The 114,139-nt window shown below is 66.6% G+C and carries 102 protein-coding genes, 1 tRNA gene, 1 pseudogene and 1 riboswitch (1 of these 105 cut by a window edge); of the genes and pseudogenes, 41 read left to right on the top strand and 63 right to left on the bottom strand.

Going from position 1 to position 114,139, the window contains the following annotated elements:
* Positions 1-789: the 5' portion of a non-homologous end joining protein Ku gene (gene ku, locus RCH15_RS07635; RefSeq protein ID WP_326959642.1), read on the bottom strand. The gene continues 219 nt to the left of window position 1, outside the view; the window shows 789 of its 1,008 coding nt (coding positions 1-789); the start codon lies at positions 787-789; its stop codon lies off the left edge, out of view.
* Positions 790-871: 82 nt separating this feature from the next.
* On the opposite strand from ku, the gene RCH15_RS07630 reads away from it, so the two are divergent.
* Positions 872-3,445 (top strand): ATP-dependent DNA ligase, encoded by a 2,574-nt coding sequence (locus RCH15_RS07630; RefSeq protein ID WP_409017120.1) that lies wholly within the window; start codon positions 872-874, stop codon positions 3,443-3,445.
* 362 nt (positions 3,446-3,807) lie between these two features.
* On the opposite strand, the gene RCH15_RS07625 is transcribed toward RCH15_RS07630, so the two are convergent.
* On the bottom strand, positions 3,808-4,041 hold the full coding sequence (locus RCH15_RS07625) for a hypothetical protein (RefSeq protein WP_326959638.1): 234 nt from the start codon (positions 4,039-4,041) through the stop codon (positions 3,808-3,810).
* A 408-nt stretch (positions 4,042-4,449) separates the two neighbouring features.
* Between RCH15_RS07625 and RCH15_RS07620 the strand changes: the two genes are divergently transcribed.
* Both RCH15_RS07620 and RCH15_RS07615 read left to right on the top strand, forming a co-directional pair.
* Positions 4,450-6,060 carry an MFS transporter gene (locus RCH15_RS07620; RefSeq protein ID WP_326959636.1) on the top strand — a complete coding sequence of 537 codons (1,611 nt, stop codon included), beginning with the start codon at positions 4,450-4,452 and terminating at the stop codon, positions 6,058-6,060.
* 206 nt (positions 6,061-6,266) lie between these two features.
* Positions 6,267-7,328 (top strand): FUSC family protein, encoded by a 1,062-nt coding sequence (locus tag RCH15_RS07615; RefSeq protein ID WP_326959634.1) that lies wholly within the window; start codon positions 6,267-6,269, stop codon positions 7,326-7,328.
* Positions 7,329-7,332: 4 nt separating this feature from the next.
* Here RCH15_RS07615 and RCH15_RS07610 read toward each other — a convergent pair whose 3' ends face one another.
* The 7 genes from RCH15_RS07610 to RCH15_RS07580 form a co-directional block, all read right to left on the bottom strand.
* Complete coding sequence (locus tag RCH15_RS07610) at positions 7,333-8,115, bottom strand: SDR family NAD(P)-dependent oxidoreductase (RefSeq protein WP_326959632.1); 783 nt, start codon at positions 8,113-8,115, stop codon at positions 7,333-7,335.
* Between the two features lie 31 nt (positions 8,116-8,146).
* Positions 8,147-8,887, bottom strand: a complete 741-nt coding sequence (locus RCH15_RS07605; protein WP_326959630.1) for a hypothetical protein — start codon at positions 8,885-8,887, stop codon at positions 8,147-8,149.
* Between the two features lie 118 nt (positions 8,888-9,005).
* Entirely contained in the window at positions 9,006-9,350 is a 345-nt protein-coding gene (locus RCH15_RS07600; protein ID WP_326959628.1) for a GNAT family N-acetyltransferase, read from the bottom strand.
* Complete coding sequence (locus tag RCH15_RS07595) at positions 9,347-10,684, bottom strand: acyltransferase family protein (RefSeq protein ID WP_326959626.1); 1,338 nt, start codon at positions 10,682-10,684, stop codon at positions 9,347-9,349. Before RCH15_RS07595 ends, RCH15_RS07600 begins: the two co-directional genes overlap by 4 nt.
* Positions 10,685-10,867: 183 nt before the next feature.
* The gene (locus RCH15_RS07590) at positions 10,868-11,125 is read right to left on the bottom strand and encodes a metal-sensitive transcriptional regulator (protein WP_069950339.1); all 258 of its coding nucleotides are present in this window, start codon (positions 11,123-11,125) and stop codon (positions 10,868-10,870) included.
* A gap of 55 nt (positions 11,126-11,180) precedes the next feature.
* On the bottom strand, positions 11,181-11,468 hold the full coding sequence (locus RCH15_RS07585) for a diguanylate cyclase domain-containing protein (protein WP_326959622.1): 288 nt from the start codon (positions 11,466-11,468) through the stop codon (positions 11,181-11,183).
* Positions 11,469-11,731: 263 nt separating this feature from the next.
* A complete protein-coding gene (locus tag RCH15_RS07580) occupies positions 11,732-14,617 on the bottom strand; it encodes an EAL domain-containing protein (protein WP_326959620.1) in 2,886 nt (961 codons plus the stop codon).
* 266 nt (positions 14,618-14,883) lie between these two features.
* Positions 14,884-14,958: riboswitch (cyclic di-GMP riboswitch) on the bottom strand.
* Positions 14,959-15,299: 341 nt separating this feature from the next.
* Between RCH15_RS07580 and RCH15_RS07575 the strand changes: the two are divergent.
* The 5 genes and pseudogenes from RCH15_RS07575 to RCH15_RS07555 all read left to right on the top strand — a co-directional run.
* Positions 15,300-15,638, top strand: a pseudogene (locus RCH15_RS07575) (TerC family protein); the annotation flags it as partial.
* A 294-nt stretch (positions 15,639-15,932) separates the two neighbouring features.
* The gene (locus RCH15_RS07570; protein WP_326959616.1) at positions 15,933-16,676 is read left to right on the top strand and encodes an SGNH/GDSL hydrolase family protein; all 744 of its coding nucleotides are present in this window, start codon (positions 15,933-15,935) and stop codon (positions 16,674-16,676) included.
* Between the two features lie 95 nt (positions 16,677-16,771).
* Positions 16,772-16,981 carry a dodecin gene (locus RCH15_RS07565; protein ID WP_326959614.1) on the top strand — a complete coding sequence of 70 codons (210 nt, stop codon included), beginning with the start codon at positions 16,772-16,774 and terminating at the stop codon, positions 16,979-16,981.
* A 150-nt stretch (positions 16,982-17,131) separates the two neighbouring features.
* A complete protein-coding gene (locus RCH15_RS07560) occupies positions 17,132-17,395 on the top strand; it encodes a GlsB/YeaQ/YmgE family stress response membrane protein (RefSeq protein WP_326959612.1) in 264 nt (87 codons plus the stop codon).
* A gap of 133 nt (positions 17,396-17,528) precedes the next feature.
* A complete protein-coding gene (locus RCH15_RS07555; protein ID WP_326959610.1) occupies positions 17,529-18,023 on the top strand; it encodes a hypothetical protein in 495 nt (164 codons plus the stop codon).
* Positions 18,024-18,101: 78 nt separating this feature from the next.
* On the opposite strand, the gene RCH15_RS07550 is transcribed toward RCH15_RS07555, so the two are convergent.
* Positions 18,102-18,908 carry a putative protein N(5)-glutamine methyltransferase gene (locus tag RCH15_RS07550; RefSeq protein ID WP_326959608.1) on the bottom strand — a complete coding sequence of 269 codons (807 nt, stop codon included), beginning with the start codon at positions 18,906-18,908 and terminating at the stop codon, positions 18,102-18,104.
* Between the two features lie 65 nt (positions 18,909-18,973).
* Between RCH15_RS07550 and RCH15_RS07545 the strand changes: the two genes are divergently transcribed.
* Positions 18,974-20,047 carry a lactonase family protein gene (locus tag RCH15_RS07545; RefSeq protein WP_326959606.1) on the top strand — a complete coding sequence of 358 codons (1,074 nt, stop codon included), beginning with the start codon at positions 18,974-18,976 and terminating at the stop codon, positions 20,045-20,047.
* Between the two features lie 157 nt (positions 20,048-20,204).
* On the opposite strand, the gene RCH15_RS07540 is transcribed toward RCH15_RS07545, so the two are convergent.
* Positions 20,205-21,227, bottom strand: coding sequence for a PHP domain-containing protein (locus RCH15_RS07540; RefSeq protein ID WP_326959604.1), 1,023 nt, complete (start codon positions 21,225-21,227; stop codon positions 20,205-20,207).
* A 183-nt stretch (positions 21,228-21,410) separates the two neighbouring features.
* Here RCH15_RS07540 and RCH15_RS07535 point away from each other — a divergent pair, with 183 nt between their 5' ends.
* A complete protein-coding gene (locus RCH15_RS07535) occupies positions 21,411-22,583 on the top strand; it encodes a GGDEF domain-containing protein (RefSeq protein ID WP_326959602.1) in 1,173 nt (390 codons plus the stop codon).
* Positions 22,584-22,796: 213 nt separating this feature from the next.
* Here RCH15_RS07535 and RCH15_RS07530 read toward each other — a convergent pair whose 3' ends face one another.
* The 4 genes from RCH15_RS07530 to RCH15_RS07515 form a co-directional block, all read right to left on the bottom strand.
* Positions 22,797-23,057 carry a hypothetical protein gene (locus RCH15_RS07530; protein ID WP_326959600.1) on the bottom strand — a complete coding sequence of 87 codons (261 nt, stop codon included), beginning with the start codon at positions 23,055-23,057 and terminating at the stop codon, positions 22,797-22,799.
* A 47-nt stretch (positions 23,058-23,104) separates the two neighbouring features.
* A complete protein-coding gene (locus tag RCH15_RS07525) occupies positions 23,105-23,614 on the bottom strand; it encodes a MarR family winged helix-turn-helix transcriptional regulator (protein WP_326959598.1) in 510 nt (169 codons plus the stop codon).
* A 77-nt stretch (positions 23,615-23,691) separates the two neighbouring features.
* Complete coding sequence (locus RCH15_RS07520; protein ID WP_326959596.1) at positions 23,692-23,967, bottom strand: hypothetical protein; 276 nt, start codon at positions 23,965-23,967, stop codon at positions 23,692-23,694.
* A 181-nt stretch (positions 23,968-24,148) separates the two neighbouring features.
* Positions 24,149-24,221 (bottom strand) — tRNA-Lys (locus RCH15_RS07515).
* Between the two features lie 227 nt (positions 24,222-24,448).
* Here RCH15_RS07515 and RCH15_RS07510 point away from each other — a divergent pair.
* From RCH15_RS07510 to RCH15_RS07500, 3 genes are all read left to right on the top strand, one after another.
* On the top strand, positions 24,449-25,105 hold the full coding sequence (locus RCH15_RS07510; RefSeq protein ID WP_326959594.1) for a hypothetical protein: 657 nt from the start codon (positions 24,449-24,451) through the stop codon (positions 25,103-25,105).
* A 282-nt stretch (positions 25,106-25,387) separates the two neighbouring features.
* Positions 25,388-26,005: a DUF47 domain-containing protein gene (locus RCH15_RS07505; protein ID WP_326959592.1), complete on the top strand. Its 618-nt coding sequence runs from the start codon at positions 25,388-25,390 to the stop codon at positions 26,003-26,005.
* 1 nt (position 26,006) lies between these two features.
* Entirely contained in the window at positions 26,007-27,023 is a 1,017-nt protein-coding gene (locus RCH15_RS07500) for an inorganic phosphate transporter (protein ID WP_326959590.1), read from the top strand.
* An 8-nt stretch (positions 27,024-27,031) separates the two neighbouring features.
* On the opposite strand, the gene pstB is transcribed toward RCH15_RS07500, so the two are convergent.
* The 4 genes from pstB to pstS all read right to left on the bottom strand — a co-directional run bounded on the left by pstB (position 27,032) and on the right by pstS (position 31,171).
* Positions 27,032-27,811 carry a phosphate ABC transporter ATP-binding protein PstB gene (gene pstB, locus RCH15_RS07495; protein WP_326959588.1) on the bottom strand — a complete coding sequence of 260 codons (780 nt, stop codon included), beginning with the start codon at positions 27,809-27,811 and terminating at the stop codon, positions 27,032-27,034.
* Between the two features lie 55 nt (positions 27,812-27,866).
* Complete coding sequence (gene pstA, locus RCH15_RS07490; RefSeq protein WP_326959586.1) at positions 27,867-28,976, bottom strand: phosphate ABC transporter permease PstA; 1,110 nt, start codon at positions 28,974-28,976, stop codon at positions 27,867-27,869.
* On the bottom strand, positions 28,977-29,909 hold the full coding sequence (pstC, locus tag RCH15_RS07485) for a phosphate ABC transporter permease subunit PstC (protein WP_326959584.1): 933 nt from the start codon (positions 29,907-29,909) through the stop codon (positions 28,977-28,979).
* A 140-nt stretch (positions 29,910-30,049) separates the two neighbouring features.
* On the bottom strand, positions 30,050-31,171 hold the full coding sequence (gene pstS, locus RCH15_RS07480; protein ID WP_326959583.1) for a phosphate ABC transporter substrate-binding protein PstS: 1,122 nt from the start codon (positions 31,169-31,171) through the stop codon (positions 30,050-30,052).
* A 253-nt stretch (positions 31,172-31,424) separates the two neighbouring features.
* On the opposite strand from pstS, the gene RCH15_RS07475 reads away from it, so the two are divergent.
* The 6 genes from RCH15_RS07475 (at position 31,425) to RCH15_RS07450 (ending at position 38,723) form a co-directional block, all read left to right on the top strand.
* Positions 31,425-32,552, top strand: coding sequence for an FUSC family protein (locus RCH15_RS07475; protein WP_326959581.1), 1,128 nt, complete (start codon positions 31,425-31,427; stop codon positions 32,550-32,552).
* Between the two features lie 51 nt (positions 32,553-32,603).
* Positions 32,604-33,977 carry a DNA repair protein RadA gene (gene radA, locus RCH15_RS07470; protein ID WP_326959579.1) on the top strand — a complete coding sequence of 458 codons (1,374 nt, stop codon included), beginning with the start codon at positions 32,604-32,606 and terminating at the stop codon, positions 33,975-33,977.
* Between the two features lie 106 nt (positions 33,978-34,083).
* Positions 34,084-34,383, top strand: coding sequence for an SHOCT domain-containing protein (locus tag RCH15_RS07465; RefSeq protein ID WP_326959578.1), 300 nt, complete (start codon positions 34,084-34,086; stop codon positions 34,381-34,383).
* Positions 34,383-35,864: a multicopper oxidase family protein gene (locus RCH15_RS07460; protein ID WP_326959576.1), complete on the top strand. Its 1,482-nt coding sequence runs from the start codon at positions 34,383-34,385 to the stop codon at positions 35,862-35,864. The genes RCH15_RS07465 and RCH15_RS07460 overlap by 1 nt, the downstream gene beginning before the upstream one ends.
* 85 nt (positions 35,865-35,949) lie before the next feature.
* Positions 35,950-38,073 (top strand): copper-translocating P-type ATPase, encoded by a 2,124-nt coding sequence (locus tag RCH15_RS07455; RefSeq protein WP_326959574.1) that lies wholly within the window; start codon positions 35,950-35,952, stop codon positions 38,071-38,073.
* A 14-nt stretch (positions 38,074-38,087) separates the two neighbouring features.
* Complete coding sequence (locus RCH15_RS07450; protein ID WP_326959572.1) at positions 38,088-38,723, top strand: class I SAM-dependent methyltransferase; 636 nt, start codon at positions 38,088-38,090, stop codon at positions 38,721-38,723.
* 188 nt (positions 38,724-38,911) lie between these two features.
* Here RCH15_RS07450 and RCH15_RS07445 read toward each other — a convergent pair whose 3' ends face one another.
* Positions 38,912-40,108, bottom strand: a complete 1,197-nt coding sequence (locus RCH15_RS07445) for a fatty acid desaturase family protein (protein WP_326959570.1) — start codon at positions 40,106-40,108, stop codon at positions 38,912-38,914.
* A gap of 13 nt (positions 40,109-40,121) precedes the next feature.
* The gene (locus RCH15_RS07440; RefSeq protein ID WP_326959569.1) at positions 40,122-41,195 is read right to left on the bottom strand and encodes a ferredoxin reductase; all 1,074 of its coding nucleotides are present in this window, start codon (positions 41,193-41,195) and stop codon (positions 40,122-40,124) included.
* A 100-nt stretch (positions 41,196-41,295) separates the two neighbouring features.
* On the opposite strand from RCH15_RS07440, the gene RCH15_RS07435 reads away from it, so the two are divergent.
* Positions 41,296-42,498 carry a PucR family transcriptional regulator gene (locus tag RCH15_RS07435; protein ID WP_326959567.1) on the top strand — a complete coding sequence of 401 codons (1,203 nt, stop codon included), beginning with the start codon at positions 41,296-41,298 and terminating at the stop codon, positions 42,496-42,498.
* 182 nt (positions 42,499-42,680) lie between these two features.
* On the opposite strand, the gene RCH15_RS07430 is transcribed toward RCH15_RS07435, so the two are convergent.
* On the bottom strand, positions 42,681-44,063 hold the full coding sequence (locus tag RCH15_RS07430) for a GAF domain-containing serine/threonine-protein kinase (RefSeq protein ID WP_326959565.1): 1,383 nt from the start codon (positions 44,061-44,063) through the stop codon (positions 42,681-42,683).
* Positions 44,064-44,242: 179 nt separating this feature from the next.
* Positions 44,243-45,856: a peptide chain release factor 3 gene (locus RCH15_RS07425; RefSeq protein WP_326959563.1), complete on the bottom strand. Its 1,614-nt coding sequence runs from the start codon at positions 45,854-45,856 to the stop codon at positions 44,243-44,245.
* A 319-nt stretch (positions 45,857-46,175) separates the two neighbouring features.
* On the opposite strand from RCH15_RS07425, the gene disA reads away from it, so the two are divergent.
* Positions 46,176-47,252, top strand: a complete 1,077-nt coding sequence (gene disA / locus RCH15_RS07420; protein ID WP_326959561.1) for a DNA integrity scanning diadenylate cyclase DisA — start codon at positions 46,176-46,178, stop codon at positions 47,250-47,252.
* A 46-nt stretch (positions 47,253-47,298) separates the two neighbouring features.
* Here disA and RCH15_RS07415 read toward each other — a convergent pair whose 3' ends face one another.
* On the bottom strand, positions 47,299-48,090 hold the full coding sequence (locus RCH15_RS07415) for a hypothetical protein (RefSeq protein WP_326959559.1): 792 nt from the start codon (positions 48,088-48,090) through the stop codon (positions 47,299-47,301).
* Positions 48,091-48,337: 247 nt separating this feature from the next.
* Here RCH15_RS07415 and RCH15_RS07410 point away from each other — a divergent pair, with 247 nt between their 5' ends.
* Positions 48,338-49,174, top strand: a complete 837-nt coding sequence (locus RCH15_RS07410) for an A/G-specific adenine glycosylase (RefSeq protein ID WP_326959693.1) — start codon at positions 48,338-48,340, stop codon at positions 49,172-49,174.
* A gap of 50 nt (positions 49,175-49,224) precedes the next feature.
* Here RCH15_RS07410 and RCH15_RS07405 read toward each other — a convergent pair whose 3' ends face one another.
* The 10 genes from RCH15_RS07405 to lysS form a co-directional block, all read right to left on the bottom strand.
* Positions 49,225-50,391, bottom strand: a complete 1,167-nt coding sequence (locus RCH15_RS07405; protein ID WP_326959557.1) for a serine hydrolase domain-containing protein — start codon at positions 50,389-50,391, stop codon at positions 49,225-49,227.
* A 104-nt stretch (positions 50,392-50,495) separates the two neighbouring features.
* Positions 50,496-51,170 carry a dihydroxyacetone kinase phosphoryl donor subunit DhaM gene (dhaM, locus tag RCH15_RS07400; protein WP_326959554.1) on the bottom strand — a complete coding sequence of 225 codons (675 nt, stop codon included), beginning with the start codon at positions 51,168-51,170 and terminating at the stop codon, positions 50,496-50,498.
* Entirely contained in the window at positions 51,167-51,793 is a 627-nt protein-coding gene (dhaL, locus tag RCH15_RS07395; protein WP_326959552.1) for a dihydroxyacetone kinase subunit DhaL, read from the bottom strand. Before dhaL ends, dhaM begins: the two co-directional genes overlap by 4 nt.
* A 2-nt stretch (positions 51,794-51,795) precedes the next feature.
* On the bottom strand, positions 51,796-52,797 hold the full coding sequence (gene dhaK / locus RCH15_RS07390) for a dihydroxyacetone kinase subunit DhaK (protein WP_326959550.1): 1,002 nt from the start codon (positions 52,795-52,797) through the stop codon (positions 51,796-51,798).
* A 548-nt stretch (positions 52,798-53,345) separates the two neighbouring features.
* Positions 53,346-53,855, bottom strand: a complete 510-nt coding sequence (locus RCH15_RS07385; protein ID WP_326959548.1) for an amino-acid N-acetyltransferase — start codon at positions 53,853-53,855, stop codon at positions 53,346-53,348.
* A 34-nt stretch (positions 53,856-53,889) separates the two neighbouring features.
* The gene (locus RCH15_RS07380) at positions 53,890-56,001 is read right to left on the bottom strand and encodes a S9 family peptidase (protein WP_326959546.1); all 2,112 of its coding nucleotides are present in this window, start codon (positions 55,999-56,001) and stop codon (positions 53,890-53,892) included.
* A gap of 213 nt (positions 56,002-56,214) precedes the next feature.
* A complete protein-coding gene (locus RCH15_RS07375; protein ID WP_326959544.1) occupies positions 56,215-58,707 on the bottom strand; it encodes an ATP-dependent Clp protease ATP-binding subunit in 2,493 nt (830 codons plus the stop codon).
* A 543-nt stretch (positions 58,708-59,250) separates the two neighbouring features.
* Positions 59,251-59,577: a histone-like nucleoid-structuring protein Lsr2 gene (locus RCH15_RS07370; protein WP_326959543.1), complete on the bottom strand. Its 327-nt coding sequence runs from the start codon at positions 59,575-59,577 to the stop codon at positions 59,251-59,253.
* Between the two features lie 137 nt (positions 59,578-59,714).
* On the bottom strand, positions 59,715-59,900 hold the full coding sequence (locus RCH15_RS07365; RefSeq protein ID WP_326959541.1) for a hypothetical protein: 186 nt from the start codon (positions 59,898-59,900) through the stop codon (positions 59,715-59,717).
* Positions 59,901-59,902: 2 nt separating this feature from the next.
* Positions 59,903-61,435, bottom strand: a complete 1,533-nt coding sequence (gene lysS, locus RCH15_RS07360; protein ID WP_326959539.1) for a lysine--tRNA ligase — start codon at positions 61,433-61,435, stop codon at positions 59,903-59,905.
* A 126-nt stretch (positions 61,436-61,561) separates the two neighbouring features.
* Here lysS and RCH15_RS07355 point away from each other — a divergent pair, with 126 nt between their 5' ends.
* Positions 61,562-62,188 carry a thymidine kinase gene (locus tag RCH15_RS07355; RefSeq protein ID WP_326959537.1) on the top strand — a complete coding sequence of 209 codons (627 nt, stop codon included), beginning with the start codon at positions 61,562-61,564 and terminating at the stop codon, positions 62,186-62,188.
* Positions 62,189-62,247: 59 nt separating this feature from the next.
* Positions 62,248-63,081 carry an alpha/beta fold hydrolase gene (locus tag RCH15_RS07350; RefSeq protein ID WP_326959535.1) on the top strand — a complete coding sequence of 278 codons (834 nt, stop codon included), beginning with the start codon at positions 62,248-62,250 and terminating at the stop codon, positions 63,079-63,081.
* Between the two features lie 24 nt (positions 63,082-63,105).
* Here RCH15_RS07350 and RCH15_RS07345 read toward each other — a convergent pair whose 3' ends face one another.
* The 15 genes from RCH15_RS07345 to dacB form a co-directional block, all read right to left on the bottom strand.
* Positions 63,106-64,581 (bottom strand): DHA2 family efflux MFS transporter permease subunit, encoded by a 1,476-nt coding sequence (locus tag RCH15_RS07345; RefSeq protein WP_326959533.1) that lies wholly within the window; start codon positions 64,579-64,581, stop codon positions 63,106-63,108.
* Positions 64,582-64,747: 166 nt separating this feature from the next.
* Positions 64,748-65,647 (bottom strand): pantoate--beta-alanine ligase, encoded by a 900-nt coding sequence (gene panC / locus RCH15_RS07340; RefSeq protein ID WP_326959531.1) that lies wholly within the window; start codon positions 65,645-65,647, stop codon positions 64,748-64,750.
* A gap of 1 nt (position 65,648) precedes the next feature.
* Positions 65,649-66,569 (bottom strand): Rossmann-like and DUF2520 domain-containing protein, encoded by a 921-nt coding sequence (locus RCH15_RS07335; RefSeq protein WP_326959529.1) that lies wholly within the window; start codon positions 66,567-66,569, stop codon positions 65,649-65,651.
* A complete protein-coding gene (locus RCH15_RS07330; protein WP_326959527.1) occupies positions 66,562-68,169 on the bottom strand; it encodes a PH domain-containing protein in 1,608 nt (535 codons plus the stop codon). The genes RCH15_RS07335 and RCH15_RS07330 overlap by 8 nt, the downstream gene beginning before the upstream one ends.
* Positions 68,166-68,678 (bottom strand): PH domain-containing protein, encoded by a 513-nt coding sequence (locus RCH15_RS07325; RefSeq protein ID WP_326959525.1) that lies wholly within the window; start codon positions 68,676-68,678, stop codon positions 68,166-68,168. Before RCH15_RS07325 ends, RCH15_RS07330 begins: the two co-directional genes overlap by 4 nt.
* Positions 68,659-69,180, bottom strand: a complete 522-nt coding sequence (locus tag RCH15_RS07320; RefSeq protein ID WP_326959692.1) for a DUF3180 domain-containing protein — start codon at positions 69,178-69,180, stop codon at positions 68,659-68,661. The genes RCH15_RS07325 and RCH15_RS07320 overlap by 20 nt, the downstream gene beginning before the upstream one ends.
* A complete protein-coding gene (folK, locus tag RCH15_RS07315; RefSeq protein ID WP_326959524.1) occupies positions 69,180-69,707 on the bottom strand; it encodes a 2-amino-4-hydroxy-6-hydroxymethyldihydropteridine diphosphokinase in 528 nt (175 codons plus the stop codon). The genes RCH15_RS07320 and folK overlap by 1 nt, the downstream gene beginning before the upstream one ends.
* Positions 69,704-70,075 carry a dihydroneopterin aldolase gene (gene folB / locus RCH15_RS07310; protein WP_326959522.1) on the bottom strand — a complete coding sequence of 124 codons (372 nt, stop codon included), beginning with the start codon at positions 70,073-70,075 and terminating at the stop codon, positions 69,704-69,706. Before folB ends, folK begins: the two co-directional genes overlap by 4 nt.
* 13 nt (positions 70,076-70,088) lie before the next feature.
* Positions 70,089-71,024 (bottom strand): dihydropteroate synthase, encoded by a 936-nt coding sequence (gene folP / locus RCH15_RS07305; RefSeq protein WP_326959520.1) that lies wholly within the window; start codon positions 71,022-71,024, stop codon positions 70,089-70,091.
* An 11-nt stretch (positions 71,025-71,035) separates the two neighbouring features.
* Complete coding sequence (folE, locus tag RCH15_RS07300) at positions 71,036-71,680, bottom strand: GTP cyclohydrolase I FolE (RefSeq protein WP_326959518.1); 645 nt, start codon at positions 71,678-71,680, stop codon at positions 71,036-71,038.
* 9 nt (positions 71,681-71,689) lie between these two features.
* Positions 71,690-73,759, bottom strand: a complete 2,070-nt coding sequence (ftsH, locus tag RCH15_RS07295; RefSeq protein ID WP_326959516.1) for an ATP-dependent zinc metalloprotease FtsH — start codon at positions 73,757-73,759, stop codon at positions 71,690-71,692.
* Positions 73,760-73,969: 210 nt separating this feature from the next.
* On the bottom strand, positions 73,970-74,521 hold the full coding sequence (gene hpt / locus RCH15_RS07290) for a hypoxanthine phosphoribosyltransferase (RefSeq protein ID WP_024366624.1): 552 nt from the start codon (positions 74,519-74,521) through the stop codon (positions 73,970-73,972).
* A 30-nt stretch (positions 74,522-74,551) separates the two neighbouring features.
* A complete protein-coding gene (gene tilS / locus RCH15_RS07285) occupies positions 74,552-75,589 on the bottom strand; it encodes a tRNA lysidine(34) synthetase TilS (RefSeq protein WP_326959690.1) in 1,038 nt (345 codons plus the stop codon).
* An 80-nt stretch (positions 75,590-75,669) separates the two neighbouring features.
* Positions 75,670-76,788: a zinc-dependent metalloprotease gene (locus RCH15_RS07280; protein WP_326959513.1), complete on the bottom strand. Its 1,119-nt coding sequence runs from the start codon at positions 76,786-76,788 to the stop codon at positions 75,670-75,672.
* Positions 76,789-76,937: 149 nt separating this feature from the next.
* Complete coding sequence (gene dacB, locus RCH15_RS07275) at positions 76,938-78,440, bottom strand: D-alanyl-D-alanine carboxypeptidase/D-alanyl-D-alanine endopeptidase (RefSeq protein ID WP_409017118.1); 1,503 nt, start codon at positions 78,438-78,440, stop codon at positions 76,938-76,940.
* Positions 78,441-78,595: 155 nt separating this feature from the next.
* Between dacB and RCH15_RS07270 the strand changes: the two genes are divergently transcribed.
* Together RCH15_RS07270 and RCH15_RS07265 are read left to right on the top strand one after the other, a co-directional pair.
* Positions 78,596-79,084: an inorganic diphosphatase gene (locus tag RCH15_RS07270; protein ID WP_326959686.1), complete on the top strand. Its 489-nt coding sequence runs from the start codon at positions 78,596-78,598 to the stop codon at positions 79,082-79,084.
* A 112-nt stretch (positions 79,085-79,196) separates the two neighbouring features.
* Positions 79,197-80,522 carry a carboxylesterase family protein gene (locus RCH15_RS07265; RefSeq protein ID WP_326959511.1) on the top strand — a complete coding sequence of 442 codons (1,326 nt, stop codon included), beginning with the start codon at positions 79,197-79,199 and terminating at the stop codon, positions 80,520-80,522.
* Between the two features lie 365 nt (positions 80,523-80,887).
* Here RCH15_RS07265 and RCH15_RS07260 read toward each other — a convergent pair whose 3' ends face one another.
* Entirely contained in the window at positions 80,888-83,275 is a 2,388-nt protein-coding gene (locus RCH15_RS07260) for a phosphoketolase family protein (protein ID WP_326959509.1), read from the bottom strand.
* Between the two features lie 214 nt (positions 83,276-83,489).
* Here RCH15_RS07260 and RCH15_RS07255 point away from each other — a divergent pair, with 214 nt between their 5' ends.
* Positions 83,490-84,089: a MarR family transcriptional regulator gene (locus RCH15_RS07255; protein WP_326959507.1), complete on the top strand. Its 600-nt coding sequence runs from the start codon at positions 83,490-83,492 to the stop codon at positions 84,087-84,089.
* A 30-nt stretch (positions 84,090-84,119) separates the two neighbouring features.
* Here the strand turns inward: RCH15_RS07255 and RCH15_RS07250 are convergent, their stop codons facing one another.
* Positions 84,120-84,992: an HAD family hydrolase gene (locus tag RCH15_RS07250; protein WP_326959505.1), complete on the bottom strand. Its 873-nt coding sequence runs from the start codon at positions 84,990-84,992 to the stop codon at positions 84,120-84,122.
* Positions 84,993-85,078: 86 nt separating this feature from the next.
* Positions 85,079-86,359, bottom strand: coding sequence for a serine--tRNA ligase (serS, locus tag RCH15_RS07245; RefSeq protein ID WP_326959503.1), 1,281 nt, complete (start codon positions 86,357-86,359; stop codon positions 85,079-85,081).
* A 78-nt stretch (positions 86,360-86,437) separates the two neighbouring features.
* On the opposite strand from serS, the gene RCH15_RS07240 reads away from it, so the two are divergent.
* Positions 86,438-87,502 (top strand): diacylglycerol/lipid kinase family protein, encoded by a 1,065-nt coding sequence (locus tag RCH15_RS07240; RefSeq protein WP_326959501.1) that lies wholly within the window; start codon positions 86,438-86,440, stop codon positions 87,500-87,502.
* Here the strand turns inward: RCH15_RS07240 and RCH15_RS07235 are convergent.
* From RCH15_RS07235 to RCH15_RS07225, 3 genes are all read right to left on the bottom strand, one after another.
* On the bottom strand, positions 87,499-87,720 hold the full coding sequence (locus tag RCH15_RS07235) for a hypothetical protein (protein WP_326959499.1): 222 nt from the start codon (positions 87,718-87,720) through the stop codon (positions 87,499-87,501). The genes RCH15_RS07240 and RCH15_RS07235 overlap by 4 nt on opposite strands.
* A gap of 99 nt (positions 87,721-87,819) precedes the next feature.
* Entirely contained in the window at positions 87,820-88,800 is a 981-nt protein-coding gene (gene pheA / locus RCH15_RS07230) for a prephenate dehydratase (protein WP_326959497.1), read from the bottom strand.
* An 18-nt stretch (positions 88,801-88,818) separates the two neighbouring features.
* A complete protein-coding gene (locus tag RCH15_RS07225) occupies positions 88,819-89,145 on the bottom strand; it encodes a rhodanese-like domain-containing protein (RefSeq protein WP_326959495.1) in 327 nt (108 codons plus the stop codon).
* Positions 89,146-89,350: 205 nt separating this feature from the next.
* On the opposite strand from RCH15_RS07225, the gene RCH15_RS07220 reads away from it, so the two are divergent.
* The 4 genes from RCH15_RS07220 (at position 89,351) to RCH15_RS07205 (ending at position 94,437) form a co-directional block, all read left to right on the top strand.
* Positions 89,351-90,790, top strand: a complete 1,440-nt coding sequence (locus tag RCH15_RS07220; protein WP_326959494.1) for an amidase — start codon at positions 89,351-89,353, stop codon at positions 90,788-90,790.
* A 122-nt stretch (positions 90,791-90,912) separates the two neighbouring features.
* Positions 90,913-92,025: an alcohol dehydrogenase catalytic domain-containing protein gene (locus RCH15_RS07215; RefSeq protein ID WP_326959493.1), complete on the top strand. Its 1,113-nt coding sequence runs from the start codon at positions 90,913-90,915 to the stop codon at positions 92,023-92,025.
* A 92-nt stretch (positions 92,026-92,117) separates the two neighbouring features.
* Positions 92,118-93,587 (top strand): peptide MFS transporter, encoded by a 1,470-nt coding sequence (locus tag RCH15_RS07210; protein WP_326959491.1) that lies wholly within the window; start codon positions 92,118-92,120, stop codon positions 93,585-93,587.
* Between the two features lie 4 nt (positions 93,588-93,591).
* Complete coding sequence (locus tag RCH15_RS07205; RefSeq protein WP_326959489.1) at positions 93,592-94,437, top strand: phosphotransferase; 846 nt, start codon at positions 93,592-93,594, stop codon at positions 94,435-94,437.
* Positions 94,438-94,458: 21 nt separating this feature from the next.
* Here the strand turns inward: RCH15_RS07205 and RCH15_RS07200 are convergent, their stop codons facing one another.
* From RCH15_RS07200 to uxaC, 5 genes are read right to left on the bottom strand one after another with little or no spacing between them, the layout of a single operon-like run.
* A complete protein-coding gene (locus RCH15_RS07200; protein WP_326959487.1) occupies positions 94,459-95,430 on the bottom strand; it encodes a sugar kinase in 972 nt (323 codons plus the stop codon).
* Positions 95,427-96,104: a bifunctional 4-hydroxy-2-oxoglutarate aldolase/2-dehydro-3-deoxy-phosphogluconate aldolase gene (locus tag RCH15_RS07195; RefSeq protein WP_326959485.1), complete on the bottom strand. Its 678-nt coding sequence runs from the start codon at positions 96,102-96,104 to the stop codon at positions 95,427-95,429. Before RCH15_RS07195 ends, RCH15_RS07200 begins: the two co-directional genes overlap by 4 nt.
* The gene (locus RCH15_RS07190) at positions 96,101-97,684 is read right to left on the bottom strand and encodes a UxaA family hydrolase (RefSeq protein ID WP_326959483.1); all 1,584 of its coding nucleotides are present in this window, start codon (positions 97,682-97,684) and stop codon (positions 96,101-96,103) included. The genes RCH15_RS07195 and RCH15_RS07190 overlap by 4 nt, the downstream gene beginning before the upstream one ends.
* Positions 97,681-98,907, bottom strand: a complete 1,227-nt coding sequence (manD, locus tag RCH15_RS07185) for a D-mannonate dehydratase ManD (protein WP_326959481.1) — start codon at positions 98,905-98,907, stop codon at positions 97,681-97,683. The genes RCH15_RS07190 and manD overlap by 4 nt, the downstream gene beginning before the upstream one ends.
* A gap of 17 nt (positions 98,908-98,924) precedes the next feature.
* Positions 98,925-100,355 carry a glucuronate isomerase gene (gene uxaC / locus RCH15_RS07180; RefSeq protein WP_326959479.1) on the bottom strand — a complete coding sequence of 477 codons (1,431 nt, stop codon included), beginning with the start codon at positions 100,353-100,355 and terminating at the stop codon, positions 98,925-98,927.
* A 239-nt stretch (positions 100,356-100,594) separates the two neighbouring features.
* Between uxaC and RCH15_RS07175 the strand changes: the two genes are divergently transcribed.
* The 6 genes from RCH15_RS07175 to RCH15_RS07150 are packed head-to-tail and all read left to right on the top strand — an operon-like array spanning position 100,595 to position 107,350.
* A complete protein-coding gene (locus RCH15_RS07175; RefSeq protein ID WP_326959477.1) occupies positions 100,595-101,653 on the top strand; it encodes a LacI family DNA-binding transcriptional regulator in 1,059 nt (352 codons plus the stop codon).
* On the top strand, positions 101,640-102,866 hold the full coding sequence (locus RCH15_RS07170) for an extracellular solute-binding protein (protein WP_326959475.1): 1,227 nt from the start codon (positions 101,640-101,642) through the stop codon (positions 102,864-102,866). The genes RCH15_RS07175 and RCH15_RS07170 overlap by 14 nt, the downstream gene beginning before the upstream one ends.
* The gene (locus tag RCH15_RS07165; RefSeq protein ID WP_326959473.1) at positions 102,863-103,996 is read left to right on the top strand and encodes an ABC transporter ATP-binding protein; all 1,134 of its coding nucleotides are present in this window, start codon (positions 102,863-102,865) and stop codon (positions 103,994-103,996) included. The genes RCH15_RS07170 and RCH15_RS07165 overlap by 4 nt, the downstream gene beginning before the upstream one ends.
* A 2-nt stretch (positions 103,997-103,998) precedes the next feature.
* Positions 103,999-104,916 carry an ABC transporter permease gene (locus tag RCH15_RS07160; protein WP_326959684.1) on the top strand — a complete coding sequence of 306 codons (918 nt, stop codon included), beginning with the start codon at positions 103,999-104,001 and terminating at the stop codon, positions 104,914-104,916.
* Positions 104,916-105,803, top strand: a complete 888-nt coding sequence (locus tag RCH15_RS07155; RefSeq protein WP_326959471.1) for an ABC transporter permease — start codon at positions 104,916-104,918, stop codon at positions 105,801-105,803. The genes RCH15_RS07160 and RCH15_RS07155 overlap by 1 nt, the downstream gene beginning before the upstream one ends.
* A gap of 44 nt (positions 105,804-105,847) precedes the next feature.
* Positions 105,848-107,350 carry a mannitol dehydrogenase family protein gene (locus RCH15_RS07150; protein WP_326959469.1) on the top strand — a complete coding sequence of 501 codons (1,503 nt, stop codon included), beginning with the start codon at positions 105,848-105,850 and terminating at the stop codon, positions 107,348-107,350.
* A 21-nt stretch (positions 107,351-107,371) separates the two neighbouring features.
* Here the strand turns inward: RCH15_RS07150 and RCH15_RS07145 are convergent, their stop codons facing one another.
* Positions 107,372-107,914 carry a DUF4190 domain-containing protein gene (locus tag RCH15_RS07145; protein WP_326959467.1) on the bottom strand — a complete coding sequence of 181 codons (543 nt, stop codon included), beginning with the start codon at positions 107,912-107,914 and terminating at the stop codon, positions 107,372-107,374.
* Positions 107,915-108,050: 136 nt separating this feature from the next.
* On the opposite strand from RCH15_RS07145, the gene pgm reads away from it, so the two are divergent.
* Positions 108,051-109,724 (top strand): phosphoglucomutase (alpha-D-glucose-1,6-bisphosphate-dependent), encoded by a 1,674-nt coding sequence (gene pgm / locus RCH15_RS07140; protein ID WP_326959465.1) that lies wholly within the window; start codon positions 108,051-108,053, stop codon positions 109,722-109,724.
* Positions 109,725-109,784: 60 nt separating this feature from the next.
* Here pgm and RCH15_RS07135 read toward each other — a convergent pair whose 3' ends face one another.
* Together RCH15_RS07135 and RCH15_RS07130 are read right to left on the bottom strand one after the other, a co-directional pair.
* Positions 109,785-110,318 (bottom strand): hypothetical protein, encoded by a 534-nt coding sequence (locus tag RCH15_RS07135; protein WP_326959464.1) that lies wholly within the window; start codon positions 110,316-110,318, stop codon positions 109,785-109,787.
* Positions 110,319-110,514: 196 nt separating this feature from the next.
* Positions 110,515-111,120 carry a malonic semialdehyde reductase gene (locus RCH15_RS07130; protein WP_326959462.1) on the bottom strand — a complete coding sequence of 202 codons (606 nt, stop codon included), beginning with the start codon at positions 111,118-111,120 and terminating at the stop codon, positions 110,515-110,517.
* A 228-nt stretch (positions 111,121-111,348) separates the two neighbouring features.
* Here RCH15_RS07130 and RCH15_RS07125 point away from each other — a divergent pair, with 228 nt between their 5' ends.
* Together RCH15_RS07125 and RCH15_RS07120 are read left to right on the top strand one after the other, a co-directional pair.
* Positions 111,349-112,680, top strand: coding sequence for a uracil-xanthine permease family protein (locus RCH15_RS07125; protein ID WP_326959460.1), 1,332 nt, complete (start codon positions 111,349-111,351; stop codon positions 112,678-112,680).
* Positions 112,681-113,006: 326 nt separating this feature from the next.
* Positions 113,007-114,139 (top strand): IS30 family transposase (locus RCH15_RS07120; protein ID WP_442784510.1); only part of this gene is annotated, 1,133 nt, incomplete at its 3' end.

Below are 114,139 nucleotides of genomic sequence, written 5' to 3'. Positions count from 1 at the left end.
GCCCCCGCGTTTCTTCTCCAGGCTCCGCTTGAGGGCTTCCATCAGGTCAATTACTTCGCCGTTGCCGGCGTCGGCAGCCGGAGCGCCAAACGTTTCCTCGGTGTCCAGCGATTCACCCTTCTCCAGCTTCGCCTCAATGAGCTGGCGGAGCTGGAGCTGGTAGTCGTCGGTGAACTGCTCCGGTTCGAAGTCCGCCGCCATGGAATCAACCAGCGCGGCAGACATTTCCCGCTCCTGGGCGGAGATGCGGACACTCGTGTCGAGCGACGGGAAGCTGGCCTCGCGCACCTCATCTGCCCAGAGCAGCGCCTGCAGCACCAGCACGTCACCACGGATCCGGAGCGCGCCCAGCCGGGTTTTGTCACGGAGGGCAAACTGGACGATCGCAACCCGGTCCGTGTCCTCAAGAGCGCGGCGCAACAGGGTGTAGGCCTTGGGCGACTTGGAGTCCGGCTCCAGGTAGTAGCTCTTCTCGAACATCATCGGGTCCAGCTGGTCGGCCGGGACAAACTGCACGACGTCGATCTCATGGCTGTTCTCTGCCGGGATGGACTTGAGCTCCTCGCGGCTGAGCACCACGGTGCGGCCGTCGTCCTCGTAGGCCTTGTCGATGTCCTCGTAATCCACCACTTTGCTGCAGATCTCACAGCGGCGCTGGTAGCGGATCCGTCCGCCGTCGTCGTTGTGGACTTGATGCAGGCTGATGTCATGGTCTTCGGTGGCGCTGTAGACCTTGACTGGGACGTTGACCAGCCCGAACGCTATCGCGCCTTTCCAAATGGCTCTCATGGATCAAGTGAACCCTACCGTGGCGCGGAGGTGAAGCCCCTTGGCTGAAAGGGCGCGGGCCAACAACAAAGAGCGTGTCCGCGTGGGCGGCCGCGAACTTGTGGTCACCAACCTGGACAAGGTTATGTATCCGGAGACCGGCACCACCAAAGCCGACATCCTGGCGTACTACGCCGCGGTGGCGCCTGTACTGATCCCCGCCGCCTCGAACCGGCCGGCCACCCGGAAGCGCTGGGTGCACGGCGTCGGGACGGCCGAGTCACCGGGTGAAATGTTTTTCCAGAAGAACCTGGACCATTCCACGCCGGGATGGGTGCCACGGGCCTCCATCACGCACAAGGAACGGACCATCCAGTACCCGCTGGTCAACGACCCCGCCACGCTGGCGTGGCTCGCGCAGATCGCGGCCCTCGAGATCCACGTGCCGCAGTGGCGCGTCGATTCCCACGGCAACCAACTGCCCCCGGACCGGCTGGTGCTGGACCTGGATCCCGGCGAGGGTGCCGGATTGGCGGAGTGCGTGGAGGTCGCGAAGCTCGCCCGCACCATCCTTAAGGACGTGGGACTGGATCCGGTGCCGGTAACCAGCGGCAGCAAGGGTATCCACCTGTACGCAGCCCTCGACGGCACACAGAGCTCCGAACAGATCTCCGAGTTCGCCCACGAACTGGCGCGCTCACTGGAAGCAGACCACCCGGAGCTGGCCGTCAGCGACATGAAGAAGGCGCTGCGCGCCGGCAAGGTCCTAGTGGACTGGAGTCAGAACAGCGCCGCCAAAACCACCATCGTCCCTTACTCCCTGCGGGGGCGGCCCAGGCCCACGGTGGCGGCGCCCCGGACCTGGCGGGAACTCAGCTCACCGTCCCTGCACCAGCTGGACTATCGGGAAGTTCTGGAACGGGTGGCAACGGGCAAGGATCCCTTCGCTGCCATCTCCGGCGGGATGCGGCCCGCACCGCAACCCGACGGCCGGCCGGCCAGCAGCAGGGCGCCAGCCGGCGACGGCCGGGCACCCGACGGCAGGGCACCCGACGGCGGCGCCAGGGCACTCGACGGCGGCGCCACCGATCCGCGGCTGGAAAAGTACCGTGCCAAACGGAATACCGGCTCCACCCCTGAGCCCTTCACGGCCGAACAGCACCTCGCGGAATCAGCTGGAACGGCAGACGGTGGCACGCTGCGGGAAAAGTTCGTCATCCAGGAACATCACGCCAGCCGGCTGCACTACGACTTCCGCCTCGAGCGCGATGGCGTGCTGGTGTCCTGGGCGCTGCCCAAAGGCGTCCCCACGTCGAGATCGACGAACCACCTGGCGGTCCAGACCGAAGACCACCCGATGGACTATGCGGACTTCGAAGGCACGATTCCCAAGGGCCAGTACGGTGCCGGAACTGTCAGCATCTGGGATTCCGGCTCGTACGAGTGTGAGAAGTGGATTGCCGGCAAGGAAGTCATCGCCACCCTCACCGGCCAGGACGACGGCGGCCTGGGCGGTAGCCGCAGGTACGCCTTGATCCACACTGGCAGAGGCGATGACCAGTGGCTCATCCACCTAATGGACCCGCTGGGCGCACAGAAGGCCCGGGCAGCCGTACCGGAGGGTGGTCTGCCGGGGACAGACGCGCAGGAGGAGAAAGAAGCGCTCAGGGGTGAACCTGCTTCCCCGAGGGCTGACCAGACCGTGCCACGGGCTCCAGTGGAGGGGGACTTCACGCCGATGCTGGCCACGGCCGGAACCGTGGCGGACCTGCCGGACAAGGAGTGGCAGTTTGAACTTAAGTGGGACGGCATACGCGCCCTGATCGTGGCGGACGCAACGACCATCCGCCTGGTTAGCCGTAACGGCATCGACATGTCCGCGTCGTATCCGGAATTGACGAACCGCTCCGGCTGGCCTGGCGGGGACTTCGTCGCCGACGGCGAGATCATCGCAGTCGGCCCGTCCGGGCGCCCGGACTTCGGGCTGCTGCAGGGCCGGATGAAGCTCACCAAGGCCTCCGACGTCGCCACAGCACGGGCGTCGACGCCGGTGCGGCTGATGCTCTTTGACCTTCTGTCCGAGAACGGCACGGACCTCCGCCGCCTTCCACTCCGCAAGCGGCGTGCCCGGCTTGAGGCGTTTCCCCCCTCCGCCAAAGTGCCAGTGGAGCTTTCCCCAGTGATCGACGACGACATCCGTCACATTCTGGAAAGCGCCCAGGAGCTGGGTCTGGAGGGCGTGATGGCCAAACGCACCGACGGCCGCTACGTCGGGCAGCGCAGCAGGTCCTGGCTGAAGCTCAAGTTCGAACGCACCCAGGAGGTGGTGGTCGGCGGCTGGCGCCCGGGCAAAGGCGAACGCACCCAGTCCGTAGGCTCACTTTTGCTGGGGATTCCGGACGGTGCCAGCCTTCGCTACGTTGGGCGCGTCGGCAGCGGCTTCAGCACCCGGGAACTGAAGGAATTACGCCAGCAACTTGACGGCCTCCTGCGGAAGACCTCGCCATTTGCGGAAGTACCCGCCGTCGACGCCTCGGACGCGAACTGGGTGAGCCCCACCTTGGTCGGCGAGGTCAGCTACGGCGAACGGACCGGCAGCGGCAAGCTTCGGCACCCGGTCTGGCGCGGCTGGAGGCTGGACAAACGGCCCGAGGACGTTGTGTTGGAACAGGACTGAAAGCGCCCCTAAGAGGAGTGCGGAGTATCCGGCGGGGTAATCCGGTGAACGGCGTTTGCCCCAGCCTCCTGACCCAGCCGGCCGTGCCGGACGTCATGTTCCTTCGGATGGCGGTGCTTCCCGTTACCGTCGGGCCACTGTTTCCCGTCCGCTGCACTGGGCGGGGCCGGGCGCGAAGTTTCCGGCCCCGGCGCCTCGTCCATGGATTCCGACAAGTGACTGGCAACCTCAGGGTCGATCCGGTCGCCGGACTGATGCTCCGCCATTGCTCTTCCTTCCGCTGTAGTGATACGCCGTCGTAACAAGCTGTGAAATGAAGTGTTTACCAATCCTAGGTCGGCTGGCGGGCGGTGTCTGTAGCGCTACCAGCGGACCTTTTTCTCGGCCGGGCCCTGCTTGCCGCTTACATGCGTGGGCTTGTGGCTGTGGCCGACACTTTGTGAGGCCGTGCCGCCTCGCGACTTACTCGCGAGCATCTCCTTCTGGGCGTCGGTAAGACGCGATTTGATCCCCTTCGCCTGCTCCGAGCCGGCCTGGGACTGCCCGTCTGCCCCGGCCCCGTTGTTGCCGCTCTTCTTGGTTTCCTTGTCAGTCATGGACTGCTCTCCTCGGGTGACTCGTGATTGGCTCTGCGCTCACATCAACCCTAAGTGCTTTCCGGATCCGTTGGGTACCCCGTTTTTCGTTGGTTCTGCGCTGCCGCACTGCGCTGCCGGCGACCGGCCAGCTGCTGCATAAGGGCTGAATTACGGCCCGAAACCGGCTCCAAGCTGCCGCACCGGGAAAAAGTTTGGACCTGCGGCAGGGCCGGCCGGTGATTTCCAGCAACGGCGCGGCCAGATCGCGGAAAAGAAGACTCCTTTCCGGGCGTCTAATGGGGTCGAATCACGGGATCATACGGCACCAAACTCGGAAACACCATAGAAATCGCGTAAAATTGACAGCCTGCCCGGAGCGGGGCAGCTACACGTTGCAAGCAAATGACCTCCCAAGGAGCGGCCCAAATGCCCAATGACCGAAGCACGACCGACTCTTCAGCAGGCGTTGTGAACGCCAGCCGAACCAAGCACACTGCGCCCGGTGTGAAAATTCCAAAGCTTCGCCCGAGGCGTCGGCTCAAGGAATCCGACGTCAACGTCGTCAATAAGCCCATGCTCAAGAAGGCACTCGGCGGCACCATCGTGGGCAACACCATGGAGTGGTACGACGTCGGCGTGTTCGGCTACCTGATCACCACCATGGGACCGGTGTTCCTGCCGGAAGCGGACAAGTCCGTCCAGACCCTCTTCCTGCTCGGCACTTTCGCGGCCACCTTCATCGCCCGTCCCCTCGGCGGCGTCGTATTTGGCTGGCTGGGCGACAAGATCGGCCGACAGAAGGTGCTCGCCGCGACCCTCATGATCATGGCGGCCAGCACTTTTGCAGTCGGACTCCTGCCGGGCTACGCGCAGATCGGCATCTGGGCTGCGGTCCTGCTGGTTTTGTTCAAGGTCATTCAGGGCTTCTCCACCGGAGGCGAGTACGCCGGTGCCACCACCTTTGTGAGCGAGTACGCCCCTGACAAACGCCGCGGATTCTTCGCAAGCTTCCTGGACATGGGCAGCTACCTTGGCTTCGCGGCCGGCGCTGCCCTCGTTTCGGTGCTGCAGCTGACCCTCGGCCAGGACACCATGGAGCAGTGGGGCTGGAGAATTCCGTTCCTGCTGGCCGGTCCGTTGGGCCTGATCGCGGTGTACTTCCGGAGCAAGATCGAGGAATCCCCGCAATTCCAGGCCACCATGGACGCCCAGGCGGACCTCGCCAAGGACGCAACCGCCGCCGACACCAATGCTTCCAAGGGCCCGGTAGGCATCGTGAAGGCCTACTGGCGGTCCCTCATTGTCGCCATGATCCTGGTGGCCGCAGCCAACACTGCAGGCTACGCCCTGACGTCGTACATGCCGACGTACCTCACGGAGTCCAAGGGCTACGACGAAGTACACGGAACGCTGCTGACCATCCCTGTGCTGGTCATCATGAGCCTGTGCATCCCGCTGACCGGCAAGCTTTCGGACCGGATCGGCCGCCGCCCCGTGCTGTGGATCGGCGCCCTGAGCACTGTCGTCCTGGCCGCCCCGGCGTTCATGCTGATCGGCGTCGGCGAGATCTGGTCCACCCTGTTGGGTCTTGGCCTGATCGCCTTCCCGGTAACGTTCTACGTGGCCAACCTGGCGTCCGCCTTGCCGGCGCAGTTCCCGACGGCCAGCCGTTACGGTGCCATGGGCATCGCGTACAACTTCTCCGTCGCGATCTTCGGCGGCACCACCCCCTTCATCGTCGCCGCGCTGATCGGCGCTACCGGCGATGACATGATGCCGGCCTATTACCTGATGGTGACCTCGGCCATTGGCGCCGTGGCGATCTACTTCCTCAAGGAATCAGCCCAGCGCCCCCTGCCGGGTTCCATGCCGAGCGTCGACACCCAGGCCGAAGCCAAGGAGCTTGTCGCCAATCAGGACGAGAACCCGCTGATCGACCTTGTGGAAATGGACATGCCGTTCACCGCAGCCGGCTCTGATTCGGTTGTTGATCCCTCCGCACCCCGGAACACCGACAAGGTTACGGCTGACGCCTAAGCTTGCCCCTTTGGCAGCCCGGCAGGGGTCATCCTGACTCCGGCCGGATAACCCGGATTCTGTAGCAAAGTCCCGCCCATGGAGGCCTGCCTTGTGTGTATTCCTGTCGGGGATACACGCAAGGCGGGCCTCAGGCGTGTCCCACGCAGTCCGGGCAGGAATCGGCCCTGCCGCCTGTCCGAAACGAGCCTGAACTAGGAGGCACCGTGCAGTCCCTCGGCGCTCACCTGCGCACCCTCCACACTCTGGCGCCGGCCAACAAAGACCATGTCTCGGCAGTCCGCGTCGCCGTGAGCGTTGCTGTGCCGTCCTTGATTCTTCTTGCCGCGGGCCGCACCGATCTGATGATCTACGCGGTGTTCGGCGCCCTGACCGGCATGTATGGCCGGACCGAGGCTCACCAGCTGCGCCTCCAGCACCAGGGCCAGGCCGCCGCGCTGTTGGTTGGCGGGTTGGCCGTGGGCGTCCTTCTTTCAGTGAACCACCTCCACTCCTGGGTCCTTGTGCTGACCGAGACGGTGTTGGCGGGGGCGGGCTCGCTCTTCGCGGACAGGGTCGCGCTGAAACCCAACGGCCCGTTTTTTGGACTCCTCGCCCTCGGTGCCTGCGCCTCCGTCCCCACACCGGTGCCGTGGCACATGGCCGTTCTGGTCGGCGCGGGTTCCGCCGCCTTTTCTATTGCGGTGGGGTTCGGCGGCTGGGTCCGGGGCCGGGCATGGGCACGAGGTGCGGCACGGAATACCCCGGCGATGCGCGGTGTAAGGCGGCGGGCGGCCTGGATCCACGCGGCCCGGTACTTTACCGCCGTTGGGGTGGCTGGCTCCCTCGGCGTCTTGAGCGGAACCGGCCACCCGCACTGGGCCATGGCCGCCGCCGCGGTCCCCCTGGCAGGAGCGGATATGCCCAGCAGCCTGTACCGGGGCCTGCACCGGATTGTGGGCACCCTCATGGGCCTGGTGGTGGTTGCCGTGGTGCTGTTCCCCTGGGCCTTCTCGCCGCTGCGGGTGTTTCCCGGCCACGAGGCCGCAGTGCTGGCGGTGCTGGTGATTGTCCTGCAGTTCACGACGGAATTGTTTATGACCAGGCACTACGGGTTGGCCATGGTGTTCTTCACACCCGTGATCCTGCTGATCACGCAGCTGGCCGCGCCGTCAGACCCCCAAGTGCTGGTGACCGAGCGCGCCGTCGAAACCCTGCAGGGGGCCCTGACGGGGATCCTCGTCGTCCTTCTGATCCGCCGGCGCCGGCCTGCTGCGACCGGATCCTGACCCGTTATTTGGCCCGGCGCGGCGGACCCGCAACGAACCTGTCCGGCAGTACGCGTGCGGCTGCGGTCAGCACCTTGTAGCGCTTCGCCGGAATTGACACGGCCTTGCCCCTGGCGTTGTCGGCGAGGCCTTCGCGCACCACGCGCTCGGCCTGGAGCCACATCCAGCGCGGGGTTACCGTCTTGTCCATGCCCATCCGGTCGTGGAACTCCGTATGAGTGAAGCCGGGGCAGACCGCCGTCACCCTGACGCCCCGTTTGGCGTAGGCGAGGTTGGCCCAGCGGCAGAAGCTGACAAGCCACGACTTCGCCGCCGAGTAGCTGCCGCGGGGCACGAACGCTGCCACGCTGGCGACGTTGATGATCCTGCCCGAGCGCCGGTCGAGCATGCCCTGCAAGGCGGCATGCGTCAGCCGCATGGCGGTTTCGACATGTAGTTTGAGATGCTTTGTCTCCTCCGCGATGCCGTTCTCCTTAAAGGAACGCAGCAGACCGATGCCGGCGTTGTTGACCAGGATCTCCACCGGCCGCGCCGGGTCTGAGAGCCGGGCAACCACGGAGGCCACACCGGCGTCGTCCGCGAGGTCGGCGGAAAGAACCTCGGCGCGGACGCCGTACTGTTCCTCCAGCTCCTCAGCCTTGGCCTGCAGCCGGGAAGCGTCGCGGGCTACCAGGAGCACGTTGTGCCCTTGCGCAGCGAGCTGGCGGGCGAATTCGGCGCCGATCCCGGCAGTGGCACCGGTGATCAAGGCAGTTGTCTCAGCCGGCGTCGTGGCATGTGCAGTCATGAGCACAGCCTAACCCGCACGGCAGCCGGCCTTAGGCCAGCGCCTGCCCCGCGGCGAATTCTCCGTCCGGCGGTCCGGCGGCAGCGCCCCGGTGGCGTTTCTGCAGCTCCTCGGTTGCCAGCTCATACCAGGTGTGCGCGCCGAAGGACGGGTTGCTGGTGTCGAGGTGCTGGTAGAGGGCGTCGGCCAACTGGTCCAGTGCGGCGTCGGACAGCGCACGTACGGTCGCACCCGGGTCGAGGGTGCCTTCGAAATAATCGGAGAGTTCCAGTCCGTTGATGCTGTCGGGCGCGGCCTGGACCGGGCTGCAGTCCTTGTTCAGCCCCGGTTCCAGCAACACCCCGGTGGCTTCGAGCGCCCCGCCGGCGGATACCTCCACCCGGGACTCCGCGGCAATGTCAAGCGGAAATGCCGCAAGTTCCTCCTCGAGGCCTGCGAGGACTTCGCCGTCCGAGCCCACGTGCAACAAACAGATCGGCAATTCTGCCGGCTCCGTCAACGTGACGCGGAACGGCTCCGCACCGGCGTCCGGGGAGTCAGCGGCTCCGCTGGCCGCGGCGATGGAGCGCAACTGCAGGAGGATCTCCGGGTCCAGGTGGGCCGAGCCGTGGAGGTCGATGACGACGCCCGCGCCTGCGCCCAGGTGCCCCGCCCGCCGCATGATCTGCAGCAGGGAGGCGAAGTCGGGTTGAGTCAGGCAGCCAGTGACTTCCAGAGTCACATTTCCGGGGTTGGCATCCACGCGGACAAGCACTCGCAGTTTATGGTTCACGGGGTTCTCCAAAGGGACACGTCCAAGAGCCAACTGCATAACTCTGTAGCAACTTTACGAGGTTGTTGCCTCTGTCACAAGCGGCAGTGACGCCGTCAGGGCAGCCACCGGCAGGTTTTCAGGCTCCGGCCGGAGGATGCTCCGGCCAGTCGATGTACTGGGTGTAGGAGTCGTGCTTGCGCAGGTACCGGTACATGAACGGACAGTTCGGGATAATTCGTTTACCGGCTGCTACGACATCGTCCAAGGCGAAGTGGGCCAGCACCTTGCCAAGCCCCTTGCCTTGGAACTGCTCCGCCGTATCCGTGTGGATGAAGTCCACGTGGCCTGGTTCATCGAGAAAGCGGATCTGGACGGCCAGCTTGCCGCCGACGTGGAGCTCATAGCGGTGTAGCTCATCGTTGCGCGTAGTGGCCACGTCCGGGCTGAACGTGTCTTCCGTGACTGCCGAGTTCTCCGTCATGGTTCGAGATTGGCACTTAAAGGCGGGTGTGGCAATGGCGGGCACCCGACGCCGGGGCCGGTCCCCGCCACGAACCGGGCCGGGATCCGCCCCAGCAGCAGGACGGCGAGCCCGAAGCACGCCGCTCCCCCGCCGAGCAGGCCCAGGGTTAGTCCGTTGAGCGCTGCGTCCACCACCGGAACGTAGATCACGACGGCGGCCGTCACCACAGCGGCCACCGGGCGCGACGGAGCAGCCGCGGGCGCCGTCGGACGTTCCTCCAGTCGGCCGAAGAGCACCAGCACGGGCAGGAGCAGCCCGGCTAAGGCCAGCAACACGAGCGGGCGGCCCCACCACCAGGCCGCGGTTCCGCCTGCCGGCTGGGGAAAGTCAGTCAACAGCAAAAGCCCGGATATCCCCGCGATCAGGGGCAGATGCCACAGGTAGACGGTCATGGACCGTCTGCCGGCCACCCCGAGGAGGCGCCGCACCCAGCCGAGCGGCACCAACCGGGCGAGCGCGGGACGGAACAGCTGCAGTGCCGCGGCCTGCGAGAACCCGAGGAACAACAAAGTCAGGTTGGGTGGGTTGAGGTTCACCAGCATGTTCCCGGAGTAGAGTCCCAGCGCCACGAGTAGCCCTAAGACCAGATTGCTGCCGAGGATAATGACTGCCAGCGCGGGTCTGCCGGGCACCCCCGGCCCGCCGTCAGCGAGCAGGAAGCCGAGTTGCTGCACGGCGCACCACAGGAAGACCATGTTCAGGTACGCCGCTGCCGGCTGCATGCCCCGCAGGCAGTCCACTGCCACTACCAGCGACGTGAGACCCGCCAAGGTCAGCCACGGTGCCCGTTCATGAAGGCGCACCAGCAGTGGGAGGTTCAGCTGCGCGGCCAGGTACGCAGCCAGGAACCACAACGGCATGCCGGCGCCGGAGGCCAGCAGCTGGATGACTTGCGGGTCCACTCCGGCGAGCCGCGCAGTCCACAGCCCGGTGAACATAATTGCCAGCAGCACGGCGGCCGGACGGATCAGCCGCAACATCCGCACCTGCAGAAAGTCGGACGCGCTGCCGCCCCGGGCGCGGAGACGGCGCCAGGACTGCAGGCCGGTGACGCCCCCAGCGACGAAGAAGAGCGGCATGACCTGCAGGACCCAGACCACGGGCTCGAACCAGCGCTCGTTTCCCAGGGTGTTCTCGGAGGTCACAGTGCCGTCGGGGTGCAGGACCGGGCTGACCATCATGGTGTGCCCCACCACCACCAGCGCAAGGCAAAAGAGCCTAGCCAAATCGATCACCAGGTCGTGTTCCGGCTGCGGCACGGACCGGTGCGCCGGAAGCTGCCGTGAATCCATTCAGCCCCCTCAGGGCCCTTGGGGCACCCCCGGCCGGGACTGCTGTCGGGTGCTGTCGGGTGTCAGCCGGATGTTGCCTTCATTCTCGGCCTCGACGGGTCCAGCGGCCAGTGCCTTTCGTCTCAGGCGGTCAGCGGCGCCGGCGGCATGATCTGCCGGCCCGGCCAACGCCAGCGGCCGGACTCAGGCGAGCGAGAGGAAGAGCTTCTCAAGTTCCGCCCGGTCCAGGCTGGGGTCCTCCTGCTGCATGCACTGCTGAAGGCCCGTGGCGATGATGGAGAATCCGGCCTTGTCCAGGGCGCTGGAAACGGCTGCCAGCTGGGTGACGACGCTCTTGCAGTCACGGCCCTCTTCAATCATCCGGGTCACGGCGGCAAGCTGTCCCTGGGCGCGGCGCAGGCGGTTGATGACGGGCTTCATGTCAGCGGGATCGAGTTCCATTAGTTCCTCCGGTGTTAACAAGGTTACTTCCATGGTATACCCCCCGACGTATTCGTCAGCGCCGCAGTTGATAGCCGACACATCTCTTAATCTGGCGGCACAAGTCCCTGGTGTAGGCCGCCCGGGCTCTGGCATCCCGGCGTCGACACTCAGGGTCCAGTCCGATGCGTACGCGACGGGCCACCGCCGTTCCCTGCTCCACCGAAGAACCGGGAAAAACGGGCGCGAATTCGTCTCCGCCGGTGCGGGCCACAGTGTCACCATTTCGGATGCAGGTGGTGAGCCTCCGCGCTATTTCGACCATCGAGGCGTCGTCGGCTGCATGGCCGTAGGTGTCGTTCACCGGCTTCTACCCGTCGACATCCACGGCAAGCACCAGCGTGGACTCTCATGCGCCCAAGGCGGCCTCCAGCCGTTCGCGGAGTAAGCATCGATTCGCCAAACCTGTCAGGGGATCGTGTTAGGCGAGTGCGGCGAGGCGGCCCGGAAGAATGCGCTCCTCTGCCCTGGCGCGTTCGTGGATGGTCCAGTGCAAAACACTGGTGATGCAGCTGACCCGGGCCAGCCGCTGCCCGGTCACGTCTGGTCGGCCGTTCCCGTCCCGGGTCATTGCTTCCTGCCGTCGCGGAGCTGTTGCTCGAGGACCAGCCCATCCACCGGTTTGCTGAACAGGAATCCCTGGGCGCGTTCGCAGCCCATGGCACGCAGCGCCTCCAGCTGGTCCGGTATTTCGACTCCTTCGGCGACCACGCGCAGTCCCATTCCTTGGCCGAGCCCGACGATTCCAGCGACGAATCCGGAGGGTTCACCTTCCGCAAGCCTGGCGATGAAGGACCTGTCGATCTTAACTTCCGTGACGGGGAGCCGGTGCAGTTGGGCAAGGGAAGAGTAGCCGGTGCCGAAGTCGTCGACCGAAATTCCGACCCCGGCCAACCGCAGTGCGCGCAAGTTTTCCTCGTTCACCGTTGATTCGGACATAGCCTGGGACTCGGTGATTTCCAAGGTAAGTGCGGCTGCCGGAAACCCGGTGGACGCCAAAGTGTCACGGACAAACGCCGGAAATCCCGTGCCGCCGAGCTGGACGGCTGACACGTTAACGGCAATCTCGATCGGGTACCCCGCTGCCCGCCAATGGGCGCCAGCCCGGCACGACTGGGTGAGAACGTGGGCGCCGACTTCAGCGATCAGATTGCTGTCCTCAGCCAAGGGAATGAACTCTCCTGGGGACAACAGTCCAAGTTCGGGGTGCTGCCATCGGACAAGAGCCTCAGCTGCCACGATTTCGTGTGTCGCCACATCGATTTGAGGCTGGAATTGCACGCGCAGTTCGCCGCGTTCGGCAGCGCCGCGCAAATCGGTTTCGAGGCGGAGATAGTCCTTGCGCTGCACTCCCGGCGGCGTCTGGCCGCGGGCGCGGGCCTTGGACTGGTACATCTCGAAATCCGCTTTTTCCAAGAGGCGGCGGGCAGATTCGGACGGCGTATCGGTTACCTCGACCGGGGCGGCGCCGCTGACACTCGTTCCGATGGCAACGTCGACGAAGACTTTTCGGCCCTCAAGCTCGACGGCCTCGGTAAGGCTGGTCCGGACCCTGGCGGCCACCTGGTCGGCTTCCAACGGATTCTGGATACTGGGCAGGAGGATGACGAACTCGTCACTGCTGTAGCGGGCGACCGTGTCGCTGTCGCGCACGGCCGTTCGCAGTTGGGTTGCGACGTGCCGGAGGACAGCGTCACCGGCGGCGTGCCCGAGGCTGTCGTTGATCCGCTTCAAACGGTTGACGTCGCAAAAGAGGACCCCCACCCGGTGTCCATTCGGACCGCCCCGGGCCAGTGCCGTTTCCAGGCGGTCCTCCAGCAGCGCCCGGTTGGGGAGCCCCGTCAACGGATCATGGAGGCCTTGCCGTCTCGCATCCTCCAGTAGCCCGATCTTCTCCAGGGACACCGCAGCAAGAGCTGCCAGTCCGCTCAGGCGTTCAGTCAGGGCACCTTCCAGGCTCACCGGCGCCGGCCTCTCAGCCCAGTGAGCCAGAACGATCCCGACGAGCTGATCCCCTGCCGTGATCGGAACAGCTGCGAGCGCCGAGACGGCGAAGTCGGCCAGCATATTCCGGGCCCAGGCAGAACTGTTCCCGTCCACCAGCAACGGAATGCCACCCGCGAGCAACTCGGCAAGCTCAGGGCTGTCCTGGGCAGTGGTCTGGTACTGGGCGAGCTGGTCCGCCAGATCACCTTCCCAGCCGCTCATTCCAGCGATCCGGAGATGACCATCCTCGCCATCCCAGAGAGCAATCGCAGACCGGTCGGCGCCTGAGAGAGCGGGCACCGCGTTGGCTATCGAGCCGGCCAATGCCTGCACTGTCGAGTGCTGCGCCAACGCACGTGAGACGTCGAGTAACAGACGCGCCGTTTCGCCGTGTTCCCGGGCCTCGGCGACAATCCCGGCAATGTCGAGACTGATGGCTGCGTGCCGCGCATAGGCTGCCAGTGCTTCCGTGTCCCCGGCGAAGAATTCCTGCCCGGCGTGCGCAACCGCCGCCAGAACCCCGTAGAAATGCTTTGCGGAAGCGATGGGAACGCCCAGAACCGGCAGCCCCGCCAGCCCTCCAGCGTCCGTTGCCAGGACAACACCGTCCTCGTCGAGCTCCGCCGCCAGGACGTCGCCCATACCGCGGACTCGCACATGGCGGCCTCCCCCGGGGAGACGGACGGCCAGCAGATGTCCTGGCGCGTGAACGGCGCTGTCCGCGCGCGCCAAAACCCGCTCGAGCACTTCTTCCAAAGGTGCGCTGCTGACAAGATCCGACGCTGCCCCCTCCAGCGTGCGCAACCGGCGCTCGGCAGTCAGGCGCCGGTCGACCGCCCTTCTCCCCCGCTTGAGCCTGCCGGCGAGGAGGCGCAGGCGCTTAATGGGCCCGGCGGTCCATGTCACGTTGTAGACGCACTCCGGGGCGCCGCTGAGCTGGCAGCTGCTCACATGCTCCACGCGTGCCGGCGGCAGCCCAAAGAGCACGGTCATTTGGGCGAGGAAGCCAACGTTGTAGTCGCAGTCGATCCGATTGGGTTTGAAAGGCGGGAGCACTTTCCAGGTGAAAGATGCCGAATATTCCGCCGCCCAGACGCATCTGAACACACTGGCAGAATCAAAGTGGGTGGCAATCCGGGAGATCCCGCGGAAGGCAGCTGCGGGGGACCCAGTTGACCTGCCCAGCCTTCGCCAGGGCTCGATCGCCGGATCCCGGAGGAGGACCGGGCCCAGGCGGAGCCCGATCCGTGGATCGGCCAGCTCGTCTGCAGCGCACTGGAACAGCCGCAGCTTGTCGGGGTAGGGAATTCGTCCCTCGACACTTCCCAGCTGCTGCTCCTGTTCCCGGAGTCCCGCCCGCTCCAGGACACGGTCAACGCCCTCGGCACCGACCTGCTGGGCCACCACCTGGAGCAAGATCCTCGTAATCACCGTTGACGTGCCAGGCACCGTCCGGGTTCTAGGCATGACATGACACCTTTATTAGGTAGTTAGGCCGGACAACTTCGCTAAACGATGGGTAGCTTCGAGCCATAGTCCGGGCCAGCGGGACAGGGTCAGTCGCTGGCGTGGCCGGCACTATGCCCGGCTAGAAGGACGTCCCCGAAGACGCCGGGTCAGGCCGCGGAGGGTCTGCGGCCGGGACGTGAACTGTCGAGCGGTCCCGGACAGTGGGCGGGGTGCGCGGAACGGCAAACCTGGGTGATCGGATGCATAATGGCGCACCTTTGCTGTTCGGAGGCCCGGCTGACCTCGTGGGCCCCGTGGCTTTGCGTCACCGGCTTGCACCGGTTTTGCCTTTATCGACGAGCGGACGCTCAACGGAGCGCCAGCCTAGCAAAGGAAAAGACAATTGATCACGCGGCGCGATTAAGATGATCAGCCCAAGAACGCAGGGGCAGCGCCAGGGCTAGCGCGCGGACACCGTCGCTCTTCGTTTTCCCAGCCCCGCAAATATGTTTCACTATTACTCACGGGGGGAGTATCCCCCACATGTTCCGTCGTCAATACGGCCGCCCCTGAGCGGCCCGACGGACAGGTCCCCCGGGACCGGGAAGAGCTCCAGTTGAGTTGAACTGACTGGAGGCAGATAACCCCTAATGAGTGTTCCTTTTGGGCCTGGTTCGCCGTTCTCGCTGTCATTGTCTTAATGCTCGCCTTGGATCTGTTTACGCACCGCAGTGCGCATGTCATCGGAGTCCGCGAAGCCGCTAAGTGGTCCGGCCTCTGGGTTGCCTTCGGCGTAGGCTTCGGCGCCCTGATATGGCACATCTACGGCGCGGAGTTCGGACAGCAATACTTCGCCGGCTATTTGATCGAAAAATCCCTTTCAGTGGACAACGTGTTCATTTGGGCGATCATCTCCACGTGCTTCGCCGTTCCCCGCGAATAACAGCACCGGGTGCTGTTCTTCGGACCGCTGTCGCTGGCCGTCATCGCCACGATCCTCGCGATATCCATTGGTGCGAGTCTTTGGGCCACCCGGGGTCAGGGCCACCGGCGCCTGACGGCGTCTGCCAGCCCTCCGTTCGGGATGGCCACACGCAATAAAGTCGCCGCCCTGGAACCGTTGTGGCCACGCGCCCGCCCGGTTCGGGACCAAAGTACCTAGCAGAGCCTGCATTTTGGGCGTATTGCTGGGGGTGTGAACGCCGCCGGCTTCTTGGATTCCGGCGCCGGCCCTGCCGGCGTCGGAGGTCCTGCCCTGGGGCGGCGCCCGGGGCGCGCTCCGGGCCCGGGCGACGGACCGGCAAAAGCAGGCCTCTGGAGCCGCTACGTAGCTATGGGCGATTCGTTCACCGCCGGCATGGGGGATCCAGAACCGCTGAGCCCTGGCGGCATGAGGGGATGGGCCGACCGAATCGCCGAGGAACTAAGCGAAAGACGGGCGGAGTTCGCCTACGCAAACCTTGCCGTCAGCGGCCTCCTCCTGCGGGAGATCCTTGACCGACAACTCGGGCCTGCCATTGCCTTGAAACCGGATCTGGTCACGCTCTCGGCCGGAGGTAACGACCTCGTGTTCCACCGCAGCGATCCTGACCGGCTTGCCGCTGCCCTCGACGCGGCAGTGGGGATGCTCAGTGCCACCGGCGCCACCATTGTGCTGTTCACGGGTCCGGACTGGGGCGATACACCGCTGTTGGGTCACAACCGGGGCAGGGTGGCCGTCTTTAACGAAAACATCCGGACCATCGCAGCGCGCCACCACGGCGTCATCGCCGATCTATGGTCCCTGCGGCAGCTTTCCGACCCGCAGATGTGGGACCCGGACCGGCTGCACTTCTCCCCGATGGGACATCACACCATCGCGGCCATGGTGTTAGAGTCACTCAGCGTCCCGCACAGCCTTCGTCCGCTGGAGCCCAAACCAATGCCGCCCGGAACCTGGCGGGAGAGCACGGCCGGGGACCTTGCCTGGTTTACCAATTACCTGCTTCCCTGGATGCTCAGCCGGGTCCGGAAACACTCCGATGCCCCTCCCCTGCTGCCCAAGCGGCCCGACCCCGGGCCGGTTGCGGGATTGTGAAACAGAGAGCTCCGCCCTAGTCCCGCCGCTGTCCGTCGGCTAATCTGCAGGGACGGCCCACCGCCGGGTCTCCCTGCCGATCACGAGGAGCGAAGTTGTCCAATCACACGTACAGCATTTCTGAAATCGTTGGAACGTCGACCGAAGGCATCGACGCCGCAGTCCGCAACGGCATCGCCGAGGCCGCCAAGACCCTGCGGAACCTGGACTGGTTTGAGGTCAAGGAAGTCCGCGGACACCTCGAAAACGGCGAGGTGGCTGACTGGCAGGTCACCATTAAGCTCGGTTTCCGCCTGGAGCGCTGACTTTCGACGCCCTCAAAGGTGCCGCTGTAGATCATTTCGACGCGCTCAACTGGCTCTTTGATACTAAGCATGATTACTATTGGGGAGAAGGATGTAGCGCACCCGGCGTTCCGGGTGCCTCCTCTATATGTAGAAGAAGGATCGATAAAAATGGGTTTTCTCGGATTTCTGCTTCTGGGTCTTATCGCCGGTGCAATCGCTAAGGCAATCCTCCCGGGCCGCCAGGGCGGTGGCATCTTCATCACACTGCTGCTCGGTGTCGTTGGCGCACTTCTCGGCGGCTGGCTCGGCAGCATGCTGTTCAACACGAACATCAACGAATTCTTCTCGCTGTCGACCTGGCTCTTGGCCATCGGCGGCTCGATCATCGTCCTGCTCGTTTACGGCATGATCACCAAGCGCTCAGCCCGCTAAAGCTGACGCGACCGAAAAGCCGGTCCCGGGATCTATCCCGGGACCGGTTTTTTGTACCCGGCCTTCCCCGGACCCCGCAACACCAACTAAGAACACCCAAACTTTGAGCACCACCGATCAGCAGGAGGACAGCATGAAAGGCAAACTTCTTTTCGGCACCGGAATCGCCGCGGGCTACATTCTCGGGTCACGGTCCGGACGCGCTGCGTACGAGAAACTCAAAGCCCGGGCAACGGCCCTCTGGCAGAGCCAACCCGTCCAGGACAAAGTGACAGCGGCGGCCGACGCCGTAAAGGAAAAGGCGCCCGAGGTATCCGAACAGTTGGGTGAGGCCGCCCGCCGCGCCGGAACCGTCATCGGTTCCGCTGTCCGCGGGGACGGCTCGAAGGAGACCACCGGCGGTTCCGCCTCGAACGACGCCGGCACCCCCGCCGCAGCCGGCTCCGGCATCCCGGCGCACAGCACCCATCCCGAAACGGTCAACCTGGGCACGTCAACTGCCGCCGCGGCGTCCGACGTCGAGTCCGACGCGGACTTGAATGACCAGCTTGGCCAGGACTGGTCCGACGAGGGCGGGGCCACTCCGGCCGGAGTGTCCATCCACGTCGATCCTGATCTGGGTCGCTAGCTACACTGGATCACCCGGCGACAGGGGCGGGGCTGCCGGGGTGGTTTCGGGGTAGCTCCCTGCTGTCCTGATGTCGGCTCACCCGATATCCACCGTCCCGATAACAACGGTCGCGTCCAACGCCTTTGACCTCGCCACCCGTGCCGTGAGCCCATTGCGGGCAAAAAGCTCCACGGTCTTCGGCGCCTGCCGCTGGCTGGTCTCAATCAGCAGGGAGCCGCCCGGCGCCAGCCACATCGTCGCCGCGGCGGCCACCCGCCGGTGAACCGCCTGCCCGTCATCACCGCCATCCAGGGAAGCCCGCGGTTCGTGGAGGCGGGCTTCCCGCGGCATGGTGTTGATCTCTGCCGAAGGAACATACGGGGCATTGACGGCCAGGAGATCCACTGCGCCGCGCAGGTGCGCGGGAAGCGGCCCATACAGATCCCCTTCATACGCTTTACCCCCGAACGGCGCCACATTCCGGGCCGCGCACCGGACAGCGGCGGCGTCGATGTCGGCGGCATACAGTTTCAGTGGCCCCGCCAGCATTGCGAGCGCGGTACCCACCGCGCCCGATCCGCAGCACAGGTCAACGACGACGGGCACTCGCCCTGGGCTTCCCTCGTCTCGGAGCAGGCGGACTGCCCGCTTGACGAGGAAGCCGGTGCGGCGGCGCGGCACAAATACGCCCGGGTCCACGGCGATCCGTAATCCGCAGAACTCGGCCCAGCCCAGGACGTGCTCGAGCGGTTGACCGGAGATCCGGCGCTCCACGAGGGTGTCGAGGTGGTCCGGTCCTGTCGCGGCTGCCGCCAAAAGCGCCGCTTCTTCCTCAGCGAAGACGCAGCCGGCGGCCCGGAGCCGGATGACGACGTCGGGCTGCGGCGCTGGTGTGGTCATCATGCCGGGCTTCCCCTTTCGGCGGCCGGTGCCGGAACGCCATGCTATCGAAGTGGCAGGATGAGGCTATGGCCACCCACAGATCATCTTCCGAACCTATGCCGCCAGTGCCCGCCGGCGCCATCCCATCCAACGAAGTGATCTGGACCGGATGCTACACCGCGGACGGCGGCGGAAGCGGGACCGGCATTGGGGCGCTGCACGCCGGCACCGGCGGAACGCTGCGCCTGCTGGGGGTCGCCGCTGCCGCGGACTCGCCGTCGTTCCTCGCCGTGCACCCCGGCCTCGGGATGGTCTACGCCGTAGCCGAGAAAGCGGGTACGGTCCGGGCCTACCGCAGGTGCGGCGCATTCGGCCTGGAACCCGCGGGACGGGACTGGCCAGCCGGAGACGCTGCCTGTCATGTCACCGTCGACCCGCGGGGCCGCTTTCTGGTGGTGACCTGTTGGGGTGACGGCCAGGTCCTGCTGTATGAACTCGACGACGACGGCGGCATCACGGCCCGCTTCGCGGCCGCCGCCTCGGAAGTCCCGGGCCGTCCCAGCCGTGCCCACGCCAGCCTGATGCTCGACGACGGCAGGGTGATGACCACCGACCTCGGACACGACCTCCTGCGGATCTGGAACTACGTGCCCGCCGAGGGTCTGCTGCTGGACCACGAGGTGGCACTGCCTTCGGACAGCGGTCCGCGGCATCTGGTTCAACATGCCGGCGGCAGCGTACTCGTGGTGACTGAATACTCGATTGAGGTTGCCCTGGTGCACGGCTCCCCGTCCGGAATATTTGCCCTGACCGGAATGTTTCCGGCGACCCTGGCCGGACCGCTGCCCGGGGACGGGGCTGCAGAAATCGCCCTCACAGCGGACGGCATGCACGCCTACGTGGGCGTCCGGGGCTCCAACCGGATCGGCGTGCTGGAGGTGGCTGGCGACGGCCTCGCCGTCCGGCCCCTGGCCGATCTGCCCAGCGGCGGCGACTGGCCCCGGCACCATTTGGTCCGGAACGGCTGGCTGCACGTCGCGCACGAGCGTTCCGGGGAGGTGGTGACGTATCCACTGGATCCGGTGAGCGGCCTCCCGGGCGGGGCCGTGGGCAGGGTGGAGCTGGCTTCAACCACCGCACTGATCCCGGCGGGCAGATAACGGGCATGCCCGTTCCCCGCCCTAAAGAACGGGCATGCCCGTTCCCCGCCCTAAAGAACGGGCATGCCCGTTTTCCACACCCAGGAGTGGTCATAACCGGGCTATGTCCAGCGGGCTTGGCGGCGGATGGGCATGTCCGTGCGCGGCGCGGCGGCGGTCAGCTCTCTGCGCCCGACCACTCCAGCAGACGCTCCAGGGGCCAGGTGTTGATGATCCGCGCCACGGGGACGCCGTGGCGTTCGGCGCGCTCGGCGCCGTATTGCAGGAAATCAAGCTGCCCCGGGGCGTGGGCGTCGCTGTCGATACTGAAAAGGCAGCCCGCATCGAGGGCCAGTTCGATCAGGGCGCCGGGCGGATCCTGGCGTTCGGGCCGTGAGTTGATTTCAACGGCGACGTCGTTTTCCGCGCAGGCGGCGAAGACCTTCTGGGCGTCAAACTCCGACGCCGGCCGCGTTCCCCGGCCGCCTTGAACGAGGCGGCCTGTGCAGTGCCCGAGCACGTTCGTGTGCGGGTCGGTGATCGCGCCGAGCATCCGCCGGGTCATGGTGCGCTTGTCCGAGCGAAGCTTCGAGTGCACGCTGGCCACCACAATGTCCAAGCTATTGAGCATCTCCGGAGTCTGATCCAGACTGCCGTCCTCAAGGATGTCGACCTCGATGCCCCGCAGCAGCCGGAAGCCGCCGTCGCCGTCTGCGTTGATCCCCGCGACGATCGCGAGTTGCTCGGACAACCGCTCGGCACTGAGCCCATTGGCGATCTTCAGGTTCGGCGAATGGTCGGTCAACGCCAGGTACTCGCGGCCCAGCAACCTCGCGGCGTCCACCATGGCCTGGATCGGGGACCCGCCGTCGGACCAGTCGCTGTGGCTGTGCAGGTCGCCGCGGAGGGCAGCCAAAATCTCCTGACCGCCTGCCGCCAGCGGCTGGGCGCCCCGGGTCCGCAGGCCGTCCAGGTACTCCGGCACCCCGCCGTCGAGAGCTTCACTGATGACCTGGAAGGTGCGGTCGCCGATGCCTTTGGTTCTCTTGAGCCGGCCGTCCCTGGCCCTGGCCGCCAGGTCCTCCGGCGCAAGATCGGCAATGATTCCGGCGGCCTTCCGGAAGGCCTGGACCTTGAAGGTCGGGGCGAGCTCGCGTTCGAGCCAGAAGGCGATCTCGTTCAGGGCAACGACGGCATCCATTGCACCATCTTGCACCCCGGAACCCGGATTCGGGGACAGCCGGCGTTGTCCTGGATGTGGGACTGCGTTGGGCGGCCGGGACGCGTTCTGCGAGACTAGTGCCAGCCGGGGCCTGATCCGGGGGGAACTACGCCGAAGGACCATGGGGAGGGCCGCTCCGGCAGCTGGGAAGACTTTCACGTTATGGTCGTGCTCGACAGGTCAACGCTCATGGTCGGTTTCGCCGTGATGACGCTGACAATGCTGGTCTTGTTCTACTTCGACACCTACCGCAAGAGCCGCGCCTCCTTTGCCGGCTGGTGGTGCTGGGCTGTCGCCGCCTTCTTTTCCGGCGCCGTCTTCTACTTTTTGGGGGAGGGGCAGGCCGTGGCCTGGGCCGCGAGCGTGGGAAACGGCGTGATGGTGCTTGGCGCCGGTTGCGTCTGGGCAGGCACCCGTTCGCTGGCGGGCCGCCGAATCCGTCCCTGGCTCCTGGGCATCCCTGCAACAGCCGCCCTGGCCATCGATCTTGCGGTGCGCGATTCCGCCAACGCGAGGTTCGGCAACGTCGCGCTCCTGGCTCTGATGGGAACGGCGATTGGCCTGGCCTCCGTGGAGCTGTGGCGCGAACGGGAAGCATCCTGGCACCTGGTCCGGTCCCTGGCCGTCGCAACGGCCGGCTGCGCCGTCTATTACCTGAGCCGGACGGTGGGGCTTGCCGTCCTCGGCCCGTCGGATCCGCTGTTCCAGGGGCTCTTCGGTACCGGTGTGACCCTGCTGATGGCCATGGTTCTGCTGGTGGTTGTCTCCTCCAGCATCACGTCACTGAACTACGCCCGCCGGACCGAGAACCTGCAGGAACTGGCCTACCGCGACGGGCTCACCGGCCTGCTGAACCGGGAGGCATTTATGCGCCAGGCCCAGCACAGGTTCCGGACCAACATCGCGGCGGGCGTGGACACGGCCATTGTGATGGCGGATCTGGACCATTTCAAGACCATCAACGACCGATTCGGCCATGATGCGGGCGACGGCGTCATCCGGGCTTTCGCGGTGGCCTGCCGCCTCGCGGTCCGGGATGCTGACCTTGTGGGCCGCTACGGCGGCGAGGAGTTCGCACTGCTGCTCGACGGCGTCAACTCAGGCGAAGGCGTCCGCGTCGCGGAGCGGATCAACGCCGAGCTGGCGAAACTCAGCGCCCTGCCCGCCGGCACTGCCGCGCCGACGGCAAGCTTCGGCGTCGTCGACGCCCTCGACCGGAACGCCGGTCTGCAGCGCCTGCTCCGGGAAGCAGACCGGGCCCTGTACGCAGCGAAGGCCGCCGGGCGCAACCGCGCTGTGGTTGGCTTTGCTCCCACCGCCAACCAGCAGGCGTGATCCTGCGGCATTGACTGTCAGTGCGTGCGGGCGGGCTCAGTACGCGCGGACAAGCTTCGCTGCGGGTCTGTTTGCCTTGCCGCCGAGGGCCGCACTGGGGAGTCTCTGACCGCCATGGCCGTCAGCACGGACACCCAAGCGGCGCCGAGCTCAGGGGGGTTGCGGGCGTACGGAGGCATGCGGGCCGATCAGTTACAGCGGAGCGCGGAGCGTTCACCGGCTTCGTTCGGCCGCGATGGCCGGCGCGGGGAGAACTCCGTCTCGCTGGAAGCCGCAGGCGCAGCGCCAGAGCGGCGGCAATTCAATTGCGGCATCGGGAGGTGAGAAGGAGTACACGGACATGGCGGCGGCGCCCGGTGTCTTCCACTCCATCGGCATCCCGCAGTGGATGGGCGCTGCCAGCGACAGGGCAGGCGCAGCAGCAGCGGGCGCCAGCTCGGCCACCAGTCCACCGGGAAAACAAATATCAGACATAGTTAGTAAGCATACATATAACTAGACAATCTAACTACTCTGGGCAACTACCCTTCCGGGACACTCCGCGGTTCGGTCATGGCCTCACCCATCCGCTGTAGAAAACTCACCACAATCCGCGCCTCATCCGCGGTGAGACTCTCGGCGACAGCCATCATTCTCTGGTGCAGGGAACCCAGCGTGGCCCGGACTTCAACATCGGTTGCTGCCGTCGGGACGATCACCAGTGAGCGCCGGTCGGTGGGATGCGGCTCCCGGCGAACGTGACCGGTGCCCACGAGCCGGTCGATCAGCGACGTAGTGGAGGCAGTGGTGATTCCCAGCATGCGGCTCAAGTCTTTCGGGCCCACCCTCCCGCCACCGGCCTGGGCGCGCAGCAGGTACCGGAGTGCCAGCAGGTCAGTCTCGCCCATTCCCATCGAATCCCGCGTGGAGCGTCGCCGGGCGACCTCCACATTGCGGTAGTCCCGCAGCGCCTGCAGGACCGCGCCCGGCGGATCAAGCCTGTCGTCAGGGCCGTACCAGTACCCGGAGCCGGCGGGTTTCTGCTCATTCATCCGGCAATCCTAGCCGAACTGATTACTCGCCGACCGTACTTTCCCAACGCACGGGCTGATCCAGGAGCCTGGCTCCCCTAGTCCTCGATGCTGACGGCAACGTCCAGGTAAATACCCTTTTCCGACGCGAGGCGACCCTGGAGAAGCCGTGCGAGGCTCGCGCCGTCGACTGTATGTTCGCTTTCCGGAATGACGCCGCGGAAGGTCGCCTCGACGTTTGTGGACCGCAGGACATCCATGCGGGCGCAGCCCAGCCGCGTCGAAGAAATTAATTCGACCTCGGTCCGGAAGGATTCCCGGCCACCGTCCCGCACCGTGGCGGTCATGGTGAAGGGAATGAAAGCTGTTGACATAAGGATCCTCTCCCGGCGGGAGCCGGGCCGCTCCCTCATCAGGTCAAGGTTCCCTGTTGCCGGGGTATTCCCGGTGGTCCCTGTGCTGCCGGCGGCCGGGCCGTCCGTAGAGCCGGGCCTGCGGGGCTGGTGACAAACAAAAGCAGGCCAGAGGACATCTGCCTCTGGCCTGCTTGGCGGGTGGGCCCTGTGGGGATCGAACCCACGACCCACGGATTAAAAGTCCGATGCTCTACCAACTGAGCTAAAGGCCCCAGCTGAAGTCCTCAAACAGTGGATAAATCCGCTGTCCAAAGGCCGATCAGCCCAGTCCATTTCTGGACGTTAATACTGTACCCCAGACCTGGGCGCATTTTGCGCATCGGGGCGCGGACACGGCCGTCGGACGCCGGAAACGGGTGCGGGGAACAGGTGCCGGACGGGGCCGGGACCGCCGGTTGGCACGCTCGATTCCCCGCCAGCACTGGAGTAGCGTGGTGGCATGAGCGAGCAAGCAGGATCCAGCGCCCCAGGACCGCACCGGCACCACAAGCCGAAGCCTTTCGCCCCCAGCGATTTTGAGCCCTTCGCGGGCGGCGCCGATCCCGCGCGCGTCTCCGAAGCGGCGCACCTCGCCGCCCAGGCACTGGTGCGCCGTGGACGCGACAGCGACGATCCCGTGGTGACGAAGCGGCTCGTGAAGCTCGCCGATGAGCAAGGCCTGGAAGCGATCGCCGAAATGTGGGCAGAAAGCCCGGCCCGCTCGCTGCCGGGTGCCCTCTGGCGGCTGTATGCCCTTCGCGCCGCCACGATTCGGGATCCCGAGCGGATCTCCGTCTATTTCCGGGCCGGCAAAGACACCGCGCAGGTCTCACACGTGGTGGCCGGTGCCGCCGAGCCGCCCGGAGCGGACGAAATGAAATCCATGGCGGACGCCATTCTCTCCGGCGCGTTCGACGGCGAGTTCGACGTCGCGTTGGAACGTTCCGCCGCATTTTGCCGGGTGGTGGCCCTGGGCCAGGCCACGCTCGCCGACGGCGCCGAGCACAGCAATGAGAGCCACGCGAGCAAACTCACGCGCAATTCGCATCTTCTGGTTAAAACCGCGGAGGACCTCGAACACGCCGCCCACGCCTGGCGGCGGGGCGAGCTGGACTGAACCGGCCTGCCGCCACTAGGCACGCAGCCCACGGACTGTCAATGTTGACTTGTCTCCGGCCACGTAGAAAACTAAAAGCGGTGCCGAACCGCGAAACCCCCGGGCTTCAACATCTAGCCGCCTAGAGCGGCCTACCGCCGAGAGGCGTATCCGGTTCGGCACCATCTTCATGCCCCCGTGCAGGCCGGACGGTAAAGTAATTCTCATGCGCCGGTCAGCACCACTTCACACGCCCGGCAGACATCACCCGTGCACCTCCCTCCCGAAGACCGGTAATCACACGTGAAGCTGCGCCTTTTCCCCCAGGAGCCCGCCGGGCTGAACCTCCTTGCCCAGCTGGCAGGCCAAATTGCGCTCGCCACCGGCACCCTCTCGGAGATTCTCGGCGCACCGGCCAGTGAGAATGCCCGGCTGGTCGAGGACATGCACAACCACGAGGCCAAGTCCGCGGAGCTGCACTTCGCGCTGCTGACACACATGCGGACCTCGTTTGTGAACCCGCTCCCCCGCGAGGACATGTACGCCCTCTCCCGGTTCCTCAATGACGCGATGGAAAAACTCGATGCCGCCGCTGAGCTGGTGTCCTTGTACCAGCTGGACCGTCTGCCCAAGCGCGCCGCAGACCAGCTGGAAATCATCAGCAGGCAGGCAGAGCTCACCGTCGAGGCCATGCGGAAGCTGGATAATCTGGACGACCTTGAGGACTACTGGATCGAGGTGCTCCGCCTCGCCAAGCGCGCGGAACGCTCCCACCGCGTCTGGGTTGCGGACATGCTTCAGGAAATGAAACCAGCGCGGTACGCACGGAACCGGGATATCGCCGACCAGCTTGTGGGGGTTACCCGGGAGATGCGCAGGATCGCGACACAGGTGGGCAGCATCATCGTCAAGGAATCCTGACGTGGCCATCTTCCTGTTTGCCCTGGTGGTGGTCTTCGCCGGGGCATTCGCCTTCCTGAACGGGTTTAGGGACGCTTCGGCGTCCGTGGCGCTGGCCGTCCGGACCCGTGCCCTCACGCCCACCATCGCGGTGCTGCTGGCCGCACTTTTCAACTTCATCGGTTCCGGGCTGAGCGCCGGGCTGGCCCTGGCCGTCAGCAAAGCCTGGGTGCAGTTGCCCGCCGGCGTGAACGGGCTGACCATTCTGATGGCCGGGCTGCTCAGTGCCGTGCTGTGGGGGATATTCACCTGGTGGCGGGGGATGCCGTCGTCCTCGACCCATGCCCTGGTGGGGGGGCTGGCGGGCGCCGGGATCGCGAGCGTTGCCGCCGGCGGGAACGCCGTGGGGGGCAGTGACACGTCGCTGCTCTTCCAGGTGGCGCTTCCGTTGCTGCTCTCACCGCTGCTTGCCTTCGCCGGCGCCTACGTGCTGGTCTGGCCCGCGACGTGGGCTGCGCGGTACACGCCACCGAACGTGGTGAACGGCCGCTCACGGACGGCCCAGAGCATTGCCAGCGGCGCGGTGGCCTTCGCCCATGGCCTCCAGGACGGCCAGCGCACCAGCGCCGTCCTGGTCCTCGCGCTGCTGGCTTCCGGCCTGTCCGACGGCGGCGACCTGCCGGTGTGGGTTGCACTGTTCACAGCGGCCCTGCTGACCGCCGGCACCCTGGCCGGGGGCTGGCGTATCTCCTACACGATCGGCTACCGGCTGATCCGGATGGACCCCCTGCGGGGCTCAGTCGCGCAGCTGTTCAGCTCGGCCATCCTGTTGGTCGGCGCGGTGGGGCTGCAGTGGCCCGTTTCCACGACCCACACGGTGACGTCCGCCGTTCTGGGGGCCGGCTCCAACCAGAGTTTCCGCGCCACCAACCGGAGGGTGGTTCTCCGGATCCTGACCTTCTGGGTCCTTACCCCGCTGGCGACGGCGGCAGTGGCCTTCGTACTGTGCCTGTCCCTGTCACCGCTTACCGAGCTTTAAGCCCGGCTTTAGCCGAAGCGGCCGGAGACGTAGTCCTCGGTGGCTTTCTCGGTGGGGTTGCTGAACATGGTGTGCGTGTCGCCGTACTCAATCAGCTTGCCCGGTTTGCCGGTGCCGGCGATGTTGAAAAACGCCGTCTTGTTGGACACCCGGGCGGCCTGCTGCATGTTGTGGGTCACAATCACCACGGTGTACTGGTCTTTGAGTTCGTTGATGAGGTCCTCAATGGCCAGGGTGGAGATCGGGTCCAGCGCGGAGCAGGGCTCATCCATCAGGATGACCTGCGGTTCCACGGCGATGGCCCGGGCGATGCAGAGCCGCTGCTGCTGGCCGCCGGACAGGCCGGAGCCGGGCTTGGCCAGCCGGTCCTTGACCTCGTTCCAGAGGTTGGCGCCCTGCAGGGAACGCTCCACCAGCACGTCCGCTTCGCCTTTGGAGATCTTTTGGTTGTTCAGCTTCACACCGGCGAGGACGTTGTCGCGGATGGACATCGTGGGGAACGGGTTGGGCCGCTGGAATACCATGCCGATCTGCGACCGGACGGTGACCGGGTCCACGCCGGGGCCGTACAGGTTGTCGCCGTCGAGCAGCACCTCACCTTCGACGCGGGCGCCGGGGATTACCTCGTGCATCCGGTTCAGGGTGCGCAGGAACGTGGATTTGCCGCAGCCGGAAGGGCCGATGAAGGCCGTGACGGACTTGGCTTCGATGTTGATGTTGACGTCTTCGACGGCCAGGAATTTGCTGTAGTAGACGTTCAGGTCTTTGACGTCGATGCGCTTAGACATGATGTTCCTTCACTTGCTGGAGGTACGGGCTGAAGAGCGGGGCGGCCATGGCGGGTCAGCGGCCGGTCTTGGGGGCGAAGATGCGGGCAATGAGGCGGGCGCCGAGGTTGAGCAGCATCACCAGGATGATCAGGACCAGGGCGGCGCCCCAGGCGCGCTGGGAGGACGGATCCGGGTTGGACGGTGAGGTGGGGTTCAGGATCTGCGAGTAGATGAACGTGGGCAGCGAGGCCATCCAGCCGCCGAACACGTTGTAGTTGATTGACGTGGCGAATCCCGCCGTGACCAGAATCGGGGCGGTTTCCCCGATCACCCGCGCAATTGCGAGGGTGACGCCGGAAGCGATGCCGGAGATCGCCGTGGGGACGACCACTTTGAGGATGGTGCGCCACTTGCGGACGCCCAGGGCATAGGCAGCCTCGCGGAGTTCGTTGGGGACGATCTTGAGCATTTCCTCGCTGGAGCGGACCACCACGGGGATCATCAACACCGAGAGCGCGACGGCGGCGACCACACCGGTCTTGGTGCCTGGCCCGACGACGGCGAAAAAGAAGGCCGCCGAGAAAAGCCCGGCAACGATCGAGGGGATGCCGGTCATCACGTCCACGAAGAAAGTGATGGCGCGGGCGAGGGGGCGGTCGTTCCCGTATTCCACAAGGTAGACGGCGGTCAGCAGGCCGACGGGCACGGAGATCGCGGTCGCCAGTGCCGTGATCATGAGCGTGCCGAGCAGGGCATGGAAGATGCCGCCGACCACCGGCGCGCCGTCTTCGACGCTCTTGTTATCGAAAGCCCCGGTGACCCCGTTCATGGAGGTGGTGAGAAAGCCGGGGTCCGTGAGGCCGGGAAAGCCGTTGACCAGGACCGTCCAGACCACGGAGATCAGAGGCAGCAGAGCAATCAGGAACGCACCCACCACCAGGCAGGTGGCCAGCTTGTCCTTCGCGCGGCGCGAACCTTCCACTGCGGCGCTCCAGCCGACAAGGCCGGCGGCGAAGAAGACTGCGGAGACGATGCCCCAGCCGAGGGCGTTGAAACCGATCAGGGCCAGGACGGCGGCGCCGAGAACCAGCGCGATACCCAGCACTAAGTAGGGGGCCCACTTCGGGAGCTGGCCCTTCGTGAGGGCGGAGCGCTTCTTGACGGGGGTCAGTGTGGCTGTCATTTAATTGGCTCCCGAGAATTCTTTGTGCCGGCCGATGATCCAGCGCGCGACCATGTTCACGGCGAGGGTGATGACGAACAGGACCAGGCCGGCCGCGATGAGCGTGTTGACCTTCAGGCCGCTGGCCTCCGGGAAGTTGAGCGCGATTTCGGCGGCGATGGTCTGGTTGCCGGACTGGATAAGGCTCGCAGTGAGGGCGCCGGAGGACAAGACGAGCGCGACTGCCATGGTCTCGCCGAGGGCGCGGCCCAGGCCAAGCATGACCGCGCTGACGATACCGGGGCGGCCGAACGGCAGGACGGCCATCCGGATCATTTCCCAGCGGGTGGCACCGAGCGCGAGCGCGGCCTCCTCGTGCAGCTTGGGGGTCTGCAGGAAGATTTCACGGCTGAGCGAGGCGATGATGGGCAGGATCATGACGGACAGCACGATTCCCGCGGTAAGGATGGTCTTGCCCGTGGCCGAGGCCGGGCCCTGGAAAATCGGCAGCCAGCCCAGGTTGCCGGCCAGCCAGTCGTAGGCCGGGGAGATTTCCTTGGCGAGGAATGCTGCACCCCAGGCACCGTAGACCACAGACGGGATGGCCGCCAGCAGGTCCACCACGTAGCCGAGGCCGGAGGCGAGCTTGCGCGGGGCGAAGTGCGAGATGAACAGCGCGACGCCGATCGCGACCGGTGTCGCGATGACGAGGGCGATCACGGCGGCGATCAACGTGCCGATGACGATCGGCCAGATGTACGCGAAAAAGCCTTCACCGCCCTGGATCTTGTCCGGAGAGGCCACGAGGGCGGGGAAAGCCTGAATGACGAGGAAAAGCGCCACGCCGAAGAGCACGGCCAGGATCAGGCATCCGGCGGCCAGGGTAGCAGCGGAAAAGACCTTATCTCCGGCGCGGCCTGCGCCCCGGGACGTGGTCAGGGAGGTGGTGGTCACTTCACGATCCTTCAGATCTTGGTGTACTTCGGACAAACACGCTGGTTCCCTGCCCCGTCAGGGCCGTCGGTGACAGCCGTAACGGAACAGGGAACCAGGGTCAGGCTGGTGTTGCCACCGTGCCCGCCAGCGTCAGGAACCTAGGACTTGACCTTGATGCTCTCAATGGACTTGAGGGCCTTGTCCTGCAGCGTCTTGGACAGCGGGGCGGACTTGGCAGCGTCGGCGGCTGCCGTCTGCCCGGCGTCGGAGACGACGTAGCTCTCGAACGCCTTCACCAGGTCCGCGGTCTTCTGGTCCGCGTAGGTGCTGCAGACAACGTGGAAGGAAACCAGGACCACGGGGTACGCGCCCTCAATCGTGGTGGTGCGGTCCAGCTTGATCGAGAGGTCGTTGGCGGTGCGGCCCTCGACCGGCTTGCCGGCGTCGACGGCCTTGGCGGCAGCTTCGGCGGAAATCTTGGTGAAGGATTCGCCCACCTTGATCTGTGCCACGCCCAGCTTGCCGCTCACAGCGGAGTCATCGGCGTAGGTCACGGCGCCCGGGGTGTCGGTGACAGTCTTGACCACACCGGAGGTGCCCTTGGCGTTCTCGCCCTGGAGGGCCGCGGGCCAGATGCCGGCGGCCTTGTCGGTCCAGGCCTCGGGGGCAGCGGCGGCCAGGTAGTCGGTGAAGTTCTGGGTGGTGCCGGAGTCATCGGAGCGGTTCACCGGGGTGACCGCGAGGTCCGGAAGCTTCGCGTCAGGGTTCATCGCGGCGATGGCGGGGTCGTTCCAGTTGGTGATTCCGCCGCGGAAGATCTTGGCGACGGTGGCGGCGTCGAGCTTCAGTTCCTTGATGTCGGGCAGGTTGAAGGCCACGGCGATCGGGGAAATGTAGACCGGGATGTTGAGGGCGCCGTCGGGGCCGCACGTGGTCTTGGAGCTTGCGAACTCCTCATCTTTGAGGAAGGCATCGGAGCCGGCGAACTGGGCGGAGCCGTCCAGGATGGCCTTGCGGCCCGCACCGGAACCGTCCGGGGAGTACTGGACATTGGCGCCCTGGTTCGCGGAGGCGAAGTTGGTCTTCCACACGTCCATGGCAGCGCCCTGGGCGGAGGAACCGATGCCCGTCAGGGTGCCGGTAACCTGCGGGCCCGAGGCGGACGGCGCGGCGGGCTGGGCCGTGTTGGTTGCGTTGTCCGAACCGCAGGCGGTCAGCGCGAGAGCGCCAGCTGCGATGACAGCGATAGCCGCGTTGCGGCCGAAGCGAAGTGCCTTCACTGTGATGTGCCCCTTCCAGGGATGTTCAGTACTTGCCGGGCCGGAGAAGCCCGCGCAGAGATGCGTACGGTTTGTACCTTCAATGAACGTATGTGCCCCAGATGACGAGGATGGCGGTCCAAGATGAACAGCGGGTTAACGACGCCGGGACATTGGCTTACATCCGCCGGGCCGCCATTGCGTTAGTGCCGTCACAGCCGTAGGGCCCCGCGCCGGCGGGCTGCCGGCCCGGCGGCCCAATAGACTGGAGCGCATGGCCACTGCTCCTGGACTGTCCGCAAGCGCCCGGTTCCTGCGCGGCCGGATCCGCACCGGCCTTGTCCGCAGCCGGAACTCGCTGATGCCGGCCATCCAGATGACCGCCTGTGCCGTCGGCGCCTACGCCTTCGCCGAGTACGTGCTTGGCCACAGCGGCCCGCTGTTCGCCGCGACGTCCTCCCTGATCTCCCTGGGCTTTTCCCGGGACCCCCGGCTGCGCCGGGTGATCGAAGTAGGATTGGGCTGCACCATCGGCATCGTGGTGGGTGATTTGTTGTTGCACTGGCTGGGCGCCGGGATCTGGCAGGCCGCCGTCGTCCTCCTGTTCTCGATCCTGCTGGCGAGGTTCCTGGACAGCGGCACCATCTTCACCACCCAGCTGGGGCTGCAGTCACTGCTGGTGGTGCTGTTGCCGGCGCCCGCGGGAGGACCGTTCACCCGGAGCATCGACGCCGTCGTCGGCGGCGTGTTCGCCCTGCTGGTGACGGTCCTGATCCCGAAGGACCCCCGCCGGGAACCCCGCAAGGACGTGAAGAAACTCCTGCACGAAGTGGCCGAGGTGCTGCGTGAATGCGCGTCCGCCCTGCGCGACAGCGACTCCACCCAGGCCTGGCACGCGCTCATCCGCGGACGGAACTGCCAGCCCCTGGTTGACGCCATGCGCCAGTCCCTGCGGGCCTCCGGCGAAGTGGCCACCCTGGCGCCGGCCTACCGCCGGCACCGGGACGAACTGGACCAGATGGAACAGGCCCTCGATTTCATCGACCTGGCGCTGCGCAACAGCCGCGTTTTTGCCCGCCGCCTGACCAGCGCCATCAATCACGCGGCTCTCTCGGATGAGGCCACGCAGAACATCGCCGATGTCCTGCAGGACACCGCCGACGCGGTCGACGAACTCTCGCTGGGCCTGGCGGAAGTGCACGACGGCGCCCGCCGGGCCCACCTGCGCAAGGCCCGGGCGGGACTGCGCGAAATCGCCGGCCGCCTGCACCCGCGGCTGCTGGACGTGCAGCGGCTGGAAGGCGAAACGGTGGTGATGCTGTTCCGTCCGTTGATGGTGGACCTGCTCGAAGCGGCCGGGGTCGACTCCCGCGAAGCCCGGGACATCCTTCCGGAACTGTAGAGGCGGCCGCGCGGGAGAGTGCTTGTCGCAGGTCGCCGATAAGGTGGAGCAATGGCTACCAAGACTTCCCGGGCCACCAAAGCACCGGGCTACAAATGCGCCGAATGCGGCTGGACCACGGCAAAATGGGTGGGTCGTTGCGGCGAGTGCCAGGCCTGGGGCAGCGTGGAGGAAACCGGCAACGCTGTAGCGCGCACGACGGCGGCCACTACCGTTCTGGAGCCGGCCCGCCGGATCGCGGAGGTGGACGCCACCACCGCGGCTTTCCTGCCCACCGGAGTGGACGAACTTGACCGGGTGCTCGGCGGCGGACTCGTCCCCGGCGCCGTGATCCTGCTGGCGGGTGAGCCCGGCGTCGGGAAGTCAACCCTGTTGCTGGACGTAGCGGCCAAGTTTGCGCGCACCGCGCAAGACGTCCTCTACATCACGGGCGAGGAATCAGCAGCGCAGGTCAAACTCCGCGCAGACCGGATCGACGCCGTCGCCGAGTCGCTCTACCTCTCGGCCGAAACGGACCTTGGGCAGGCGCTGGGCCAGGTGGAAAAACTCGAGCCCCGGCTGCTGATCGTAGATTCCGTACAGACGCTGAGCAGCGCGGACGTCGAAGGCAGCGCCGGCGGCGTCTCGCAGGTCCGGGAGGTCGCCGCCTCCCTGATCGCCGCCGCCAAGCGCCGCAACATGACCACCCTGCTGGTGGGACATGTGACCAAGGACGGCTCCATCGCCGGGCCGCGTTTGCTGGAGCATCTCGTGGATGTGGTGTGCCAGTTCGAAGGCGAGCGCCACTCAAGGCTGCGGCTGCTGCGCGCGGTCAAGAACCGGTACGGCCCCACGGATGACGTCGGCTGCTTCGATTTGAATGAAGACGGAATTGTGGGCCTGGCCGATCCGAGCGGGCTGTTTGTTTCGCGGACTAAGGAGCCGGTGTCCGGAACCTGCATCACGGTGACCCTGGAGGGACGCCGGCCACTGCTTGCGGAGGTGCAGTCCCTCTTGGCCGAAAGTTCCAGCGGCCAGCCGCGCCGGGCTACGAGCGGGCTGGACAGTTCCCGGGTGGCCATGCTGCTGGCCGTGCTCCAGCAGCGGGCCGGATGCCTGCTCAGCAAGGACGATTCCTACGTCGCTACCGTGGGCGGCGTGAAGCTGAGCGAACCCGCCACGGATCTCGCCGTCGCGCTGGCTGTGGCCTCGGCGAAAGCGAGGAAGCCCCTGCCGGAGCGCCTCATTGCGTTCGGCGAGGTGGGTCTCGCGGGCGAGGTCCGTCCCGTGCCTGGAATCAACCAGCGGATCCAGGAAGCCCACCGCCTGGGCTTCACCCATGCCGTGGTTCCGGCGAGCCCGAACGGTGCGGGACCGGTGCCTGCCGGCTTTTCGGTGCGGGAAGTCGGGCACCTGACTGAAGCCCTGAGCCTGCTGATCAGCTAAGATCCGCCGGCCGCCGGAAACGCGACTTAGGACCCTACCCCCCGCCCGGTGTCCGGCGGACGATGGATTGGAGGGACGGTAGGGCTGCTCGCGAAGGGATCTGGCCATGATGGGGTATTACGGCAACGGTATCGGCTGGATGTGGCTCTGGGGTGTGTTGTTGTTGGTCGGAATCGCCGCGCTGGTGCTCCTCACGGTCCGCCTCATCGCCGGCCGGGGAGGACCCGGGCAGCCCGGACACTACGGGACCACGCAGTACGGCCCGCCGGGGAATTCCCCGGCCGGGCCCGGGTACCAGGGCGGAAAGAGCCAGGCCCGGCTGATCCTGGAGGAACGCTTCGCCAGGGGCGAAGTGACCGCGGAACAGTACCGGGAGGGCCTGAAAGTGCTGGGCGAGGAACCCTAGTGCAGCCGATCAGCCGCCGTGGCGCCCTGCTCCTGGGCGGTGCGGGCACGGCAGCGGCGGTGGCAGGCGGCGCAGGGCTGTGGTGGTCCCTGGCCTCCACCCCGCAACCACCCGGTGGAGCGGGCGGCCCGAAAAGCTCCGGTCTGCGCAGTCCCCCCGAGCTCCGCAGCTCCGGCGGCAAGCTGCAACTGACGCTTGAGGCCGGCCGAGGAGAGCTGGAACTCGGCGGCCGCCCGGCCACGGCCCTCTGCTACAACGGCACGTCCCCGGGTCCCACGCTCCGCCTTCGGCCGGGCGACGAGCTCGGCATCAGGCTGGTGAACAACCTCGATGAACCCACCAACCTGCACGTGCACGGCCTGCATGTATCTCCGCAAGCCAACGGCGACAATGTTTTTGTCGTTGTCAGGCCCGGGGAGTCTTTCGACTACAGCCACCGGCTGCCGCCGGATCACCCGCCAGGCGTCTATTGGTATCACCCGCATCACCACGGCATGGTTGCCGGGCAAATCTTCGCGGGGCTTTTTGGGGCGATCATTGTTGAGGATCCGGAGCCCATCCCGGTGAGTGCGGACCGGGTGCTGCTGGTTTCTGACACCACCCTGGACAGTGCGGGCACCGTTGCCGCCGTGTCGTCGATGGAGCGCATGGCGGGCCGGGAAGGCGAGCTGCTGCTGCTCAACGGCCAGCCCGGTCCCGTCCTGACGGCCCGCCCGGGGGAACGGGAACGGTGGCGGATCATCAACGCCTGCACGGCCCGTTTCCTCCGGCTCCGGCTCGATGGCCAGGTGCTGGCTCGGCTCGGGATGGATTCGGGACGGTCCCCCTCCCCCGAGACCGTGGAGGAGATCGTTATGGCGCCGGGCAACCGGGCGGACCTTCTGGTAACCGCCGCCGCCGGCGACTCCGTCCTGCTGGCCATCCCGCAGGACCGCGGCGCCATGCCGGGCATGACGGGCCGGCGACCCTCCGCCGGGGCCGGGCCGGTGGCCCTGGCGACGTTGCGGGTCAGCGGCGATGCCGCGGCCGCCCCCGGCGCGCTTCCGGCCTTTCCTGCCGCGGAGGACCTCCGCACCGCAACCGTGGCCGCGCGCCGGCAGTTGGTCCTGGCAATGGGCGCGGGACCGGGCGGCATGGGCGGGGGCATGGGCGGCATGATGCAGTTCAGCATCAATGGCCGGGCTTACAGCGAAGGCCGCACGGACACAATCGTTGCAGCCGGAAGCGTGGAGGAATGGACGCTGGTTAACGACAGCCCCATGGACCACCCCTTCCACCTGCATGTGTGGCCGATGCAGCTCATCGATGACAATGGCCAGCCGGTCGACTCCGTCGTCATGCGGGATGTGGTGATATTGCGGGCAAACAGCCGCGCCACGGTCAGGGTCGCGTTCCGCGATTTTACCGGCCGCTCGGTCTATCACTGCCACATCCTGGACCATGAGGACCTGGGAATGATGGGTGTAATCGAGGTCCGCTAACCGCAAGGAAAACCTTGCCAAGGATACCCCCCAGGGGTATGGTGGGCTGCATCCCAATGTTGACGATTTCCCAGGAGCGCGCATCATGGAACACCGGCACGGAAACTCATCAGGCGGCGACCAGCAGCTGCACCCCCCCACTGACGCTGGTGCGAGCGGGCGCCCGGGCGTGGACGGGGCAGCCCCGCAGCAGCAGGACGACGAGCATCTGGTGCACAGCCACGGCCAGCACGCCGGGCACAGCGTGGCGATGTTCAAGAACAGGTTCTGGCTGACCCTGGCCCTGGCCGTGCCGGTGGTCTACTTCAGCCCCATGTTCGGGGACCTGATTGGCTACGAACCTCCAACGTTCCCCGGCTCCGCCTGGATTTCTCCGGTGCTGGGAACAGTCATCTTCCTCTACGGCGGCCAGCCGTTCCTCAAGGGCGGCCTCAATGAACTGGGAACCCGCAAACCGGGAATGATGCTGCTGATCGCGATGGCCATCACCGTCGCCTTCACCGCTTCCTGGGTCACCACTTTGGGGATCGGCGGCTTCGACCTCGACTTCTGGTGGGAACTGGCCCTGCTGGTGGCCATCATGCTGCTGGGACACTGGATCGAAATGCGCGCCCTTGGCTCCGCGCAGGGTGCACTCGACGCCCTCGCGGCGCTGCTGCCGGATGAGGCAGAACGCGTCACAGCCTCCGGAACCGAGACCATCAGCGTGTCCGAACTCAGCAGCGGCGACACCATCCTGGTCCGTTCCGGCGCCCGGATGCCAGCCGACGGCACGGTGGTTGATGGACAGGCGGAGTTCGACGAATCAATGATCACGGGCGAGTCCAAGACCGTCCTGCGCTCCCCGGGGGATCCTGTGGTGGCAGGAACAATTGCCACGGATAACAGCCTCCGGGTACGGGTAACAGCCATCGGCGAGGACACCGCCCTCGCCGGGATCCAGCGGCTGGTCGCCGAGGCGCAGGCATCCTCCTCCCGGGCACAGGCCCTCGCCGACCGAGCGGCCGCCTTCCTGTTCTACTTCGCCGCCGGGTCCGGCGTCATCACCTTCATCGCGTGGACCCTGCTGGGCAGCGTGCCCGACGCCGTCGAACGCACCGTGACAGTGCTGGTGATTGCCTGCCCGCACGCCCTGGGCCTGGCCATTCCCCTCGTCATCGCGATCTCCACCGAACGGGCAGCCCAAGCCGGCGTGCTGATCAAGAACAGGATGGCGCTGGAACGGATGCGGACGGTCGACGTCGTGCTGTTCGACAAGACCGGGACCCTGACCAAGGGTTCGCCGGAACTGAAGGACGTAGCCGCCATCGACGGCACCGGCCGGGACGAACTCCTCGCCCTCGCCGCCGCGGTGGAGTCGGACAGCGAACATCCCCTCGCCCGTGCGATCGTTGCGGCCGGTGCCGGACGCGGACTTTCCATCCCGCAAGCAGGCCAGTTCACTTCCCTGACGGGCCGCGGTGTCCGCGCCACGGTCGACGGCAGAACGGTCCGGGTGGGCGGTCCTGCCCTGCTCCGGGAACTGGGCTCCCGGGAACCCGCCGGACTTGCCGCCGTCACCGCCGGTTGGCGGGACCGGGGTGCTGCGGTGCTCCACGTTCTCGACGGCGATGCCGTGGTAGGCGCTTTGAGCCTGGAGGATGCGGTGCGCCCGGAATCGCGCCAGGCTGTCGTGGCACTGCAGCACCGCGGGATCAAAGTCGCCATGATCACCGGTGACGCCCGGCAGGTCGCCCAGGCGGTGGCGGCGGAGCTGGGAATTGACGAGGTATTCGCCGAAGTCTTGCCCGCGGACAAGGACAAGAAGGTGGCCGAGCTCCAGGCCCGCGGCCTCAAGGTTGCCATGGTGGGCGACGGCGTCAATGACTCCCCCGCCCTGGCCCGGGCCGAGGTGGGGATCGCCATCGGCGGCGGCACCGACGTTGCGGTGGAATCCGCCGGCGTGGTCCTTGCCGGGAACGACCCCCGGGCGGTGCTGTCCATGGTGGACCTGTCCCGGGCGAGCTACCGGAAGATGTGGCAGAACCTCGTCTGGGCCACGGGCTACAACATCATTGCCGTGCCGCTGGCCGCAGGCGTACTCGCCTTCGCCGGAATTGTTCTCTCCCCCGCCGCCGGCGCCGTACTGATGTCCGCCTCGACGATCGTGGTGGCCTTGAACGCCCAGCTGCTGCGGGGCCTGAAACTCAACCCTGCCGCCGTAAGCTGACCAAAGGGGGCCACATGCCCGAAGAAAACACCCAGTATCCTTCGTTCGGACGGTCCTTCGCCCGCGCGGGGCCCCGGATGGATGCCCGCGGAGCCGCGGACCACCGGCGGCGCCTTCTGGAAGCGGCCTACGGTGCTGTGCTCGAGATCGGGGCAGGCTACGGCGCCACGTTCCCGTTCTACCCCGCTGGTGTATCGAGCGTGCTGGCCCTTGAACCGGACCCCACCCTCCGTGACCTGGCCCGGGCGGCCGCCCGCAGGGCGCCGGTGCCGGTCACTGTGGATGACGGCGTAGCGGAAGCGCTGCCCGCAGGGGATGCCTCCGTCGACGTCGTGGTCTCCAGCCTGGTCCTGTGCAGTGTCGCGGACCAGACCGTCGCCCTGGCCGAGGTGGTTCGGGTCCTGCGCCCGGGCGGCCGGTTGCTGTTTTACGAGCACGTCCGTTCGACGCGCAGGGTACTGGCCGCCGCCGAAGACCTGCTCACCCCGTTATGGAGCCGGCTGGCCGGCGGATGCCACCCGAACAGGGATACCGTCGCAGGAATTGCCGGCGCAGGGCTGACGGTCCAGGGGCTTGAACGATTCGGCTTCTCGGTCCTGCCTGGGAACCCGCGGCTGGCCCACGTTCTTGGGGTGGCGGTCAGGGCCTGACGTCCGGCTCCGGGGAACATTTGGCCGCATCCACTCGACAGGGTCTTCAGCCCAGGGTCTTGGGGGCATGGAAAGGGCGCCTGCCCTGCGGAACTGCTCCCCGGGTGTCGAACTGAATTTTTCAGTCCAACTTCCGGGAAGCAGTTCATGCCGGCAGGCGCCTCTTTATGCTCGCGGGAGCGGTGGTTCTATGCCTTCTTGGGCGGCAGCGCCAGCTTGAAGACCTTGGCCCAGGTGGAGCCGACCTGCTTCAGCAGCGGCCCGGTGGTGTAAGGCAGCCCGTACCGCGCGCAGATTTCCTGCACTTTCGGTGCCACCTCGCCGTAGCGGTTGGACGGCAGGTCCGGGAAGAGGTGGTGCTCGATCTGGTGCGAGAGGTTGCCGCTCATCAGGTGCATGAACTTGGACCCGGAAATGTTGGCCGATCCGATCATCTGCCGGACATACCAGTCGCCGCGGGTCTCACCTTCCACCATCTCTTCCGTGAAGGTGTCGGTACCGTCGGGGAAGTGCCCGCAGAAGATGATCGCGTGCGCCCAGACGTTCCTGATCGCGTTCGCGGACAGGGTGCCATAGAGCGCCTGCTTGCCGGAGCCGGTCAGCATGGCGACGGCCGGCGTGGCGGCGTAGTCCTTGGTGAACTGCTTCAAAGCCTTGAGGCCCAGGGCCTTGAGGTCCCTGGACATGGCCTCTTTGCTCTTCTTGCCTTCTTGGTAGTCAGGCAATTCGAGGTCGTAGAGGGCGATCCCCCATTCGAAGACCGGCGCCAGGATTGCGTTGTACAACGGGTTGCCCAGGTTGAAGGGCTTCCACTCCTGCGACGGATCCATCCGCAGCAGGTTGTACCCGATGTCGTTGTCCTTGCCCACGACGTTGGTCCAGCGGTGGTGCAGGTCGTTGTGGGTGTGCTGCCAGGAGCGCGTCGGGGTGACGAAGTCCCAGTCCCAGGTGGTGGAGTGGATGTCCGGGTCGCGCATCCAGTCCCACTGGCCGTGCAGGATGTTGTGGCCCAGTTCCATGTTTTCCAGGATCTTGGCAAAGCTAAGCATCGCCGTTCCGGCGACCCACGCGGCTTTGTGCTTGCTCACCAGAAGGGTGGCCCGGCCGGTGATCTCAAGCCCGCGCTGGACCTTGATCACCCGGCGGATATACGCCGCGTCGCTGGCACCGCGCTTGGCAAGGATATCGTCCTTGATGGCGTCGAGTTCGCGGCCCAGCTCGGCCACCTGCTCGTCAGAGAGGTGCGCCGCTGCGTCCGGCCGGACCAGCGGGCTGCCGGACTCGGCGAGGGCACCGGGCCGCGTCCTCGCGGCGGCAGTGGCCGTGGCCGCGCCGCCCTTGTCAGCTTCCTCGGAAACGTCAGGCTTGTCGGAAACAATCGTCATGCGGTGGTACTCCTTAGAGGTCGAGGTTTACGGGTCCGGCTGCTGCCGAAACACATGTCTGGATGAGTTGGCCGGGCTCGCCGTGGATTTCATCCGTGCGCAGGTCACGGACCTGGCCGGCCCGGAGGGGGATAAGGCAGCTGTGGCAGATGCCCATGCGGCAACCGCTGGGCATCAGGACGCCGGCGTCCTCGCCGACGTCGAGCAGGGGGGTGTCACCGTCGGCGTCGACTTCACGGTCCGACGCCTCGAAGGTGACCAGACCGCCGTCGTGCCCTGCACCGCCGGCCAGTTTGGTGCTGAACCGTTCAATGGCGAGGGTGGCTTCCGGCCCTGGCTCCGCGGTGGTGGCCTCGGCCTCCCACAGCGCCTCGGCGTCGTCCAGGAAGCCTTCCGGGCCGCAGGCATAGGCGGCCCGCTGGCGCCAGTCCGGGCAAAGCTGCTCCAGGCCGGTGACGGAGCTAAAGTCCAGCCGTCCGCGTTCGCTGGTGAACCAGTGGATCACGCGGAAGTTGGGGAATTGGTCGGCGAGTTCCGCGAGTTCCTCGCGGAAGATGGCGTCCGCAGGAGTTCGGGCCGTGTGGATGAGGACGACGTCCGAATCCGGACGGTGCGGGACGAGCGTACGGATCATCGACATGACCGGCGTGATTCCGCTCCCGGCGGTCAGCATCAGCAGCGGCCGTGGATGCTCCGGAAGGACGAAATCGCCCTGCGGCGGTGCCAGGAAGAGGACGTCACCGGGCTTGGTGTGGCGCACCAGAGTGCCGGAGACGGCACCCATGTCGCTGACGGTGATGGCCGGATCCTGGCCGGCGGGGGCGCTGAGCGAATATGACCGCCAGTGGCGGACACCGTCGAGCTCGACGCCGATTCGGGCCCACTGGCCGGCAAGGTGCGCTTGCCAGCCGTGGCCGGGACGGAAGAATATGGTGGCGGAATCGGCCGTTTCTGGAACCACCCGAGTGACCACGCCGCGCAGTTGGCGGGCGGAAAACACAGGATTGAACAGCGACAGAATATCTTCTGGAGCTAGTGGGGTGGTCAGTAGAGATGCGGCGCGCGCCAGCTTACGGAGCCGGATCATCTTCCAATCTTATGTCAGAGCGGGTCATACTTCTTCATCCAAGGCATACGATCGAGGTGGATTAACTAACCCGCCGCAACAACTTATTGGATCTCACCTCATGAATGCTGCTCCGACGGGCTCCGTCGCCTCCCCTACCCACGATCCGCCGTGGCTTGCCCTGCCACGCGAGGTCAGCGACGTGCTTCGGCCCAAGATGCCGGGCATCGTCGAGGCCATCATCGAAGCCGTGCCGCAACTGGTACCGGCTTATGCCAGGCCGATCGAGGGGCGCTTCGGGCGGGGGCTGCGCCGTGGTGTGGCCGCCGCCCTGGACCGCTTCCTGCAGCTTCCCGGAACCCGGCTGCCCGCCCTGTCGGAGGAGAGCAGGCAGCTCGTGGCGGGGCTGGGGAGCGGGGAATTCCGGCAGGGCAGGAGCATGGATGCGTTGCTGAGCGCCTACCGGATGGGGGCCCGGGTGACGTTCCGGGAGATGTCCCGAGTTTCCGTGGAACACCATCTGGGTCAAAGTGTGGTGGTGGACCTGGGTGAATCCATCCTGGCGTACATCGATGAGCTGTCCGCGGTCAGCGCCGAGGCGTTTGCCTTTGAACAATCCGAACGGGCCGGCGCCGTGGACAGGCGGCGTACCGGCTTGCTTGACCTGCTCCTGCTGGGGCAGGCGGACGAGGCGGCCCTGCGGCAAAGGGCCGCGATGGCGGATTGGTCTCTGCCACCGAGGATGGTCGTGGTGACCCTGCCGCTGGACCGGTCTGCCGGGCTGCGGCTCCGGCTGGGCGCGGGAACGCTGGTCATTGAACGCGAGACCGACGCCGTTGCCCTGGTTCCGGCACGGCAGTCCAAGCAGGCCCGGGCGGACCTGAACAAGGTCCTGCGCGGACGCGGCGCCGCAGTGGGGCCGGCCGGCAGCTGGGAGAAAGTTCCCGATTCGCTGCGCCTGGCGGTGCTCGCGGCCTCGGTGCTGCCGCCCCGCGACGGCCCGGACGACCCACCGATCTGGGCGGACGAGCATCTGGCCGAGGTGATTCTGGGGGCGGAACCGTCCGCGATCGCGGAGCTGGCCAACCGCCGGCTGGCGCCCTTGGAAGCGCTGCGTCCCGCGCAACGCGAACGGCTAGAGGAGACGCTGTTGTCCTGGTTGCGGCACTGGGGCCAGCGCGCCCCTGTCGCGGCAGAACTCGGCATCCACCCGCAGACCGTGGGCTACCGGGCGGCGCAGCTGCGCGAACTGTTTGGCGACACACTGGAGGATCCGAAGGCCAGGTTTGAGCTTGAACTGGCGCTCCACGCGCTTCGGCGCTAGTGGGGGGCGGCCGCCCGCAGGGAACACCGGTGAACGGGCAGCGCCGGCGTCAGGGGGCAGCGCAGAGGCGGCGCCGGTCTCGCCACCACTCACCCCACAACCGGGCCTGGCACACAATGAGCGGCTCCCCGGAAAAACCCGAGAGCCGCTCATTGATGCCTATTGACAACCGGATCTACATATCAGCTGGCGACCGATTGCCGGCTCTGCAGCCGCATCTCCAAATCGTTCATCACGATTGCAGCCAGGTCCTCCAGCGTCCGGGTATCGGCGGCGCTGAACTCCCGGGGTTCGCGGTCCAGGATGCAGAAGGTGCCCAGGTTGTAGCCGTCCGGGGTGCGCAACGGAACACCCGCATAGAACTGCAGCCCGAACTCGCCCGCGACCAGCGGGTTGGCGAGGGTGCGGGGATCGGTGGTGGCATCCTTCACGATCCAGGCCTCATCCTGCAGGATGGCTGAGGCGCACAGCCCCGGGTCGCGGCTGATCTGCGTCACCTCGGTGCCGTGGTGGGCCTTGAACCAGATCCGGTCGTGGTCCACGACGCTGACAATCGCCACCGGCACCGAGAACACTCTGGACGCGAGCGCCGCGATCCGGTCGAAGGCGCCGTCTGCCGGAGTGTCGAGGATCCGGTAGCGTTCCACCGCGCGCATCCGTGCCTCCTCGCCCGTTCCGGAGGCTTTCCCCAGCCGGTGGCGTGCGGCGCCGTTGATGACTTCCTGGCGCAGCGCGAGGGACACTTCCCGGGCGGGCGGGCGGTCTGCCGGATTGCGGGCAAGCATGGAGGAAAGCAGCGACGTCCACATCGGGGCCAGCTCTTCGGGGATGTCCGGATCGTGGAGCAGGCGCGCGACGGCGGACTGGATGGGTGCGCCGGGATAGGCCATTTTGCCGGTCAGCCCCTCGAGCAGCACCAGGCCAAGAGAGTACACATCGCTCAGCGGCCCGGCGGGATCGCCAGCGGCCTGCTCCGGACTCAAGTATGCGGGCGTGCCGGAGGTTCCGCCGTCGTCCTCCACCGGGTCCCTGCCCGTGATGATGGCGACGCCAAAGTCGGTCAGCTTGGCCCTGGGGCGCCGGTCGGCATTGCTGTAGTCCACCAGCAGGATGTTGGCAGGCTTGACGTCGCGGTGGACGATGCCGTGATGGTGGATGTAGGACAGCCCGTCCGCGAGGTCATAACCGATCACGGCCATGTGTGCTGCGGAAATCGGCCCCTGGGCGGCGCGGTGACGCAGGTCCGGGCCGCGGACCAGTTCCATGACGAGGTAGGTGAGGCGTGCCCCCGGGTCGCTGAGGTCAGCGCCGGCGTCGAACAGTGTCACGAGCGCGTGGTGGCTCATGCCGGCGAGGATGCGGACCTCCTGCCCTTGCTGGCGGGTGTGTTCCAGATTGTCCGGGTCGTCCCGGAAGAGCTTGACAGCAATCTCGCGTTGCAGGAGTTCGTCGTATGCGCGGTAGACGGTGGACTGGCTTCCCCTGCCAATGAGGGCTTGGATCCGGTAGCGGCCGCTGAGCAGGAATCCTGGTTCCATGCCGGTTTTCTTGTTGTAGTCAGTCAAAGCGGGTTCGTTGTCCCTTAGATGCGGGGCCCGCCGACGGAGTCGCGCGGATCAGTCCAAAAAGCCGAAAGTGTGGGTCGCCCGCAGAATAGCAAGGTTACTTATGATAGCGCGGAATCGGTGTTCCGGAAGACCTGCGACGAACGACTTTCCTGGCCGGACGAGGGCGGAGTTGGCCCTTATTTGGCCGGGTTGTGCGTCCCGATCGGCAACAGGGTGAGGTCCGGGTGGTTCTTTTCGATCCGGCGCAGCGCCCACACGTCATTGAAAAGTGCCAGGTATTCGCCGTCGGAGCGCAGGAGCACCTCCGCGCCCGGCACGTTGGCCAGCACCGGCATGGTCTCCGCAGTCGTGATTCGTGCGATCGAGTACGGCAGGCGCTCCAGCCGCATTGGGGCGCTGAAATCGTGCGCCATCCGGTCCTCGACCACTTCGAACTGCATGGGGCCGACGGCGGCCAGCACCGGAGCCTGGTCACCGCGGACGTCCGAGCGGAGCACCTGGATGACGCCCTCATGTTCCAGCTGCTCGATGCCGCGGCGGAACTGCTTGAACCGGCTGGGGTCCTTGGACCGCGCCACCTGGAAGTGTTCCGGGGCGAACAGCGGAATGGCAGGGAACTCGACCGGCTGGTCGATGAAAAGACTGTCGCCCACCCGGAGGGAGGAGGCGTTCACGAGGCCGACGACGTCCCCGGGGAAGGCTTCGTCAATGACCTCGCGTTCCCGGCCAAAGACCTGCTGGGCGTATTTGGTGGCGAAGGATTTGCCGGTCCGGCCCTGGGTGACCACCATGCCGCGTTCGAACATGCCCGAGCAGACCCGTATGAACGCGACGTGGTCTCGGTGGGCTTTGTTCATGCCTGCCTGGACCTTGAACACGAACCCGGCGAAGGGCGCGTCGACGGGCCGTGCGGCGCCGTCGACGTCAGGACGCGGCGCGGCGGGCGGAGCGAAGTCCACGAGGGCGTCGAGGATCTCTTTGACACCGAAGTTCAGCGCCGCCGAGCTGAAGAGGATGGGGGTGGCCTTTCCGGCGTGGAAGGCATCGACGTCGAAGCCGAGGTTGGATTCGATGACCAGCCCGGCCTCGTCGACGGCGTTGATCCAGTCGTCCCCCTGGCTGGCCGCGGCTTCGTCCGGGGTGAAGTACTCGGTGAGGGCGATGTTGGCGCCGGCGTTGTTGCGCTTGAACTGGGCGAACCGGTCATTGCGCAGGTCCCAGACACCGCGGAAGTCACCGGAGATCCCCACGGCCCAGGTCAGCGGCATGGGCTGCAGGCCGGTGCGCTCGGTGATCTCGTCCATGAGGGCCAGCGCGTCCAGACCGGGCCGGTCCCATTTGTTGATCACGGTGATGATGGGCAGGTTGCGCTGTTTGCAGACCTCGAAGAGCTTCATGGTCTGGGTTTCCAAACCCTTGGCGGCGTCCACGAGCATCACGGCGCAGTCGACGGCAGCCAGTACGCGGTAGGTGTCTTCGGAGAAGTCTGCGTGGCCGGGGGTGTCCAGCAGGTTAATGACGGTGTCGCGATAGGCGAACTGCAGTGCCGCGGAGCTGATCGAGATGCCGCGGTCCTTTTCCATCTGCATCCAGTCCGAGACGGTGTCCTTGCGGTTTGCCTTGCCGCTGGAGGCCCCGGCGGTTCCGATCACCTTGGCGTGCAGGGCCAGTGCCTCGGTCAGGGTGGATTTGCCGGCGTCAGGGTGTGAAATGACCGCAAATGTCCGACGCCGGGCCGCCTGCTTGTGAATCTCCTGGACTCGGGCGGGGCTAAGGACTTCTTGAGACACGGTGCTACTTTCGCTGCGGCGTTGGGAGGGATCGGCGCGGAGAGCCCGCGGTACACCCAAGGCCTCCAGTTTATCGCAGCCCGCCGAACCTGCGCGAAGCGAAGCAAAAGTGGGGCCCGGACTGTGTACCGCCACCGCTATTACGGGACAGGGGTTGGTCAGCCTCCGATGGGCCACTTTGAGGCTTGTCCGTGCGGAAGTCGACCCGCATTGCCTCTATCATGGTGAGAACGGGAAACCGAGTACTTTGATCCTGCCGGCAAACACTGGATGCCGGCGCACTTGCGGGCTAAGGCCTGCACCTTTGAAGGGAAACCCTATGGCCCGGAGCCCTGAAGATTCACTCAAGGCGACGCTCGGCCGGGTGGCACCGGGCACCGCCCTCCGCGACGGACTGGAACGTATCCTCCGCGGAAGGACCGGTGCCCTGATTGTGCTGGGCATCGACCGGACTATCGAATCCATCTGTTCCGGCGGGTTCGAAATCGGCATCGACTTTTCCCCCACCCGGCTGCGGGAACTGGCCAAAATGGACGGGGCGATCATCTGCGACAAGGATGCCAGCAACATCCTGCGCGCGGCCGTCCAATTGGTGCCGGACTCCAGCATCGAGACCCAGGAGTCCGGCACCCGGCACCGGACTGCCGAGCGTGTTGCCATCCAGACCGGCGTTCCGGTCATTTCGGTCAGCCAGTCCATGCAGATCATCGCGCTGTACGTGAACGGGCTGCGGCACGTCCTGGAAGGATCCGAGAAGGTCCTCGCGCGCGCGAACCAGGCCCTGGCTACCTTGGAGCGCTACCGTTCGCGTCTGGACCAGGTCACCAGTTCCCTCTCTGCCCTGGAAATCGAGGCCATGGTGACGGTCCGCGATGTGGCAGTGACGCTGCAGCGCCAGGAGATGGTGCGCCGGATTTCTGAGGAGATTTCCCAGTACGTGCTGGAACTCGGCGAGGACGGCCGGCTGCTCTCACTCCAGCTGGACGAGCTGACCGTGGGCCGCGGCCCCGGGAGCGATGTGATCATCCGTGACTATTCTGGCCCGGACACCTCGGCGGAGGACATCGAGCAGGCTGTGAAGTCGTTGGTGAGCCTGGGCCCCACCGAGCTGATCGACTTGGGCAAGATCGCCGGGATTGTCGGTTTTGCCAGCGGCGAGGCGAACCTCGACGCGGTCGTGCAGCCGCGCGGTTACCGGCTGCTTTCCGGGCTGAAGGCAGTCCCGAAGGCCGTCGCCGACCGCCTGGTGGACCACTTCGGCGGCCTGCAGTTCCTGATGGCTGCCACCATCGATGACCTGATGACGGTGGATGGCATCGGCGACCAGCGCGCCCGGACGGTCCGTGAGGGCCTGAGCCGAATGGCCGAGGCAAGCCTGCTGGACCGCTTCCTTTAGCCCTGGCCCAGTTAGCTGCCCGACGTCCCGTCGGCAGCCGGTGGGGTCAGTTGAGTCGGAACACGGCTCTGGGACTGGTTTTATTCGCCAGCCTGGCGGTGAAGACGTAAGAGGCGCCGCCTGATCCCGGCTTGGCCTCGATCGGCGCGCAGCCCTGGACTGTGCGGTTGCGCTGCCAGGGGAAGGTGGCGGTTTCACTTTGCCCCGGCGCGATGGTCTTCACGAGCTCCGTGGAGTCTGCCTGACAGTCGGTGGACGAGAAAATCCGGTCGGCGCCGCTGCTGATCAGAAACTCCATCTGGGAGGTCCCCATGTTGATCTCGCACGGCACCCTGTTGCCGTTCGTTACCTTGAGCGTCAGCAGCGGTTTCTCGCCGGCCGCGTAGGCAGGTTTGTCGGTGGAGGCCGTTACGGTCACAAGGCCCTGCTCGCAGCCGTCGCCCGTTGGGGTGGCCGAGACAGAAGGGGTGGCTTCCGGGGAATCAGCTGGCTCCGTTGCCTGGCCGGCCGCTGTTGTTTGTCCGCCGGAGGGGGCCTGGCCTGCGTTGAGGACGCTTGCGACGGCGGCGAATCCGCCGAAAGCGATCGCGATCACCAGCAGGAGGGCCGCGCCGACGAACAGCCGCCTGCGGCGGTGGACGGGGCTGACGGGGTTCCTTGCCGGCTTCCGGGCGGAGGCTCCGGAGGGCTTCCGGGCGGGGGCGGGCGGGGCCTTGCGCGGCGGATGGCGGTCGGAGTCCCGTGTCGCACCGCGATCCGCGGGTCGGCCCGGGCCCGCTCCGCTGCCGGACGCGCCCGGGCGGAATCCGTGAGTTCCTGGAGTGTCTTGCCTGCCCATCCTCCTAGGCTAGAGAACCGCGCCGGGTATGTGGCCCTCCCACGCCGCGGGGCGGAGTGTGGCCCTCATCTATTACGCTGAATTCATCAAAGCTCTAGCCGATTCCCCCGCAGCCCCCGCAGCCGACCGCCCGCAGGGCATTCCCGCGGACGTTCCGCTGGCCGTCCTTCACGAGGCCCTCAGCGCCTGGTTTGGCGAAAACGCCCGGGACCTGCCGTGGCGGGCGGCGGATTGCACCCCGTGGGGTGTGCTGGTCAGCGAGGTCATGCTGCAGCAGACGCCGGTGGTGCGCGTGCTGCCCGTCTGGGAGGAGTGGCTTCGGCGCTGGCCGGGACCGGCCGATCTGGCCCGGGAGCCGGCCGGTGAAGCTGTCCGCGCCTGGGGAAGGCTGGGCTATCCTCGCCGCGCCCTCCGGCTGCATGCGGCCGCCGTCGCCATCGTCGCCAGCCACGGCGGCGAAGTGCCCGGGACGTACCCGGAGCTGCTGGAGTTACCGGGAGTAGGGAGCTACACGGCAGCAGCCGTCGCTGCGTTCGCCTTTGGCCGCCGCGAAACGGTGGTGGATACCAACATCCGCCGCGTTCACGCCCGCTTGTTTTCCGGCGCCGCCCTGCCCACACAGGCCCTGACCGCCGCCGAAATGCGCCTCGCGGCCCAGGCGCTGCCCGTTGACGCAGGCCGGTCCGTCCGCTGGAATGCCGCCGTCATGGAGCTCGGCGCCATGGTGTGCACCGCACGGTCACCCAAATGCGGGCAATGCCCGGTCACAAGCTCCTGCGCCTGGCGGGCGGCCGGCGAGCCGCCGCCGACGTACACGCCGAAGGGGCAGTCATGGCATGGAACGGACCGCCAGGTCCGGGGGGCCGTGCTGGCGGTGCTCCGGGTGGCTGAGTCCCCGGTCGCGCCCGAACTGTTCCAGCAGGCGGCAGCGGACCTGGGCTTTGAACCCGCGGGAATCGGAGTTCCCCTTGCCGCCCTGCACCGGCTCAACTCAGCCCCGGAACAGCTGGAGCGTGCTCTGGCGGGTCTGCTCAGCGACGGCCTGGCGGAGCTGCATCCGGCCGGGTTCCGGCTGCCTGCCTAGTCCCCCAGGCTTTATCCCCCACCCCCAATCACCTGGGTGTTTTCCTCAGATCATCCTTCCAGGGCCGCCTGAAGTGCCTGCACGAGGGCAGAACCCCGCCGGTCGTCCTGGCCTTTGAGTACGTTCGTTGTATAGGCGAAGCCCACTTTGTGCTCGGGGTCCGCGAACGCGACTTGCCCTCCGGCGCCGTCGTGGCCGAAGGAGCGGGACGTCAGAAACGTGCGGCGCTCAGAGGTCAGCATGAAGCCGGTGCCCCAGCGCGGATACGGGCCGGGAAGCCACCACACGGGCGCCCCTTCGCTTTGCACTTCCGTCATGTCCTGGATGACGGAATCATCGAGGAGTCTTACCCCTCGGGTTGGGGTGACGGCGGCCGACCAAATCGTCGCCAGGGCGTTGGCAGTTGCGATACCGCCGGCCCCGGGGATCTCCGCCTTCTGAACCCGGGGATCATCAAAACCCTCACCGGGCCGGACAAGAGTTGCCGGGAAGGCGGCCCCGAGCGTCATGGACCGCTCCATCCAATACGCGTCCGTGGGGTCGATCCCGGATCCACCCGGAGCAGCATCATCGGGGGTGTCGCTGGCGATCAGCCGGGCTACCCGGGCGGCGGCGGAGTCCGGCAGCCCAATCCAGAAGTCAGCGCCAAGCGGTCCGGTAACCGTTGCCCGGAGGTACTCAGAGACGGTTTGTCCCGTTGCCCGCCCAACCAGTTCTCCTGTGAGCCATCCGAAGGTCAGTGCGTGGTATCCGTAAGCCGTGCCGGGCTCCCAGAGGGGCTCCTGGTCCGCGAGGGTGTTGACGACGGCGTTCCAATCCAGGGCCGTTTCGAGGTCGATGTCCTGCCGCGGGGCGGCGAGGCCGGCCCGGTGGGCCAGGAGTTGGCGGACAGTGATGCGTTCCTTGCCGTTTGCTCCGAACTCCGGCCAGTAATCGGTGACGGCGGCATCAAGCTTCAGGGTGCCGCTCTGCACGAGCTGGCCGATGAGAAGGGACATGACGCCTTTGGTACAGGAAAAGACGACCGTTGGAGTATCCGCCTCCCAGGCTCTGGAGGTGTAGGGGTCGGCGACTCCAGCCCAAATATCGACCACGGGCTCGCCACCGATCAACACAGCGAGGGCCGATCCGCCGGAGGACCCGCGGTTAGTCTCCCCGAAGGTCTCTGCGAGGTTTTCGAATCCGGGTGCGACGAAGCCGTGAACGTGGGGGTGCATGAAATGGCCTAACTGCAGATTCCGGCCCTCGAGGGCTGGAGTGGCGATCCTGGCGATAAACAGCGCTGCGAGAAAGCGCCGGGGGAAAGGAAGACGACGGTGTTCTAGGGTTCACCGAAGCCCGCTGTGATGAGGCCGCGCAGATAGTCCACGGCTTTCGCGGCGTCCGGTCCGCCCGCTTCGACGTGCAGGACGGTGCCTTTTCCGGCCCCGAGCATCATCAGCTCGGTCATCGACGCGCCGTCGGCGCCGTTGATGGTGACCTCGGCGTCCATGCCGGCCAGTCCGCCGGCAATTTTGGCAGCCGGGCGGGCGTGCATGCCGGCCTGGTTGACCAGTTCGAAGTCCCCGCTGGCCTCCGGGGGCAGGTGGCCGTGCGCGTGCTGGGCCGGAGCTGGCGGCCGGTAGACGGCTTCGGCCGCTTCTTTCACACCTTCCGGATCCGCCCCGGCCTGGGCTGCCACGGCGGCCGCGACAAGCCCCTCCACCAGCGGGGCATCGGCGAGCAATACCGAGGACGGATCGGCGAGGAATTCCACCGCGGACTCGGCCGTCATCACGGCCGAGCCGAGGTCGGTCAGGACAACGATGCCGTCACGGTCGGCGTCGCCGGCCTGTTCCAGCGCCGCCATGACCCGCTCGAGGCTGGTGCCGATCCGGCCGTCGTCGGTGCCGCCGGCCGGGAGGATGAGCACGTCGGGTGCCATTTGGGCGGCCAGCTCGACGGCGCCGTCGGCGATCTTTTCGCTGTGCGAGACGACGACGAGCTTGACCGTCATTCTGCCGCCCCGGCGGCGGCGCGCAGGATCAGCGCGGTGGACACGGCGCCCGGATCCCGGTGGCCGATACTGCGCTCCCCGAGGTAGCTGGCACGTCCCTTGCGCGCAAGCATGGGGTCGGTGGACACGGCGCCGGCTTCGGCCGCGTCCGCGGCGGCGGCCAGCACCTTGCGGACATCGCTGTCCCCGGCGGCGGAGGCAGCCGCGTCGACTGCCGGAGTCCAGGCATCGACCATGGTCTTGTCGCCCGGCTCGGCCTTACCGCGGGCCACGATCCCGTCCCGGGCGGCCTGGAGGGCGGCGGCGAGTGTGGCGGCGTCAATCTCGGACTCCTCGCCGAGAGCGGTGCCCGCCCGCAGGAAAGCCGTTCCGTAGAGCGGGCCGGCGGCTCCTCCGACTTTGGACATCAGGGTCATGGCGGTCAGCTTGAGCGCCGCGCCGGCCGTTTCCGGGGGCGCCTCGGCGACCTTGGCCATCACCGCCTTGAAGCCGCGGTCCATGTTCTCCCCGTGGTCCGAATCACCGATGGGCCTGTCCAGTTCGATGAGCTCTTCCCGGTGCTCCGCCATGGCCTCAGCCGAGAGTGTCAGCCACCGAAGGGCCCAGTTGACGTCCAGCCCCATGGTCAGGCGCCCCAGCGGAGAGCCGCAGTGTGGACGGGTGCGTCCCAGAGCGCCGTCATCTCATCATCGAGCCGCAGCACGGTGATGGAGCAGCCCTGCATTTCGAGGGCTGTGATGTAGTTGCCTACCAGTGACCGTTCCACGGTGATGCCCTGGGCGGCCAGTTGCTGCACGGCACGGCGGTACACGATGTAGAGCTCGCTCTGCGGGGTGCCGCCCATGCCGTTGACAAACAGGAGCACTTTCTCGCCGGACTTCACTCCGAGGTCGCTGATTACCGGTTCCAGCAGGCGGTCGGTGATGCCGTCGGCGTTTTCCATCGGAATCCGGTGCCGGCCGGGTTCTCCGTGGATGCCGATGCCGATCTCGATCTCGTTTTCCTCCAGCACGAAACTTGGTGACCCGGCGTGCGGGACGGTGCAGGCTGTCAACGCGACGCCCATGCTGCGCACGTTGTGGTTGACCCGGTCGCCGATTGCCGCGACGGCGTCGAGGCTGTCCCCGCGTTCCGCGGCGGCGCCGGCGATCTTCTCCACCAGGACCGTTCCGCCTACCCCGCGCCGGCCGGCGGTGTACAGCGAGTCCTGCACTGCGACGTCGTCATTGACCAGCACGGTCCGGACGTCGACGCCCTCCGCCTGGGCCAGTTCCGCGGCTGTCTCGAAGTTCAGGACGTCGCCGGTGTAGTTCTTCACGATGTGGACGACGCCGGCGCCCGAGTTGACGGCGAGGGTCGCCGGCAGGATCTGGTCCGGTGTGGGCGAGGTGAAGACGGCCCCCGGAACCGCGGCGTCGAGCATGCCGCGCCCGACGTAGCCGGCATGCAGGGGCTCGTGCCCGCTGCCGCCGCCGGAGACGAGCCCGACTTTTCCTGCCACCGGCGCGTCCTTGCGCACGATGTATTTCGGGTCCGCAAAGACGGTCACGAGGTCGGCGTGGGCAAGCCCGAAGCCCTCCACTGATTCGTCAACCACGGCGCGGGGATCATTGATGAGCTTCTTCATGGCGGTGCTCCCTGGATGGTGTCCTGGCTGCTTGGTTAGACCCTACTACCGGGGCCCTGCCAGCGGTAGGCTCCGTTCCACAACCTCGGCCGGCTGAGTCCGGACGCAGCCGGAAGGTTTTCGCTTCGGAATCCGCGGGTGTTTCGGCTTGGTTTGTCAGCCGGTTTTGTCCGCGCACAACCGAAAATTGGGCCAGGCGTCGCCGCCGAGCCAAGAGAAAGGCGGCGTGTTCAGTTGTCCCCGCTCGACGCCGGCCCCTGGCCCGGTTCCGGAACCCGCCCCCGGGAGATTGACGGGCGCCGGGTCCTTTGACGTCTCTTCCACGGTGCCGGGGACCGCTGCGCGGTTTGGAACGGATCCGCTGGCCATGGTCATTTGGAATGCAGAGAAGTCTGGAAAAACCGCGCGCTCGGACAAGTTGTTACCTCCGGGTAATGTGGTCCACCCCCTGGACCGGGATCAGTTTATCCATCAGATTTACGGATGGGAAGACCCGCTGCAGCGTCCCGGGCTGGGGGCCTCCGCGGCCCGTCGGCGGCTGGCCGGACCTAGAGCGTCTTGATCATCCGGGTGTTGCCGAGCGTATTCGGCTTCACCCGGGCAAGATCCAGGAACTCGGCAACACCCTCATCGTGCGAGCGCAGCAACTCGGAGTACACCACGGGGTCGACGGCGGTCTGATCGGCCATGACTTCGAAGCCGTGCTTCCGAAAGAACTCCACCTCGAACGTCAGGCAGAACACGCGGGAGACGCCCAAGGCCCGGGCGTCCCCGAGCAGCCGCTCAACCAGGCGGTGGCCCACGCCTTTCCCCCGCCAGGCAGTTGACGCCGCGAGTGTGCGCACCTCGGCCAGGTCCTCCCACATCACGTGCAGGGCTCCGCAGCCGATCACTTCGCCGTCCGGCGCCTCGGCGATCCTGAACTCCTGCAGGCTCTCGTAGTAGGCCACCGTTTCCTTGGCCATCAGGATCCGCTGGTCGGCCAGCGGAGCCACGAGGGCCTTGATCGCTCCGACGTCGCTGGTGCGGGCAAGGCGAAGGCGGATTGGTTCAGTCACAGCCCAATCCTACGGGGAACCGCAGGTGGGAGGCTCAGAGACCGAGCTCATCCGGCACCGGAAGGTCCTTATCCAGCAGGTTCCTTGCGAGGAAGTGCTCCACGACGCCGTACCAGACCTTGGCGTGCTGGGGCTTGAGAATCCAGTGGTTCTCGTCCGGGAAGTACAGGAAGCGGTGGTCCGTCCTGCCGTCCTCGTCGGCTGCCAGCTGCGACTTGGCGAGCAGTTCGTACCAGAGCCGCAGTCCCTCCCCGATTGGGACGCGGTAGTCCTTGTCCCCGTGGATGACGAGCATGGGTGTGCTGATGTTCTCCACGTGCAGGTGCGGGGAGTTCGCCTTGGCCATGTCGGCCGTCATCTCCCTGAGCCAGTAGTCCGCCGAGTCCGTAGTGGGGCCGAACTGGTCCAGCGCCCAGAGACTGGCGTGGGTAACTATGGCCTTGAACCGGTCGGTGTGGCCGGCCACCCAGTTCGCCATGTACCCGCCGAAGGAACCACCCATGGCCGCTGTCCGGGTCTCATCGATGTCCGGCCGTTGCACCACCGCGTCGGTGATGGACATCAGGTCGGTGAAGGGAGCTTTGCCCCATTCACCCCAGCCGCGCTGTATGTGGTGCTGCCCGTATCCGGTGGAGAGCGCCGGGTCCGGCAGCAGGACCGCGTAGCCGCGCGCCACGAGCAGCCAGGGGTTCCAGCGCCACGTCCAGGCGTTCCACGAACCGAGCGGACCGCCGTGGATCCACAGCAGGAGGGGCGCCGGGTTGCCCGCCGAGGCTCCCTCCGGAAGTGCCAGGTACGCCGGCACGCGCATGCCGTCCGCGGCGGTCGCCTCGACGCGTTCCAGTGTGCCGTGGTGGTCCGGGCGCTCCGCAGGTGCCGGGAGCCGGGTGACCTCACCGCTGTGCAAGTTGATCCGCACGGCCTCGGCGGGAAACTCGTAGGAACTGCGCAGCGCATAGGCGCTGTGGCCGTCCGGGGCGGCCACCACGTCGGTGTAGGCGGCGGCGTCGGCCGTCAGCCGGGTGACCTGGCCGGCTCCCCCGCCGCCGGTCACCCCGATCCGAAACACCGGAGAGGCGCCGTCTTCATCCGCCGTGACGAGCAAGGCGGATCCGTCCGGCAGCCAGGCCGCCGGGCGCGGCCAGCGGTCCCAGCCTGCGGCCAGCGGGGTCAGTTCCCCGCCGCCGGAGGTGACGTCCAGAAGGTGCAGCGCCACCACCGGGGCCGCTTCCGGGGTGGTATCGGTTTCGCTCACTACCGCCAGGGTCCTGCCGTCGGGGCTGACCGGGCCGGGAAAGTAGTTCATGCCGTCGGCGTCGAGCAGGACCCGGCGGGTGCCGGTGAGGGCGTCGATTGCCACCAGGACGGTGCGGGAGCCGGCCTTCGCGAGCGGCCTGGTGAAGCTGGCGTACAGTGTCTTCCCGTCCGGGCTGACGACGGTGACCGCCTCGCGGAGTCCGTTGCCGGCGTCGGGGGTCAGGTTGCGCAGTGTCACCGGCGGCCGGGCATCGACCGTAGCAGGCTTGCCTGGCTCCGGTTCCGCGCCGGGTTCGACGGCGAACAGCCGCGGCTGCGCAGGGCCCAGATCTGCATCCCAGTAGCGGACCGGATAGCCGCTGTGGAGGATGGCCGCTACCTTGTTCTCCTTGCGGGCTTTGCGGCGGTCCTCGTCATTGCCCTCGTCCGTGGAGCCTGCGAGCACCGATGCGGTGACGAACAGAGCGTCGGCCTCCTGCGCGGCCAGGAGTCCACTGACGCCGCCCGCGCGGGAGAGTGCGACGCGGGCCTCACCCCCGTGGGATGGCAGAACCCAGAGCGCGTTGACCGGCTCAGCATCCGGGCTTTCGGGGTCCGGCCGGGCGGAGGTGAAATACAGAGTGCCGTCGGCCGCAAAGACGGCACCTGCTTCACCCTTGGCGCTCCGGGTGATCCGGCGGGCCTGCTCTTCGCCGGCGGGGTCCACTTCCCAAAGCGCGGTGCGATATTCGGTGCCTTGATCGTTCAGCGTGGCCACTGTGGTGACCAGCCGCCCGCCGTCGGGACTCAATGCCAGTCCGCTGACCCGCGGGATGGCGAGGTAGTGGTCGACGTCATGAAAGGGTGTTTCGGGCGTTGCGCCCCGGGTCAGCGGTTCGGTGGAAGCCATTCTCCGATTCAACACCCCCTGTGCGCCGGATCACATCAAGTTCACTAAGAGTGAAACGGTACTTTCAGATACCTGGTCGCCGGTTGCGGTAACTCACGGCCGTGGCGAAGGCGACGGGGTTTGAGCGGGAGGCAAGGTGGCAAGGCAAAGGCCCCGCCTCCCTGGTCGGGAAGACGGGGCCTTGGAGCCGGTGCCAGCGCGCCGGAGCTCCTGCTAGACGCTCGGAGCGATCTCCGGGATGAGCGGCTTGGCGTTGCCGGCGAAGGTGAACTTGGCGTCGTCGCCTTCGCCGTCCACATCCACCACAACGATGTCGCCGGCGTGGATTTCGCCGAAGAGGATCTTCTCGGAGAGCTGGTCCTCGATCTCGCGCTGGATGGTGCGGCGCAGCGGCCGGGCACCCATGGCGGGATCGTACCCGCGGGTTGCCAGCAAAATCTTGGCGGCGGGCGTGAGCTCGATGCCCATGTCCTTGTCCTTGAGCCGCTTTTCCAGCCGGCCGACGAACATGTCCACGATCTCGATGATCTCGTCCTGGGTCAGCTGCGGGAACACCACAACGTCGTCAACACGGTTCAGGAACTCAGGGCGGAAGTGCTGCTTGAGTTCCTCCGTGACCCGGGCCCGCATCCGGTTGTAGCCGGTCTGCGTGTCCGTGCCCGACTGGAAGCCGGTGGCGACGGTCTTTGAGATGTCCCGGGTGCCGAGGTTGGTGGTCATGATGATCACGGTGTTCTTGAAGTCCACCACGCGGCCCTGGGAGTCGGTCAACCGGCCGTCTTCCAGGATTTGCAGCAGTGAGTTGAAGAGGTCGGCGTGTGCTTTCTCCACTTCGTCGAACAGCACCACGGAGAACGGACGACGGCGGACCTTCTCGGTCAGCTGGCCACCTTCCTCGTAGCCCACGTAGCCCGGAGGGGCACCGAAGAGACGCGACACCGTGTGCTTCTCCGAGTACTCTGACATGTCCAGGGTGATCAGGGCGTCTTCCTCGCCGAAGAGGAATTCGGCCAGGGCCTTGGCGAGCTCTGTCTTGCCGACGCCGGTGGGGCCGGCGAAGATGAACGAACCGCCCGGACGCTTCGGGTCCTTGAGACCCGCACGGGTGCGGCGGATCGCCTGGGACAGCGACTTGATGGCCTCGTTCTGGCCGACAACGCGCTTATGCAGCTCGTCTTCCATCTTCAGCAGACGCGAGGATTCTTCCTCGGTGAGCTTGAAGACCGGGATGCCGGTGGAGTTCGCCAGCACCTCGGCGATGAGATCCTCGTCAACCTCGGAGATGTCGTCCATGCCGCCGGTCTTCCACTGGCGTTCCTTCTCTGCGCGCTCGGCAATGAGCTTCTGCTCCTTGTCGCGCAGCGAGGCGGCACCTTCGAAGTCCTGCGCGTCAATCGCGGATTCCTTCTCCAGCTTCATGGCAGCGATTTTCTCATCCATGACCTTGAGCTCCGGCGGGGCGGTCATCCTGCGGATGCGCAACCGCGCGCCGGCCTCATCGATCAGGTCGATCGCCTTGTCCGGCAGGAAGCGGTCCGAGATGTAGCGCTCGGAGAGGCTGGCTGCCGAGGCGAGGGCGCCGTCGGTGATGGTGACGCGGTGGTGTGCCTCGTACCGGTCCCGGAGGCCCTTGAGGATCTCGATCGCGTGGGCGACGGAGGGTTCCTTGACCTGGATCGGCTGGAAGCGGCGCTCCAGCGCGGCGTCCTTCTCGATGTGCTTGCGGTACTCATCCAGCGTGGTGGCGCCGATCGTCTGGAGCTCACCGCGGGCCAGCATGGGCTTCAGGATCGAGGCCGCGTCGATGGCTCCCTCGGCGGCACCGGCACCCACCAGGGTGTGGATCTCATCGATGAACAAGATGATGTCGCCGCGGGTGCGGATTTCCTTCAGTACCTTTTTGAGGCGCTCTTCGAAGTCACCGCGGTAGCGCGAACCGGCCACGAGGGACCCGAGGTCCAGCGTGTACAGCTGCTTGTCCCGGATGGTCTCCGGAACGTCGCCGCGGACAATTGCCTGGGCAAGGCCTTCGACGACGGCGGTCTTACCGACGCCGGGCTCACCGATCAGCACGGGGTTGTTCTTGGTGCGGCGGGAAAGGACCTGCATGACGCGTTCCATTTCCGATTCGCGCCCAATGACGGGGTCCAGCTTGTTCTCGCGGGCAGCCTGGGTCAGGTTGCGGCCAAACTGGTCCAGGACCACCGAACCGGCAGGGGTGCCTTCGGCCTGGCCCGGGCCAACACCGGCCCCGGTGGTTTCCTTGCCCTGGTAACCCGAGAGGAGCTGGATGACCTGCTGGCGGACCCGGTTGAGGTCGGCACCGAGCTTGACCAGCACTTGGGCGGCAACACCTTCACCCTCGCGGATGAGGCCGAGCAGGATGTGCTCCGTGCCGATGTAGTTGTGTCCCAGCTGCAGCGCCTCGCGAAGCGAAAGCTCAAGGACTTTCTTGGCGCGGGGAGTGAAGGGGATGTGACCGGACGGGGCCTGCTGGCCCTGGCCGATGATCTCCTGCACCTGCTCGCGGACGCCGTCGAGCGAAATGCTCAAGGACTCAAGGGCTTTGGCAGCAACACCTTCACCTTCATGGATCAGACCCAAGAGGATGTGTTCGGTACCAATGTAATTATGGTTCAGCATGCGTGCCTCTTCTTGGGCAAGCACAACTACGCGACGGGCACGGTCCGTAAATCGCTCAAACATTTTCGCCACACTCCTAGCTACGACGTACTTTGATGCTACGTGGCCGGGTTCAAGATTTGGGGCTTGTTCGCCACAGGGGAAACCGGGGCACCGCCGCCGCGTTCGGTCGGAGGCCGGACCGGGGACTGCACGGGCCCGCCCGGGCGGGGATCCGCTGGCAGCAGCGCCCACACCTGGAGGCCTGCGTCCTGCCCGGTTGCTTGTTCTGATCCAGCAGATATGCGGCGTGTTCCGGGTACTGAGCCACGTCCCGGGCGGGCACCGGGCTGGAGCGCGCCGCCGCCATCTGTACGCACTCCAACTGCACAACGCACCCCAACTGCACAACGCACACCAACTGCACGCCGCATACCAACTGCCGCCGGCTGCACTTCCGGCCGGGAACGACAAAGCCCCCGGCAAAAGCGGGGGCAAAGTCTTAGTTGTACGCCGGGTCTTAGTTGTGCGCCGGGTCTTAGTTGTCGCACCAGGTCTTCAGTTGTCGCAATGCGTCCACCTGGCCGCACTGCGTCTTGCGATCCACTGGCGCGGGCTGAGACCGAGTTAGGAATTCGCCTTTTGGTAGGCTTCCTGAATTTCAGCCTGGATACGGCCTCGGCTGTTTACTGCGTAGCCGTTATCACGCGCCCACTGCCGGATCTGGGCGGAGTCCTGGTTCCGGCCGGATGAAACCTTGGTGCGCGTCGCGCGTCCACTCGACGTCTTGCGTGCGTGCCCGACAAACCGCTCAACTGCGGAGCGCAGCTCGGAAGCATTCTCCGAGGACAGGTCAATTTCGTAGCTGACGCCGTCAAGGCCAAACCGGACAGTTTCGTCCGCGGATCCCCCATCCAGATCATCAACGAGGATGATTTTTACTTTCTGTGCCATTAAAGACTCTCTTTCCAAAAGGACGAGTATTAAGGAAAAGCAGGATGTTACTGCTTAAAAGTATCCTCTGCTTTATGGCAGCGAGTCAAAGTCAAAATAAGTTTCCAAAGGAAAACCCAAGGCGAAATAGCCTGCTATTAGTCGGAACCGTTGGAATGGCCGTCGCGGCGGAACGTATCGGCCTGCGCATTTCCGTCGGCTTCCGCCTGGGCCCGTGCCTCGGCCTGGCGCTCTGACTTATCCGCATTGAAGATCGACTTCATGGCGAACCAGAAAAGCAGACCGACCACCACGGAGGGAAGCAATACAGCAATGTAGTCCATGGTCAGTGTCCTTCGGGCTTCAGCAGCGGGAACAGAATGGTCTCGCGGATGCCCGCGCCGGTGAAAAGCATGACCAGCCGGTCGATGCCGAGGCCGATCCCGCCCATGGGCGGGGCGCCGTACTCAAGCGCGCGAAGAAAGTCCTCATCCAGTTGCATGGCTTCCACGTCGCCTGCAGCGGAGCGGCGGGACTGCTCGGTGAGCCGTTCGCGCTGGATCACCGGGTCGATGAGTTCAGAGAACGCCGTCCCCCGCTCCATGCCGCCGATAATGAGGTCCCACGCTTCAATCAGCCGGTCATCCTCGCGGTGCTGGCGGGCCAGCGGCTGGGCCGATGGCGGGTAGTCGTACACGAAGGTCGGGTTCAGCAGTGTCGGCTCAACCAGTTCACCGAAGAGTTCCACCACGAGCTTCTCGGCATCCCACGCGGCGTCCACCTTGACCTCGTGCTTGGCAGCGAGAGCCAGCAGGTCCGGGGCCGGGGTGTCCGGGGTGACCTCCTGGCCCACGAAGTCGGAGAGTCCCGGGTAGACCGCCATCCAGGCCCAGTCGCCGTCGAGGTTAATTTCGCCGGCCTCGGTCTGCAGGACCCGGCCCACTCCGGCGGCGTCGGCGGCGTCGAGGATGAGTTCCTTGATCCGGTCCGCCATGACGAACTGGTCGGCCCAGGCCTCGTAGCTTTCCAGGGTGGTGAATTCCGGGCTGTGGGTGGAGTCCACGCCCTCGTTGCGGAAGACCCGGCCCATGTCATAGACACGGTCGATGCCGCCGACGACGGTGCGCTTAAGGTACAGCTCGGTGGCGATCCGCAGCGTCATTTTCTGGTCAAACGCGTTCATGTGCGTCTCGAAGGGGCGGGCCGTTGCGCCGCCGTGGACCAGTTGCAGCATCGGGGTTTCCACCTCGACATAGCCTTGGCGGTGCAGGGTCTCGCGGATGGAACGCGTGATGGCGGCGCGGGTATAGACCATTTCGCGGGCTTCATCGCGGACGATCAGATCCACGTAGCGCTGGCGGACGCGGGTTTCTTCGTTGAGCTCGGCGTGCAGCACAGGCAGCGGGCGGAGCGCTTTGGACGCCATTGACCAGGACCCGGCCATAACGGAAAGCTCTCCGCGGCGCGAGGAGATGACCTCGCCCTTGATGTAGACATGGTCCCCGAGGTCCACGAGTGCCTTCCAGTCAGCGAGCGCGTCCTCGCCGATGTTTGCCAGGCTCAGCATGACCTGGAGCCGGACGGCCTTGCCGTCGACGCCGCCTTCCTGCAGGGTGGCGAAGCACAGCTTGCCCGTGTTGCGGATGAAGACGATGCGGCCGGTCACCCCCACAACGTCGCCGGTGGTTTCGTCAGCTTCCAGATGCGCGTATTTCTCCCGGACCTCTCCCAGTGAATGAGTGCGTTCAACGCCCACGGGGTACGCCTCGCCGCCGCGTTCGATCAGCTTGGCGCGCTTCTCCATCCGGACGCGGGTCTGCTCGCTGGCATCGTGGGAGTCGGCTGCGGTGTGCGGGGCGGAGGTGTTTTGGGAAGTCACAATCCCCAAGTTTACCGGGGATTGAGCCCGCGCAGGTTTACGTACGGCGCGCAGGCGCCGGCTCAGGCTGGGCCGCTGGGGGACGCGCCTTTACAATCGGTGGGCGACCATTTCGAAAGGACCCCCTTGGCCAAGCTTTACTTCCGCTACGGCGCCATGAACTCCGGCAAATCGACGGGGCTGCTGCAGGCCGCCTTCAACTATGAGGAACGCGGCCAGCGCGTCCTGCTGGCCAAGCCGGATGTGGACACCAAGGGCGATTCCGACGTCGTGTCCCGGCTGGGGATGACCCGTTCCGTGGACTTCCTGGTCCCGGCCGGGGCCTCAGCCCGTGGTCTGTTCACCGCCCACGCCCATGGTGACGACCCCGACGCGCTGCTCAAGCACGTTGACACGAAACCGGTCGCGTGCCTGCTGGTGGATGAGGCGCAGTTCCTGGAACCGGCCCAGGTGGATGACCTGTTCCGGATCGCGGTGCTGGACAACGTTCCCGTGCTGGCTTACGGCATCCGCACTGATTTCCGTACCCGGGCATTTCCGGGATCGCTGCGCCTCCTGGAGATCGCGCACACCCTCGAGGAGCTGAAAACCATCTGCCGTTGCGGCCGGAAGGCTATTTTCAATACCCGCCGGGCCGGCGACGAGGTGGTCTTCGACGGCGACCAGGTCGCAATCGACGGCCAGGACGTCTGGTACGAGTCTCTGTGCGGCTCCTGCTACCTCGAAGCCTCCACCGGCCGGCTCGGCGGCTGACCGACCGGGTTGCCGGAACGCTACTACGCCGTAGCTGCAGCCTCGGCTAGGCTCGGAGCATGACCCGCGAGAACATCAGAACCCCCGACGGTGGAACGATCGAGCTTTTCAGCACGGGTGCCGAGCTCGCCTCAGCCGGTTCCGGTGTCGTGGTCGTTCCGGCCTCCATGGTGACAGCCGCGGATTACACCCGCTTCGCCCAGAAACTCAGCGCCTCCCTGGGCCGCCCGGTGCACACGTTCAACCGGCGCGGCCGCGGCTCATCCTCCCCGCAGCCGGAGGATTACACCCTCGACGTGGACATCCACGACCTCGATGCCGTCATGAAGCACACGTCCAGCACGGACGTCTTCGGGCACAGTTTCGGCGGGGCGGTGGCATTGCACGCGGCCCGCACCCTGCCGGTGGAACGCCTCGCGGTCTACGATCCCGCCGTCTCCGTAAACCACAGCGTCACCGCTGACTGGACTCCCGAGTACGAGAAGGCGACGGCAGCCGGGGACGACGACCGCGCCCTTGCAGTCCTGCTCAGGGGCCTGGAGACCGGCAGCGCCCTGTCCAGGATGCCGCTGTCCATGCTGACCCTGGCGAACAAGCTCTCTGCAGGAACACCGCTCGGCAAGCAGATGCGCGAGCTGATGAAAACCGGCGTCCGGGAGATCAAGGCGATCATCGCCGCCGATATGCCCGCCGAGCCGTTCCTGGAGCTGCCGCTGGAAACGCTGATCGTTGTGGGCGAGAAGAGTCCGGCGTACTTCGGCGTGGCCTGCGCCCAGATCCACGAGGTTCTCTCCGGGTCCAGCTACACGATCCTGCCGGGCATGGGGCACGACGGCGTGAACAAGGCGCCGGACAAACTCATCTCCGAACTCAGCGCCTTCTTCGCCAGTTAGCGCCTCCCCCGCAACCGGCGCGGGTCAGTGTGCGGCTGCCGGGTGCACCACCGCGTCCGTCTTGCGCATCATCGCGGCCAGCACGACGGCGGCGACGGCGATGGCCGATGCGGTGAGGAACGCTGCGTGCATTCCCGCGACCATCCCCGATCCCGCGGACACCACAGCGTAGATCGAAACGAGCAGCGCCGTACCGGCGGCCCCCGCCACCTGTTGCGAGGTGTTCATGATGGCCGAACCGTGCGAGTAGAGGTGCGGCGGCAGCGGGTTCAGCCCGGTGGTGAAAGCCGGCGTGAAGATCAGGGCGAGGCCCAGGCTGAGGCTCACGTGCAACGTGATAATCCAGCCGACCGGAGTACCCGCGTCCAGCAAGGAGAACTGGAACAAAGCCGCCACCAGCAACAGTGAACCGGTGACTGTCAACGGCAGCGGCCCTACCTTGTCGAAGATCCGCCCGATGAACGGGCCCAGCAGGCCCATGGCGAGTCCGCCGGGAAGCAGAGACAGCCCCGTCTCCAGTGACGTCAGCCCCCGCACTTCCTGCAGGTACAGCGGCAGGAGGATCACGGCCCCGAACAGGGCGATCATGGCAATCACCAGCAGCAGCACGGAGACTGTGAACATCCGGAAGTTGAAGGCCCGCAGGTCCAGCAACGGCGCCTCGGCCTTTTGCAGCCGGACCTGGCGGAAGACGAACGCTGCCAGGGAGAGAACGCCAACGGCCAGCGCGGTGATGGCGGGGGCACCGGGACCGCCCTGGCCGCCGCCGCCGATCTGGCTCAAGCCGTACACGAGCCCGCCGAAGGCCGGAACGGTCAGCAGCACCGACGGCACGTCAAGCCTGGTGTGTTCCCTTTCGCCGATGTTGGTCAGGTATTTGGCGCCGATGGCGAACGCGGCGAGCGCGATCGGCAGGACGAAGACGAACATGAAGCGCCAGGAGAAGTGCTCAAGAATCACGCCGGACACTGTGGGTCCCATGGCCGGAGCCACAGAGATGGCGATGCTGACGTTGCCCATGACGAAGCCGCGGCGGGCTATGGGAACCAAGGTGAGGATGGTGGTCATGAGCAGCGGCAGCATGATGGCCGTCCCGCCGGCCTGGATGATCCGGGCGAGCAGAAGGATTTCGAATCCCGGGGCCAGTGCTGCGAGCAGCGTGCCGCCGGAGAAGAGCCCCATGGCCAGCATGAAGACAGCGCGGGTGGTGAGCCGCTGCAGGATGAAGCCGGTGGTGGGGATCACGACGGCCATGGTGAGCATGAAGCCGGTGGACAGCCACTGCACGGTGGGGGCGGTGACACGGAGGTCCACCATGAGCCGCTGCAGCGCGACGTTCATGATGGTTTCGTTCAGGATCACCACAAACGTGGCCACCAGCAAGGTGGCGATGATGGTGACCGATTCCCGGGACATCTTCGCCGGCGGTGCGGCGCCGCCGCTGGAATCTCGGGTCCGCGCGGGATCGCCGGCGGGCTTGGAAGAGACGTCAGTGCTCATGGGGTTCCCTCAGGAAGTCTTGTGAAGTGGGTGGACAGCGTCGGCGCTGACTGATGGTCAAACAATCCCGGCCGGGGAGTAATTCCCGCCGGTTAAAACCATGCGGGTCAAACCCGGTCCAACGTGGAATTCAGCCTGGGCGCCAGGTGACCCGCGTCGCTTGGGGTCAGGAGTCCAGCGGAACGTTGTCGATCAGCCGGACCGGGCCGACTGTTGCTGCGATGATCGCCAGGGCCTCGCCGCGGAACGGGGTCTCCCGGCAGTTCTCGGCAAGCGGTTCCAGCGTTCGCGGATCCACCACTTCCAAGTAGTCCAGCTGCACGAGGGGCTGGGATTCCACGAGCGCCTGCGCGGACTCGAGGTCCAGCGGCTGGTGGGCGTTGGCGCGTTCCTCAATCAGCCGCAGCGCCCGGGAAAGCACCAGGGCCGCTTCGCGTTCCCCGGCGCTGAGGAAGCGGTTGCGGCTGGACAGCGCCAGCCCGTCCGTGGAACGCACGATCGGCACTGCCACGATCTCCACGGGGAAGTTCAGGTCAGCCACCATGCGCCGGACCAGGGTCAGCTGTTGGGCGTCTTTTTGACCGAAATACGCCCGGTAAGCCGGCAATTCCGTTCCGCCGGAGGCCCCTGGCAGTCCGTAGTGCAGCAGCTTGGCCACCACGGTCAGGGCGCCGTCGAAGTGCCCGGGACGGGACGCGCCCTCCCATTTGCCGGCTATCGGCCCCCCGTTGATCCGCACCGACGGCTCCCCGCCGGGGTAGACCTCCGCAACGTCGGGAGCAAAGACCAGGTCCACTCCCACGGCGTCCAGGAGCGCAAGGTCCGCGTCCAGGGTCCGCGGGTACCGTTCCAGGTCGACGGCCTCGCCGAACTGCAGCGGGTTCACGAAGATACTCGCCACCACCACATCGTTTTGTTCGACGGCCGTGCGGGCCAGCTCCGCGTGGCCCTCGTGCAGGGCGCCCATGGTGGGCACCAGACCCTGCGAGGTGCCGCCCTTGGCCTTGAGCAGCCGGGCGCTTTCGGCCCGGAGCCGGGCGGCGGTGGTCACGACTTGGATCGCCAAGTTACAAGCCTTCCGTGGGATTCGGGCCGGCGCCGTCGGGGCCTTCCAGCGCCTGGTTGACGCCGTCGAGTTGCTCCCGCTTCAGCAGTCCCCGGCGCCCGGCCCGCCGGGCCGTCGCACGGGCCATGGCCAGGTACGCCTCCAGAATATCGCCGCCCGAGCCGGCGTCGTGCTCCCGCAACGATTCGGCGTGTGCTGCAAGAGTACCCACATCACCGCGGGCCACCGGCCCGGTCAGGGCGGATTCACCGGATGCGAGTGCGTTCTCGAGCGTCGCGCGCAGCAGCGGACCGAGCATGCGTTCGGGAGACTCGACGCCGACCTCCCGGAGCAGCTGCGAAGCCTGCGCCACCAGCGTGACGAGGTGGTTCGAGCCGTGGGCGAGAGCCGCGTGGTAGAGGGTGCGGTCGGCCTCGGCAATGGCGACCGGTTCGGCACCCATTTCCACCACCAGGGCCTGCGCGATCGGCAACATGGCGGCGTCCGCTGTGACGCCGAAGGTGCAGTCCAGCAGCCGGGTCAGGTCCAGGCTCATCCCGGTAAAGGTCATGGCCGGGTGCAGCGCCAGCGGGATGGCACCAGCGGCGCGGACCGGGTGCAGGATGCCGACGCCAAAACGGCCGGAGGTGTGGGCCACCAGCTGGCCGGGCTGCCATGCTCCGAGCTTCGCCAGGCCTTCCACGAGCGGGCCGAGGGCGTCGTCCGGCACGGCCAGGAGCACCAGCTCGGCGCGTTCGACGACATCCTGCACGTCCAGGACCGGGACGCCGGGAAGCAGGGCCTCTGCCCGCTCGCGGCTGGCATCGGAAACGGCGGAAACTCCGATGATGGCGTGCTCTGCGCCGCGCAGCGCCGCGCCCAGGATGGCGCCGACTTTGCCGGCGCCGATGATTCCGATGCCGAGCCGTCCTGGTTTAACCATGATGCTGGCCTTCCTGCCTGTTGGGGTCTTCGGTGGAGGGGTTTCCGGTGGATGCGGGGTCTTCGAGGGGGGCAGGAGTTCCGTTGCCGGCTGGCCCGCCGGGACGGGCCGGTCCGGCGACGAGGGGACGGACCTTCTCCAGCCAGTGCTCGCTGGTCTGCCGCCGGCGGGCCGCCCGGGCGCGTGCCGCCTGCGCGTCCAGCAATTCGCGCCCCTCGTCCAGGCCCACCTGGATCAGCCGCGGTGACACCGGTCCGGACGTCGTGTGCAGCACCAGGTCAGCGACCCGGAACCGGCGGGCCAGGGGGCCTTGCTGCAGCGCCATGGACTGCGTGCGCTGGTGCGGGACCACCACGAGATGCCGCCACGTCCGGCCCGAGCGGATAAGGAGGGCAGTGCCGGTGGCGGTGAAACCGTTCCGCCGCCAGCCCAGGGGCGCCAACAGCCGGGCCCGGTGCGGGGTAGTGACGAAGCCGCCGTCGTCCGCCGCGGAACCCGCCGGGCCCCCGGAGCCTGCCGCGTCGGGAGGGCGGGCTGCGGAGCCGAGGCCGTGGACTCCGGCGGTGAAGACCGGCAACGGGTCCGGGGTGCCCGGGTCCGGCAGGACCAGGGAGAGCATTGTGAGCACCTGGGGGAAGGTTCCCACCGGCAGCAAAGTGGTCCGGGACGAGCCTCCGCCGTTTTCTCCCGCGGCGCCGTAACCGGCCACGTTGACCTCAATCCGGTACCAGCCAAGGAACCGCCAAAGCGGAGGCTGGCTCACGCGCAGGGCCTGGATCCGGCCCGGCGGCAGAGTCTGCGCCTGGGTGTCCAGCAGCCCGTAGCGCAACCGGATGCCGTCCGGCGAAATGGCCACGGTGAAGTTGTAGCCCCTGTTGATGGAGTTCCAGTACGCAGCCACCATGCCGAGCACGGCAGGAATCAGGAAGAGGTAGAAACTGCGGTTCTCGGTCGCAGCGGACAGCAGCACAGACGCTGCACCGCCGGCCACCACAACGACGCTTTGTTCGCTCAGGAGCAGGGAACCCACCAGGCGCCCCGGCGGGACGGTGAGCACTGCCTGTTCGGGTGCCTCCGAAGCCGGGGCCGCAGGGTCCTCGGCGGCCGGACCCGCGCCTGAGGCGCGGGCCAGGATTGTGGCCCTCAGCTGCCGCGCCTCATCCATACGGAGGTAGGCGAGTCGCATGGCGGACTCACCGGCGTCAGCTACCTCGAACTTGAGCTCGGCCAGCCCGAAAATCCGGGCCAGCAGCGGCTGCACAATATCAATGGCCTGGACCCGGTCCAGCCGGGCCTGCCGCTGCTGCTTGAAGAGGAACCCGGAATTGACCCGGACGTACCCCTCGGCCACCTGATAGCGGGTGAAATACCAGCTCAGGACATAACCCACGACGGTCAGCAACAGCACCACGCCGCCGCCGAGCAGCAGCCACGGGGCCCGGCCCGCGATCTGGTCATTGACGAGTGGGCCGCCCCGGAGGAGGCGTTCGAAGGTGTCCCGAAAGAAGAAGAATCCGATGGCGGCCAGCGCCACCCAGCCACGCACGAACGGCGAGGCCGGATGCACCCGCAGCCACGCGCCGTCGGGGGTTCCGGTCACAGTCCGGCCAACCGGGCTTCACCGCGCGCGGAAAGCTGTTCGCGGAGCCGGGCGCCTTCCGCGGCGGGCAGGCCCGGAATCAGGGCGTTGGTGCCGGCGGAGGCGGTGTGCAGTTTCAGGGTGCACAGTCCCAGGCTGCGTTCCACGGGGCCCGCGCCGATGTCCACGTACTGCATGCGGCCATAGGGGACCACAAGGATGCGCTGGAAGAAGATGCCGCGGCGGATCAGTAAGTCATCTTCCCGCTCCGCGTAGCCGATCGCCCGCACCTGGCGGGGAATGAGCAGGAGCCGCCACAGGGCCAGGACCAGCATGCCGGCCGGGACGGCGACGGCCAGCCACAGTGGAAAGGACGGCCACCAGCCGTTAACGACCAGCACGAGTGGCAGGCACAGGAGGGCGACGACGAGGATATTCGCCAGCGCCCAGCCGGCGATCCGCACGGTGACGTACTTCGGCGAGACGCGCCGCCAGGTGATGCCCGGGGGGTCAATCGCCTCGGTACGCATATTCGCCTTCCGCGTTGGGCTTGCGCTTTTCCTGGCGGCCCGGGGCCGATTCGCCCTCGCCGTCCTCGGGAGGGATCCGGCAGAACCGTTCCACGATCAAGCCCACCGCGATCATGACCAGACCGCCGCCGCCCATGGCCACGGCCTGCCAGGCAAGGCTTTGGTCGCTGCGCAGGTTCCAGAGTCGAAGCTGGTCGACGAAGATCCCGGCATGCCAGCCGAGCAGGACACTGCCGGTGTAGGCGCAGGCCTGGGCGAGGACCAGGGTCCAGGCGGCCAGGATCGGGTTGAGCAGTGTCTTCTTGTTGCCGTTGCGCCATCGCAGCACCCTGACCCCGAGCACGAGGGTCAGTACCACAATGACACCCATGGTGATGAGTCCCGTCAGCGGCAGGACGGGCGTGTTCAGGCTGTAACGGGTGGTCAACAGGGCGGCGAGCCAGCCCAGGACCCCCACGGCCAGCGCAATGATGAACAGCACCAGGGGGTTGGTCAGCTTCATCATTCCGCTGCTCCGGCCACACCGTGCAAGTTTTCGAAGCCGTCAAACGGGAGAAGGCCGGCGAAGTCCGGCGCCTTGACGGCGAGCTCGCTGACGCGTTCGCCGTCAAGTTCGGCCGCGGGGTCGATGAGCGACCAGGGGTAGAGGACGAACGCCCGCTGGGCTGCGCGCGGGTGGGGAAGGGTGAGCTCCGGGTCGGAACTGGCCAGCTCCCCGTAGGTGATGATGTCCACGTCGAGGGTGCGCGGGCCCCAGTGGACGTCGCGGACCCGGAGGTGCTTTTGTTCCACCGCGTGGCAGTGCTGGAGGAGCTCATGCGCCGTCAGCGTGGTGTCCACGGCGATCACCATGTTGAGGAAGTCCGGCTGGCCGGCCGGACCGCCCACTGCCTTGGTCTGGACAATCGGCGAGATGGCCAGGAGGCGGACTTCGGGCGGATCGACAATATCCGCGACGGCCGCCGAGAGGGTGTCGCTGCGGGCCCCCAGGTTGCTGCCGAGTGCGAGGACCGCCCGGGTGTAGCTCATGGCTGCTCCTGGCGGGTCCGCCGGACGCTGACGGAGACATCGCCGAACGCCACGTCGATCGGGGCTTTGGGTTTGTGCACCGTGATGCCCACCGCCGCGGCGACGGGGAATCTGGCCAGGATGTCCTCGGCGATCCGCACGGCCAGCGCCTCGATCAGGTTTACGGGTTCCCCCGTGATCCAGGCCCGGATGCAATCGGCCACTTCGCCGTAGTGCGCGGTGTCCAGCACGTCGTCGGACGCGGCCGCCCTGCTGAAATCCAGGTGCAGGACAGCGTCAACTACAAACGGCTGACCATTGCGCCGTTCGAAATCAAATACTCCGTGATGCCCGACGGCGGTAACGCCGCTCAACGTGATCTGGTCCATGGTGGGCTGCCGTTCAGACGACGGCGGCGGCTGAAGCCGCTGCCGGGGCCGCCACCCGGGCGGCGACTTTGACGGCGTCGAGGCTGGAACCGACGTCGTGGACCCGGACCGCCCAGGCGCCCCGGTAGGCACTGATGGCGGTCACCGCGGCGGTGGCGGCATCGCGTTCGGCGGGCGGAGCGGCCTTGCCGGCAACGGTCAAAAGGCTGCCGAGGAACCGCTTGCGGGAGGCGGCGACGAGGACCTTGTGCCCCATGGCCTGCAGCACTTCCAGGTGCGTGAGCAGTTCCCAGTTCTGCGCATCGGTCTTGGAAAAGCCCAGACCCGGGTCCACGATGATCTGCTCCGGGGTGACGCCGGCGGCGTAGAGCTTGTCGCGGATGCCGGTGAGCTCGGCGGCGACGTCCGCGGCGACGTCCGCGTAGTCGGTCAGCGTGTCCATGGTGCTGGCGTTGCCGCGGCGGTGGGTGAGGATGTAAGGGGCTTTGCTGCGGGCCGCGAGCTCGGCCATCTCAGGTTCCATGCCAAGCCCCGAGACGTCATTGATGATCGCGGCGCCGGCGTCCAGCGCTGCTGCCGCGGTGGACGCGTGGGTGGTGTCGATGCTGACCAGGGCGCCGGCTTTGACCAGTGCCGAGATCACGGGCAGGACGCGTCGCTGTTCTTCACCGGGCTCCACGTCCGTGGCGCCCGGGCGGGTGGATTCACCACCGACGTCGATAATGTCGGCGCCGGCGTAGAACATACGCAATCCGGCGGCAACAGCGGAGTCCGCGGTGGGGTGCTGGCCGCCGTCGCTGAAGGAGTCCGGGGTGACGTTCAGGATCCCCATCACAAGCGTCCGGTCCGTGGGCAGATCCTGAAACTTCGCCGCCGGCCGGGGCTTGCGCAGTACCGGCAGGGGCGAGGTCGCGGGGCCGGTTCCGGGAGCTGCAGCGAGGGAATCCATAGTCTGGGGTATTACCTTCCGATGATGAGGCTCATGGCCTCGGCGCGGGTGGCCGGGTCATGGAGTTGTCCGCGGACCGCGCTGGTGACTGTCCTGGCGCCGGGCTTGCGGATGCCCCGCATGGACATGCAGAGGTGTTCACATTCGACGACGACGATTGCGCCGCGCGGCTTGAGGTGTGTGACGAGGGCTTCGACGATCTGCGTGGTCAGACGTTCCTGGACCTGGGGGCGGCGGGCAAACAGGTCCACGAGCCGCGCCAGTTTGCTGAGCCCGGTGACTTTCCCGTCGTGGGAGGGAATGTACCCGACGTGGGCAACACCGTGGAACGGCACCAGGTGGTGCTCGCAGGTGGAGTAGAACGGGATGTCCTTGACCAGGACGAGTTCCTCGTGGTCCAGGTCGAAGGTGGTGGCCAGGATTTCCGCCGGGTCGTGGTGGAGTCCGGCAAACATCTCGGCGTAGGCCTTCGCCACCCTTTTCGGGGTGTCTACCAGGCCGCTGCGATCCGGGTCCTCGCCGATTGCGAGCAGGATTTCCCGAACAGCCGCCTGGATCCGGCTCTGGTCCACGGCGGCAGGGCCGGGGACGGACCCTCCCGCCACCGCAGCAGCGGTGGCGGGAGCGTCGTCGTCGTCATTGAAGAAAGAAGTCACTGCAGAAGCCTAGCCGGGATGGCCGTCAGGCCCGAGATCCGTTACACCGCCCTGGAACGGCTCCTGTCCGGTAACGACACCCTGGGCGTGCGGCGGGAAGGTATCCAGGGGCTCTTCAAGGCGGGCCTCCTTGGCTTCTTCCTGTGCCTCGCGTTCGGCCTTCTCCCGGCGGGACTCGACCGGCCCGACGTTCTGGATGGGGCGGGTCTCCTTGGACAGCCAGATCTCGCGGAAATCGCGCTTGCGGATGTGGGTGAAGACCTGGGCGATTTCGGCCTGGTTCAGCGTTTCGCGTTCCAGCAGTTCAAGGGCCAGCTGGTCCAGGACGTCACGGTTTTCAATCAGGATGGCGTAGGCCTCGTCGTGGGCACCCTCGATGAGGCGGCGGACTTCCTCATCGACGATGTACGCGATCTGGTCGGAGTAGTTGCGCTCGTGGCCGGCGTCGCGGCCCAGGAACGGTTCCCCGCCGCCCTGGCCGAGCCGCACCGCGCCGACGCGTTCGCTCATGCCGAACTCGGTGACCATTTTGCGGGCGATCCCGGTGGCTTTTTCGATGTCGTTGGACGCGCCGGTGGACGGGTCGTGGAAGACGAGCTCCTCCGCGACACGGCCGCCCATGGCGTAGGCCATCTGATCGAGCAGTTCGTTGCGGGTTACGGAGTATTTGTCGTTCTCCGGAACCACCATGGTGTAGCCCAGGGCGCGGCCGCGGGGCAGGATGGTGATCTTGGTGACCGGGGCCGAATTCCGCAGCGCGGCCGCCACCAGGGCGTGTCCGCCCTCGTGGTAGGCGGTCACTTTGCGCTCGTGCTCTTTCATGACGCGGCTGCGTTTCTGCGGGCCGGCCATGACACGGTCGATGGCCTCGTCAAGGGCGCGGTCATCGATCAGGTTGGCATTCGAGCGGGCCGTCAGCAGCGCCGCCTCGTTGAGGACGTTGGCCAGGTCCGCGCCGGTGTAGCCGGGGGTCTTCTTGGCCACGGCCTTGAGGTCCACTCCGGGAGCCATCGGTTTGCCCTTGGCGTGGACCTTGAGGATCTGGTCGCGGCCGATGAGGTCGGGGGCTTCGACCGAGATCTGCCGGTCGAAGCGGCCCGGCCGGAGCAGGGCCGGGTCGAGAACGTCGGGGCGGTTGGTGGCGGCGATCAGGATGACGTTGGTTTTAACGTCAAAGCCGTCCATTTCGACGAGCAGCTGGTTGAGGGTCTGTTCGCGCTCGTCGTTGCCGCCGCCGATGCCCGCACCGCGGTGGCGGCCGACGGCGTCGATCTCATCCACGAAGATGATGGCCGGTGCGTTGGCTTTGGCCTGTTCGAACAGGTCGCGGACGCGGGAGGCGCCGACGCCGACGAACATCTCGACGAAGTCCGAACCGGAGATGGAGAAGAACGGAACGCCGGCCTCACCGGCGACGGCGCGGGCCAGCAGGGTTTTGCCGGTACCGGGAGGTCCGTAGAGCAGCACGCCCTTGGGAATTTTGGCGCCTACAGCCTGGAACTTCGCCGGTTCCTGAAGGAATTCCTTGATTTCTTCGAGTTCCTCGACGGCCTCGTCAGCCCCGGCGACGTCGCCGAAGGTGACCTGTGGCATGTCCTTATTAACCAGCTTGGCTTTGGACTTGCCGAACTGCATGACCTTGGATCCGCCGCCCTGCATCCGAGAAAGCAGGAACCAAAAGAGGACGCCGAGTAGGAGTACCGGGATCAGGAGGGAGAACAGTCCGGCCAACCAGTTGCTCTCAACCGGCTGGTCGGTGTAGCCGCTCGGAGGGCGGGCGCCGGTGACGGCCTTAACGACGTCGGCGGCGCGGGCGTTGACGTAGTAGAACTGAATGTTCTTGCCCTTGTCCTGGCCGTCAACCTGCAGGTTATCCTTCAGGACCAAGTCCACACGGTTTTCCGCGTCGAAGATTTTGGCCTGTTCAACCTTGCCGCCGTCGGTCAGCAGCGCAAGTCCCTTGTCGGTGTCGATCCGGGCCGAACCGCCCGGGGACAGGGTGGCAAAGGCCAGCAGGAGCATGCCAATTACTACGACAATCCAGATGCCCGGGCCCTTGAAGAAACTCTTAGCTTTCATCTGTGCGGGGCAGGCCCCGTCCCTCCTGGTAGTGCTGCACGGCGACCGATCTGCGCGCGTGTGGTGCTGCGTCAGTGTCTAGCTATACACCGTCGCTGTAGCTCACGCACGGTGAAGTCCAAAAGTTCCCTGAGGGCGTAGCGGCGCCGGGCAGGACCGCCCTGGTGCTGGACCTGGGGGTCCTGTCCCGCCGTGCGCCGCGGCGGACCGCTACTCGTAGACGTGCGGCGCGAGGGTGCCCACGAAGTCCAGGTTGCGGTACTTCTCGGCGTAGTCCAGGCCGTACCCGACCACGAATTCGTTGGGGATGTCGTAGCCGACGTACTTGACGTCGATCTGGACTTTCGCGGCTGTGGGCTTGCGGAACGCGGTGCAGATTTCCACGGAGGCCGTGCCCCGGGATTCCAGGTTGGTCTTGAGCCAGGACAGGGTCAGCCCGGAGTCAATGATGTCTTCGACGATCAGGACATCCTTGCCCATGAGGTCGGTGTCGAGGTCCTTGAGGATGCGGACCACGCCGGAGGACTGCGTTCCGGACCCATAGGACGAGACGGCCATCCAGTCCATGGACACGTGGCTGTGAAGGGCGCGGGCGAGGTCGGCCATGACCATCACAGCGCCCTTAAGCACGCCGACGATCAGCAGATCGCGGCCTTCGTAGTCCTTGTCGATCTGGGCAGCGAGTTCGGTGATCCGGGACTGAATCTGCTCCTTGGAGTACAGAACATGCTTGAGATCTGACTGGACGTCGTTTGAATCCACCAATAACTCCTGTGTAGATGCGGGGGGCAACTATAATTTGGGCGGTTTTTGAGGCCGGAATACAAGCTTCCCACAGCGGGCCGCCTCGCGGGGAACACCGCCGGGGCCGGGCCGCCCTTCGGCGATGAGCTGCGCAAGGGAGAGCCGGTAGACACTGACGGCGCCGGGGAGCTCCACCGGGCCCGCGGACCCCTGCCGGCGGAGCAATGCTTCCGCGGCCAGCAGCCGCTGGTAGCTGGGCTGCTGGCCTCCGACGGCGGCCGCGGCCTTGGCGATGACGCGGAACCGGACGGCGGGCGCGAGCCCGCGGAGCGCGTCCTCGGGGAGGCTGATCGTGGCGCCGGAATGCTCCCGCAGCCCCAGATAGGCCTCCTGCGCCACGTCCTCGAGGTAATCGGCGTCGAGCTGCAGGATGGCGGCGGTCCGCGCGAGCGATTCGGCCACCCCCGGGCCGAGCTTGTCCTCAAGCAACGGCAGCACTTCGACGCGGGTCCGGGACCTCGCGAACGCCGGATCCGCGTTGCTCGGATCATGCCACGGATCCAGCCCTTCCGCCTCGCAGATAGCGAGGGTGTCCGCGCGGCGCAGCCCGAGAAACGGCCGCAGCAGGGGTCCGCGGGCCGGCCGCATGCCCGCCAGGGACCGCGTTCCGGAGCCGCGGGCCAGCCCCAGCAGCACCTGTTCTGCCTGGTCATCCAGGGTGTGGCCGAGCAGGATGGCGGCCGCCCCGGTGTCCGCGGCGGCGGCCTCCAGGGCCGCGTGCCGGGCGTCCCGCGCGGCGGCCTCCGGACCCATTCCCGTGGACGCGACCTCCACGGTCCTGAGCTGGACGGGCGCGAGGCCCAGGTCCCGCAGCGCTGCCACCGCAACGGCTGCGACGTCGGCGGAACCGGGCTGCAGCTGGTGGTCAACGACGGCGGCGCCCACGGAAAGGGGGTGACCGTCCACGTGCCCGCGGCGGGCGAAGTAGGCCGCGGCGGCGGCGAGGGCCAGCGAGTCGGGTCCGCCGCTGCAAGCCACCAGGATCCGTTCCGGGTAGCCTGCGTCGGCCAGCGCGTCCTGCACCATTTTCCGTGCTGTGCCGACGACGGGCGCGAGCCGGCCGGGCCGGCGTCGTCCGCGGGAGACGGGACTGGAGGTCACGGGATCTAGTGCCCCATCCGGTCGAGCCAGAGGCGGGAGTTGTGGATTTCGTTCTCGGTCGGAAGGTGCTCCGCTGACTCCCATACCTTGTTGAAACCCTCCATGCCGGCCACGTCCACCACTTCACGAACGAATTTTGACCCGTCGGTGTATTGGCGCATTTTGGCGTCGAGTCCGAGCAGGTTGCGGATGAATTTCTCGATCACGCCGCGGTCCGCAGACCGGGTATTGAAGCGCTGCCGGATGGTTTTAACGGACGGCACGATGCTCGCGTCCACCGCGTCCATCACCACGTTGGCGTGACCTTCGAGCAGGCTCATCAGAGCGGTCAGGCGGGAGATTGCCGCCTTCTCCTCGGGGTTTTGCAGCAGGTCAAGGACGGCGCCACGGCTGGGCGCGGCGCCGGAGGCGGTGCGGTCCTTGAGCGATTTCGCCGCCGCGGTGGCCCGTTCCATCAACGAGTCGACATTGCCGAGCAGCTGGCCGCTGAGGCTCTCGATCTCGTCCAGCATGTGGTGCCGCAACCAGGGAGCGGCGGCGAACTGCACCCGGTGGGTCTGTTCGTGGAGGCAGACCCAGAGCCGGAAATCCTCGGGTTCGACGTTGATCTCACGCTCAACCGAGAGGATGTTCGGAGCCACGAGAAGCAGGCGGCCGGCGGCCGGGGCTGTGGAGTCCTCGGCCAGGGCGGAGAAGGGGTCATACTGGCCCAGGACTTTGCTGGAGAGGAACGCCAGGATGGCGCCGAGCTGGCTGCCGGTGATGGCCCCACTGACGCTGGCCGCGCCGGGGTTGAGGGTGCCGCGGCGGCCCTCAACCATCTTTTCCATCGCAGGTTTGAGCATGACGGCAAAGCTCTGGGTGTTTGCCTTGGACCAGGAGGCCCGGTCCACCACCAGGACCGAGGAGTCGCGAAGGTCCCGGGCAGCCTCGAGTCCTGTGATGTCGTGGACGTGCGGCACGGAAATGTCCGCCATGAGCCGCAGGTTCTCCACCGCGGCGCCGATTTCGGCTGCTCCCAGGGTGGGCCCGGCCGGTGTCAGCCGTGCGGCGGTGGAAGCGGCAAGTTCCCAGTTGATCAGGGCTTGGGCTTGGACTGATGTCTCGCTGGCAGAGGACTCCATAGGCTCCATCAGATCACAGGGGACTGACAATCCGCCCTTAATTCGTCGGCTGGCGAACGGGCCAACCATGCCGGCCAATTCGACGGTTCCCTGCCGGCCGGACGTTCACAGACATCGAGTGCGCAGGGAACCGTCGAAACGGCGCAGCTTTAGCGGCAGCCGCAGCCTGCCAGGACGGAAGCGGTGCGGTCCAGCGCTGCCTTGTTGGCCGCGCCGGGGGTCAGGCCATTACCGAGAAAGGAAAACACCAGGAGCCGTCCGTCGGCGTCGACGACGTAGCCGCTCAGGGCGGTCACGGTGTTCAGCGTTCCGGTCTTGGCCCGGACCAGGCCCGCCCCGCGTGCGGTCGCCGCGTCGACATACCGGTCAGCGAGGGTTCCGGTGAGGCCGGCGATGGGAAACCCGGCCAGGCCGGCGCGCAGCCTGGCATCCGCGCCGGAGGTGATGGCCCGGACCACGCCGGCGAGCTGCCGGGCGGAGACCTGGTTGGCCAGCGCAAGTCCTGAGACGTCGGCAGCGCGGAGGGTGTCCGCGGGGATGTCGAGCTCCTCCAGCTGCTGCAGCACCGCCGCGACGGCGCCGTCGTTGCTGCCGGGTTTTCCGGCCGCGATCGCCGCCATCCGGCCGATGGTTTCGGCGAGGTAATTGTCCGAGGTCCGCAGCAACAGGTCCACTTGCTGGCCTACCGTGGCGGACTGGACCTCGGCCAGGACCGTGGCCGCGGCGCCGCCGGAATCCGTCGCGGCCGGCACCCTGACCACGCCGGGCGCCACCGTCAGCCCGGCGGGGGCGGCTGCGGCGGAGAGCTGGACGGAAAACGCCTCCGCGGCGCTCATCGCGGCGTCCGGGGGGCGGGGCCCGGTGGTCTTGGCGGGGTCGAAGCGGGCCGAGTTCAGGGCCAGCGGGAACAACGGCGCCATTTCGCCGGCGGCAACGTCCTCGAGGTTCCAGGCCGGGTTCAGGGCGGGCCCGGTGAAGAGGGAATCATCCAGTTGCACGCTCAGGGGCACCGAGACGCCGTCGTCCTTGAGGGCACGGACGGTAGCCTGCGCCAGGGTGGCGAGCCCGGCATGGCCGAGCACGGCGCCGGGCACCGATTCGCCGGAACCCAGGAGAACGTCACCACCGCCGGTGAGCACCACCGTTCCGGGGGCGGCACCCGCCACCGTCCGGGTGCTGAAGCGGCGCTCCGGGCCCAGCAGGCGCAGAGCCGCGGCGGCGGTGAGCAGTTTCATGTTCGAGGCGGGGACGCGGGGCGCGTCGCCGGAACGGTCGAAGAGCACCTCCCCGGTGGCGGCGTCCTGCACGACGCCGGTGAAGCTTCCGGCGCCGTCGGTCGTGAGGGTTTTGTTGAGCTGGGCAGCAAGGGGGCCCGGCGCCGGGACGGGGGCGGCGACGGCGAGCGGCTCGACGCCGGCCGGGGCGCCGCCGGGGCCGCCGCGGGGGTCCAGCGTGCTGGGAATCTGTTGCCAGGCCGGGGTGGCCGGCGCGGCGGAGCTGGAGGGCGCCGGGCTGAGGAAGCCCGGCGCGAGGGCGACGCCGGCGGGTAGGGCGAGCATCGCGGCCAGCAGTGCCGGGAACAGCCGTGGGAAGCTCCGCCGCAGCGGCCCGGCAACCGGGCCCGCGCCGGAGCGGCTTGTTCTGCGTCTCATGCTGCTATTGGTCCTTCGTCCTGAAATGTCCCCGCTAGTTCCTGAAACCTGGGCCGCTCGCTATATCCTCAATAGTAGTCGGCGGCACCGGCAGCATCTTGTGTGTGCCGCGCACCCCCGAACCGCGCACCCCTGAACTCGTCAAGGAGCAGCCCATGAAGCACGACGTGACCATCGAGATCCCCAAGGGATCCCGCGTTAAGTACGAAGTCGACCACGAAACGGGACGCGTCCGCCTGGACCGTGTCCTGTTCACCTCCATGCAGTACCCCACCCACTACGGGTTCTTCGAAAACACCCTGGGCGAAGACGGCGATCCGCTGGATGCACTGGTCCTTCTGCAGGACTTTGATCTGCACCCCGGCGTCATCGTCGAGTCGCGCCCCATCGGTGTGTTCAACATGACCGATGACGGCGGCGGCGATGCGAAGGTGCTCTGCGTCCCGGCCGACACCCGCTTCGATCACATCAATGAGATCAGCGACGTCAGCGAATTCTTGATCAAGGAGATCGAGCACTTCTTCACCCGCTACAAGGACCTGGAGCCGGGCAAGTGGGTCAAGGCCGAGGGCTGGGGCGACCGCGCAGCGGCCGAGGCCGAGCTTGAGGCGTCCATCAAGCGGTTCGTTCCCCACACGCACTAAGGTTCCTCACCACCGTTCCTCCACCACGCGGGGTCACCCACCGCCCATCCGTCCGACGGATCCGGGCCGTGCGTGATCCCGCGTCGGCATTTAAGTATGAAATCGTTGGCGTATGAACGACGTGCCTGCTTTCAATCCCCCCTGCGGTCCGGTCACCGGATGGCGGAACGTCCCGGTGGTGCGCGCCACCGGAATCCCCTATGCGACGGCGGGACGTTTCCAGCCGCCAACGGCTGCGCCGGACCGGACCGAAGTGCTGGCAGCCACATCACTTTCCCCCGCCTGCCCGCAGGCGCCGGTTCCGTTCCTGGATGACATTCTGGGCACCCGCTACGGGGAACTTCCCGGCAGCGAGGACTGCCAGCGGCTCTCGATCACCCTGCCGGCGGACCTAGGTGCGGACGAACGCCTTCCCGTGATGGTGTGGCTGCACGGCGGGTCCTACACCTCCGGCTCCGGGGACCTGGCGATCTTTGACCCTACGGCGCTGGTGGCCGAGAACCGGGTCATCGTGGTCTCCGTGACCTACCGCCTGGGCTTGTTCGGCTACCTGGCCACCGGCGCCGGCCGGCCGGCGAACCTCGGTCTGCTGGACCAGCTCGAGGCGTTCCGCTGGGTCCGGCGCAACATCAGCGCCTTCGGCGGCGACCCCCAAAACGTCACAGCCTTCGGGCAGTCCGCGGGCGGTGACGCCGTCGCGCACTTGATGGCAACGCCGGAAGCCCCCGACCTCTTCCGCCGTGCCATTATTCAGAGCGCACCGCTGGGCATCACCCGGGGACGGCAGAAGATGAGCGCCGCCATGGGCATCGCCGCGGAAAAGGTCACCGAAGACACTCCCGCGATGGACGTGGTGGAGGTCGAAGAACACGTGTCGCAGGTGGCCCGGAAGTTCGGGCTGATCGCGGCCATGCCGTTCGGCACCCAGTACGGGCACGCCCCCCTGCCGCCGGAGTCGGACATCGAGGAGGCCTGGAACGCCACCGCCCCCGGCATTGAAGTGCTGATCGGCCACACCTCCGAGGAGGCCCGGATGTTCCTGCCGCGCAACCCCGCCGTCAGCCGCCTGGCCAGGATCCCGGTGCTCGGCACCGCCGCCGTCCGCGCCATCAACTGGGGCGTGACCGAGGCGGTGTACGGCAGGGCTGCCAGGAAGTTCGCCCGGCGGCACGCCCGGGCCGGCGGCACAGCATACAGCTATGTGCTGTCCTGGGCCGCACCGGGAAATGTGTACGGTGCCGCGCACACCGTGGACCTGCCTTTGCTCTTCGGCAACGAAATCACGTGGGCAGGAGCCGGGCTGCTCAAGGGCGCCAGCTGGAAGGACATCGACGCGCAGGGCCGCGAGCTGCGCGCGATATGGGCCCGCTTCGCCTCCGGGGAGGCCCTGGCAAGCCGCGGCGGAATTCCCGGTACCCTGCGCTACCGGTCGGTCTAGGGCGAAGGAACGGCCGATCCCATGCCCGGGTCCCCTGATCCCCGGCGCCGTCAACCGGCGGGCCGACGGCCGTGAAGACCCTCGGTGTCGACCTCGCCGCGGCCACCAAAAAGACCGCGCCCCGCCGTCCTCGAATGGGGCGGGAGCGCCGCCCGCTTGACGCACCTGGCGCTCGACGTCGACGACAAGGAGATTGTGCGGCTCTTCGGCGTGAGCGACATGACCGGGATCGACTGCCCGGTCTGCGCCCCGGCGCCGGAGATGTCCGGGCCGCCCGGACCGAAGGCTGGATCCATCTGCCCCTCGGCGGCCTGTCCGCGCTCAGCGTCTCCGGGCCGGAGCCGCGCTCCCGGCCGCAGCGGCGCTCAGCCGCGGCTAAGGGTCCAGCCGCTGATCTCCGCGGCGTCCTCGCCGTGGACCCGGGTGTGGTTGTGCGCCCGGATCCGCCGGTCCTGCAGTGACTGGCGCAACAGCGAATGCCGTTCCGCCAGCCCCGGCACCCGGTCGATCGCGTCGATCGCCAGCTGGTAGCGGTCAATGCCGTTGAGCATCGCCATGTCGAACGGCGTCGTGGTGGTGCCCTCCTCCTTGTAGCCGCGCACGTGCAGGCCTTCCTGGTTGGTGCGGCGGTAGGCCAGCCGGTGAATCAGCGACGGGTAGCCGTGGTAAGCGAAAATGATCGGCCGGTCGGCAGTGAAGATGCCGTCGAAGTCCCGGGAAGTCAGGCCGTGCGGGTGTTCGGCGGCGTCCTGGAGCCGCATCAGGTCCACTACGTTCACCACCCGGATTTTCAGTCCCGGCGCGCCCTGCTTGAGCAGTTCCGCCGCTGCGACGGTTTCCACCGTGGGAACGTCCCCCGCGCAGGCCAGCACGACGTCGGGCTCTTCACCGGGGACCTCCGAACCGGCAAACTCCCAGATTCCCAGGCCGCGCTGGCAGTGGTGGGCGGCGTCAGCCGGTCCCAGCCAGGTGGGCGAGGGCTGCTTGCCGCTGACAACGATGTTGACGTAATCCCGTGACCGGAGGCAGTGCTCCATCACGGAGAGCAGGGTGTTGGCGTCCGGCGGCAGGTAGACGCGGATGACCTCGGACTTTTTGTTCACCGCGTGGTCTATGAAACCGGGGTCCTGGTGCGAGAAGCCGTTGTGGTCCTGCTGCCACACGTGCGAGGAGAGCACGTAGTTCAGCGAGGCCACGGGCCGGCGCCACGGCAGGTCCCGGGAGACTTTGAGCCACTTGGCATGCTGGTTGAACATCGAGTCGACGATGTGGATGAAGGCCTCATAGCAGCTGAAGACACCGTGCCGGCCGGTCAGCAGGTAGCCTTCCAGCCAGCCCTGGCAGAGGTGTTCGCTCAGAACCTCCATCACCCGCCCGGCGCGGGCCAGATGTTCGTCTACTTCTTCGATCCGGGACTGCCAGACCTTGTCCGTGACCTCATAGACATCCTGCAGCCGGTTGGAGGCGGTCTCGTCCGGACCGAACAGTCGGAATGACTCCGGGTTGAGAGCTATGACGTCCCGCAGCCAGGATCCCAGGGTGACCATGGCACTGACCCGCTCCGCGCCAGGCTGCGCGACTGGCACGGCGTAATCCTCGTACTTCGGCAGCTTCAGGTCGCGGAGCAGGACGCCGCCGTTCGCGAACGGCGTTGCACTCATCCGCAGTTCCCCGGCGGGGGCATTGGCCGCGACATCCGGCCGCAGGCGTCCGGCGTCGTCGAAGAGTTCCTCCGGTCGATAGGATTCGAGCCACTCCCCCAGCATTGCCAGGTGGTCGGGGTTGGTGCGCACCTCGGACAGCGGCACCTGGTGGCTGCGCCAGGTGCCTTCCACCTGCAGCCCGTCAACGGTTTTGGGGCCGGTCCAGCCCTTGGGCGAGCGCAGCACGATCATCGGCCACGCGACGGCGGCCGGATCCGCTCCGCCTGCCCGTTGCCCGGCCTGGATCGTCTGGATTTCGGCCAGGCAGCTGTCCAGGGCTGCGGCGAAATCCCGATGGGCTGCGGTGGTGTCCTTCGGATCCGTGACGGTCACGAAGTGCGGTTCGTGTCCGTAGCCGCGGATCAGCTGCCCCAGCTGCGCTTCGGGCATGCGCGCCAGGATTGTGGGGTTGGCAATTTTGTAGCCGTTCAGGTGCAGGATGGGCAGCACGGCGCCATCGTGCACCGGGTCCAGGAAGTTGTGCGAATGCCAACTCGCGGCCAGCGGCCCGGTTTCGGCCTCGCCGTCGCCGATCACGACGGCGGTAATCAGGTCCGGGTTGTCGAAGACGGAGCCGTACGCGTGGGCCAGGGCGTAGCCGAGCTCGCCGCCTTCGTTGATGGACCCCGGCGTCTCGGGGGCGGCGTGGCTGGGGATCCCGCCAGGGTAGGAGAACTGCCGGAAGAGCTCAGCAAGGCCCTCCCCGTCGGGGCCCACGTTGCTGTAGATCTCCGAGTACGTGCCCTCCAGCCAGGCATTGGCGACCACTGCGGGGCCGCCGTGGCCGGGCCCGGCAACGAACAGCATTTTCTGGCTGTCCCGGCGGATGACCCGGTTCAGGTGGGCATAGACAAAGTTCAGGCCGGGAGTGGTGCCCCAGTGGCCCAGCAGCCGCGACTTGGTGTCGGCGGCGCTCAGGGGGTCGCGCAACAGCGGGTTCGAGCGAAGATAGATCTGCCCCACGGCCAGGTAGTTCGCGGCCCGCCACCAACGGTCCACGAGATCCAGGTCCGCCGCGTCTATTCGGCCACCATTTGTGTCACTTTTCACTGCAGTTCTCGTTTCCCTCGGGCCGCCGTCGGTGGCGCAGCCTCCATCGCAACATCTCCCGGCAGTTAGGGCAACCCGGGGGGAGCCACTTCTGGGGCCGAAGCCTGGCTGCTGCGGGGGTTATCGGTGGCCCGGCCGTAGCCCTGCCCGCCAGGGAATGCGGCGGGACTGGGACATTTGCCACGCATTTACCAACGGGTAGTGTGGATTCAGAATGTTCACGCTGACCATCAACCAAACCGACAGCCGGCGCGACGGCGACTGCGTGCCGCAGCTCCTCAAGGACCTGCGGCACATTCCGGCGCGCCTCGATTTTGACCGCTCCGTGGAGGACGAGGTCCAGGGCATCGTGGACTGCCCACGCCAGGCTGTCGAAGCGGCGATGATTGCCCTGCGGACCGGCAGCTGGTACGTCGGCATCGGCGTCGGGCCCGTCAACGAGCCCCTGCCGAACCAGATCAAAGACGCCTCCGGCCACGGATTGATCTATGCCCGCCGCGCCGTCGACCGGCTCCGCAACGGCAAGGACCGCATTCCGGTGGCGGTGGAGGGCCCGCTGGCCGAGCTGGCAGCGGAGGCCGAGGCCGTGCTGCGCTTGCTGGGGCACATTGTGCACGACCGGAGCCCGGCGGAATGGCGGGTCCTGGACCTGCTGACCCCCGGCGTCCGCGGACAGCAGAAAACCGTCGCCGAAGAACTCGGAATCACCACCCAGGCGGTCAGCAAGGCCGTGGCCCGGGCGCAGTGGAACGAGGAACACGCGGCGCGGCCCGCCGCGGCCCGGCTTTTAGGCCTGATCCTCGAAGTGCGCTGACAGCACGCCCGACCGTTGACGGCCCGGCGGTTAGAGCAGCAGACTCCGCAGCACGTGGGCGGCGCCATCGTCAAAAACGGAGTGGGTAACCTCGTCCGCGGCGGCGATGACTTCCTGCGGCGCCTGGCCCATGGCGACGCCGCGGGCGGCCCAGGTCAGCATCTCAATGTCGTTGCGGCCGTCGCCGACGGCCACCGTACGGTGCGCCTCAATGCTCAGCCGGGCCCGGAGGTGCTCAAGTGCACTCGCTTTGGTCACCCCTGCGGCGGCGATGTCCAGCCATGCCGTCCACCCCACCGAATACGTAACACCGGCCAGGCCGATATGGCGGATGGCGGTGTTGAACTCCTCGGGGGTGTTCTCGGAACTGAAGACCACAACGCGCACGGCCGTGGCTTCGAGCATGGTCTGGAAGTCGACGCCGATGGCCTCGACACCGAAGCTGGCGTCCTGGAAACGCTCGGTGGAGAGAAAGTTTCCGTCCGCGTCTTCCAAGGCGTATTTGGCCGAGGGCAGCCGCTTGCGCAATGCCCGCAGCGCGGGGCCCGGATCGAAGGTCGCCTTGTGCACAACTTCGTAGCCGTCGGAAAGGCTGGGATCCAGCCTCAGGGTGACTCCGCCGTTGGAGCACACGGCGTAACCGTTTTCGATGCCGATGTGCTCAATGATGGGCAGGGTCGCGTTGAGCGATCGGCCGGTCGCGATGGTGACATGGTGTCCCGCTGCCACGACGTCCTGGGCGGCTTCCCGGACGGGAACGGACATGTGGCCGTCATGGTCCACCAGGGTGCCGTCGACGTCGAGCGCAACCATCAGCTTATGGGCTGCGGTGTTCGTGTTGTTTCGGTTGTTCTCTCGCCGGTCATCGTTGCCGGCGACTGAGGTTTCAGTCAATGTTGTCATCCAATAAGTAGAGCAGACACCCCCGGCCGCCGCTAGGACGCAGGCCACAGCGCACGGTGAATCCGGGGTGAACAGCTGTTGACGGCTCAGATGACGGGAAAGACCGTCATCCCGCCAAGGTATTTCTGCAGCGCCTGCGGAATGTTGACGGAGCCGTCCGGGTTCTGGTGGTGCTCCAGAATGGCCACGATCCAACGGGTGGTGGCCAGGGTGCCGTTAAGTGTGGCGACGGCCCGGGTGCCCTTCGATGCCCCGTCCCCGTTAAGCACACGTTCACGGATGTTCAGCCGGCGGGCCTGGAAGGTGGTGCAGTTGGAGGTCGAGGTCAGCTCACGGTAGGCGCCCTGCGTCGGAACCCAGGCCTCGCAGTCGAACTTGCGGGCTGCGGAGTTTCCGAGGTCCCCGGCAGCGGTATCAATTACCCGGTAGGGTAGTTCGCACTTGGCGAGCATCTCCTCTTCCCAGGCCAGCAGCCGGGCGTGCTCGGCCGCCGCCTCCTCGAGGGTGGTGTAGATGAACATCTCCACCTTGTTGAACTGATGCACGCGGATAATCCCGCGGGTGTCCTTGCCGTGCGAGCCGGCTTCCCGGCGGTAGCAGGAGCTCTGACCGGCGTAGCGGATGGGGCCGCCGGAGAGGTCCAGGATTTCGTCCGCGTGGTACCCGGCCAGCGCCACCTCAGAGGTGCCCACCAGGTACAGGTCGTCCTCGGCGAGCCGGTAGATTTCAGCGTCATGCTTGACGTCGAACCCGGTGCCCTGCATGGTTTCCGGCCGGACCAGGGTGGGGGTGATCATCGGCACGAAGCCGGCATCGATCGCCTGCTCCATGGCCATCTGCAGCAACGCCATTTCCAGCCGGGCGCCGGCACCGCGCAGGAAGTAGAACCGCGAACCAGAAACCTTGGCGCCGCGTTCCATGTCGATGGCGCCGATCAGCTCACCGATTTCCAAGTGGTCTTTGGGCTCGAAATCCGGGAATTCCCTGGGGGTGCCGACGGTTTTGACCACGATGTAGTCATCCTCGCCGCCTGCGGGCACACCGTCCTCGATGAGGTTGGGAATCCCGCGCAGGAGTTCCTCGTGGGCGGCCTGTGCGGTGTCTGCCTCCGCGGACGCGGCCTTGACCTCGCCTGCCAGGACCTTGACCTCCGCCAGCAGGGCTTGTTTCTCCTCGCCTTTGGCCTGCGCCACCTTCTTACCGAAGGCATTCTGCTCGGCCCTGAGGTTTTCAAAGCGGATGAGGGCGGCACGCCGGGACGAATCCGCGGAGATGATCGCGTCCACCACGGATTCGTCGGCACCGCGGGCGCGCTGGCTGGCCCGGAACTTATCCGGATTTTCGCTGAGGTCTTTTACATCGATCACCTGACAAGAGTATCCAATCCGGCCGCCGTTGCCGGGCAAACAGGCCCATGGCCAGCGGCGGGATAGTGTGGGAGCACCATGCGCGACTGGCTGCTCTATCTCGTTATCGCTGGAGTCCTGGCCTTTGCCCTCTCCAGTTGGTGGGGAGTGCGCAAGCTCAAAGCCCGGCACACCCGCAGCGCCGTGTGGGAGGAAACCCACAGCCCGGGCCTCGGCCAGCAGAAGGTGGCCGTGGTGATGAATCCGATCAAGTCCCGCTCGGACGAGGCCCGCGGCCTGATTGAGGATGCCTGCGCAGCTGCCGGTTGGATGCCGCCGCGGTTTTTTGACACCACCGCTGAGGACCCCGGTTTCTCGCAGGCGAGGGCAGCCGTGGAATACGGTGCCGACGTCGTCCTCGTGGGCGGCGGTGACGGCACCGTCAGGGTCGTAGCTGACATCCTTGCCGGCACGGACACCGCCATGGGCCTGATACCGCTCGGCACCGGAAACCTGCTGGCCCGTAATATCCATCTGGCGGTGGGTGACCTGCACGCAAATATCGAGACCGCGTTGTTCGGGCACCAGCGATTCATCGACACGGCCCGGATGCGGGTGGAGAATTCCCGGACCGGCACCTCAGCGGAACACACGTTCCTGGTCATTGCCGGCATTGGCATGGACGCAGAAGTGGTGGGGGACACCAGCGATGGACTCAAAAGAGCGGTGGGCTGGCTGGCTTACACCGAGGCCGGTGTGCGCCATCTTCCCGGCCGCCGCAAGAAGGTCTCCATCTCGCTGGACGGCCAGCCGCACCAGAGCCGGAAGATCCGCAGCGTGCTGTTCGCCAACTGCGGCCTGATCCCCGGCGGGATCGACTTCATACCTCAAGCCATGATCGACGACGGAATGCTCGACGTCGTGGTCATGAGCCCGCGCAGCGCGATTGGCTGGCTGGCGATGTACTGGAAGATTGTCCTTAAGCACAAGCGAAACCTGCCGGTGATGACGTATTACCGGTCGGGTCAGATCACCATCCGCTGCGCGGAACCAATGGCTACACAGGTGGACGGCGATCCCACCGGCGCCGCGACGAAGGTCACCGTCCAGGTGGCCCCCGGCTCGCTGCTCGTCCGGGTTAGGGACGGCAGCGAGGCGGTTTAGGCGCTGGCCTCGTTCTTCGCGTCGGCAGCCTTTTTTGCCTCGGCTGCGGCTTTGGCAGCGCGCGCCTCGGACTGCTCGCGGATCATTGCCTGCTCCTCTTCGAAGCGCAGCCGGTCTGCACGGTCGGCGTCGTCCCCGTCCCAGTCCTGATTGTCAGCGGTCGGCTTGGGATTCACGATCATTCCCTGGCCGTCATTTTCTAGGCTGGTATCTGCCATGACCTGCTCCTGCTCCCTCGGTTGAGGACTTCCCCAATATGGATCAGGCAAGCATACGCACAGTTTCAGAAGGGCGGAAGCGCCCCGTGTGGCTTTTGCCTACGCTGTGGGCGAAGCTTTCGTCAGATATTCCGGGACCACAGATGCTCCGGACAGTATGTCTTTGACCCAGGCATGCGCGGCCCGGAACGCCTGGTCCGAGGTGTGCGGCTCCACGACGGTCCGGTGTCCGTCGGCGCGGCCATAGGAACCCAGGAAGCGGGTGGCCGGGCTGATCCGGTGCAAACCTGCCAGGGCATCCGCCATCCGGGCGTCCGCGACGTGGCCGTCCGCGTCGATGCTGAAGAAGTAATGGCCCAGGTACTGGCCGGTGGGCCGGGACTCAATCCGGCTGAGGTTCACTCCGCGGGTGGCGAACTGGTCGAGGATTTCCATCAGCGCGCCCGGGCGGTCTTCCGGCAGGGGCACCACCACCGTGGTCTTGTCCGCGCCCGTTGGCTCCGGCAGTTGACCGGGCCGTCCGACCAACACAAAGCGGGTGACTGCCCCCGGGTTATCGCCGATGTCTTCCGCCAGCACGGTCAGGCCCGGCTGCTCGGCGGCCACGATCGGGGCGCAGATGGCGGCGTCGTAGTGGACGCCATCCTCCAGCAGTCCCATGGCCGCAGCTGCAGTGGAAGACCCCGGAACGTATTCCGCATCGGGAATGTTATTTTCGGCCCAGAGCCTGCACTGCGCCCAGGCGTGGCCATGGGTGGAAATCCGCCGGATGTCCTCGATCCGGATACCGGCCCGGGCCACCAGGACAAAACTGATCGGCACCAAGGCCTCGCGCAGGATCCGCAGTTCCTGTCCTGTGGCTATGGCATCGAGGGTGGCGGTGACGCCGCCCTCCACGGAGTTCTCGATGGGCACCATGGCTGCGTCGGCGGAACCGTCCCGGACCTTGTCCAGCGCCGCGTTGACGTTCGACGCGGGCACGCGGGTGGCTTCCGCCGCGTCTGGTACCTGCATCAGGGCCGCCTCGGTGAAGGTGCCCGCGGGTCCGAGAAAGGTGTAGGTGAGGGGTGAGGCGGGCATCGGCGCTTCTTTCTTTGACTACAGGATGACGGGCTTGAGTCCGTTGTCGGACACCAGCGGCATTCCGGCTTCCAGCCACTGGTCCATCCCACCGGCCACATTCAGGGCGGAATACCCCTGTCCGCAGAGCCACTGGGCAGCACGGAAAGAACGGCCGCCGGTGCGGCAAATAACGAAGAGATCCTCGTCCGGGTCCAGATCCTCGATCCGGGCGGGAAGCTGGTCCAATGGGATGTGCAGGGCTCCGGCGGCGTGCCCCGCCACCCACTCGTAGTCTTCGCGGACATCGAGGATTTTGGCCCCGTCAGGGATGTCGGAAACGGTCACGGTGTCGAAGTCGCTCATGGTCGTCCTTCCATGGAATGTTTGGCTCTGCCCTTAGCGTATCGCCAGCCGCCCGTGCCGCACCCTCGGCCGGCAGCACGTTACGCTGTGGGGATGGTGCACAGGAGACCCCCGGCTACTGATCCGCGCACCATCCCGGCAGCCCCCATCCGCCCGCGCCACCAGCGGACATGTTCCGCCGGGGAAGAGCCGGGGCCGCGGCGCCGTGCCTGAAATCCATGAACTTCCGGCCGTGGAGCTCCGGAACGCCCTGCGCAGGGGTGAGCTCTCCTCCCGGCAGGCGACTGCACACTATCTGGACCGGATTGCGGCGGAAAACCCGCATCTTGGCGCATTCATTACGGTCACAGCCGAGCAGGCCCTGCTGGCCGCGGCGGCTGCGGACGAAGCCCACGTCAGGTCCGCCCGCGAGGGAAGCGAACCGGCGCTGCTGCATGGAATGCCGGTCGCTTTCAAAGACCTTACGGACGTCGCCGGCGTCGTGACCTCGCACGGCAGCGCCGCCCTGGACCACAAGCCGGCGCTGACCGACAGCGCGATCGTCGGCCGGCTCAGGCAGGCGGGCGTGGTCTCGCTGGGAAAAACCCAGGTCCCGGAGTTCGGGCTCACGGCTTACAGCGAGAACCGGATCGCGCCGCCGTCGCGGAACCCGTATGCCCTCAGCCGCAGCTCGGGCGGGTCCACCGGCGGAAGCGCCGCTGCGGTGGCCGCCGGGCTGATTCCCTTCGCGCCCGGCTCCGACGGTGGCGGTTCGGTCCGCATTCCGGCCGCCGCCTGCGGACTGGTGGGGCTCAAACCGGGACGCGGCCTCGTCCCCGCCGGTGAAAGCACCGGCGACCCGGCCGGCCTGGTGGTGTCCGGGCCGCTGGCGCGATCCGCGGCGGACGCCGCCCTGCTCCTCGATGCGCTGGTCCCTGCCCCGCCCCGTAGTTCCGCTGCCCCCGCGGTCAGCTACCTAGCCCTGGCCGCGCAGCAACCGGCTAAACTCCGGATCGGCGTCACCCTGGCGAGCCCCTGGCAAAGGATCTTCCCGTTCACCCCGGAGCCCGAGGCACTCGATGCCCTCGCCGAGGGCATCCGCCTGCTCGAAGCGGCCGGCCACGAGACCGCGGACGCCGTCATTCACTACGACAACCGGTACCCGGCTGCCTTTACGACGGCGTGGACCGCCGCCGTCGGCGATGCCCGGATCGCGCCACAGCGTGAGGCGCTCCTGACCCCGCTGACCCGCACCTTCCGGCGCCGGGCCCAGCAACGCGGACCCGCGGCGCGGGCCGAAGCGCTGAGCTTCCTGCGCCAGTTCCAGCACGACACCATCGCCCAGTACGCTGCCTGGGATCTGATGCTTATGCCTGCGCTGGCCCAGACACCCCGCCCGGTGGGCTGGTTTACCGGAACGGCTCACGGGATCGGGTACTGGCCGGCGGCCGAATGGGCCGGGGACGCCGACGGCGACTACCGCAAGCAGTGCGAGTACGCACCGTGGTCGTCTCTGGTGAACGTCTGTGGACTGCCGGCAATCAGCATCCCGGTGCACTGGACCGGCGGGGCAAGGGGTGCCGGACTGCCGATGGGTGTGCAGCTGATCGGGCCGATGGGTTCCGAGGCGTTGTTGCTGCAGCTGGCCACGCAGCTGGGTTTCTAACCCCCGCCGCACGGTCAGCGGGTGAATTCGCGGGCCTGGGCCGCTACGGTTTAGCTGAGCAGGTCAGGACATGTCCAGTCTGGAACTTCCCGGACGGGAAACTTCCCATACGAGAGGGATCGATGAAGATCACCGGTGCAGTACTTGAGGAAATCGGCCGCCCGCGGCCGTTCGCGGACTCCAGGCCCATCACCATCTCCGAGTTGGAGTTGGCCGGTCCCGGACCCACCGAGATCCTGGTGAGGATCGAAGCCGCCGGCATCTGCCACTCGGACTTGAGCGTCGTGGACGGCAACCGGGTGCGTCCGGTGCCCATGCTGCTGGGCCATGAGGCTGCCGGACGCGTCGTCGAGGTGGGCCCGGAGGTCACGGACCTGGTGCCGGGCCAGCGCGTGGTGATGTCATTTCTGCCCCGCTGCGAAGAGTGCGAAAACTGCGCCGAAGACGGCCGGCTCCCCTGCACCGCGGGCTCCAAGAGCAACGGTGAAGGCACCCTCCTGCACGGGTCGATGCGGCTGAGCCGCGGCGGCGCTAACATCTACCACCACCTGGGGGTTTCGGGCTTCGCCACACACGCCGTCGTGGACCGCGCCTCTGCGGTGCCGGTGGGTGATGACATTCCGGCGGACATCGCCGCCGTCCTCGGCTGCGCCGTCCTGACCGGAGGCGGCGCTGTCCTCAACGCGGCCCGGCCCCGTCCCCAGGACAGCGTAATGGTCGTGGGGCTCGGCGGTGTCGGGATGGCCGCACTGATCACAGCCGTCTCCCAGGGGGTCTCGCGGATTGTCGCCGTGGACACGCTCGAGCAGAAACTCGAGCATGCGCGCCGCCTGGGCGCCCACGAGACTTACACCCCGCAGCAGGTTTTGGCGGATGGCGTCAAAGCCCGGTATGTGATCGAGTGCGCCGGAAACCCTCGGGCCTTCGAAACCGCGTTCGCCGCCACCGCGGTGGGCGGAACCACGATCACCGCCGGCCTGCCGCACCCGGACGCCCGGGCCCAGATCTCGCCGCTGACCGTCACCGCCGAGGCCAGGACCATCGTGGGCAGCTACCTCGGTTCTGCCGTGCCGGCCCGGGACATTCCGAAGTACGCGCAGCTCTGGCGGGAGGGCAAACTGCCCGTCGAGGAGCTGATCTCGGCGCGCATCGCGCTTGCGGACATCAACCAGGCCATGGACCAGCTGGCCGACGGGAAGGCGGTCCGCCAGGTCATCATGTTCGACGCCGGGTAGCGCGCCCGGCCCGGCGACACATTCCGGCGCTTGACTTGCTCCGGGGCGACGTCAATGTGACAATCCCGCGCCACACTGTCAGCATTAAGTAAATGAGCTCTACCCATCTCACCGATCCCCCCGCTCCAACGCCGGGCGATACGTCCTTTTTCGGCCATCCAAAGATGCTGGCCAGCCTCTTTTCCGTGGAAATGTGGGAGCGCTTCTCCTTCTACGGCATGCAGGGAATCCTGCTTTACTACATGTACTTCACGGCCGCCCAGGGCGGTCTGGAGATAGAGCAGGGGCTGGCCGCCAGCCTCGTCGGCGCCTACGGCGGCGGCGTGTACCTCTCCACGATCCTGGGTGCCTGGCTCGCTGACCGGCTCTTCGGTTCTGAAAAGGTGCTGTTTGGTTCCGCCGTCATGATCATGGCCGGACATATTGCCCTCGCCCTCGTGCCGGGCATTCCCGGTTTGATCGCCGGCCTGGTGCTGGTGGGCGTCGGTTCCGGCGGCCTGAAAGCCAACGCCACCGCCCTGGTGGGAAGCCTCTACCGGGAAAACGACGAACGCCGCGACGCCGGATTCTCCATCTTCTATATGGGCATCAACGCCGGCGCGCTCATCGGCCCCCTGGTCACCGGCTGGCTGCAGGTGAGCCAGGGGTTCCACTGGGGCTTCGGCGCTGCCGCCGTCGGCATGGCCGTGGGACTGGCCATCTACGCGATGGGCCGCAAGAACCTGCCAGAAGAAGCGCACCGGGTGCATAACCCGCTCCCCGCCGCCCAGCGCAGCAAGTACGGGCTGCGCTTCGCCGGCATCGCCGTGGTCATCGCCGTGCTGCTCGCCACCGGCATTGTCAACGCAGGCAACCTGGCCATGTCCATGGCGTACGCGGCAATCGCCGCGTCGGTTCTCTACTTTGCGCTGATCTTCAGCAGCAAGTTGGTTAACGGCACCGAACGCCGCCGGGTGGCAGCCTTCATCCCCTTATACGCCGCCTCGGCTGCCTTCTGGGCCCTGTTCCAGCAGCAATTCACATTTATCGCCGTGTACTCGGAGGAGAAGCTGGACCGTAACCTCTTCGGCTGGGAGATGCCGGCCGCCTGGGTCCAGTCGATCAACCCGGTGTTCATCATCATCTTCGCGGGTGTCCTGGCTGCCGTATGGACCCGGCTGGGCAACAGGCAGCCCGGTTCGGCACTGAAATTCTCGATCGGTCTCTTCGTGATGGGCCTCGCGTTCCTGGCGTTCATCCCGCTGACCGGCGCTGGCAAGACCCCGCTGCTGGCACTGGTCGGAATCCTGTTCCTGTTCACTCTGGCGGAACTGTTCCTGTCCCCCATCGGCTTGTCCGTGACCACCAAGCTGGCTCCGGAGGCCTTCCGCACCCAGATGGTGGCGCTGTTTTTCCTCTCCGTCTCATTGGGCACCACGCTGGCGGGCATCCTGGCCGGGCTGTACAACCCGCAGGATGAACTCCCGTATTTCATCGGCATCGGCGGCACGGCGATACTGCTGGCGGTCGGCCTCGCCGTGGCTTCGCCTGCCATCAAGAAGCTGATGGGCGGCGTACGCTGACCCGATGAGCTCCAGGCACCGCGCACCGGTTGCGTCCCGCGTCTACGTCCCCGCCGCGGGCGAGGCGTCCGACGTCGAGCAGATGCCGGCGGGCGATGTCACCGAAGGTGTGGTGCGGGTCGGCGGGACCATCCGCCGCCCGCACCAGCCGCAGTCCCTGGCCGTGGCCGCATACCTCGACTGGCTGGAGGACGCCGGGTTCGCCGGTTCCCCGCGCTTTCTGGGCCGGGACGCCGAGGGCAGGGACGCGCTGACCTTCCTGCCCGGGCAGTGCGCTGGTGCCGTCCCGGAGCTGTGGGTCCAGTCCGAGGAGCTGCTTGTCTCCGTCGCGCAGCTGCTGCGACGCCTGCACCAAGCCTCGGCCGGGTTCGCGCCGGCGGAGCACCCGTTTCCACCCCGGCCGGTCAGCCAGGATCCTGCCGAGTTGGTCTGCCATCTGGACGTCACCCCGCAAAACGTGGTGGTCCAGTGCGGCCGCGCCGCCGGCCTGGTGGACTTTGACCTCGCCGGGCCCACAACGGCCCTGAAGGATTCCTTCAACACCGCCATGCACTGGGTGCCGCTCCGGGATCCGGCCGACCACTGGCCTGGCTGGGAGGGAACGGACCCGTTCCGGCGGCTGCGGATCTTCGCCGACGCGTACGGCTGGACAGCCACACAACGCCGACGGGTGCCCGCCGCCGGAATTGCGGCGACGGCCCTGAGCTACCAGCGGATGGAACACAACGCCCAGGTTTTGGGCGGCGGCTGGGCCCGGATGTGGAACGAGGGCGTGGGCGGGCTCATCCTGCGCCGCCGCAGATGGCTGGAAGCCAACGCGGAAAAGCTGGCGGGCGTGCTGCTCGAGTAGGTGCCGGGGCGCGTTGATTGTTCAGCGGCTCACGGGTTCGACGGCGTCCAGCAGCCCCAGCTCCGATCGCCGCGGCATTCCCTCCCAATCGCCGGAGACCAGGCACGCGTACGCGCCGGTACGCACAGCCGTCAGTAGACGTTGCTGTACCGGTTGGCCGTCAAGCAGTTCGGCGAGGTACCCGCCGACAAAAGCATCCCCTGCCCCGACGGTGTCCACGGCCCGGACCGGAACGGCATTCTGGCGGTACTCCTGACCGCCGATGCGGGCCACGCAGCCTCGGGCGCCCAGCTTGATCACCACCTGCTCGGGGCCCAGCCCGGCAAGCCGGCGCGCCAGCTCGAACGGGTCGGCCGCGTCACCGACCACGATCGCTGCCTCGTCGTCGCCGGCAAACACGACGTCCGCCTGCCGGACCAACTCCTGGAAGGCGGCCGCCGCAGCATGTTGGGGCCACAGGGCTGAGCGGTAGTTAAGGTCAAAGGACACCAGGGTGCCGGCGGTCTTGGCACAGTCGATCGCGGCCTGCACCGCGGCCGCGGCGGAGGCGGAAAGCGCCGGAGTGATGCCGGTGACGTGCAGCAGGCGGGCGGCGGCGATTTTTCGCTCCGGAACGTGCTCCGGTGCGAGGGCCGCGCCCGCGCTGCCGGAGCGGTAGTACCAGACCTTGGCCGTTTCCGTGGTGCGCCGTTCCTTGATCATGAGCCCGGTGGGCGCCGCGGGGTCGCGGCTGCAGTCGACGTCGAGTCCTTCAGCGAGAAGTTCCCTCAGGACCAGGTCTCCCAGGCTGTCGGCGCCCACCCGGCCAACCCAGGTGACCGAGGTGCCGAGCCGCCGCAGGGCGATCGCCACGTTGCTTTCCGCGCCGCCAATGCCCAGCCGGAGGGACTCGGTGAACGCCAGCGGACCGGGGGTAGCCGCTTTCATCAGCGCCATCGTCTCGCCCAGGGTGACCACCTCACTGGGTGTGCCTGCAACAGTGCCGTCATTCACTTTGCGCTCCGGCTGCCGAGGGCCCCGGCCACCAGGGCGCTGACCCGCTTGGCCCGCCGGGTGAGCTCGCCGAGGTCACCGCCCTTGAAGGCGTCCCCGATGAGCGGTCCGCCCAGGCTGACGGCCAGTGCCCCGGCACGGATCCAGGCGGGCGCGTCCTCAATTGCCACGCCGCCGGAGGGGATGACCTGCAGTTCCGGGAACGGTCCCCGCAGCTGGGAAATGTAACCGGGCCCGACCGTGGACGCGGGAAAGACTTTGACGGCCGTGGCCCCGGACCGCCATCCGGCCAGCAGTTCCGTGGGCGTCAGGCCTCCCGGGTACACGGGTGTCCCGCGCTCGACGGCGGCGCGGACGATGCCGACGTCGGTCACCGGGGTGACGAGAAAGCGCGCCCCGGCGTCGATGGCCTGCCGCGCCTCGGCCTCCGTGGTGATGGTGCCGACGCCGATCTCGATGTCATGTCCAAAGCCGCTGATCAGCCCGGGCAGCAGTTCGAAGACCCCTGCCGTGCTCAAGGTCAGTTCGATGGACCGGACTCCGCCATGGGCGAGAGCGGCGATAACGGGTTCGTATTCACGGGCGTGACCGGCCCGCAGGACCGCCACCACGGGGTCCGCCAGCAGGATTCCGCTCGCGGCGGGCCGCCGGAGGGACTCCGTCCCGCTGCTCATGTCACTGCTCCCAGTTGCCATGGCACGAATTCTTCCTGTCCAAGATCGAGTTCTTCACTGACGGTTTGGGCTCCGGACGCCACGGCGAGGATGCGGGCGAAGATCTGCTCCCCCAGCTCCTGGACCGTTGCCTTCCCGTCGACAATGACCCCGCAATTGAGGTCAAGATCCTCGGGCATCCTGTTATAGAGCTCGGTGTTGGTGCCCAGTTTGATACTGGGCACGGGCTTGCAGCCGAACACGGAGCCGCGTCCGGTGGTAAAACACACCACGTTGGCGCCGCCGGCGACCAGCCCGGTGACGGACACCGGATCGTACCCGGGGGTGTCCATGAACACGAGCCCGGGGCTGGTCATCGGTTCCGCGTACGCGTAAACGGCGGACAGCTCGGCCTGGCCGGCCTTGGCCACCGCGCCCAGTGACTTCTCCAGGATGGTGGTCAGGCCGCCTGCCTTATTGCCAGGCGAAGGGTTGTTGTCCAGGCTTCCGCCGCCGGAGCTCGCGTAGTCCTGCCACCAGGCCAGCTGATCGAGCAGGCGCTGCCCGACCTCGGGTGCGACGGACCGGCGGGTCAGCAGGTGCTCGGCTCCAAAAACCTCGGGGGTCTCGGCGAGCGCCGACGTTCCACCGTAGGCGACCAGCATGTCCGAGGCGACCCCGAGTGCGGGGTTGGCCGTGATGCCGGAGTACCCGTCCGAGCCGCCGCAGTTCAGGCCGAGCACCAGCTCAGAAACATCAATCGGCTCGCGCTGCAGGGCGTTGATGGCCGGAAGCATTCCCTGGATCAGAGCCACCCCCGCTTTGACGGTGGCCCGGATGCCGCCGGAGTCCTGGATGGTGAGCCGCTCGATCAGCGCGGGCGCGGTTTCCGGGTCAAGGAAGCGCTCGGTCTGCAGCATCTCGCACCCCAGGCCGAGCACCAGCATGCCCGCGAAGTTCGGGTGCGCCGCGTAGCCGCGGAGGGTGCGGACCAGGACTTCTGCGCCTGCGCTGCCGAGCACCATGCCGCATCCGCTGCCGTGGGTCAGGGCGAAAACCCCGTCCACGTTGGGGAAATCGTCCAGGGCGCTGCCGCGGAACTGATCGGCGATCATCCGGGCCGTGCTGGCCGAGCAGTTGACGGAGGTCAGGATGCCGACGTAGTTGCGGGTGCCCGCCCTGCCGGTGACCCGGCGGTAGCCCTGGAAAGTGGGGCGCGGCCCGGGTGGCACCGGCGGAGTGATCCGGGCCGTGCCGAACTCGTAATCCTGGACCACCTCATCCATGCCGAGGTTGTGCGTGTGCACGTGGGCGCCGGGACGGATGTCAGTCAGAGCGCGGCCGATCGGCTGCCCGTATTTGCGAACCGGGGCGCCGGCCGCCACGAACTGCAGCGCGATCTTGTGTCCGCGCGGAATGGTGTCGCTGACCGTCAGTTCCAGTCCGGCACTCGCTGTTCCGGCACTGGCTGTTCCGGCACTGGCCAGGAGGGTTGTTCCGGCGGGGAGGTCGCGGGTGGCGACCCCTACGTCGTCCCCCGCGGCCAGCTTCAGCACGCAGGACTCAATGGGGAGGGCGGCGGCGGTGTTTACGGCGTTCACCAGTCGTGCACCGTCCCGTCCAGGAGGCGGGCAGCGGGCAGGTACGCCGGGGCGTACTCGTAGTCGGCGGCCAGCCCGTCGTCGTAGTCCACGCCCAGCCCGGGGCTGTCCCCGGGATGGAGCAGTCCGTCTCCGAAGGTGTAGCTGGTGCGGAAAACCTGCAGGGTCTCCTCGGAGTGCTTCATGTACTCCTGGATCCCGAAGTTGTGGATGGCCAGCCCCAGGTGCAGCTGCGCCGCCTGGCCCACAGGTGAGATGTCGGTGGGGCCGTGGAAACCGGACTTGATCTGGTAGATCGCGGCGAAATCCATGAGCTTGCGCAACGCCGTGATGCCGCCGGTGTGCGTGACGGCGGATCTCACGTAATCGATCAGCTGCTCGGTGATCAGCGTCTGGTAGTCATAGACGGTGTTGAAGACCTCACCGATTGCCAGCGGAGTGGTGGTCTGGGACCGGACCCGGCGCATGCCCTCCTGGTTTTCGCCCGGGGTGCAGTCCTCGAGCCAAAACAAGTCGTAGGGCTCCAGGCTTTTCCCCAGGGAGGCGGCCTGATTCGGCGTCATCCGGTGGTGGCCGTCGTGGAGCAGGATCAGCTCCGGGCCGAACTTCTCCCGGACCGCTGCGAACACACCGGGAACGTGCCGGAGGTAGGCGCGGGTGTCCCACAGTTCCTCCACCGGCTTTGGCAGACGCTTGGCCGGTTCGTAGTCGTACCGCTGCCCCGGGCGCTGGTCCCCTGCAACACCGTAGATTTGTCCCAGGCCGGGGACACCGGTCTGGATGCGGATTGCCTTGAAGCCCTGATCCAGATGGTTCTGGATCGATACGCACAGGGCGTCCAGGTCCGTGCCCGAGGCGTGACCGTAAGCCAGGCACCCGGTACGCGAGGCACCGCCCAGCAACTGGTACAGCGGGAGGCCGGCCACTTTTGCCTTGATGTCCCAGAGGGCGACGTCGACGGCGGCAATCGCGGCCATCGTGATCGGACCGCGGCGCCAATAGGCGCTCCGGTAGAGAAACTGCCAGGCGTCCTCAATCTTCGCCTCGTCGCGCCCGATCAGCAGCGGCACGACGTGTTCGGTGAGGTAGGCGCTGGCGGCCAGCTCGCGGCCGTTAACGGTGGCATCGCCTAGCCCCACCACGCCGTCCTCGGTGGTGATGCGCAGCGTGACGAAGTTCCGTCCCGGGCTGCTGATCAGGACCTCGGCTGAGCGTATTGTCATTGATGTTCCTTCCGGTATCAGCTGCGGGCCGCGTAGGACTGCAGGGGCAGGTTGTAGGTGAGGTCGACGGCGGTTTCCACGGCCTCGGCCATGCCCAGCCGCCCTTCGGCGACGAGGCGCGCCAGGTAGCCGGCGTCGATCCGGCGGGACAGGTCATGGCGGGCCGGGATGGACGCCAGCGCCCGGGTGTCGTCGACGAAGCCGCTCGTGTTGTAGAAACCGGCCGTCTCGACGGCCGACTCGCGGAAACGCCGCATCTGTTCCGGACTATCCAGGAACCACCATGGTGCTCCGAGCTTCATGGCGGGATAGCAACCGGCGAGGGGGGCAAGTTCCCGGGAGTAGACCGTTTCGTCTGTGGTGAACGCGATGAGGCGGAAGTCCTTGTTCATGCCGAAGCTCTCCAGCAGCGGCCGCAGTGAACGAGTGAACTCCACGCTGACCGGAATGTCGAAGCCCTTGTCCGGACCGTAGGAGTCATAGATGCCCTGGCAGTGGTTCCGCAGCACGCCGGGGTGCAGTTGCATCACCAGTCCGTCCTCGACGGACATCCGGGCCATTTCGTAGAGCATGTTGCCGGAGAAGGCCTGGGCCTCCTGGGTTGTCACCTCCCCGCGGGCCGCCGCGGCAAAGATGCGCTGCGCCTCCGCCTTCGGCAGCGGTGTGGTGTCCGCCAGCAGGTGGCCGTGGTCGGTGGCCCGGGCGCCGGCGTCGACGAACGCGGTGCGGCGCTGCCGGAGAGCGGCCAGGAAGCTGCCGTAGTCCGCCACCTCCACACCGGAGACCCCGGAGAGCATCCGGATTTCCTCCTGCCACCGGGGATGATCGACGTGCAGCAGCGAATCGGGACGGAACGTAGGGACAATCCGTCCGGGCCCAAGCTCATCGCTGAGTTTTCGGTGCGCGGTCAGGTCCGACAACGCCGAATCTGTGGTGGCCAGAATTTCCACGTTGAAGCGCTCAAGAATCGCCCGGGGCCGGAACGCTTCGGTTTGGAGCAGGGCCGAGAGCCGGTCGAACAAGGCGTCGGCGTTCTCTGCGGATGGCTGCAACGGCGTCTCAAAAACGACCGCCAGCTCGTGCTCCAGCCAATACCGGGTGGGCGTTCCGCGGAAAAGCTTCCAGTTCTCGCAAAACCGCCGCCAGATCAAGCGGGCGTCCTGTTCCGCCGAGGCACCATCGTGCCGGTCGGCCACACCCAGTTCAGCCGGGGTGTAGCCCTGGGAGACCAGCATGCGCACCAGGTAGTGGTCGGGAATCACGAGCAGTTCCGCCGGGTTCCCAAAAAAGTCGTTGTCCACGAACACGTCGGCCTCCACGTGGCCGTGCATGGAGACAATCGGCAGGGCCGCGACGGCGCCGTACAGCTCCCTGGCGATACTCCGCGTCGCCGGATCAGCGGGAAGGGCACGGTCGGGATCGATGGCCCACGCAGTGGAATAACTCATGAAATTTGCCTCTCCTATGAAACAAAATGCAACAAAATCGACGTTTGTACTCATTACCAATATGCACTTGGGTCTGTCATAAAGCAACGAAATCCCCCAATTTACGGCAAAACGCGGCAGTGGGCCGCGGACCACAAAGATTTGTTTGCGCAGACTGTTGACAGAACACTGCAAACGGTTGCAGGATGTGACGAACCGCACAATACCGCGGCTGGACGACGATGTTAGGTGAAGTACGCATGAAGGGATCCATTACGGTCCGGGACGTGGCAAAGGCGCTTGGCGTCTCGCCGTCGACGGTGTCCCGGGCGCTGTCAGCCTCGGATCTGGTGGCCCCCCGCACCCGCCAGCAGGTCGTGGACAAGGCACGGGAACTGGGCTACTCCCCCAACAATGCCGCCCGGGGACTCGCGACCGGCCGCAAGGGGACCCTGGGCCTGGTGGTGCCGGACCTGGAGAACCCCTATTTCGCCTCAGTCACCAAAGGGGTCCAGGCCAGAGCGCTTGCGGCCGGCTATTCCGTCTTCGTGGCCGATTCCGATGAGGACAGCCGGGTGGAGCGGGAACTGGTGGGCAAGCTCAAGCCGCAGGTCGACGGGCTCATCCTTTGTTCTTCCCGGATGCCCGACGCCGACCTGGCGTCGCTGCTGGGAGGGATTCCGGTTCTGCTGATCAACCGGCGGATGGAGGGCCTCCCGGACATCACTGTGAATGACCAGGAGATCGTCCGCCAGGCCCTGGAGCATCTCCACGCCTTGGGGCACCGGAAAGTCGGCTATGCCGGCGGCCCCACCGGGTCATGGTCGGACCAGCAACGCCGCCTGGGCATTGAACAAGCCGTTCCGGGCCTGCCCGGGCTTGAGGTGCTCTCCCTCGGCTCGTTCGCGCCGGTGTTCGGCGGCGGACAGTCTGCCGCCGATCTCGCCGTCGCCGCGGGTCTCACGGCCGTCCTGGCCTACAACGACCTCATGGCCCTGGGGATCATTGCCCGGTTGCACGCCCGCGGCATCAATGTACCGGACGAGATAAGCGTGGTGGGCATTGATGATATCAACGCTGCAACCCTCGTCTCCCCCGCCCTGACCACTGTCCGGGCGCCGCTGCGCAAGGTGGGCAGCGCCGCCGTCGACCGCCTTGTCGACAGCCTGGACCCGCACTCCGTCCCCCGCCCTGCCGAGAACCTTCCGATCGAAATCGTCGTCCGGCAGTCCACATCTGTAGTTCCCTCCGCTATCCGCGAGCGTCCGTCCGGCAATGTTGCCGGACGCAATGAAAGGAAGTCCCATGCGAGCATCTAGAAGAGTCCAGTGGGCAGCAACCCTCGGCGTGGCCGGGCTGCTGGCCACAGGTTGCGGCGCCCCGGGCAGCGACAACGCCGCCGCCTCGACGCTGTCAGCCGGCAGCGTCCCGGAGAAGCCTTCCAAGGCCGTCACTTTGAACATCCTCGACGTCGCCGGCAACAAGCAACTGACCGGCGCCATCTTCGAACAGTTCGCCAAGGACCATCCGGACGTCATCTCCGCAGTCACCTGGGAAACCGCCGGCGCTCCCGACATGGCCGGCAAGGTGAAAGCGCAGCAGCAGGCAGGCAATCTGAAAATCGACCTCGTGCTCACCGGCACGGACGGTCTGGCGGCCGGTATCAGCGAAAACCTTTTCGCCCCCATCGCCAAGGATTACAAGGACCGGCTGGGCAACATGGCCAACTATCAGGAGCCCGCCGCGGAGATGCAGAAGCTCGCCGAGGACCAGGGCGTCGCGTTGACCTATTATCCGTCGGGCCCCCTCCTCGAATACAACCCGGACAAGGTCCCCAACCCGCCCACCACCGCGGAAGAGCTCCTGACCTGGGCCAAGGAACACCCCGGCCGATTCGGCTACGCACGTCCGGCCAATTCCGGGCCGGGCAGGACCTTCCTCATGGGCCTGCCCTACATCCTCGGCGACTCCGACCCCAAGGATCCCGTCAATGGCTGGAGCAAGACGTGGGATTACTTGAAACAGCTCAACGAGTCCGTTTCCACTTACCCGACGGGCACCGGTGTCACCATGAACAACCTTAAGAACGGCACCTGGGACATGGCGGTGACAACCACCGGCTGGGACATCAACCCCCGCGCCCTGGGTCAGGTACCGGAGAACTTCAAGACCCAGGCCCTCGAGGGCTTCACATGGGTGACCGACGCGCAGTACGCGGCTGTGCCGAAGGGCGTCTCCGCCGACAAGATGTCCGCCATCCTCCAGGTGCTGCAGTATGCCCTGACACCGGAGCAGCAGGCCAAGACCTACGACACGGGCTATTTCTACCCGGGGCCGGCGGTCAAGGACGTGAGCGTCGATCTGGCGCCCCAGGAGAGCCAGGACGTCATCAAGAAGTTTGGCCGTCCCGAGTACGACGCACTGATCAAGGACAACCCGAAGGCAACGCCGATCGACGCCGCTGCGATCGTCAAAGCCTTTGACACCTGGGACACCCAGGTGGCGACCGGAAAGGTCGAACAGAAAAAGTGAGCATCCATGCGACGAGTTTCGAGACTCTCGAACTTGAGAATGTTGCCCGTTCGTTCGGAGGCCAGAATGCGCTCCGAGACCTCAACCTGTCGATCAGAAGCGGTGAATTCATTGCCTTGCTCGGCCCCTCAGGCTGCGGTAAGTCAACGGCCCTCAATTGTTTGGCCGGCCTGTTGCCCCTGACGGGCGGCCGCATCCTGATGGACGGGAAGCAGATCGACCAGCTTCCGCCGGAAAAGCGGGGATTCGGGATGGTGTTCCAAAACTACGCCCTCTTCCCCCACCTCACGGTGGAGAGGAACATCGCTTTCGGCCTTGAGATGCGGAACGTCCCGAAGGCGGAAATTCGCAAACGCGTGGCCGAAGCGATTGAGCTCGTGCAGCTGGGACCGCACGCCTCAAAGCTGCCCGGCCAGATGTCCGGCGGCCAGCAGCAGCGGGTCGCTATCGCCCGCGCCGTTGTGCTGCGCCCGCCGCTGGTGCTGATGGACGAACCGCTGTCGAACCTTGATGCGAAACTCCGGCTGGAAATGCGCACGGAAATCCGCCGCCTGCACCAGTCGCTGGGGCTGACCACGCTGTACGTGACGCACGACCAGGAGGAGGCGCTCTCCCTCGCTGACCGGCTGGTTGTGCTGCGCCTGGGCGAGGTGCAGCAAGTGGGTACCCCGCAGGAGCTTCACGAACATCCCATCAATTGGCACGTGGCGGACTTCATGGGGTACCGCAACCTGCTCACCGGCGTGGTGGAGCGGGTCCACGGCCAGGCAGTCACAGTGTCCGTCCTGGGAACCACAGTGACGGGCTCCACCAAGGATCCGCTCCATGCCGGCGACGCTGTCAAGGTGGGGCTGCGGCCGGAGGATTTTGACATTGCCCCCGCCGGAACCGCACCTGAGCACCTGGCGAGCATTGACGCCACGGTCGAAGTCGTCGAGTACCAGGGCCGCGAGTTCGCCGTCGAGGCCCGCGCCTCCGACGGTCAGGCCCTCCACGTGCGGACCGCACAGCATGTGGAGCCCGGCCAGCAAGTGACCCTTACCGCAGCCCACGACCGCGTGCTGGTCTTCCCTGCTGAATTGACGGCGGCACCCCGCCTCGTCCCGGAGCTTGAGGAGGCCGTGCTGTGACCATGACCGGGCAGAAGGCCAGCCCGGCTCCGGACGTTGCGGGCAGGCGCCCAGCGCTTTCCCACCGGTTGGCTGAGCGTGGCATTGACAAGCTGCTGCTGCTTCTGCTGCCGGCCCTGCTCTTCGCCCTGGTGCTCTTCGTCTACCCCTTCATCTACGGCCTGGGGCTTTCTTTCCAGCCAAAGACGGGCGGGCTGTTCGGCGCGTATGTGAAGTTTTTCACTGACCCGTCTGTCCGGGGCCTCGAGTCCATCTGGGTGACGCTCCAGCTTGCCGTCCCGGCCGCGTTAATCAATGTGCTGGCCTCGGTGCCGATCGCCTTCAAAATGCGCGGCAAATTCCGCGGCAAGCGGGCCCTGACCACGGTGCTGGTCATTCCCATCACCCTGGGTACAGTCCTGACCGCCGAAGGACTGCTGAATTTCTTCGGCCAGCGCGGCTGGCTGAACCGATTCCTGGGGCTTCTCGGGCTCGAACCCCTGCAGCTGGTCCAGAACTACTGGGGTGTGTTGTGGTCCCTGATCATCTCCGGATTTCCGTTCGCGTTCCTCCTCATCCTGTCCTACCTTTCTGGCATTGACCCGTCCCTGGAAGCTGCCGCGCGCACGCTCGGCGCTGACTGGAAACAGCGGTTCCGCCGCATTACCTTGCCGCTGCTGGCCCCGGGCCTGGCCATCACGTTCTGCCTGACGTTCGTTTTGGCTTTCAGCGTTTTCCCGTCCGCCATCCTGGTGGGTGACCCGTCGGGCTCCACCCGTGTTATCGCCTATGTCGCGTACAACGCCTGGGGCCAGCAGTTCGACTATCCGCTCGCGTCCGCGGCCGCCATCGTCATGGGCGGCGTCGAACTCGTTGTCATCGTCCTGGTGCTGATCTGGCGCTCACGGATGTACAAAGGATCCACTGGAGGTAAAGGCTGATGAGCCTCACGCTGAAACGAACCCCCGCGGCGGGGAATGCTCCGGCCGCTCCGGCCAAGCGGCGCCTGGCCGCCTCACCGGGAACCTTCCTGATCTGGGGAGGCATGGGGCTTTTCCTGATCCTGCTCCTCGGTGTCGTCTCCTCCGTGGTGGTGAACTCTTTCGCCAAGGAGTGGTTCGACACCTGGCTGCCCTCGGGCTACACCCCGACGTGGTACGCCGATGCCTGGAAGGAATATGACCTGGGCCAGGTGATCGGTACAACGCTGACGGTCTCCGTCGCCGTCGTCGGCATCTCCGTCCTGATTGGGGCGCCGGCCTCTTATGTTTTGGCCCGGCGGAGATTTCCCGGCAAAGGCATCCTGATGCTCATCTTCCTGTTGCCGATCATGATGCCGCCCATCACCTACGGCATCCCGCTGGCCACGTTGCTGACGTACTACCACCTGGCCCCGGGGCTGACGGGCGTAATCCTGGCGAACCTGGTCCCGTCCATCCCGTTCGTCATCCTGACCATGACGCCGTTCATCGAGCAGATCAACCCGTCGATCGAGTCAGCTGCCAGGATGTGCGGGGCCAACATGGTCCGGCTGTTCACGAAAATCCTGGCTCCCCTGCTGGTTCCCGGCATCCTCGCAGCAGCGGTCCTTGTCCTGGTCCGCACCGTGGGCATGTTTGAGTTGACCTTCCTGACGTCCGATTCCACCTCCGACACCCTGGTCGTGGCGCTGTTCACGGCCATGACCGGCGCCGGGATCCGCGCCCAGCAGTCAGTCGACGCGATGGCAGTGGTCTACATGCTGATGATGATGGTCCTGCTGGTGGTGGCCCTCAGGTTCGTCAATCCGACCCAGCTTGTGTCCCAGGTCCGGGAAGAATCCGACTGACCGCCGGGCTGCCCCCAGTGCCGCCCTCCCCGGCTGAAAGGCCAATGATGTCTGCTATCACCCTCACAGACCGCCTGTCGCTGGCCACGTTGGCTGCGGCGGCGGCACGCCCCGGCGTCTCCGGTCCTGCCGCGGATCCCCGCTCCTTGAGCACCGGCCTGGTCCACTTCGGCGTCGGCGCCTTCCACCGAGCGCACCAAGCCGTCTACACCGAGGACGCGGCCGCAGCTGAAGGCGACACCCGGTGGGGCATCCTTGGCGTCACGGGTCGTTCCGCGCGGGTGGCGGACCAGCTCCGGCCCCAGGATGGCCTTTACTCGGTGCTCACCAAGGCCGCTGACGCATCCTCGATACGGGTCATAGGCTCACTGCGCAACGTCGCGTACCCGGGGGCCGATTCCGAGGATGTGCTGCGGACGCTGGCCGCCGAAAGCGTCCAGCTGGCGTCCCTGACCATTACCGAAAAGGGCTACCCGCGGACGCTGAGCGGCGGCTTGGATCTCGAAAACCCGGGGGTGGCGGCGGACGTCGCATCGCTCCAGGCCGAGCTCGGGGGCCGGGATTTCGCCGGGGCCGCCCGCACCCCCCTCGGTCTGCTGGTCCGCGGACTGGCGCGGCGCTTCGCCACATCCGGGGCTCCGTTCGCGGTGGTGTGTTGTGACAACCTGATGTCCAACGGCCGCGTGACCCGGGGCCTGGTACTGGCCCTGGCGGAGGCAGCCCGGGCGGAGGCGCTGACGGACTGGCTTCGGACGTCGGTGACTTTCCCCTCCACCATGGTGGACCGGATCGTTCCGGCGACAACAGAGACAAATCGAAGCGAAGCTGAACGGATTCTCGGGGTCCGCGACGAGGGTCTGGTTGTGGCCGAACCATTCGGCCAGTGGGTCGTGGAAAACAGTTTCCTGGTCCCGCGCCCGCGCTGGGAGCGCGCCGGGGCAGTCCTGACCGACGACGTGGGCCCTTACGAAGTGGCCAAGCTGCGGATGTTGAACGCCACGCATTCGCTCCTCGCCTACCTGGGAGCCCTGCGCGGCTACGCCACGATCGCTGAGGCCGTGTGCGACGAGTCCCTCGCCGGTGCTGCCCGCGGCCTGCAGCGCGAGGACGTCATTCCGACGCTCACGCCACCGCCGGGGCTGGACCTTGAAGAGTATGGCGAAACGATTCTGACCCGCTTCGCGAACCCCAATTTGGGGCACACCACCATTCAGGTGGCGATGGACGGGTCCCAGAAACTGCCGGTCCGGGTGCTCGGCACGGTAGCGGACCGTCTGGCGGCCGGCGAGATGCCCCATTACGGGGCACTGCTCGTAGCGGCGTGGATGGTTTTCATCTATCGCGGGCACGATGTAAACGGCAAGCCGCTCGCCCTCGATGATCCCCTGGCAGTCACCCTGCGGGAGGCCGCGGCGGGCTCCGCCAATGGGCTGGCGGACAGGATACTGGGCCTGGACGCCATTTTCCCCGAGCAGGTTGCCGCGCACGACGGGTTCCGCCGGACCGTCTCCTCGGAGGTCGGCCGGCTCCTGGCAGAGGTCCCTTAGGACGTCGGCGGACGGAAGGGCCTACGCCCCGTAGCGCGTGGGGACGGAGCTGGTGCTGAGCGAAAACGCCACGGCGATGATGACAATGACCAGGATGGTCAGCGCTATCCCCACGTAACCCAGGACCAGTCCGGCGATGGCCATGCCCTTTCCCGACGGTTCGCGCCGAAGGGCCAGGTGCCCGAGGATGACCGCCGCGAGCTGGGGCAACAGGAATACGCCGAGTCCGATGAACGCGGCAATCCCGCAGCACAGGCTCGCGATGCTCAGGCCCTTAGGTTCCGGCGGCACCCCGTAATAGGCTGGCTGGCCGTACGCGTTGAACGGCCCGCCCGGCTGGCCGTACTGCGCCGGTACCCCGTACGGCTGCTCCCCGTAGGGGGGCTGGCTCTGCGCGCCGTCGGCCTGCTGGCCGTCGGTCTGCTGCGGCGCGCCGTACGTCTCTTCCGGCCGGACGGAACCGGGCTGGCGATACGGCGCACCGGGCTCCTGCCCGGGAATGAACGACGGCGGACGGTAGCCCTCCGGCGTCCCGTCCTTCTCCGGTTTCGGCTGGTCAGTCATAGCTTTCCCCCTCTGTAAGTCTTTCGATTCAGCCTACCGCCGCCGCGATCCGATGAGCAGGTGATTTGTTGCGTCACGAGGACCGGAATCGGCCGAAATCATGTCGCCGTCCCCACCGGTCTGGCATGCTGGTGCAATGGCTAGCCGCGCGGGCACTGTTGCCCAACCCCAGGACCTTGTTGATCTCACTGCGCTCCTTGATGCGTACTACGACGTTTCCCCGGATCTTGGTGACCCCGGGCAGCGGGTGGCCTTCGGCACGTCCGGGCACCGGGGCTCGAGCCTGAAGGCCTCCTTCAACGAACCCCACATCCTCGCCATCACCCAGGCGATCGTGGAGTACAGGGCAGGACAAGGCATCACCGGGCCGCTGTACCTCGCCAAGGACACCCACGCCCTGAGCGAGCCGGCCCAAAATTCCGCCCTGGAAGTGCTCGCGGCCAACGGTGTCAACGTGCTGATCGATGCCCGTCACGGCTACACGCCCACTCCCTCGCTGAGCCACGCGATTTTGACGCACAATAATAACTCCCCGGCCGGTGCCCCGCAGGCAGACGGCATCGTGGTGACCCCCAGCCACAACCCGCCCGGTGACGGCGGCTTCAAATACAACCCTCCGCACGGTGGCCCGGCCGACTCCGACGCCACGGGCTGGATCGCCAACCGGGCCAACGAACTCCTGGAAAACGGACTGCGCGGAATCAAGCGGATTCCCATCGCCGAGGCGCTGGGCGCGGACACCACGGGAAAGTTCGACTTCCTGAGCAGCTACGTGGACGACCTCCCCTCCGTCCTGGACCTCAATGCAATCCGTGAGGCGGGCGTCCGGATCGGCGCCGACCCGATGGGCGGCGCATCGGTGGACTACTGGGGTGAAATCGGCGAGCGGCACCACCTGAACCTCACGGTGGTCAACCCCACCGTGGACCCGCAGTGGGCCTTTATGACGCTTGACTGGGACGAGAAGATCCGGATGGACTGCTCCTCCCCGTCGGCGATGGCATCGCTGATCAACAGGATGGCTGCTGGTGCGGACGGATCCGCAGCCTTCGACATCGCTACCGGCAACGACGCCGACGCCGACCGTCATGGCATTGTCACCCCGTTTGTTGACGGACGGGGCGGGCTGATGAACCCCAATCACTACCTTGCCGTAGCGATTGACTATCTTTACCGACACCGGACCGGGTGGAACCCGCAGTCCGTGATCGGCAAGACCCTGGTGTCCTCCTCGATCATTGACCGCGTGGCGGAAAGCCTGGGCCGGAAGCTGGTTGAGGTGCCGGTCGGGTTCAAGTGGTTCGTGCCCGGGCTTCTGTCCGGCGAGGGGGCGTTCGGCGGCGAAGAATCCGCCGGCGCCTCGTTCAACAAGAAGGACGGCAGCGTGTGGACCACCGACAAGGACGGCATCCTGCTGGCCCTGCTGGCCTCGGAGATCACGGCAGTCACCGGCAAGTCGCCATCGCAGCTGTACAAGAACCTCACAGACCAGTTCGGCGACCCGGTCTACGCAAGGATCGACGCGGCGGCCACTCGGGAGCAGAAGGCAGCGCTCGGCAAGCTCGCCGCGTCGGATGTCACTGCCACGGAACTGGCAGGTGAAACCATCACCGCCAAGCTAACCGAAGCGCCGGGGAACGGCGCTTCGATCGGCGGACTCAAGGTGGTTACTGAAAATGCCTGGTTTGCGGCCCGCCCGTCCGGGACCGAGGACGTTTACAAGATCTATGCCGAGTCCTTCAAGGGCGCAGAGCACCTTAAGCAGGTCCAGGCCGAGGCGAAGGCGCTGGTGGACGGCATCATCTCCTAACGTCCGGCAGACCCCCGGTGGGGTGCCGGGGGTCTGCCGGGCGGTCTGCTTGGGCTGCCATCACCCGCCGGGCGCGGTCCAGAGCTTGAGGATGCGGCGCGTGGCATGGCTGCCGTCCGGGGCCATGTCCACCAGGGCGATCCGGTTCAGAACGAATTCGTCGCCTTCCCGGAGCCGGTTGCCGCCGCGATGGGACACATGCGGCCGGAAGCCCGCCAAGGTGTAGCCGGGTGTGGCAATCCGGCCGGGCAGATCCGCGACCATCCGCACGAGTGCCTCGTGCAATTCCTGCAGCGGTCCGCTCGGTTCAACCAGGCTGACCGGGATCAGGCCGGAGCGGCCAAACCCGGCCTCTGCGCCGGCGATGAGCCGGCTACCGAGGGCGGCGGAGGCGGGTCCGGCCGTAAGAACGGCAATCCGGTCAGCGAGGGGGTCAGCTTGCGCCGGCTCCCGGACCGGGGACCCTGCGGGGCCGGCGTCTTTGCCGGCAACGTCGAATCTTGCCAGGGTGATGTGCAGCGGCCACTCTTTCCGGTCAAACTCAAGTCCTTGAACGACCGGATCGAGAAAAGCCACCACCACCAGGTTGCGCATGGGGCAAGTCTGCCACGGCACCGGATACCGGGCCCCACAACCCTATGTTTACAGTGCCGAAGCGGGATAAAATAAGGAGCGGCCCCGGATGCGGCCTTGCGCTCAACCGCAGAATTGCGTCCCGAGTGCCTCCGGCCTGTCCCCCATGGTGCCGGAGGCACCTCCGCGGGTACACCGTGCCGGAGGCACCTCCGCGTCAGAGCGTGCGGACGACGTCCTCATAGGCAAACTTCGGCTTTGCCGGGCCCCAGGCGTCGGCAGCGGGCCGGCCGATGTTGACCACCAGGAAGCTCTTCTGGCTGCCGTCGGAAAAAAATGCCTTGTCGATGGCGGTGAAGTCCGCCCCCGTCATGGGTCCGGCGGAAAAGCCGAGAGAGCGGACGGCGAGGATGAAGTAGCCGGCCTGCAGGTGTGCGTTGTTGTTGCCGGTGGCGGCGGCGAGATCCGGGGCGGCGTCATACATGGCCTTGGGGGCGTTGTAGCCGGGCAGGAAGGCGTCCCACCGCTCGTGCCAGGATGTGTCGTAGCTGAGCACAGCAACAAGTGGCGCCGAGGCTGTCTTGGCGCGGTTGCCGTTGGCAAGGGTCTCCACCAAGGCGGCGCGGGCTTCTGCGGATCGAATGTAGGTGACGCGCAGCGGCTGGGAATTGAAGGCAGTGGGGCCGAACTTGGTGAGCTCGTAGATAGCCCGGGCCTGTTCATCCGTGACGTCGCCGGTGAAGCTGTTGGCGGTGCGGGCTTCGGTGAAGATGGCATCCACTGCGGCGGCGTCAATTATTGCTTCATCATGGGCGATTGTCACGGGAATCCCTTTCGCTGGCACGCCCGCCGGTCGGCGGGCACTCATTGCGTACAAATAGTTGCAACTTCAAGTTACAGGTTCTGCTTCCCGCAGCCTCCCGTGACCTTCGGCACGTCCGGCACTGTCCGCACTGGAGCGCTCCCGGCGAAGCATGCCGGAAACACCGGCGCGGTAAAGTTGCTCCGGAAGATTTCTTCCCGCCGCCACACATTCTCGAAAGGCCCGGCAATGAGCATGCTCGGAACCAAATGGAAGCTCCACGGCAACGGCAAATCGATCCGCCCCGGCGAAGTTGTGAAGCCGGATGAGCGTCTTGCCTGGCCGCTGACCATTGGCATCGGCATGCAGCACGTTGTGGCCATGTTCGGCGCCACCTTCCTGGTGCCGATCATTACCGGCATGCCGCCGGCCACCACGCTCTTCTTCTCCGGCATCGGCACCCTGCTGTTCCTGGTCATCACGAGGGGCCAGGTGCCGAGCTACCTCGGGTCAAGCTTCGCCTTTATTGCTCCGATCATGGCCTCTCAGCAGCAGTACGGCGTTGCCGGCGCACTGGGTGGCGTGGTGTTGGCCGGCGTCGGGCTGGCGGTCATCGGCGCGGTGGTGCAGAAATTCGGTGCCGGCTGGATCAACCGGCTGATGCCGCCCATCGTCACGGGCGCCATCGTCGGGCTGATTGGGCTCAACCTCGCACCGGCGGCCAAGAACAACTTCGATGCCGCCCCGATCACAGCCCTCATCACCCTGGCCACGATCATCGTTGTCAGCGTCTTTTTCCGGGGCATCCTGGGCCGGCTGAGCATCCTGGTGGGCGTGGTGCTCGGCTACCTCGTGGCGGTAATCCGCGGCGAAGTGGACTTCTCCAAGATGGACTCCGCCGCCTGGGTGGGGCTGCCGTTCTTTCAGACCCCCGAATTCCACCTTGGCGTTGTTGGGCTGTTCGTGCCGGTGGTCCTGGTCCTCGTGGCGGAGAACATCGGCCACGTGAAGTCTGTGTCCGCCATGACCGGCCAAAACCTCGACGGCGTCTCGGGCCGCGCGCTGATGGCCGACGGCGCTGCCACGGTGCTTGCGGGCCTGGGCGGCGGCTCCGGCACTACCACCTACGCGGAAAACATCGGCGTCATGGCCGCCACCAAGGTCTATTCCACGGCGGCCTACTGGGTGGCGGGTGTCTTTGCCGTGGTGCTGAGCTTCTCGCCCAAGTTCGGGGAACTGATCGCCACTGTCCCGGCCGGTGTGCTCGGCGGCGCGGCCACGATGCTGTACGGCATGATCGGCGTTCTGGGCGTCAAGATCTGGGTGCAGAACAAGGTGAACTTCTCCAATCCGATCAACCTGACCACGGCCGCCGTGGCGCTCATTGTCGGGATCGCCGACTACACCTGGACCATCGGCGACCTGAAATTCACCGGCATCGCACTCGGTTCCGCGGCGGCCCTGGTCATTTACCACGGCATGAAGGCCATCGCCAAGGTTCGGGGCACCGTTGCGGAGCCGGAAACGGAAAGCGTCGCCGCGGCTGCCGGCGCGAAGCGCCTGCCAAAGAACCGCCACTGAGCTTCCGCACGGCACAAGAAAGGCCGGGCCGCCCCCTTGAGTTCTAGCGGTCGTTGCAACACCCAGAATTTTTGGGAGTTGCAACGACCGTGTCGTCTTTAACGAAAGAACATGTCGGCCCGAGGAAATACACGCTGGAGCAGAGGGATGAGTTCTTCGTCGTCTTCGATCGGCTCAAGAGCACACGAGCGGCGGCCAGCGAGCTGGGACTAAACCCGGCCACTTGTGCCGGCTGGGTGCGTAAAGCCGGGCTGAAGAGCCAGGGCAAGCCGGGGGCGCGGCCTCACCGGGGCCGGGATGAGTACTTCCGGTTGCGCAAGACCGGTGTGAGTCGGCGGGAGGCGGCTGAGGCCGCCGGAGTGCATCTTAGGACAGCTGAGGAGTGGGATTATGGGATCCGTAAGTCCAATGGCCGACGCATTTACCCGGATGGGCGGGTGGTCGACTACAAACGTGGTGTGACCACTATGACCCCGCCCGCCCACACGACCGGAACGGTCCTCGCCCCTCCGATATCGGTATCGGCACTTGAGAAACTCCTCGATCCGCGGTTCCTCAGCGCGCAGGAGCGGGAGATGATTCGCGACCTGAAAGCCGCGGGTTCGTCGATGAGGGCGATCGCCCACGCGCTTGGCCGCTCGGCTTCAACGATCAGCCGCGAGCTGGGCCGAAATGCCGACGCCCTGCTGGGCTATCTGCCACACGGGGCGCATCGGAAAGCCGCTGCCCGGCGCGCACGGCCCAAGACGGCCAAGCTCGCTGGCGAGTCGGACCTGCGCGACTATGTGAAGGACAAACTGCTCATACGCTGGTCTCCGGAGCAGATCAGCCACACCCTGGTCGAAAAGTTCCCCGACCAACCGGAGATGCGTGTGAGTCCCGAGACGATTTATCAAGCCCTCTACGTTCAGGCGAGAGGCGGACTCAAACGCGAAATACAGGCCGCGCTGCGCACCGGTCGGACCCGCCGGAAACACCACCAGAGCGGGGAACAGCGCACCTCCCGGTTCGTGGACCCGATGGTCATGATATCCGAGCGTCCACCCGAGATCGAGGACCGCGCTGTGCCCGGCCATTGGGAGGGGGACCTCATCACCGGCGCCTACAACCAGTCCGCGATCGGAACCCTGGTCGAACGCACCACCCGCTACGTGATGCTCGTCCACCTACCCGGCGACCACACCGCCGAAACCGTCCGGGACGGGCTCATCAACACCATGTCTACCTTGCCGGCCCACCTTAGAGGCTCCCTCACCTGGGACCAAGGGGCCGAAATGGCCGCCCACAAGTCCTTCACCCTGGCCACCGACATGCAGGTCTACTTCTGCGACCCGGCCAGCCCCTGGCAGCGCGGTTCAAATGAGAACACTGTGAGTATGGAGGTAGCCCGGGAAGGGCTGATCCGGAAGGGTGGGTGTCGGCAGCGAAGAGTGACTCCCGAGAATACTGGCCGCGAGTG

The sequence above is a fragment of the Arthrobacter sp. MP_M4 genome (assembly GCF_035984855.1).
GTDB lineage: Bacteria > Actinomycetota > Actinomycetes > Actinomycetales > Micrococcaceae > Arthrobacter.
Note: the sequence above shows the minus strand (reverse complement) of the source record. Positions and strands in the feature narration are given on the sequence as shown.

Excerpts from the sequence above, each read along its gene's own strand:
- RCH15_RS07335 (WP_326959529.1), bottom strand. The coding sequence starts at position 66,569 with ATGGTTAAACCAGGACGGCTCGGCATCGGAATCATCGGCGCCGGCAAA.
- RCH15_RS07370 (WP_326959543.1), bottom strand. The coding sequence starts at position 59,577 with ATGGCACAGAAAGTAAAAATCATCCTCGTTGATGATCTGGATGGGGGA.
- RCH15_RS07155 (WP_326959471.1), top strand. The coding sequence starts at position 104,916 with ATGAGCCTCACGCTGAAACGAACCCCCGCGGCGGGGAATGCTCCGGCC.
- RCH15_RS07325 (WP_326959525.1), bottom strand. The coding sequence starts at position 68,678 with ATGCGTACCGAGGCGATTGACCCCCCGGGCATCACCTGGCGGCGCGTC.
- RCH15_RS07350 (WP_326959535.1), top strand. The coding sequence starts at position 62,248 with ATGACCCGCGAGAACATCAGAACCCCCGACGGTGGAACGATCGAGCTT.
- RCH15_RS07590 (WP_069950339.1), bottom strand. The coding sequence starts at position 11,125 with ATGGAACTCGATCCCGCTGACATGAAGCCCGTCATCAACCGCCTGCGC.
- RCH15_RS07620 (WP_326959636.1), top strand. The coding sequence starts at position 4,450 with ATGCCCAATGACCGAAGCACGACCGACTCTTCAGCAGGCGTTGTGAAC.
- RCH15_RS07135 (WP_326959464.1), bottom strand. The coding sequence starts at position 110,318 with ATGCGCAACCTGGTGGTGGTGGCTTTTCTCGATCCGGTCGTTCAAGGA.
- disA (WP_326959561.1), top strand. The coding sequence starts at position 46,176 with ATGGCCCGGAGCCCTGAAGATTCACTCAAGGCGACGCTCGGCCGGGTG.
- RCH15_RS07455 (WP_326959574.1), top strand. The coding sequence starts at position 35,950 with ATGGAACACCGGCACGGAAACTCATCAGGCGGCGACCAGCAGCTGCAC.
- RCH15_RS07145 (WP_326959467.1), bottom strand. The coding sequence starts at position 107,914 with ATGACTGACCAGCCGAAACCGGAGAAGGACGGGACGCCGGAGGGCTAC.
- folP (WP_326959520.1), bottom strand. The coding sequence starts at position 71,024 with ATGGATTCCCTCGCTGCAGCTCCCGGAACCGGCCCCGCGACCTCGCCC.
- RCH15_RS07475 (WP_326959581.1), top strand. The coding sequence starts at position 31,425 with ATGGCCACTGCTCCTGGACTGTCCGCAAGCGCCCGGTTCCTGCGCGGC.
- RCH15_RS07440 (WP_326959569.1), bottom strand. The coding sequence starts at position 41,195 with ATGATCCGGCTCCGTAAGCTGGCGCGCGCCGCATCTCTACTGACCACC.
- RCH15_RS07150 (WP_326959469.1), top strand. The coding sequence starts at position 105,848 with ATGATGTCTGCTATCACCCTCACAGACCGCCTGTCGCTGGCCACGTTG.
- RCH15_RS07210 (WP_326959491.1), top strand. The coding sequence starts at position 92,118 with ATGAGCTCTACCCATCTCACCGATCCCCCCGCTCCAACGCCGGGCGAT.
- manD (WP_326959481.1), bottom strand. The coding sequence starts at position 98,907 with ATGACAATACGCTCAGCCGAGGTCCTGATCAGCAGCCCGGGACGGAAC.
- RCH15_RS07320 (WP_326959692.1), bottom strand. The coding sequence starts at position 69,180 with ATGAAGCTGACCAACCCCCTGGTGCTGTTCATCATTGCGCTGGCCGTG.
- RCH15_RS07345 (WP_326959533.1), bottom strand. The coding sequence starts at position 64,581 with ATGAGCACTGACGTCTCTTCCAAGCCCGCCGGCGATCCCGCGCGGACC.
- radA (WP_326959579.1), top strand. The coding sequence starts at position 32,604 with ATGGCTACCAAGACTTCCCGGGCCACCAAAGCACCGGGCTACAAATGC.
- RCH15_RS07520 (WP_326959596.1), bottom strand. The coding sequence starts at position 23,967 with ATGTCAACAGCTTTCATTCCCTTCACCATGACCGCCACGGTGCGGGAC.
- RCH15_RS07195 (WP_326959485.1), bottom strand. The coding sequence starts at position 96,104 with ATGAGCAGCGGGACGGAGTCCCTCCGGCGGCCCGCCGCGAGCGGAATC.
- folB (WP_326959522.1), bottom strand. The coding sequence starts at position 70,075 with ATGGACCAGATCACGTTGAGCGGCGTTACCGCCGTCGGGCATCACGGA.
- RCH15_RS07175 (WP_326959477.1), top strand. The coding sequence starts at position 100,595 with ATGAAGGGATCCATTACGGTCCGGGACGTGGCAAAGGCGCTTGGCGTC.
- folK (WP_326959524.1), bottom strand. The coding sequence starts at position 69,707 with ATGAGCTACACCCGGGCGGTCCTCGCACTCGGCAGCAACCTGGGGGCC.
- RCH15_RS07205 (WP_326959489.1), top strand. The coding sequence starts at position 93,592 with ATGAGCTCCAGGCACCGCGCACCGGTTGCGTCCCGCGTCTACGTCCCC.
- ftsH (WP_326959516.1), bottom strand. The coding sequence starts at position 73,759 with ATGAAAGCTAAGAGTTTCTTCAAGGGCCCGGGCATCTGGATTGTCGTA.
- RCH15_RS07445 (WP_326959570.1), bottom strand. The coding sequence starts at position 40,108 with ATGACGATTGTTTCCGACAAGCCTGACGTTTCCGAGGAAGCTGACAAG.
- dhaL (WP_326959552.1), bottom strand. The coding sequence starts at position 51,793 with ATGGGGCTGGACGTCAACTGGGCCCTTCGGTGGCTGACACTCTCGGCT.
- RCH15_RS07270 (WP_326959686.1), top strand. The coding sequence starts at position 78,596 with ATGAAGCACGACGTGACCATCGAGATCCCCAAGGGATCCCGCGTTAAG.
- RCH15_RS07365 (WP_326959541.1), bottom strand. The coding sequence starts at position 59,900 with ATGGACTACATTGCTGTATTGCTTCCCTCCGTGGTGGTCGGTCTGCTT.
- RCH15_RS07465 (WP_326959578.1), top strand. The coding sequence starts at position 34,084 with ATGATGGGGTATTACGGCAACGGTATCGGCTGGATGTGGCTCTGGGGT.
- RCH15_RS07550 (WP_326959608.1), bottom strand. The coding sequence starts at position 18,908 with ATGATGACCACACCAGCGCCGCAGCCCGACGTCGTCATCCGGCTCCGG.
- RCH15_RS07555 (WP_326959610.1), top strand. The coding sequence starts at position 17,529 with ATGAAAGGCAAACTTCTTTTCGGCACCGGAATCGCCGCGGGCTACATT.
- RCH15_RS07450 (WP_326959572.1), top strand. The coding sequence starts at position 38,088 with ATGCCCGAAGAAAACACCCAGTATCCTTCGTTCGGACGGTCCTTCGCC.
- RCH15_RS07530 (WP_326959600.1), bottom strand. The coding sequence starts at position 23,057 with ATGTCTGATATTTGTTTTCCCGGTGGACTGGTGGCCGAGCTGGCGCCC.
- RCH15_RS07435 (WP_326959567.1), top strand. The coding sequence starts at position 41,296 with ATGAATGCTGCTCCGACGGGCTCCGTCGCCTCCCCTACCCACGATCCG.
- RCH15_RS07125 (WP_326959460.1), top strand. The coding sequence starts at position 111,349 with ATGAGCATGCTCGGAACCAAATGGAAGCTCCACGGCAACGGCAAATCG.
- RCH15_RS07280 (WP_326959513.1), bottom strand. The coding sequence starts at position 76,788 with ATGGAGTCCTCTGCCAGCGAGACATCAGTCCAAGCCCAAGCCCTGATC.
- RCH15_RS07580 (WP_326959620.1), bottom strand. The coding sequence starts at position 14,617 with ATGCCTAGAACCCGGACGGTGCCTGGCACGTCAACGGTGATTACGAGG.
- RCH15_RS07535 (WP_326959602.1), top strand. The coding sequence starts at position 21,411 with ATGGTCGTGCTCGACAGGTCAACGCTCATGGTCGGTTTCGCCGTGATG.
- RCH15_RS07380 (WP_326959546.1), bottom strand. The coding sequence starts at position 56,001 with ATGGCTTCCACCGAACCGCTGACCCGGGGCGCAACGCCCGAAACACCC.
- tilS (WP_326959690.1), bottom strand. The coding sequence starts at position 75,589 with ATGGTGCAGGACGCGCTGGCCGACGCAGGCTACCCGGAACGGATCCTG.
- uxaC (WP_326959479.1), bottom strand. The coding sequence starts at position 100,355 with ATGAGTTATTCCACTGCGTGGGCCATCGATCCCGACCGTGCCCTTCCC.
- RCH15_RS07525 (WP_326959598.1), bottom strand. The coding sequence starts at position 23,614 with ATGAATGAGCAGAAACCCGCCGGCTCCGGGTACTGGTACGGCCCTGAC.
- RCH15_RS07545 (WP_326959606.1), top strand. The coding sequence starts at position 18,974 with ATGGCCACCCACAGATCATCTTCCGAACCTATGCCGCCAGTGCCCGCC.
- RCH15_RS07250 (WP_326959505.1), bottom strand. The coding sequence starts at position 84,992 with ATGACAACATTGACTGAAACCTCAGTCGCCGGCAACGATGACCGGCGA.
- RCH15_RS07540 (WP_326959604.1), bottom strand. The coding sequence starts at position 21,227 with ATGGATGCCGTCGTTGCCCTGAACGAGATCGCCTTCTGGCTCGAACGC.
- RCH15_RS07215 (WP_326959493.1), top strand. The coding sequence starts at position 90,913 with ATGAAGATCACCGGTGCAGTACTTGAGGAAATCGGCCGCCCGCGGCCG.
- RCH15_RS07405 (WP_326959557.1), bottom strand. The coding sequence starts at position 50,391 with ATGCACCCCCACGTTCACGGCTTCGTCGCACCCGGATTCGAAAACCTC.
- RCH15_RS07510 (WP_326959594.1), top strand. The coding sequence starts at position 24,449 with ATGAGCGAGCAAGCAGGATCCAGCGCCCCAGGACCGCACCGGCACCAC.
- dhaM (WP_326959554.1), bottom strand. The coding sequence starts at position 51,170 with ATGACGGTCAAGCTCGTCGTCGTCTCGCACAGCGAAAAGATCGCCGAC.
- RCH15_RS07255 (WP_326959507.1), top strand. The coding sequence starts at position 83,490 with ATGTTCACGCTGACCATCAACCAAACCGACAGCCGGCGCGACGGCGAC.
- RCH15_RS07600 (WP_326959628.1), bottom strand. The coding sequence starts at position 9,350 with ATGACGGAGAACTCGGCAGTCACGGAAGACACGTTCAGCCCGGACGTG.
- RCH15_RS07235 (WP_326959499.1), bottom strand. The coding sequence starts at position 87,720 with ATGGCAGATACCAGCCTAGAAAATGACGGCCAGGGAATGATCGTGAAT.
- RCH15_RS07265 (WP_326959511.1), top strand. The coding sequence starts at position 79,197 with ATGAACGACGTGCCTGCTTTCAATCCCCCCTGCGGTCCGGTCACCGGA.
- RCH15_RS07610 (WP_326959632.1), bottom strand. The coding sequence starts at position 8,115 with ATGACTGCACATGCCACGACGCCGGCTGAGACAACTGCCTTGATCACC.
- RCH15_RS07595 (WP_326959626.1), bottom strand. The coding sequence starts at position 10,684 with ATGGATTCACGGCAGCTTCCGGCGCACCGGTCCGTGCCGCAGCCGGAA.
- RCH15_RS07625 (WP_326959638.1), bottom strand. The coding sequence starts at position 4,041 with ATGACTGACAAGGAAACCAAGAAGAGCGGCAACAACGGGGCCGGGGCA.
- RCH15_RS07225 (WP_326959495.1), bottom strand. The coding sequence starts at position 89,145 with ATGAGCGACTTCGACACCGTGACCGTTTCCGACATCCCTGACGGGGCC.
- RCH15_RS07160 (WP_326959684.1), top strand. The coding sequence starts at position 103,999 with ATGACCGGGCAGAAGGCCAGCCCGGCTCCGGACGTTGCGGGCAGGCGC.
- pstB (WP_326959588.1), bottom strand. The coding sequence starts at position 27,811 with ATGTCTAAGCGCATCGACGTCAAAGACCTGAACGTCTACTACAGCAAA.
- dhaK (WP_326959550.1), bottom strand. The coding sequence starts at position 52,797 with ATGAAGAAGCTCATCAATGATCCCCGCGCCGTGGTTGACGAATCAGTG.
- pheA (WP_326959497.1), bottom strand. The coding sequence starts at position 88,800 with ATGCCCGCCTCACCCCTCACCTACACCTTTCTCGGACCCGCGGGCACC.
- pstA (WP_326959586.1), bottom strand. The coding sequence starts at position 28,976 with ATGACAGCCACACTGACCCCCGTCAAGAAGCGCTCCGCCCTCACGAAG.
- RCH15_RS07570 (WP_326959616.1), top strand. The coding sequence starts at position 15,933 with ATGGGCGATTCGTTCACCGCCGGCATGGGGGATCCAGAACCGCTGAGC.
- RCH15_RS07170 (WP_326959475.1), top strand. The coding sequence starts at position 101,640 with ATGCGAGCATCTAGAAGAGTCCAGTGGGCAGCAACCCTCGGCGTGGCC.
- RCH15_RS07415 (WP_326959559.1), bottom strand. The coding sequence starts at position 48,090 with ATGGGCAGGCAAGACACTCCAGGAACTCACGGATTCCGCCCGGGCGCG.
- pgm (WP_326959465.1), top strand. The coding sequence starts at position 108,051 with ATGGCTAGCCGCGCGGGCACTGTTGCCCAACCCCAGGACCTTGTTGAT.
- RCH15_RS07560 (WP_326959612.1), top strand. The coding sequence starts at position 17,132 with ATGGGTTTTCTCGGATTTCTGCTTCTGGGTCTTATCGCCGGTGCAATC.
- RCH15_RS07375 (WP_326959544.1), bottom strand. The coding sequence starts at position 58,707 with ATGTTTGAGCGATTTACGGACCGTGCCCGTCGCGTAGTTGTGCTTGCC.
- RCH15_RS07240 (WP_326959501.1), top strand. The coding sequence starts at position 86,438 with ATGCGCGACTGGCTGCTCTATCTCGTTATCGCTGGAGTCCTGGCCTTT.
- dacB (WP_409017118.1), bottom strand. The coding sequence starts at position 78,440 with ATGAGACGCAGAACAAGCCGCTCCGGCGCGGGCCCGGTTGCCGGGCCG.